Raw genomic sequence first — 111,598 nt, 5'->3', positions numbered from 1 at the left:
AGGGCCGGTTCCCACCTGTGCGCCCCCGGCATCCAGTCGGGCCAGGACCTGACCACCCACCTGGTGGCGACCGAGCGCGCCGAGTACGGGCACGGGGCGACCCCGCGGGGGCACACGTACCAGGACACGGTGGAGGTGTACGCGCGCGGCGGTTTCGATCTCATCGCCACCCCGTTCACCGCCCTGCCCCTGCTGGGCGCCGATCCGTCCCTGGCCGCCGACGCCCGTGTGACGGAGCTGATGCCGCCCTGGGACGTGGAGGCCGTCCGGGCCGCGGCCGCGCATCCGCCGAGCGCGGAGCAGAGCGCCGTGCTGGAGCGGGAGGTGGGCGTCTACCGGCGCGTCGTGGAGCAGGGCGGGCGCCTCGCGCTGGGCACCGACGCGCCGCTCACCCCGGTCGGGCTGCACCTCCACCTGTCGCTGCGCGCGCTGCACCGGTACGGCATGTCACCGGCGCAGGCGCTGACCACGGTGACCGTGGCGCCGGCCCGGGTCTTCGGCGTCGCGGACCGGCTCGGCACGGTCGAACCGGGCCGGATCGCCGATCTCACCCTGGTCGACGGCGATCCCTTCGCCGACTTCGCGGACCTGGTCCGGGTACGCGCGACCCTCCGGGGCGGTGTCCTGCACGAACGCCCTGCACTGGAGCGGGCGTTCACCCGCTCCGCCGCGCCGCCGGCCGCCTCCCCCGAGGCCTGGCGGGGAGTGCTGCACCAGATGCTCAGGGACGGCTGCTGCGGCGACCGGGAGGACGGTTTCTAGCGGACGGCTCCGGTCAGGGCCGGTCGTACCAGGAGAACGCCGCGATCCGCCAGCCCTGCGGGGTGCGGACGAACTGGATGGTCTTGGTGCCGCCGCCCTCGAACGGTTCGCCGTCCAGGACCCCCGACTTGCGGTACTCGCCGAAGCGCGACGCGATGTCGCCGGCGATCTCGGTCCGTTCGGACGTCTCCCACTCGGCGAACTCCACCAGCCGGCCGCCGGCCAGCAGCTCCTGGCGGGGCTCGATGAACTCGTCCACGGTGTAGGCCGTGAACCGCGGGCCGGTCATGACGATGACCGCGCCGGGGAGTGCGAGCCGGCGGATCCGGGCCACGTCGGCGGCCTTGCCGCCCCGGTTGTCGAAGGAGCCGAAGAACTCGGCGGTCACCATGTCGATCTCGGCTTTGGACATGGACGCGACACTAATTCGCCGGGCCCGCCCCCGCAATCGCCTGCGGCCTGTCGGTACGAAGACCCCGTGGGCGGGGCTTGCGCGGTTCCGGGAGCGGGCATGCGGGACCGCGCGCAACGTGGAGCGGACGGTCAGGCCGCGATCGCCGTGGTGACCACCAGGGGCGGCTTGGCCCGCTCCGCCGACCACGGGCGTGCGGCGACGAGGTCCGGGTCGGCGACGGTGAGCGCCTCCTCCACCGTCGGCCGGTGCTGGCCGGTGTCGCGGAAGCCGGCGCGCTCCAGCAGCTCCGGGTAGAGGCGCACGGGCCACGCGTGGTTGCGCATCTCCTGCCAGGTTCCGTCGGTGCGCCGCAGCCGTACCGTCACCGCGTCGCCCGGCGCGTACACCTCGCCCGGCTCGCCGATCCGCACCGAGGCGTACTCGGTGCCGCTGCAGGCGGGATCGGTGGCCAGCAGTACGAACGGGGCGGCCGGCCGCAGGAGCCGGCGGATCTCGCCGAACACGCCGAGCAGGGCCTCCTCGGTGGGCAGGGAGGCCAGTACGTGGTTGCACATCACCGCGTCCGCGCAGCCGTCCGGCAGGCCCGTCACGCGCCCGTTCTCGACCAGGTGGAAGCCCGCGACCGCGGTCGCCGAGGTGCGGGCCAGCTCCAGCATCTGCGGGGAGGTGTCGGCGCCCAGCACCCGGGCCCCCAGCACGCGGGCCGCGTGATCGGCCACCTTGCCCGGGCCGCACCCGTAGTCCACCAGGAGCCGGCCTGCGCCGATGCGGCCGGCCAGGGCCCGCAGGACGAACGGGTAGCCGAGGAGCCAGTCCGTGGCCCCCTCGACCGCCGCGAAGGCCTGCGCCCCTTCGTGTCCCGACCAGGCGGTGCCCTCCGGGGCGCCGCCGCCCGTTCCGGATCCCTGCGACCAGTCGCTCACAGCCCCACTATCGGCCCGCCGCCGCCGTACGGCACCCGCACGACACGCCTGCGGGTGATCGTCAGAGGGTGATCCAGTAGCGCCGCTTGGGTCCGATCAGGGTCTCGCGTACGTCCTCCAGTACGCCGCCGCAGCGCTCGATGGTGCGGACGGAGCCTTCGTTGCCGGGGTCGCAGGTGAGCAGGACCCGGTCCATGCCGAGGACGCGGGCCTCGTGCAGGACTGCGGACAGGGCCCAGCCGGCCAGGCCCCGCCTGCGGGCCGAGGGCCGGATGCCGTAGCCGATGTGGCCGCCGGCGTCGAGGAGGAAGCCGTTGAGGTAGTGGCGCAGGTCGATGGAGCCCAGGTAGGTGTCGCCCTCGGTGATCCACCAGTACGTCGCGTGGACGCGGCCGTGGTCGACCGGAAGCGAGCGGTCGGCGTACCGGCGCAGCTTGCGCGTCCAGGCGGCGAAGCCCTCCGGGCTGTCGACGTCGTCGTCCGAGTCGAGCCCCGCGCCGTCCATGTGGGCGTCGGGCCCCCATTCCTCCTGTGCGGCGGTCCAGGATCCGTGCAGGTGGGGGCTGGGGGCGATGAGCTCGGGCATGCCTGGGACCCTAACAGTCGGATCATCCGACCCGTTCCGGCCCGGTGGGGGCCCGGGTCCGTCAGCCGGACTTCGGCTCGGACGGCTTGTGGCCGGGGTAGACGTTGTCGGGGCTGACGATGCCGGTGATCGCCTCGCCGAAGAGCGTGCTGGGTTCCTGGCCGTCGTGCAGGATGTCGGTGTTGAGGATGACGACCATGGTCGCCTGCGCCTGCGGCAGGTAGACGCCGAGGCTCTCGTAGCCCGGGAGCGAGCCGTTGTGGCCGATCCAGCCCTGGACGTCGAAGAGTCCCAGGCCGTAGCCGGCGCCGGGGATGCCCACGGAGGTGGTCTTCAGGCGCTGGGCCTGCGTCTCGGGCGTCAGGAGGGTGCCGGTGGCGAGGATGCGGGCCCAGCTCCGCAGGTTCTGGAGGTCGGAGATCATCGCCCCGGCCGCCCAGGCCCAGGACGGGTCCCAGTCGGTCGACACCTCGACCTTCCCGGACGCGGTCTGGTCGGTGTAGCCCTGCGCGTGCGGTGCGGGGAACTCGGACCCGGTCGGGAAGAAGGTGCGGCGCAGTCCCGCCGCCGCCACGACGTCCTTGTCGATGACCTCGGCGAGCGGCCGGCCGGTGATCTTCTCGATCACCAGGCCGAGCAGGATCAGGTTGGTGTTGGAGTACTGGAACTTCGCGTCCGGGGCGAACTGCACCGGGTGCTTGAAGGAGTAGTCGAGCAACTCCTGCGGCGTGAAGGGACGGTCGGGGTTCGTGGTGAACGCCTTGTCGAAGGCCGGGTCCTCGCTGTAGTTGAACAGGCCGCTGCGCATGCCGGCCAGTTCGCGCAGGGTGATGAGGTCGCCGTTGGGCACCCCGGAGACGTAGTCGCCGATGGGGTCGTCGAGGCCGATCCTGCCCTGGTCGACGAGCTGGAGGAGGGCGGTGACCGTGAACGTCTTGGTCTGGCTGCCGATACGGGTGTTGAAGTCGGTCCGCATGGGCGCGCCGGTCGCCTTGTCGGCCACGCCGAAAGCCTTCACGTAGCTGCCCTTGCCGGGTGCCCACAGCCCCACGATCACACCGGGCACCTGGGCCTCGCGCATGACCTGCCGTACGGCCGCGTCGAGTTGGAGGGCGACGGCCGGGGTGAGCTGTTTGAACTCCCCGCCCGTGTCCGGGGAGGGCGTGGCGGTAGCGGATGGTCCGGGGGTGGGCGCCCCGTACGCGGGGGCCATGACGGCCCCGGTGAGGAGCAGGCCCGCCGCGGCGGTGGCCGCGCAGGCCCGGCGAAGCCGTAGGTGCGTCGTTTTCACCAATGCCTCCTGCGGTACGAGGACCCGGGCACGGCATACACGGTCAGGCTAGGCCCGTACCGCCGCTCCCGCGAGGCGAGCGGCCCTGGGTCGTCTCTTTCGGATCTTGTCGGTCGGGCCCGCGTCGTCCGGTGCCGTGGCCGGCAAGGCGGAGGGGCGCCCGTGTACTGGACGTACTCGGGCGGTCCGACAACGCGGCCGGGTGCGGTGCCGGGCGGCGCGGGCCCGGCAAGATCCGGAAGAGACGGCCTAGCCCAGTGCCCGGGCGCGGGCGATGACCAGGGCGACGTCGTCGTGGTCATCGTGGCGGCGCAGGGAGTCCAGGAGCCGGTCGCAGGTCTCCTCCAGGGGGCGTCCGGTGTCGGCGAGCAGGTCCAGGAGGAGGTCGAGCCGTTCGTCGATGGGCTGGTCGCGGGTCTCCACCAGGCCGTCGGTGTAGAGGACCAGTTGGTCGCCGGGCGCCATGGCGACGGTGGTGGCCTCGAAGGGGATGCCGCCCACGCCGAGCGGCGCTCCGGTGGGCAGGTCGAGCAGCCGGGGCGCCTGGCCCGCGCGGATGAGTACGGGAGGGAGGTGCCCGGCGACGGCGATGCGGCACTGCGCGCGGTGCGGGTCGTGGACGACGTAGACGCAGGTCGCGATGGTCTCCTCGAGGGCGGCCGTGGTGCGGTCGAGCTGCTGGAGCACCTGCGGCGGGTCGAGGGCGAGTTCGGCGAGGGTGCGGGTCGCGGTGCGCAACTGGCCCATGCTGGCGGCGGCGTTGATACCGCTGCCCATGACGTCTCCGATGACGAGGACGGTGGTGTCCTCCGGTCCCGCGATGGCGTCGAACCAGTCACCGCCGATCTCGCTGCTGGCCGCGGCGGGCCGGTAGCGCGAGGCGACCTCCAGGCCGGGCGTGGGCGGCGGGTGGTGGGGCAGGAGGTGGTGCTGGAGCGCGAGGGCGGTGTGGTGGGCGTTGCGGTACCAGCGGGCGTTGTCGATGCACACGGCGGCGCGCGCGGCCAGTTCACCGGCCAGCACGATGTCGTCGTCGTTGAACGGGAGCGGGTTGCGGGTGCGTTTGAGGTCGAGGGCGCCGAGGACCTCGCCCCGCGCGATCAGCGGCACGGCCAGGTAGGAGCGCAGTCCGGCCCGGGTCAGCAGGGAGGCGGCGTTGCTGTCGCGGGCGATCCGGGAGATGTCCCTGGCCTGGACGTGGGCGACGAGGACCGGGTGGCCGGTCGTCACGGACTGGGTGACCAGCCGGTCTGCGGCGTAGCGGGCGATGTCCCCCGGGGGGTCCGCGGCGCGGACGGCCTCGCTCGGGTAGGCGGCCGCGACGGCGAGGGCGCGGAACACCGCGGGCTCGTGGGCCGAGGACCTGAGCGTGGGCCGGCCTTCGAGGACCGAGTCGAGGATGTCGACGGCGGCGATGTCGGCGAGCTCGGGCACGACGACGTCCGCGAGCTCGCGCGCGGTCTGGTCGAGGTCCAGCGTGGTGCCGATGCGGACGGTGGCGTCCGCGATCAGGGCGAGGCGGCGGCGGCTGCGGGCGATTTCGAGGGCCGCCTGGTGACTCTGGGTGACGTCCACCACGGAGGTGGCCAGTCCCAGGACCCGCCCGGTGGCGTCCTCCAGCCGGTAGTAGGACACCGACCAGGCGTGTTCCGCGCGGTGCCCGCCGTGGGTGCGGCCGGCCGTGAACTGCTCCAGCAGCGGCGTGCCGGTGGCCAGGACCTGGCGCATCGCCGACTCCGCTGCCTCCGTGTCGTCGAGGAAGGACAGGGCCTCCCGTACGCCCCGGCCGATGTGCTCGGAGGCGGGCAGCCCGTTGATCCGCTCCAGCGTGGGGTTGACCAGGACGTAGCGCAGCTCGGTGTCCAGGACCGCGAGCCCGATCGGGGACTGGGCCACCAGGCGGGCGGACAGGGCGAGGTCCCGCTCCAGCTGCCGCAGTGTCGTGCGGTCGGTCGCGATGCCCAGGGCGTACAGGTCGCCGCGCTCGTCCTGCAGCCGCATGTTGCGGAACTCCACCAGGCGCGTGGTGCCGTCCTTGTGCCGTACCGGGAAGGCGCCCGCCCAGTCGCCGGCGCCGCCCATGACCCGCGCGAACAGCTCCGTCACCAGCCCCACGTGCTGCGTGTCGGCCAGCAGCCGCGCGGCGGGCTGGCCCAGCGCCTCGGCCGCCGACCAGCCGAACAGCTGCTCGGCCTGGGGGCTCCACAGGGCGACCCGGCCTTCGGCGTCGAGGACGACGGCCGCCACGTTCAGGACGTCGAGCAGCCCGCTCGGCGGGGCGAGCCCGGCCGCTGCCGGCCGTCTCCCGCCGGCTTCCGACCCGTCGATCGCACCCATCGGCGATGCTCCCTTCCGGCACCGTCGGCCCGGCGGCCACCCGCCGCGGCCCGCCCCGGCCCTGTTCGGGGCGGTCCGGGGCGCACGGTTACCTCTCATCGTCCCCCCGAAACCGCCGGGAAGCGTCCGGAGCGGCCCTCACCGGCCCCGGCCACCGGCCCCCGGGAGCTGTCGGAGGCGGCGGCCCCGACCGCGTAGGCTCGGCGGATGGCGAAATACTTCGACGTGCACCCCGAGAACCCCCAGCGGCGCACCATCGACAACGTGGTCGACATGATCCGCTCGGGCAAGCTCGTCGCGTACCCGACGGACTCCTGCTTCGCGCTGGGATGCCAGCTGGGCAACCGGGACGGCATCAACCGGATCCGCTCGATCCGCAACCTGGACGACCGTCACCACTTCACCCTGGTGTGCCAGAACTTCGCCCAGCTGGGGCAGTTCGTGCAGATCGACAACAACGTGTTCCGGGCCATCAAGGCGGCCACGCCCGGCAGTTACACCTTCATCCTCCCGGCGACCTCGGAGGTGCCGCGCCAGCTGCTGCACCCGAAGAAGAAGACCGTCGGGGTCCGGATCCCCGACCACGTGGTCACCCAGGCCCTGCTCGCCGAGCTCGGCGAGCCGCTGCTGTCCAGTACGCTGCTGCTGCCGGACGAGGCGGAGCCGCTGACGCAGGGCTGGGAGATCAAGGAGCGGCTCGACCACGAGGTGGACGCCGTACTGGATTCGGGTGACTGCGGCACCGAGCCGACGACGGTCATCGACTTCTCCTCCGGTGACGCCGAGATCGTCCGCCGGGGTGCCGGGGACACCTCACGCTTCGAGTAGCCCGCCCGGCCGGGCCGTCCGGCGGCCGCTCAGGGGTCGGTACGCACGTCCGTGTACCGGCCCAGGTACCGGAAACCGCCCGCTTCGGCCCGGTAGAGGTGGGCGAGGGAGTCGCCGGTCAGGGCGCGCGTCCCGGGGTCGAAGCCGACCGTCTTGGCGAGGCCCTCGTACGTCGTACGGAAGATCCGGCGGGACAGGCCCGCCCGGTCGCGTCCCTCCCCTTCCAGCCCGGTCAGGGCGGCGGCCACCAGCCCCACCGCGTCGTACGCCTCGGTGGCCCAGCGGGCGGGCGGTTCGCCGTGGGCGCTCCGGTGGGCCGCGACGAACTCGGCGGCGGCGGGCACGGCCAGGGGGTCGGTGTACAGGCTGCTGAACACCCAGCCCTCGCCGGCCGGGCCGGCCGCGGTGAGGAAGGCCGGCTCCATGGCGTGCTGGAGGCCCATGCGCGGGCCTCGGAAGCCGGCGTCGGTCAGGGCGCGGGCCAGTTCGGCCGCGCGCTCGGGCGAGGTGCCGGCGTAGACGACGCCCTCGGCGCCGTCCCCGGTCAGTGCGCGTACGGCGCCCGCGAAGTCGGAACCGCCCTCGGGGATGCGGTGGACGCTCACGGTGCCCTGCGCCGGTGGGCTCTGCTGGAGCACCCTGGTGACCTGCCAGGCGGGTGATCCGTTCGCCGCGTCCTCGACGACCGCCGTGCGACGTGAGATCCGCACCTTGGACAGGTAGTGCAGGATCGGGAGGCCGAGGCCCTCGTCGCTCGGGCGGGTGACGCACGCGGTGCGCCACAGCGTCGTGGTGTTCTCGGGGCTGTTCACGGACACCAGCACCAGGGCGAGGTCCGCCGCGAGGCAGGCGCCGGCCAGCTCCGGGAGGGCCGCGTCCCAGGTGGGGCCGGTCACGGCGAGTACGGCGGGGTCGGCGAGCAGTTCCTTGCCGGCCCGCGCGGCGCGCTGCGGGTCACCGCCGTCGTCGGCGACGCGCAGGGCGAGGCGGAAGGCGGCGTCCGCCCGGGCGTTGTGCCGGTCCACCGCCAGTCGCATGCCCCGTTCGTGGGCCTGGCCGGTCGTCCGGCCGGGTCCGGTCAGGTCGGCCTGCAGGCCGAGGGTCAGGAGCGGGAGGTTCCGGTCGGGGTCGGCGGGCGGGGTCCTGCGGCGGCCCGACCCCTGGGTGGTGAACCAGGCGATGGGTGCGGCGGCGGCGACCAGGGCTCCGCCGGCGGCGAGCAACCGTCTGCGGCTGAGCTGCCGGGCGGGGGCGGGGGCGTCGATACGGGTGGGTTCGGGGGCGGGCAGGTCCAGTGCCCGGGTGGAGCGTTCGGCGATGATCCGGGGCAGCGGGGCGGGCAGCCAGTCGGCGGCCGCCGCCGGGCCCGCGCTGCCCGGGTCGGCTCCGAGGAGGGTGGTGAGCTCCCCGAGCGTGGGCCGCTCCGCCGGTTCCTTCAGCAGGCATCGGCCGACCGCCTCCCGCAACTCCCCCGGCACCGAACCGAGTTCCGGCTCCTCGTGGACGGTGCGGAAGACCACGGCGGCGGCGTGCCCGCCGCCGAACGGGCCGGTCCCGGCCGCCGCGTACGCCAGGACGCAGCCGAGGGAGAACACGTCGCTCGCCGGTCCCGCGACGGGGCCTGCGGCACGGGCCAGCTCCGGAGCCAGATAGCCGGGGGTGCCGACGACCGCGTCCACGGCCGTGAGGGTGGTCGCCCCGGCCGCCCGCGCGATTCCGAAGTCGATCAGGCGGGGCCCGTCCGGGGCCAGCAGGACGTTGCCCGGCTTGACGTCGCGGTGAATCAGCCCGGCCGCGTGCACCTCGGCCAGGGCCTCGGCGAGGCGTGCGCCCAGGATCCGTACGGTCCTGGCGGGCAGCGGCCCGTACCCGCCGACCGCCTCGGCCAGCGAGGGGCCGGGGACGAACGGGGTGGCCAGCCAGGGTTCGCGGGCCTCGGGGTCGGCGGCGACCACCGGCACGACCCAGCGCCCGGTCAGCCCGCCGGCGGCCTGCGCCTCGCGGCGGAACCGTTCCCGGAAGGCGGGGTCCGCGGCGTGGTCGGCGCGGATCACCTTGACGGCGACCAGCACACCCTCGGGGGACCGGCCCAGGTAGACCGTGCCCATGCCGCCCGAGCCGAGGCGGCCCAGCAGCCGGTTCCCGCCGATCGCGGCCGGATCGGCGGGCAGCAGGGGGCGCATCGCGCGCTATCCGGCCGGGGCTTCGGGAACCGGGCCGACGTAGCGGATCCGGCCGCCTTCCACCTGGTGGAGGAAGTAGGTGTTGCCCTTCACCGTCCGGTCCTCGGTGAAGGAGTACTCCTTGGTCAGACCGCGGAAGGAGCCTTCCCCGAGGGACTTCAGCAGCGCGGCGCGGGTCGGGCGGCCCCCGCCGCGGGCCGCGGTGACGAGCCGGTCGATGACCAGGCGGGCCGCGTCGTAGGCCTCCGCCGTCCACACCTCGGGCGCGGCTCCGCCGTACGCGGCCCTGTGCGCGCGGGCCAGCTCGGCGGTCTCGGGGGCCTCGGGGCCCGTGTACGGGGCGACGAACTGCCAGCCCTCGGCGGCCGGGCCCGCGGCGGCGAGGAAGTCCGGGCCCATGAGGGTGTAGTCGGCCGCCCGGTGTCCTCGGTAGCCGGCGGCGGCCAGCAGCGTCGCGGTCCTGGCCGCTCGCTGGGGGGTACCGGAGTAGAAGAAGGCGTCGACGCCGTGCGCGACCATGTCGGTGACGACCGGGGACAGGTCCTGCGTGCCGCGCGGGACGACCCGCGGGTACACGGTGGCCCCCGGGACGTAGCCGGCGATGGTGCGGGTGGCGTGCAGGACCGCCTGCCAGCCCTCCACGTCACCGTCCCGGTCGCACAGGACGCCGAGCCTGCTCACCCCCTGCTGCCGGGCCAGCTGGCGGCCCAGGGCCGAGCCCTGGATGAAGGAGATGGGGCAGGCCTGGAAGAAACTGCGCCGGTCGGCGACGCTGAAGGCGCTCGCCAGGGCGGAGACGGTGAGCAGCGGAAGCGCCGCCTCGCCGTACAGCTCCAGGCACGGGGTGACCGAGGCGTTCGCGGTCGGGCCGATCACGGCGAGCACGTCCGGGTTGGAGATGAGGCTGCCCGCGGCGGCCGGGGAGCGGTCGGTCCCGCCCGCGTCGTCGGCGGTGGCGACAGTGAGCGTGAAGGGTTTGTCCTTGCCGGAGTTGAAGGAGTCGACGGCGAGCCGCACGCCGCGTTCCTGGGCGAGTCCGGCGGCCTTCTGCGGGCCGGAGAGGTCGGCCTGTACGCCGATCACCCAGGGGCGGGGGGCGGCCGCGGGCGTGCCCTTGGGCTTCTCGTCGCGCAGCGCCAGCCAGGCCGCCGTGCCTCCGCCGGCCGCGAGTACGGCTCCGGCGGCGAAGCCGAGGAAGCGCCTGCGGGACGGTGCCGGGCCGGGGGCGCCGGGGGCGGGGGCCGCCTCCGGGTCGGCGACGGTCTCCTCGATGCCGGGCAGGGCGAGCAGGGCGGCGGCCCGTTCGGCGATGGTGGCGACGACCGGGTCGGGCAGCCAGTCGGTGCCCTCGCCCGGGGCGTCCTCGGTGAGGGCTTCGTCGAGTCCGGCCGCGGTGGGCCGGATGTCGGGGTGTTTGGCGAGGCAGGTCCGCAGCAGGGCGGTCAGTTCGGGGTCGGCGAGCAGCTCGGGGCCCAGGTCGGGCTCGTCGTGGACGGTGCGGTAGAGCACGGCCTCCACGGTGCCGGCGCCGAAGGGCAGCCGCCCGGTGGCGGCGTACACGAGGAGGCAGCCGAGGGAGAAGACGTCGCCGGACGGTTCGGCGGGGCGGCCCTCGGCCTGCTCGGGCGGGATGAAGCCGGGGGTGCCGAGTACGGCGTCGGCCGAGGTCAGGGCGGTGTGCTCGCCACCGCGGGCGATGCCGAAGTCGATGAGCCGGGGCCGGTCCATGCCGAGCAGTACGTTGCCGGGTTTGACGTCGCGGTGCACCAGGCCCTGCGCGTGCATCACCTCAAGGGCCTTGGCCAGGGCCTTGCCGAGGATCCGTACGGCGCGCAGCGGGAGCGGGCCGTGGGCGGAGACGGCCTCGGCCAGGGAGGGGCCGGCGACGAAGGAGGTGGCCAGCCACGGTTCCCGGGCGTCGGGGTCGGCTCCGGTGATCCGGACGGCCCACGGGCTGTCGACCTCGGCGGCGATCTCGGCCTCGCGGCGGAACCGGGCCCGGAAGTCGGACTCTTCGGCGTACTCGGCGCGGATGACCTTGACGGCGGCGAGTGCACCGTCGTCGGTGCGGCCGAGGTAGACGACGCCCATGCCGCCGGCGCCGAGCCGTCCGAGGAGGCGGTGGCCGCCGATCCGGGAGGGGTCCGAGGGGTGGAGCTGCTCCATCAGCCGGCCGCCTTTCCGAGGGCCTGCTTGGCCTGCGCGAGCATGCGGCTGTTGCCCTGCACGACGAGCTGGGTGAGGGTCTCCGTCTTGAAGCCTTCGGCGCCCTTGCCGGTGATGGCGACGGTGACGGGGCCGTACTGCGCCTGGTACCAGAAGTAGGTGTGCGGTCCGCCGTCCGTGGCGCTGACGTACTTGCCCATCTCGCTGAAGGCGTCCTCGCTCCAGTTGTTCATCTGTTCGCCCTGGTACACCGCGTTGCCCAGCAGTCCTTGGAGGTCCTCGCCCTCCCGCAGCTTCTGGTCGGGGCAGCGCAGGACCTCTTCCATGGCCCGGGCGGTCTCCCAGCCCGATTCCCCGCGGTCGTGGTGGATGGTCACCGTGGCGTTGAGCCGGACGCGGCCGTGGCCGTTGGCGGCCGGGATCAGGAAGTAGCGGGTGTTCGTGGCGAGGACGTCCGGCGGCAGGTCGGCGGTCTGCCAGACGCACCGTTCGTCGAGGACGGGCCAGCGGCCGGAGCTGCTCTCGAACGGTGCGCCGCGCACGACGTCCGGGCCGAAGGCGTCCTCGGTGATGAGGATCCGGGCGAGGAGCTCCCGGGCCTCGGCGGCCGTCTTCGGCTGCTTGGACTCGTCCAGCTCCGGCACGAGGGAGACGGCCGACGGCGCGGCGGGGGACGCCGACGGCGCCGCGGCGGGCGTCGACGGCGCTGATGACGCGGCCGGGGCGCGGCTCGTCGCCCCGCCCTTCGCCGTCCCGTCGGCCGTGCAGCCGGCCATCCCTGCCACGAAGAACCAACCTGCCGCCGCGCAGCCGTACGCGCGCAGCGCGACATAGCGTCGTGTCACATGTACCCCCCAACGGCAGGGATGCTACCCCGTCGCGGGGGCGCGCAACTCACTTATGCGCAACCGTTGTTGGAGCGGTGGATCAGGCCTGCGCGGGGCCGTCCATCGTCCAGGCGGATTCGTGGCGGGTGAAGCCGATGTGCGGGTAGTAGTCGACCGCTGCCGGCGCGGAGAGCAGGATCAGCTTCGCGTCGGGCGCCGCGTCCCGGGTGACCCGGATCAGCTCGCGGCCCACGCCCCTGCCCTGGTGGGCGACGTCGACTGCCAGGTCGGAGAGGTAGGTCGAGTAGGCGCCGTCGGTGATGGAGCGGGCGATGCCGATGAGGCGGCCGTCCTCGTCGCGGGCGACGACGACCAGATTGGCTCCGGCCAGCATGCGGGCGAACCGCTCGACGTCGTGCACGGGGCGCCGCTCGGCGAGGGTGGAGGCGCGGTAGACCCCGAGCACCTCCTCGACGTCGAGGTCGGCGCCGATGACCCGCTCACACTTCCACATGGTGGTGCAACTCCCTGCTCGGCTCTTCGAGTCGGAACCCCGGATGCGCGCTGCGTCCGAGGACCCCACCCTCACAAGTAATAGTCGAATTCGCATCGGGATTATTACACGCAGGGGTGGGTGAAAGACAAACCGGTGGACCGGTATGTATTCACCGGGGGGTGGGCATGCTGCAAGGGCTCGCGTTCTCGGGAAGGAGCAATGTGCTCACTCAGGTTCTCGACCGACTCCGACGGCTCCTCGGACGCTCCAGCCCCACCACCCCCGAACGTGACGGCGCCAGCCCGGCGAACGCCCGGGCTCCGGTCTTCACGGCGGACTTCGGCTCGACCCGCCAGTGGGTGGTCGGCCGTTCCTGGGCCTATCCGAACGGCGGCCCCACCAACCCCGGCGACAACAAGCTCGACCACCTGGTCCCGGACCCCTCCTACAGCCGCACGGGAACCTTCCGTGCCGTCCGCCGCCCGGACGGCAAGTGGAACACGGGCCTGCTGACCACCGAGGGCAGCGAAGAAGGGTTCATGGTCCGGACCGGCGACGTGCTGGAGTCCCGCGTGCGGATGCCGGCCGAGCTCGGGGCCTGGCCCGCGATCTGGACCTGGCTGGACGGCGACAACGAGATCGACGTCTTCGAGTACCACCCGGACAACCCCGACCTCCTCGAACTGTCCAATCACGTCAAGGGCGGCTCCCGTTACCACCGGGACGCGGCGGTCGGCCACGGCCGCTGGGTCGACCTCAAGGTCGAGTTCGGATCCCGCTCGGTCGTGTGGTGGGTCAACGGCAAGCAGGTCTTCGCCGACCGGCGCGGGGTGGGGCGGCGCTGGCGCGCGTACCTCATCGTCAACCTCTCGGTGTGCGCGGGCCGCTACCACCCGGCGCCCGAGGCGGGCGTGTCCGAGATGGCGTTCGAGGTGGCCTACCTCCGAGTGATCCGCCCCTAGGCCGCCTCTTTCGGATCTTGCCGGTCGGGCCCGCGTCGTCCGGCGCCGTGCCCGGCAAGGCGGAGGAGCACCCGTGTACAGGAGCCACTCGGGCGCCCCGACAACCTGGGGGTCCCCCCGGACGGAGTCCGGGGGGACCGGGTGCGGTGCCGGGCTGCGCGGGCCCGACAAGATCCGGAAGGGACGGCCCAGGAGTTGTCGTCAAAGTGTCACGCCCACATCAGGAGTGATGCGAGGGTGACGGCTGCTGCGTAGGACTGGTCGGCCTTGACGCCCCTATGGATGTCAAGCCGCCAGGACGTGGGTGGTGGTGCGGGTGATGAGCCGGTGGATCTCCCGCGCGACATAGCGTTTGAGGCAGCGGAGTGCTTCGCGTCGGGGTTTTCCCTCGGAGACTCGCCTGTCCATGTATCCGCGGGTGCGGGTGTCACATCGGAGGCGGGCCAGCACGATGGCGTAGAGGGCGGAATGGGCTACTCCAGGCGTTTCTGCCGTGCCATCCATGCGGCGTTCAGCTGCGTACCTGGGCGAGCCGGCGGTTCATCTCGGCCATGAATCGCACCACGATGTGCAGTTCGTCGGCGCTGAAGCACGCACGGGCGGCGTCCGTGGAGCGGGCCAGCGGCTGGAAGTACTCGCGCGCGGCCTCCCGGCCCGCCTGGGTGTAGTGCAGGTGGACCACCCGCCGGTCGTCGACTGCGCGGACCCTGCGGATGTGACCCGCTCTCTCCAGCCGGTCCACGCACGCCGACACCGCGCCCGAGGTCAGGTTCATCCGGGTGCCCAGACGCCCGGGGGTCATCGGTCCCGCGTCTTCGTCACGGTCGGCATCCAGCACGGCGATCAGAGCCTGCACATCCGTCAGGTGCAGACCTTGAGCATGGGCGAACTCCTGCGCGATCCGGTTGAAGTCCGCGTTCATCGCGCGCAGCAGCACGGCGAAGGACTGCAACCCGATCGGATCTTCGGGCGGAACGTCGTGCGGGGGGCGGTCAGCGCTGAGCATGGCACCAGCATATGATCTCTCAATGATTGAGATACTTCACCATTGAGTAATCGGAGGGATCTTCCGTGACGCGCACACCGCGCTGGGCCCGCTGGCTGGTGCCCGTACTGCTGCTGGTCGTCTGGCTGGGCATCGGCGGAGGGCTGGGCCCCTACGCGGGAAAGCTCGGCGAGGTCGCCACCAACGACCAAGCGGCCTTCCTCCCCCAGAGCGCCGAGTCCACCCAGGTCCTCCAGGCCCGTAGAGCCTTCGACCGCTCCGAGTCGGTTCCCGCGATCATCGTCTGGCAGGCCCCCAAGGGCAGCGCCGTCAGTGACACCCGACAGCAGGAGGCGACCGCGGCCGTCGCGGCGCTGGCCGGGAAGACCGGTGTCGCCGGGCAGCCTTCACCTGCTCTGCGCTCCGAAGACGGCACGGCCCTCCAGGCCATCGTGCCGCTGGCCCCGAACCTCGGAGAGGAACTGCCAGCCGTTCTGGACGAGGTCCGCGCGGCAGCCGAGGCCGTACCAGGGCTGACGGCGCAGATCGCAGGTCCGGCAGCCACCCAGGCAGACCTCGCCGACGCCTTCGCCGGCATCGACGGCCTCCTGCTCGGCGTGGCGCTCGGCGCGGTCCTGCTGATCCTGCTCGTGGTCTACCGCAGCCTGCTTCTGCCTTTCGTGATCATCATCAGCTCCGTCTTCGCCCTCGGACTCGCCTGCGCCGTCGTCTACGCCCTGGCCGACCGAGGTGTCGTACGCGTCGACGGTCAGGTCCAGGGGATTCTTTCCATCCTGGTCATCGGAGCGGCGACCGACTACGCACTGCTGCTGGCCGCCCGGTTCCGGGAGGAACTTGCCGCCCGGGGTGACCGCATGGCCGCGGCCGCCGCCTCGGTGCGACGCTCCGCCGGCGCGATCACAGCCAGCGCCGCCACTGTGGCCCTCGGCCTCCTCGCGCTCCTCGCCAGCGACCTGACCAACAACAGGGCCCTCGGCCCCGTCGGCGCCATCGGTATTCTCTGCGCGCTCCTGGCGACCCTGACGTTCCTGCCCGCAGTCCTGGCCCTCCTCGGCCGCGCCGCGTTCTGGCCCGCCACACCCAAACCCGCCGACGCCACGGCGGAAGGCCACCGGATCTGGCGCCGCGTCGCCGGCCTCATCGACCGGGCACCGCGCCGCGTATGGGCATCCACGACCCTGCTCATGCTGGTCCTGGCCGCCTTCGCCCCGACCCTGTCCTCCCAGGGAGTTCCCCTCAACGAGATCTTCGTCAAGGACGCACCCTCCGTCGCCGCCCAGGAAACGCTCAGCAAGCACTTCCCCGGCGGCTCCGGACAGCCCGCGGTGATCATCACCGATGCGGCCAAGGCCCAGCAGGTGCGCGCGGCCGCCACGGCGACCGACGGCGTCGCCTCCGCCGCCCCCGTCACCGCCTCCGGGCGCCCCGGCGGCGAGCCCCTGGTCGTCGACGGCCGGATCCGCGTCGACGTCACCCTCACCGCGGCTGCCGACAGCAACAAGGCAAAGACGACAGTCCGGGACCTACGCGAGCACGTCCACGCCGTCCCCGGAGCCAACGCCCTGGTCGGTGGCTACACCGCCCAGCAGTACGACACCGAACAGACCGCAGCCCGAGACCGCACCCTCATCGTTCCCATCGTCCTCGTCATCATCCTGCTGATCCTCGTCCTGCTCCTGCGCTCCGTCCTGATCCCCGTCCTTCTGGTGGCCACCGTCGCCCTGAACTTCCTGGCCACGCTCGGCGTCTCCGCGCTCGTCTTCCAGCACCTGCTCGGCTTCAGCGGCACCGATGCCTCCGTCCCCCTGTACGGCTTCGTGTTCCTGGTCGCCCTCGGCGTGGACTACAACATCTTCCTCATGTCCCGGGTCCGCGAGGAAACCCTCACCCACGGTCTCCGGCAGGGCGTCCTGCGCGGCCTCACCACCACCGGCGGCGTCATCACCTCGGCCGGCGTCGTCCTTGCAGCCACCTTCGCCGCGCTCATGGTCATCCCGCTGGCGTTCCTCGTGCAGATCGCCTTCATCGTCGCCTTCGGAGTCCTCCTCGACACCCTCGTCGTACGCTCCCTCCTGGTCCCCGCCCTCGTACTCGACATCGGCCCCCGCAGCTGGTGGCCCAGCTCCCTCGCCCACCGGCACCCCACCGCCGGCAGCAAGGAACGTCTCTGACGGTGCGAGGTCCGGCCCTTCCGGGAACCCGTAAGACGTCGTAGCCAGCCGACGTCAGCGCAGGTGTGGGACCGTCCCCGGCAATACCGCAATGGCGCAATGGCGCAATGGCGCAATCCAGTGAGGACGAGCAGCGGACGTTGAACGCGTGCAAGGCAGCACTGTGAGGATCTGCGGTGGACGGGCTCTGTTCGCTACGGCGCGTGGGCCGGTCCCGGGGCAGGCAGGACCTTGCCCCGGGACCGGTTGTCGCTCGGTTCAGCACCGGTCACGTCTGCGCCCCACTCGCCGGGGCAGACCGGCTTGCCGCAGTCCGGGCCCGGCCAAACTGACCACGACCGGATCTGGTGACAACTTCACCGTCAACGGCAAAGCAGAGATCGTCTGCGGTGACGTCCAGACCTCGATCGGGACGGTCAACCTCATCGACACGGTCCTCACCCCGATGTAGCCCGCTGCCCGCTCCTCAGCGCCAACTGGTGCTGGGCGTGGGAACTCGTGGGCAACGCAGTCCGGCACGTGCTGCCCAGCGGAACTCATCCTTGAACTGGCAGCCAGGCCCGCCACGACCTGCGCGCAGCGGACCATCGCTTGGATCACCAAGCCCGAGACGACCCGCTGAACCCGCCCCGTCGTGCAGCAGCGACGTCGGCGCACAGGAGAACGGGCTCAGTCGCAGGACGTAGCGGCCAGCCGGACATCGTCGCGGACGTGGTGAGTGGTGACGACGTTGTTCCCAGGCCGCCGCCCGGTGCCGGGTGAGGGGCTGGTGTCTCTGCGGGGTTACCACCACACGACGATGTATCCGTCGCCGCCTGATTCACCTGGGCTGCCCGTCTCTGTTCCGCCGTTCCCGCCGTCGCCGCCGGTGGCACGGCCGGGCGGAAGAGCGATGATGCCTTGCGGGGCAGGTTCGGCGCCTTGTCCGCCGGTGCCTCCCTCGGTTGCTGTACCTGGTCGGCCGCTTTCGCCGATTGCGCCCGTACGGGTCACCCCGTCGCCAGAGCACGACGCGCCGCCGCCGTTCCCGCCGTCGCCGGCTCCGGGGGGAGTACCTCGGCCACTGAAGCGTCCGCCTCCGGCGTCCACCAGGAAGGTGGCATCAGGCGCTCTCAGCGTCGTGGATTCCCCCCAGTTGCCGTCACCGCCCGACCCTCCGACCGAGCCCCCTCCGCCACCATTGCCCCCCGCCCCGACGTCGACCGTGTAGAGACCGCCTGGGCTGACCGGCACCACGCACCAGGCCAGACCGCCGGCGCCGCCGCCGCCAGCTCCGCCCCCGGCCCCACCCCCGCCGGTGGTACGCGCACCGGCGCCTCCAGAGCCCCCGCCACCGCCTCCCCACGCCTGGACATGGATTGAAGTGACACCGGCGGGCGGGATGAATGTGTCGTCGGCGGTGAACTCGCGGAGCCCGTGCAGTCCAGCCGGTCCCGTCGGCCCTGTCGGTCCTGTCGGTCCTTGCGGACCGTCGGGCCCGGTCGGACCCGTAGCACCGACCGGGCCAGGGGGCCCTGCGGGGCCGGTCGGGCCCTTCTTGCACGACTGGTCGAGAGACGGCCCGGCAGGGGCATGAGCACGCTCTGCCCCTGGGCGCTTCTTGCCCTTCTCGCACTTGTCACCGACAGTCGGGCCCAACGCAGTCACACTCGCCGGGGCCGGCATGGCCTGTGCCACAGCAAGGGCTGGGTCAGCCAGCCACGACAGAGCCAGGACCGTCGACGCCACAGCGCCGCCAGCGACTCGCTTTCCGTTTCTCACCAGCGGGCCCTGTGTCGGCCTGCGCCCGGACCTGAAGCTCATCTGGGACTTCCTTCTCTCACCCGTTCCTGGGATGCAACCGTTGTGAGCTTCCCGCGGGCACGCGGGCGTGAAGCATCACCGCCTCTGGACGCGCGCGCATATCAACACATTGGCGTATCGGCCTGCCGCGCCCGGTCTATCCGTCGTGGCGCGTGGAGCCCAGCCAGGAAGCTTGGCAGCCTGGCCGCGCACCGTGACCGCGGGGCACTGCCACACCGGCTGACCCCGGCGGCACCAGTGGGTGCCGTAGATGCGGTAGGCAGACCGGGGACGGAGTACCCGCAGGATCCGCGTCTGGCTGAGGCGCCGGAGCATCGCGCACACCATCCCGGAGCGGTCGGACCAGGTCCGCAACCGAGCCCGGCGCGGCCGCTCGCCGGCCTTCGACGAGCAGGGCTACAAGCACCGCAACGTGGTGGAGCGGTGCTTCAACCGCCTCAAACAGTGGCGCGGGATCGCCACCAGGTACGACAAGAAGGCCCAGGCTTACGAAGCAGCCGTCACCCTCGCATCGCTCCTGATGTAGGCGTGACACTTTGACGACAACTCCTGGAGGGGTGTCGTGGTTCCGTCGGTGGGGCCGGTCGCCCGCGACGGACTCCCGTCCGCCGCCGCACGGGATCGGCTGCCGGAGCCCCGCCAGGGCCGAGACCGCGCGGCGTCGATCCGTACCCGCGTCCCGGGCGCACGGTTCCGGGCCCTGCGGCCGGACCTCGCCGACAGCGCCTCGCTGGGCGAGGACGGCTTCTACGCGGTGGTCTGCGGCGCCGGTGTCGCGCTCGGCGACCCGCCCCGCCGGGGGGGGGACACGAGGAGCGACCTGGCCTGTACGGACGCGGCTCAGGCCGTGGCGGTCGCGCAGCTCTCGTGGCCCCAGCGGCTGCCGTTCTTGGCGATCATGTCGCCGACGGCGTACGGCTTTCCGCAGGGACAGCTGCCCGGGAACTTCGCCTTGATGGCCCGGCTTCCCCGGCCCGCCGCGGACCCCGCGGCCGAACGCTTCTTCGCCCCGGCGGACTTGGGACGCGCGGGCGCGGCGGGGGCCGGTACGGGCATGTCCGCGTTCCCCAGTGCCGTACCCGCGGGCTCCTGCCTGAGCGCCGCATCGCTGGCGGCCTGGTCGGCGATCGCGTTCAGGTGGTCGCCGTCCTCGCGGTGCGCGGGAACGTACCGGAACGTCACGTCGCGGTCGGCCAGCAGCCGGTCGATCTCCTCGACGAGTTCACGGTTCGCGACGGGCTGGCCGGAGGAGGTCTTCCATCCGTTGCGCTTCCAGCCGGGCAGCCACTGCGTGACCGCCTTCATCGCGTACTGCGAATCCATCCGCACCTCGACGGACGTACCGGGCTCCAGCGCCTCCAGCAGCCGCTGGAGCGCGGTCAGCTCCCCGATGTTGTTGGTGGCCCGCCCCAGCGGACCGGCCTCCCAGCGCGCGGGGCGTCCTTCGGCGTCGGCGATGACCCATCCCCAGCCGGCGGGCCCGGGGTTGCCCTTCGCCGCTCCGTCACAGGCGGCAATGATGCGATCAGACATCCCCCGATCATGCCTCATGCCGGGGACCGCGCCGCCCCCGGTCCGTCCTCGGCGAGCAGCCCGCACCTCTCGAAGTTCATGCATCCGCAGGCGAGGCAGTCGGCGACGGCGTCCCGCAGCATCTGCGTCTGCCGTATGAACAGGTCCAGTTCGGGGAGCTTGCGCCGGGCGAGGTCGCGCCACTGCCGGGTGGCCCCGCGGTCCGCGTCGGTGTCCAGCAGGGCACGGATCTCCGCCAGGGTGAACCCGGCCCGCTGCGCCATCTTGATCAGTGCGATCCGCCGCACGGTGGCGACCGGGTAGACCCGCCTGCCCGCCGCCCGCTCGGCGGGCGGGAGCAGGCCGACGCTCTCGTAGTAGCGCAGAGCCGAGGGCCGCATCCCGACCCGCTTCGCGAGCTCCCCGATGCCGAGCTGTCGCACCGATCACTCCCCCTTGACTTCAAGCGTGCTTGAACCAGGAGTCTGACCCGGTGACTTCCGTACGGACAACTCGCCTCCTGCCGCAGGCCTACCGGCCGCTCTTCGCCCACGCCGGGTTCAAACGGCTGCTGCCCGCCCTCGCGGCCTCCGATCTCGGCGACGGGATGAGCGTGGTCGCGGTGGCGTGGCTGGCCATCGAGATCGCGCCGCCCGGCCGCTCGGGCCTGCTGCTGGGGGCCGCACTCGCCGCGTACGCCCTTCCCGGCGCCCTCGGCGCGCTGCTCTTCGGCCGGTGGCTGCGCCGGCTCCCCCCGGCACGGCTGCTGGCGGCCGACAGCGCGATCCGCGCGGTGCTCCTCGGCTGCGTGCCCGTGGCCTGGGCCGCGGGGGTGCTGCACCCGGTGCTGTACGTGGCCCTGCTGGCGGGTTCGTCGGTCCTGCACGCCTGGGGCAATGCGGGGCGGTATGCGCTGGTCGCGCAGATGCTCCCGGCGCAACAGCGGCTGGCGGCCAACGCCCTGCTCTCGTCGAGCGTCTCCGCCTCGATCGTCATCGGGCCGGCCCTGGCCGGGTTCCTGGCCATGGTGGTCGGCCCCGCCTGGCTGATCGGTCTCGACGCGCTGTCCTTCGCCGTGCTCGCCGTACTGGTGGGCAGGGTCCGGGCCGCGGACGGGAAGGCGGAGGCGAGGACGGAGGCGGAGGGAACCTCGCCGGCGGAGGCAGCGGGGGTGTCGCGGGCCGGCGCCGACCGGCCGTCCGCCGGCGTGCAGTTGTTGCGCAAGCAGCCCGAGCTCCTCGGTGTCCTCGCCCTGACCTGGTTCTTCAACTTCCTGTACGGACCGGCGGAGGTCGCGCTGCCCTTGCACGTCACCGACGACCTGCACGCCGGGCCAGGCCTTCTGGGGCTGTACTGGGCGCTGTTCGGCGCGGGTGCCGTGCTGGGCGGGCTGGCCGTCGGCGCCCTGCGGAGGTTCCCGCTCTGGCCGGTCACCCTCGGGATCGTCGCGGGGTGGGGGCTCACCCTCGTCCCCTTCGGGCTGGGCGCGCCCGCGCCCGTCACCCTGGCCTGCTTCACCCTGGGCGGCCTGATCTACGGCCCGTTCACCGCGCTGTCCTACACCCTGTTCCAGGAGCGCACCCCGGCCGCCTGGCTGACGACGGTCCTCGCGGCCCGCAGCGCGGCTCTCCTCACCGCGGGGCCGGTGGGCACCGCGCTCGGCGGGCCGCTGATCTCGCTGATGGGACCCCGCGGAGTGCTGGCGGCGTCGGGGATCGCGACGGTCGCACTCGCCGCGGTCGGGGCGGCGGTCCGGATCCGGAGCACGCGCCGGCCGGCCTCCCGGCCGGAGCCGGCGAACGCATCAGGGCCGTGCGGCGCTGCCGCACGGCCCTGATCGCCCCTCCCCCGGTCGGCCCCGGGGGAGGAAACGGTTCTCCGGAGCCCGGGCCGCAGCCCGGACGGCCGGGGATCAGGCGGGGGTGATGTTCTCCGCCTGCGGGCCCTTCTGGCCCTGCGTGATGTCGAAGGTCACGGCCTGACCCTCCTGGAGCTCGCGGTAGCCCGTGGCGTTGATCGCCGAGTAGTGGGCGAAGACGTCCGGGCCGCCACCGTCCTGGGCGATGAAGCCGAAGCCCTTTTCAGAGTTGAACCACTTCACGGTTCCCGTAGCCATGTTCATGCCTTCCCGTTGACGTACGTCCTCCACACGGCGTGGAGGACGGAGGTGATCGCCCTGGTCCTACGGCACAACACAGCAAAACTGCCCACACCTGAAGGCGCGGGCAAGGCACTCGGAACCACGACAGCTACCGGAGAAGGTACACGCCTGCACGCACTGTCACCAGGGGGAATGATCACGCCTGCGCGGCGGGAATTCGCCCTTGTACGGACTTGCCGGGCGGCCCCGTCGAAAATGCGTCGAGTGCGGTCCCCCGGATGCCGTAGGGTGAGGTCCACCGACGCGGGGTGGAGCAGCTCGGTAGCTCGCTGGGCTCATAACCCAGAGGTCGCAGGTTCAAATCCTGTCCCCGCTACTGCTCGGAAGGGCCCGGATCCACATGGATCCGGGCCCTTCCGTCGTTTCGGCCCCTTCTCCATGTGACCGCAGTCACAGAATTTCCTGTCGTCCCGTGTCGACCGGATGCGGTGCGCCGGGCGTATGCCCGGTGAGAGGGACACATGGATTCGGGAGCGATTTTTGACCGTCGAGGAGTTCGAAGCGTTCTACGCACAAGCGGCGGGAAGGCTCACAGGACAGCTGTACGTGATGCTCGGTGATCATCACGAGGCGCAGGACGTGGTGCAGGAGGCCTTCGTCCGGGGATGGGGGCGCCGGCGCCAGCTGGACCGCGACGGCCGGCCGGAGGCGTGGATCCGCACCGTCGCGTGGCGGCTCGCGGTCAGCCGCTGGCGCGTGCGACGCCGTTCCGCCGACGCATGGCGGCGCAGCCCTCCCCCGCCGCACGTCGAGGGTCCCGGGCCCGAGGCGGTGGCCCTCGTCGAGGCGCTTCGGCAGCTTCCGCCGAAGCAGCGCCGCACGATGGCGCTGCACTACCTGTGCGACCTGACGGTCGAGCAGATCGCCGTCGAGACCTCGCTGTCCGCGAGCACCGTCAAGACACACCTCTCCCGCGGCCGGGCCGCCCTCTCACGCCAGCTGCAGGATCCGCGCACCGAGGAGACCCCCGATGCCTGAGTCCCACGACCCGCTGCGGTCGGCCTTCCGCGCCGCGGCCTCCGCCGGGCAGTCCGCGACCACGCTCCCGCCCGTGTCCGTCATCGAGCAGCACGGCGAACGGGTCCGGCGACGCCGCATCGCGGGCATCGCCGCCGCCTGCTGCCTGCTGCTCGGCGGATCCGGAGCGGCGCTGGCCGCTTTCCTGCCACAGGATTCCGGCCGCCCGACGCTCCCCGCGACCACCCCCTCTCCCGTGCAGCCGTCCGACCTGCCGACGTCCCTGCCGACATCCGCGCCCCCCTCCGCGCAGAGCACGTCGTCGCTCACCCCGCCCACGGCGACCACGGGGGTGGGCGGCCCCGACCCCACCTCGACGATGACCGCCCGCGCGCCCCAGGGATCGACGTACCCCGGCACGCCCACCGCCACCTCACAGCCGCCCCGATAGCGGGGTGTCCCGCGGATCGGGCCTGATCCGCGGGACACCTTCCCGGCCCCGGCGCCCGGCACCCGCCGCGCTCGCGCCCCGCGTCCACCACAGCCCGAACCGCCGCCTGCGGACACCGGCCCGGAAACCCGGCCCGGCGGTTCCGCACACCCTCAGACGGCCAGGAGATCCCTTATGTCTGTTTCAGCCCCGCATCGACCGGCCGAGGCCCCCCGCTCGCGGCCCGGCCCTCCGGGCCGTCCCGCGACGCCCCGGCCCCGCCGGCCGCTCCGGGCCCCGCGGTGGCTCGGGCAGGCCGACCGGGAGGTGCTGTGGCTCTACCTGGTGACCCGCGTCGGCATCTGGGCCACCGCGGGCGCCGTCGGCTGGCTGTTCCCCTCCGACGGCGAGAGCCGCCGGCCCGCATCGCTGCTCGCGCCCTGGGAGCGCTGGGACTGGGCCTTCTACTTCCGCATAGCCAGGGACGGCTACTTCCCCGACGCGGCGGGACCCTGGACGGTCGGCTGGGACAACAGGGAGGCCTTCCTGCCCGGTTTCCCCCTCGCCCTGCGCGCCGTACACACCGTCGTCCCCTCCTGGGCCGCGTCCGGAGCACTGATCTCCTTCGTCGCGGGAGGCGTCGCCGTCCTCGCCCTGGCCCGCATCGCCCGCGACCGGCTGGGCGACGCCGACGCCGGCCGGCGCGCGGTGACCTTCCTGCTGGTCTCGCCCTGCGCCGTGTTCCTCGCCGCCGGCTACACGGAGTCGCTCTTCCTCGCGCTGGCCCTGCCCGCCTGGCTGGCGGCGCAGCGCCGGAACTGGGCCGCCGCCTCGGTCCTGGCCTGCCTGGCCTGCTCGGTGCGGGTCACCGGGCTCTTCCTCGCGGCCGCGCTGGCCCTGCACTTCCTCATGACCGCACGGACCCGCGCCGCCTGGCGGGCGGCCCCCTGGCTGTTCCTGCCGGCCCTCCCCCCGCTGCTCCACAGCTGGTACCTGCACGCGTGGACCGGGGACTGGATGGCCTGGAAGCACTCCCAGGAGCGTGGCTGGTACCGGGAGTTCCACCTGCCGTGGGAGGCCTGGTCCCACACCTGGACGGCGGCCTTCGGACACACGCAGCCCACGGGCTACGCGTTCATGTGGCAGGCCGAACTCCTGGCCATGGTGGTCGGCGTCGTCCTCCTGGCCGTGCTGGTACGGGGCCGGCGCTGGCCGGAGGCCCTCTACATCGCCCTCACCCTGTGGGCCCTGGGCACCTCCTACTGGTACACCTCCGTACCCCGGTCCACGCTGCTGTGGTGGCCGCTGTGGATCGCCCTGGCCGGCTGGAGCCTGCGCCGTCCGTGGGTGCACAGCGCCTACCTGTACGTCGCCGGCCCGCTGTGCACCACGGTGGCCATCACCTTCCTCACCGGACGCTGGGCCGGATAGGGCGTGTCCCTGCGGGCCGAACGGCCCCCCGGCCGGTCGCCGGGCGCGCATACTCGGAGGATGGCCGACACCACCACCGTCGAGGTCGACACCGACGTGCGCGACCGGCTCGCCGTCCTCGCCGCCGACCGCGGACTGAGCCTGCGCGCGTACCTCGCCGAACTCACCGCCGCCCAGGAGAACGCGACCGCGCTGGCGCGCGCGGCCCGGGCCTTCGAGGACGCGCTGGAGCGCCCCGGCTTCCGCGAGGGCTTCGCGCGGGACTTCGGCGGCGGCCCCGCGGTCCGCGACTGACGCGGCGGGTGCGGGCCCGACACCCGGGTGGCCGCTCCGGCGAGCCGGTCCGCCGGAACGTCCCTAGGCTCGGGGAAGGACCCGCTTCGAGCGCTGGAGGACGGCTGTCATGACCGATGCGAGCGAGGCGCGGCAGGCCGACCTCACCCTGAAGGCCAAGCACCGTGCGATGTGGGCGCTGGGCGACTACCCGTCCGTCGCGTCCCATGTCGTCTCCCCGCTGGGGCCGCTGCTGGTGAAGGAGTGCGGGATCCAGATCGGCGACCGGGTCCTCGACATCGCGGCGGGCTCCGGCAACGCCGCCATCCCGGCCGCGCTGGCCGGGGCGGACGTCGTGGCGTCCGACCTGACCCCCGAACTGCTGGAGGTCGGGCGGCACCTGGCCGCCGTGCAGGGCGCGCAGCTGGAGTGGCGGGAGGCGGATGCCGAGGACCTGCCCTTCGCGGACGGCGAGTTCGACGTCGTCATGTCCTGCATCGGCATCATGTTCGCCCCGCACCACCGCACCGCCGCCGACGAGATGCTCCGCGTGTGCCGGGCCGGCGGGACGGTCGGGGTGCTCAGCTGGACCCCCGAGGGGTTCGTCGGCCGGCTGTTCGCCGCGATGAAGCCGTACGCACCGCCGCCTCCGCCCGGTGTGCAGCCGCCGCCGCTGTGGGGCAGCGAGGAGTACGTCCACGAACTGCTCGGCGACGCGGTCACCGATGTCGTCTCGCGCCGCCGGAAGGTCGCCGTGACCCTGTTCAAGAACCCGCCGGACTTCCGGGAGTTCTTCAAGGCCTGCTACGGGCCGACCATCGCCGTGTACCGCGCGGTGGGCGACGATCCGGAGAAGGTCGCGGCCCTGGACGCGGCGCTCGACGCACTCGCCGCCGAGCACACCACGGACGGCGTCATGGAGTGGGAGTACCTGCTGCTGACCGCCCACCGCCGGGGCTGACGACACCGCCCCGGCCGGTCCGCGGACCGGTCAGTCGATGACCGGGTGCACCTCCGGGTGAGCGTCCCACCACTCGCGGTGGAAGCGGTTGTTGTCGACGTTGGCCAGGTAGGCGCGGGCCGCCGCCCGGTAGAGCTGCTGGGCCTGGCCGGCCGAGAGCGCCGAGCGGTTCCAGGCGAGCCGGATGCGTCCGGTGATCGGGCTCCCGAGCAGCGGGCGCAGCACCGTGCCCTCGGCCGTCGGCGCCGTCGGCTGGCTGAGCGAGACCGCGCGCCCGGCCGCGATCAGGTCGTAGTGCATCTTGCGGTCCGTGATCCGGTAGCGCAGTGACGGGCTGAACCCGGCCTCGGCGCAGGCGGCGACGAGGGCCTCCGGGCCGCCGTCGTCGTCCTCCACCGGGGTCATCCACGGCTCCCCGGCGAGGTCGGCCAGGTCGACGCGGTCCAGGCCGGCCAGCCGGTGCCTCGCGGACAGCCGGATCCCGAAGGGCTCCTTCGGGATCAGAGTCCTGGCCAAGGTTCCCTCCGGCAGCGGCACTTCGTGCTCGTTGACCTCGCCGTAGACGATGGCGTCGTAGCGTCCGGCGCCGAGCATCCGGGCCAGCGCGGTCACGGAGTCCTCCAGGTCCACGGCGATCTCCCGGCCGGACATCGACAGGTCGGTCTGAGCCAGGAGGCCGTCGAGCAGCACGAGCAGGATGCAGCCGAGGCGCAGCGGGCCGCCGGTCGAGATGGCGCGCGCCTCCGCTCCCAGCGCGTCCATCTCGCTCAGTACGCGGCGCGCCTTGGCCAGCACGAACTGGCCCAGCGCCGTGGGCTCCACGCCTCCCCGCCCCCGTACGAACAGGTCGCCGCCGGTGACCCGTTCGATGCGCCTCAGCTGGGCGGACAGTGCGGGCTGTGAGACTCCCAGCCGCCGTGCCGCGCCCCCCAGGCTGCCCGCCTCCGCTATCCGGAGGACGGCTTGCAGATGCCTCAACTCCAGCTGCATCCGGGCAGCGTACGCAGGGGGCTGCGACCGCACCATAACGCGGACCTTATGCCTTCCGGGATGTCCCATTCTCGTCATGTTCACGCTCATACTCGGCCGCGAACGAACACCCACTCATCCCCGAACCCCCCACGATCGGAGTGGACGTTGCAGCCCAGCAGATGGACGGCGGCCGTGGCAGCGATGGCGCTGACCGCGAGCCTCGCCGGCGCCCTGGCCGGGACGGCAGCGGCAGCGCAGCAGGCGCAGCCCGCACCGGCCCAGAAGGACACACCCGCCGCACGCGCGGTCGCGGCCGCCGACCAGGCGGTCGACAGCGGTCTCGATTCTCTGGTCAACTCCGCGCAGGAACAGTACGAGCGACGGCTCGTCACCCCCTGGGTGAAGGATCTGTATTCGGTGTCGTACGAGCGCAGCTACCGCGGCCTGCCGGTCGTCGGCGGCGACGCGGTCGTCCTCGCCGACGGCGCCGGCAAGGTCCGCGCCCTCCAGTCCGCCTCCTCCGTACGCATCGACATCGCCACCCGGGCCTCGGTGTCCGCGAAGGACGCCGAGACCACGTCGCGGACGAAGCTCGCCGCGGTCGACAAGGTCGAGAGCAGCCGGCTCGTCGTCCGGCTCAAGGACGACAAGCCCGTGCTGGCCTGGGAGACCGTCCTCAGCGGCCGTACCCGGACCGCGCCCAGCAAGCTCCACGTCTTCGTCGACGCGCGCACCGGCGCCTTCGTCGACAGCTACGACGACGTGGTGGCGGGCACCGGCAACAGCAAGTGGAACGGTCCCGGCCCGATCAGCATCGACACCACCAACTCGGGCTCCACCTACACCCTGCGCGACCCGAACCGGACCGGCCTGAGCTGCGCCGACTACAGCACGGGCACGGTCTTCACCAAGTCCTCCGACTCCTGGGGCACCGGCAACCCCACGAGCAAGGAGACCGGCTGCGTCGACCTGATGTTCGCCGCGCAGAAGCAGTGGGACATGCTCTCCCAGTGGCTGGGCCGCAACGGCGTCAGCGGCAACGGCCGCAGCTTCCCCGCCAAGGTCGGCCTGAACGACCTCAACGCCTACTGGGACGGCAGCTCGGTCACCATCGGGCGCAACAGCGCCAACGAGTGGATCGCCGGCGTCGACGTCGTGGCCCACGAGTACGGGCACGCCATCGACTCCAACACCCCCGGCGGCACCAGCGGCCAGGAATCCGGTCTCGGCGAGGCGACCGGCGACATCTTCGGCGCGCTGACCGAGGCGTACATCAACCAGCCGGCCCCGTACGACACCCCGGACTACACGGTCGGCGAGGTCATCAACCTCCAGGGCCGCGGCCCGATCCGCAACATGTACAACCCGCCGGCCGTCAACAACGACCCGGCCTGCTACAGCTCCGCGATACCGGGTACCGAGGTGCACGCGGCCGCCGGGCCCCTGAACCACTGGTTCTACCTGCTGGCCGAGGGCACCAGCCCGGGCGGCGGCAAGCCCAGCAGCAGCACCTGCAACGGGACGACCCTGACCGGGGTGGGCGTGCAGAACGCCGGCAAGATCTTCTACGGCGGCATGCTGCTGAAGACCAGCAGCATGTCCTACAAGAAGTACCGCACGGCGACGCTGAACTCGGCGAAGTCGCTGGACGCCACCTGCGACCTCTTCAACAAGGCCAAGGGCGCCTGGGACGCCATCAGCGTGCCCGCCCAGTCCGCCGACCCGACCTGCACCCCGAGCGGCCAGAACAATGACTTCTCGATGGCGCTGAACCCCTCCTCGGGCACCGTCCAGCAGGGCGGTACGACCACCACCACGGTCGGCACCACCGTCACCACCGGCACCGCCCAGTCGGTGACCCTGACCGCCTCGGGCCTGCCGGCCGGGGTGAGCGCCTCCTTCAACCCGGCGACCGTGCAGTCCGGCCAGTCCTCCGTGCTGACCCTGACCGCCACCTCCAACGCCGCGCCCGGCACGTCCACGGTCGTCGTCAAGGGCCAGGGCACGACCCTGTCCCACACGGTCGACTACACGCTGAACGTCGGCGGGACCCAGCCCGGCAACGACCCGCCGGACATCGATGTCGCCAAGGTGCAGGCGCACCTGACGCAGTTCAACACCATCGCCACCCAGAACGGCGGCCACCGCCGTGCGGGCAGCGCCGGCTACACCCAGTCGCTGGCCTACGTGAAGGGCAAGCTCCAGGCAGCCGGATACACGGTCACCGAGCAGTACTGCTCCTCCTGCACCTACCCCTCCAACAACCTGATCGCCGACTGGCCCGGCGGCCCCGCCGACCAGACCGTCATGTTCGGCGCCCACCTGGACGGCGTCTCGGCCGGCCCGGGCATCAACGACAACGGCTCGGGCTCGGCGACCCTGCTGGAGAACGCGCTCGTCCTCGCCCAGAAGAACCCGACGATGACCAAGCACGTGCGCTTCGCCTGGTGGACCGACGAGGAGCAGGGCCTCAACGGCTCCGAGTTCTACGTCAACCAGCTCAGCAGCGCCCAGCGCGCGGCCATCAAGGGCTACTACAACTTCGACATGGTCGGCTCCACCAACGGCGGCTACTTCATCAACAACCTCAACTCAGCCACCGCCGCGCCGCTCAAGGCGTACTGGACCTCGCTGAACCTCGCGCCCGAGGAGAACACCGAGGGCCAGGGCCGCAGCGACGACTACTCCTTCCAGCAGGGCGGCATCCCCACCTCCGGCTACGCGGCCGGAGCCAGCGCCCGCAAGACCTCGGCCCAGGCCTCGAAGTGGGGCGGCACGGCGAACGCCGCCTACGACCCCTGCTACCACAGCTCCTGCGACACCACGAACAACATCAACGCCACGGTGCTCAACCGCAGCGCCGACGGCGTCGCCTATGCCGTCTGGAAGCAGGCCGTGGGCGGTGAGACCCCGGCGCAGGACTTCTCCATCGGCGTCAGCCCGTCCGCGGGCAGCGCGGCTCCCGGCGGTTCGGCCTCGGCGACGGTGAACACCGCCACCGTGAGCGGCGCGGCCCAGACCGTCGCGCTCTCCGTCTCCGGCGCGCCGTCCGGCGTGACCGCCACGCTCAGCCCGTCCTCCGTGCAGTCCGGCAGCTCCTCGACGCTGTCCGTCCAGGTCGGCGCGGGCACGGCGCCGGGCACCTACACCCTGACGGTCACCGGCGCCGGCACCGTCAGCCACACCACCACCTACACACTGACCGTCACGGGCGGCGGCAGCTGCACGCCGCGCCAACTGGTGGTCAACGGCGGCTTCGAGAACGGCTCCAGCCCGTGGAGCGCGACCGCGGGCGTGATCACCAACCAGTCCGGCCAGGCCCCGCACGGCGGCAGCTACAAGGCCTGGCTCAACGGGTACGGCTCCACCCACACGGACAGCGCCTCCCAGTCGCTGGCCATCCCCTCGGGCTGCGCCTCGTACCGCCTCTCGTTCTTCCTCCACATCGACACGGATGAGAACGAGAACGTCGTCTACGACCGGTTCACGGTCTCGGTGGCCGGCCAGACGCTGGCGTCCTTCTCCAACCTGAACGCGAACTCCGGTTACGTCGAGAAGACCTACGACCTGTCGGCGTACGCCGGCCAGACCGTCACCCTGAAGTTCAACGGCGTGGAGGACCAGTCCCTCCAGACCTCCTTCGTCGTGGACGACGTCACCCTCCAGGTGAGCTGAGCCCGTGGCCTGATCCCACCCGGACGACCGGCACCCGGCCCGGCCCCGCACGACGGGGCCGGGCCGGGCGTCACTGCGGGCGGTCGTCGGCGGGCTCGGCCTCCGGGCGACGAGGTGCTCGCCGTGGCGGCGGCCGTACGTGGAGCAGCCCCTACGTGTGGCGGGCCCCCCGGCCCCCGTCCTGCGGCGCGATCATGGCGACCAGCCCGTAGTCCAGCTCCGCGCCGTCGATGAGCAGGGCCTCGATGGTGCGCGTGGCGGGATCGATGTCGGCCTCCACGCCCTCTCCGCGGTAGCGGGGGTACCCGGACGCCCCCTGCTCGCCGGTCGCCTCGACCACGGCCGACCTCAGGGCACGGTCCGCCGGGGAGGCGCCACGGAGGTTCTCGATGTGCTCGGGCACCACCAGGATCTCGAAGCTCTGCGGCTCAGTGGTCATGGAACCGAAGCTACCGGATGGGGCGCCGCGCAGCCGGTTTCACACGTCGCGCCGCCGCACCACGATCACGTCGAGGGCCACGGCGGTCAGCGGCCAGAGCGCCACCCGCGGCCGGGTCCGCCTCCCAGTACTGGACGAGCCGCTTCCAGGCCGCCGGGACCCCCGCATGGTTGACGTACGCCGACCAGCGGGCGCTCTCGGCGAACACCGTGGGGAGCATCAGCAGGGTGAAGACGGCGGCGGCCATGGTCGCGGCGGCGTGCCTGATCAGCACCCCCAGGCCCGGACCGGCCAGTGCGCAGACGGGGGCCGGCAGCGCGGACCCGACCAGCGCCCGGAGCACCCCGGGATGGTGACCGGGACGGCGGCCCCGCGGCCGTCCAGCACGGCCTGGAAGCCGCGATCCGGTCCGCCGGCAGCCCGGTCACGGCGAGCCGGCCGGCGCCGCCGGACCCTCGGACTCGACCGAGCCTCCGGCGGCGGTCAGTACGGCGGTCGGTTCGCCGGCCCGCGGTGTCGCCACGAGGACGCTGCGACGGCTGCCGCGGTCCGCGGCCGCTCAAGGGCAGAGCCTCCGGCCCGGGCGGGCGGGAGGCTCTGGGGTGCGATCTTCGGTGCGCAGCGTCGGATCGGCGGATCCGGAGGGAACAAGCCGGGGCCCCGTGGGCACTCGCGCGGGCGTCGGGGCCCCGGCTCGAACAAAGGGAGTGCTCAGCTGCCGGCCGAGACGTTGCCCGACAGGACCGGGATGTTGTCCAGGATGTGGGAGAGCGGCTCGTCGCCCTTGGCCTGGGTGGAGTTCTCGGTGCACTGCTGGTTCTGCGGGTTCGACAGGACGTTGATGTCCTGGACGCCGACGTTGGCGATGAGCGCCAGCACGGACTGGGCGTTGACCTTGACCGGCAGGCCGATGCAGGGCTTGTTCAGGGTGCCCTGGACCAGGCCGAGCTGCGGGCTCTGGTCGCCTTCGGTCTTCTGGTTGCCGTAGATCTGCTGGGCACCGTTGCCGTTGACGGTGTTGATCCCGTTGTCGTTGCCGATGGCCATGGCCGGGGCGGCAACGGCGGCGCCCGCGCCGACGATGGAGGCGGTGGCGGCGGCGGTGGCCATAATCTTCTTGAGCATCAGGGGTCCTTATGTCACACGCGTGCATGGGGGTGAGCGCCTTGATCAACGGGCGGGGCGGCGGCGGGTTCCGGCGCTTCACCCGATTGGCGGCACGCGTGTCACTCTTCCCGGACGGCCACGTTCAGCTCGACCACGTAGTGCTCCTCCACCCACCCGTCGGGGAAGTGGCCCATCAGGAGGGCCCGTTCCTCGGCCAGGAACGCGTCGGTGCCGGGTTCACCGACGAGGAAAAGGGAATGGGTGGACAGTTTGGCCAGGTGCGTGTCGACCGGGACCCGGCGCGACCACGACAGGTGACGGCCGGTGAACCGCAGCCCGTCCTGCGAGCGGGCGCGTTCGTTGATGTACCAGCCCGGCCCGAACCGGGCCTCGATGCGGGACTGCTGCTCCGCGATCCATCCGACCGTGACGTCCGGGTCGTTGTGCCAGATCGCCAGCGCCCCGCCGGGCCGCAGGACCCGCAGCGCCTCGGGTACGGCGCGGTCCGGATCGGTCCAGTGCCAGGACTGCGCGTACGTCAGCAGGTCCAGGCATCCGGAGGACAGCGGCAGCCTGTTGCCGTCCGCGCGCACCAGCGGGGTGCCGGGGTTGCGGCGCCGGAACTCGGCGGCCATGCCCTCGCCCGGCTCCACCCCGACCACGCGGGCGCCGCGCGCCTCCAGCAGGGACGTGGCGATTCCCGTACCCGCGCCCACGTCGGCGACGCGGGCGCCGGCCAGGGGGAAGCCGGCCAGGTCCGCCAGCGTGTCGAAGAGCTCGGGCGGATACGAGGGGCGGTTCGCGGCGTAGCGCGCCGCCGCGGAGCTGAATGAACGAGCACGGGATTCGGTCGTCATGACGCCCATGATGCCGCTGGGCCGGCCTTCCGTGGAGTGGGCCGCCGGTGTGGCGGGGGCTGGTGCGGCGGGAGCGGCCCTACGATCGCCCTCGGTACGGCGGGAGGCGGATCGCACATGGTGGCCGCGCGGTATGTCACGGAGCTGGTCGGGGCGTTCGAGCGGCACGCCGGGCGGCCCGCGCTGGGAGCCGGCCCGGTCGTGCTGGAGTTCCAGGAGGTGCTCGAAGCGGCCTGGCGGCTGGCCGGGGTGCTGGCCGAGTCGGGGATCGGGCGCGGCGCGGGGCTGGCCTGCGTGGCGGGCACGAACCGGCCCGAGGTGCTGCTGGTGCGGATCGCCGCGCATCTGCTGGGTGCGAGGCTGACGCAGGTCGTCGTCGGACCGGCTCTGTACGGGCTGGACTTCATCCTGCGGGACTGCCGGCCGGACCTGGTGGTGCACGACGTTCCGGTGCCCGGTACCGGGGTGCGCCGGCTGGGCCTGGACGAGGCGGTCCGGCGGTCCGGCCGGCGCGCACCCGTGCCGGTGTCCGTGCGGGCGCGGGACGACGACGTGGCACGGGTGACGTACACCGGCGGGACGACGGGGCGGCCCAAGGGGGTCGCCTCGACCTTCGGGGCGATGGCCGCGCGGAACTCCGTACGGCCGGCGGGCTGGGCGAAGACGGACTACCTGTCGGTCACCTCGCTCGCGCAGCGGTCGGGTGGGCGGTGCCTGGAGCAGTTCCGGGCCGGCGGGCGGGTGGAGATCCTGGAGCCCTTCGGGACCCGGGAGTTCGCGGCGGCCTGCCTGCGGCTGGGGCCGGTGTCCACGTACCTGACGACGTCGATGGTGTACCGGCTGCTGGACGATCCGGCGACCGCCCACGGGGTGCCGGGGCTGGAGGTGGTCTCGTACGGGGACTCCCCGGTCCACCCGGAGCGGCTGCGGGAGGCGGTGACGCGCTGGGGCGGGCAGTGGCGGCAGGGCTACGGCACGAACGAGGCGGGGGTGATCTGCCGGCTGACTCCGGCCGACCACGATGCGGGGGTGGGCGGGCGGCCGGAGCTGCTGGCGTCGGTGGGCAGGCCCGTCGACGGGGTGGAGGCGGAAGTCCGCGACGAGCAGGGGGCTGTGGTGTCGGCCGGGCGCACGGGCGAGGTGTGGACGCGGTCGGCGGCGGTCATGTCCGGCTACTGGGGCAGACCCGGGCGGACGGCCGAGGTGCTGCGGGACGGCTGGCTGCGGACCGGGGACCTGGGGCACTTCGACGGGGACGGCTACCTGTACCTCGACGACCGGTCTGCGGACGTGGTGATGGTCGACGGGGACAACGTGTACTGCGTGCCGGTGGAGGCGGCGCTCGCCCGGCACCCCGCCGTCGCGCAAGCCGTGGTGGTGGGCCGGCACAGCGACCGCACCGGGGAGGAGGTGTGCGCCTTCCTGGTGCCGGCGGCGGGCGGCGCGCCGGGTCCCGCGGTGGCCGGCGAGGCCTGCGACCTGGTGGAACGGGCGCTGGCCCGGGCGCATCGGCCCACCGCCGTGTTCTGGGTGCGGGAGATCCCCCTGACCGCCCGGGGCAAGCCGGACAAGCGGCGGCTGCGGGAACGCGCGGCGTCGGCCGCGGAGCCCGGCGGTGGACGGGCGTAGGGGTGGCGTGCCGGTCGGCCCGGCACGATGGGCGGGACACTCCGCCGTCTCTCTCCCCCCGGCCATCTCCTCCGGCCGGACCCCACGGCCGGCGTCGTCGTCTGGGACCGGACCTCCCACACGACCGCCTGGCAGGCCCTGCCCGGCGACCTGTACGGCACCCCGGAGGTGCCCGCCCTACGCGGCGCCCGCGCGGGCCACCGAGCTGTCCGGGCTGCCCCGGCCTACATCGACGTCGGGTCGGCCGAGACGTTCAGGGACGAGGACGTGGCCTACGCGAACGCGATCTGGCGGGCGGGCGGCCGGGCAGAACTGCACGTGTGGCCCGGGGCCTTCCACGGCTTCGACACCTTCGCACCGGGCGCGGCGCGCAGCAGGGAGGCCCGCGGTCAGCCCCAGCCGTCGTCGCCGGCCTGCCTGCGCCGGATCCACTCTGCGAATCCTGCGGGTTCGCCGTCGGGGGCGGGGCTGGCGCCGACGTCCGTGACCAGCCAGACCCGCCCGCGCTGCGGTCCCGTGGTGACGAGCAGCCAGAACGCCTGGGCGTCCTGCGCGCAGAGCACGATCGAGCCGTGGGAGAACACCGCGTCGATCCGGGCGTCTGCGCCGTCCACGCCCTCTTCGACGGACTCGTCCTCCTCCCAGATCCACTCGTCCTCGATCGGGAACATCGCGTCCGGCCTCCTCGGCTCCCCGCCGGACCAGCACGCGGGCAGTTGCCCGAGGGGTTGCAGTCCGGCGTCACGCGTCCCGGGGGCGGACCCGTTGCCGACTTCGGCGACGAACGACCGGTAGGGCTCCGGCAGTGTCACGCCGTTCTCCGCCTCCCACGCCTCGACGGCCGCGTACCCGAGGGCCGGCTCCCGCCGCGCGGCGGGGACCGCGGCGCGCAGTCCCTCGAGGGTGGCTTCGTCAGGGCGCGGATCAGGTGTTCTCGTCACCCCGCCATGATCGCAGGAGCCGGGCGGGACGTACCCTGGGGCCTCGCTCTGGAGGGAGGGGCCGACGTGCTGCCCGAGGTTGTGGGACGTGACGAGTTCGCCGCGTTGATCATCAGGACCGACTACGGCGACGAGCCGGCATGGCGGGCGGTGGCGGCGGCCCTGGGCGAGCGGTGGGGTGCCGACGGGGAGTTCGAGGCCTCCGTCCACGTCGTCGACGACCCCGTCTGGGCCGGCGCCACGTCCGAGGCGGTCATCGCCGCGGTCGCCCGGGACGAGGACCTGAGCGTCGTGTTCGTCGCCGACGGTGTCACCATGCGGTCCCCGCACCGTGCGCTGCTCGCCCTCGACCTCGGGGCCGAGGACGAAGACCTCGACCCCGAGTACTACCGGGAGCTCGTCGACTCCCCGCCGCCCCGCGAGTTCCGCACCGTCCCGGCCGGAGTCCACGATGTCCACGCGAACCTTTCGATCGCGAACCTGGACTTCGAGGAGTACGCACACGAGGCACTCGCCGATCCCGAGGGCGTCTTCCGGTCCTTCTGAACCGCGCCGGGCCATCGGACGTCGCGCGGCCCCTGTGGCGCCGGCACTGTCCGATCCGCGGTACGCCCGGCTGCGACCTGGGGAAACGGGTGTGACGGGGATCGGGCGGATGCCGTAGGTTCCTGCCTGGCCCGCCCTCTTCGGCGCGCCCTTTCCTGTTCCCGTCACCCGTGGGGGGTCCTTCAGCATGTCCGCAGTTCCGGCCGGTCCGCCGGTCCCGTCCCCGGATGCCGGGCCCGTCGTCACGGGCGTACGGCTGCGCGCGGCCGTGGCCCTGGCCGTCGCGCTGACCGTGCTGTGCGTGCTGTTCATCGGGTGCAGCGCGTACGCCGTGTACGCGGACTGGACCACGTGGGCGCTCATGGAGCGGCTCGTCTCGGACCCGGGTGCGGTCGGCGATGCCGAACTGGGCCGCGGCGAGAGCCTGTTCCTCCTGGCCTCATCGGTCCAGACCAGGGCCATGATCGTCGCGTGCGTCGTGTTCATCGTCTGGTTCCACGTGGTGCGCGCGAACGCCCGGGTGTTCGCACAGAACGCCGACACGGGCGCATCCGCTGTGGCGGTCCGTGCCCGGTTCGTACCGCTGTCCAACCTCTGGCTTCCGTACCGGATCGCGACCACCTGGGTGTCGAGCCGGCCTCGCGGGGCGGCCGACGGCTCCCGGCGGTTCCCTTCGACCCTGGTCGACGTCTGGTGGGGCGCCTTCGTAGCGGCCCGCGTCCTGGGGTGGTGCGGGGGCATGGCCTACGCCCTGGCCCAGAGCCCCGGCGCCGTCCGCCACGCGGCCACCGCCCTGCTGGTGGGAGACGTCCTCGACATCGTGGCCGCCGTTCTCGCGCCGCTCTTCGTCATCGGGCTGACGGCCATGCAGCGCTCAAGGCCCACCCGGAATCCCGCCGTCGCAACGGTGCGGCTGTAGCTGCAGCTGCAGCTACAGCTGTCCGCTCAGGCGGCCGGGACCACCGAGGCGCGCATGGCCGCGGCCCATTCCTGGAGCAGGCCGGCGTGACGGATGCGCTCCGCGTCGGAGAGGCGGCCTTCGGCGCGCGCGAAGAGACAGCGGATGTCGGCGTTGATCTCGGCGAGGGTGCGTTCGGGGGCCTGGCGGTCGTCGGGGGTCGGGCTCACGTGATCAAGAGTAGGGCCGGGGTCCGACAATCGTGGACCATGTCCGGCATGCGGACGGCGGGGTCCGCTGTGGCGGGGGCGCGGCGCGGGCTCATTCGGCGATCCGGGCCGCCCGGGACCGGAGGTAGCGGCGTTCGGGGGTGCTGAGGGTGAGGCCCGCGGCCTTCGCGTAGGCGGCGCGGGCCGCCGCCCGGTCGCCGGCCATCTCCAACAGGTGGGCCCGTACGGCTTCGAGGCGGTGGTGTCCGGCCAGGTGGTCGTCGTCGTCCAGCGCGGCGAGGAGGTCCAGGGCCCGGCGCGGTCCGTGCACCATGGCCACGGCGACCGCGTGGCCCAGGCGTTCGACGGGCCCGGGGACCAGCCGGACGAGCACCTCGTAGAGGGCGAGGATCTCCGCCCAGTCGGTGTCCTCGTCGCCCGCCGCCTCGTCATGGACGGCGGCGATCGCGGCGCGCAGCTGGTACGGACCGAGCGGCGTGCGGGTGAGGGCGTCGCTGACCAGCGTGACCCCTTCGGCGATGGCGTCCCGGTCCCAGCGGGTACGGTCCTGCTCCGCGAGCGGGACCAGGCTGCCGTCCGGCCCGGTACGGGCGGCGCGCCGGGCATCGGTGAGCAGCATCAGCGCCAGCAGCCCGGCCACCTCGCCGTCGTCCGGCAGCAGCGCGTGGACGGCGCGGGTGAGGCGGATCGCCTCGGTGGCGAGGTCGGCGCGTTGCAGTTCCCGGCCGGAGGTGGCCGTGTAGCCCTCGTTGAAGATGAGGTAGAGCACGTGGAGCACGTCGGCCAGCCGCGCCGCACGCTCCCGATCCTGTACCTGTTCCTGTCCCTGTTCCGGGTCGGGCGTGTCGGCGGGGGTGCCGAACGGCGACGGGGAGGTCTTGATACGCCGTTTCGCCCGGCTGATGCGCTGCGCCATGGTGGCTTCGGGGACGAGGAGCGCGCGGGCGATCTCGGCCGTGGTGAGGCCGCCCACGGCCCTCAGGGTGAGGGCGATCCGGCCCGCGGCGGGCAGCTCGGCACGGCAGCAGAGGAAGAGCAGGGTGAGGGTGTCGTCCTCGGCGGGGGCACGGCCCTCCCCCGGTGGCGGCGCCACGAACTCGTCGCGCGGGGTCAGCGCCGCGGCTGTCTCCTCGCGCCTCCTGCGTGCGTCCTCGCTGCGCAGCTGGTCGGTGAGCCGGCGGGAGGCGACACGGATGAGCCAGCCGCGCGGGTTGCGGGGGCGGCCCTCTGCGGGCCACTGCCGGGCGGCGGCGAGCAGCGCTTCCTGCACTGCGTCCTCCGCCGCGTCGAAGTGCCCGTAGCGGCGCAGGAGCGCGCCGAGGACCTGCGGCGCCAGTCGGCGCAGCAGGTCCTCGCTCGCGGGTTCGGGGGCGGGGTGCGTCATCACATCTCGGTGCCCGAGCCGGAGTCGACGGGCCGGACGACGACCGGGTAGTTGGGTGCCCCCTCGGGCACCGGGCAGGCGTGGGCGCGGGCAGCGATCTCGGCGGCCCTGGCGAAGTCGGGGACGTCGACGATCCAGTAGCCGGCGAGCACCTCCTTGGCCTCGCCGTACGGGCCGTCGGAGATCACGGGTGTTCCGTCGGCTCCCGCGGTCACGAGCTTGGCCAGGCGGGGTTCGGTCAGGCCCTGTCCGTCGACCCATTCGCCTGATTCGGCGAGGTCGTCGTTCAGGGCGCCCATGTACGCGAACATCGCCTTGAGATCCGCCTCCGACCATGCGGGGTTGCCGGTGCTCGCCCGGCCGCCCATGGCGTCGTAGTCCGCCTGACTCCCGAGAACCATCAGCATGTACTTCATGGGGTGCCACTCCTTCAGGTCGCGCTCCCGGATCGGGAGCCTCTCGCAGGGGACGTCGGAGCCGTCCCTCCCATTTCGACACGTCGGCCGCAGCCGCGCGAGATCGCCGCCCTTGCCGCCTCGCACGCGGTGGCGTGCCCGTTACGCTGCCGCAATGAAGATCATCGACCTGGAGCCCGGTGACGCCCGGCTCACCGCCGACCTGCTGCCCGTGCTGCTCGAACTGCGTCCCCACCTCACCGAGGAGCTCTTCCTCTCGGTCCTCGAGGAGGGGCGGGGCCAAGGGCTGCGCTTCACCGCGGTCTACGGCACGGACGGGGTGTGCGTGGGTGCGGCGGGCTGGCGGATCGTCGCCACCACGTCCATGATCCGCAACCTCTACGTCGACGATCTGGTCACTTCGGCCGCCGCCCGTTCCGCCGGCGTGGGCCACGCGCTACTCGCACATCTGGAGCAGCACGCCCGGGCCGCCCGGTGCACCGCGCTCACCCTGGACTCCGGGACCCAGCGGACCGACGCACACCGCTTCTACGCCCGCGAGCGGATGGCCGTGACCGCCTTCAGCTTCGAGAAGCCGCTCCTCTGAGGGCGGGTGGCGGGTGAGGAGGGGCGCCGGTCGTCTCCGTGACCGAACCGACGCCGCCCCGAGGCCCGATCGGGCTCGTCGGCGCGGCCACCGCTTGTTAGGTTCTGGCGTCGTCGACCCCGGGGGAACCGATCCCATGCCCGTAGCCCGAATGCGCCGAGGCGGCCTGTGCGTCGCGGCCGCGGCCGCCGTCCTGCTCGCCGGCTCCTCCGGATGCGCGAACGAGGGCCACGCGGACCCGAAAGCCCCGCCGTCGCCCTCGGCCTCGGTGTCCGTGCCCGTGTCGGCCACGAGTACGGCTACGGCTGCGCCGGCAGGAACCCCTGCCACGTCGCCGGCCGCGCCCACGACCCGGGCCGCGACACCGTCTCCGCCTCCTCCGCCGCCGCCTGCAGCGCCGACCCGGCTGACCGTCGCGGTGGACACCCGCCGCGGCCGGCTCGCCCTCGTACGGGGCGGCGCCGCGCAGGAGTTCACCGTCACCCTGCGGAACGGGAACTCCGCCGACTACCGGCACCTGCTCGTGGCCTTCCAGATGGAGGCCCTCGTCGGCGAACCGGGCGACCGGCCGGGCAGCGGGCCGGGTTTCCTGCTCGAGCGCTTCGACCGGGCCTCCGGCGCCTGGCGCCCGGCCGAACTGCGCATCGCGAACGATGCCGGGCCCCTGTCCCTGTTCACGGGCGGCGGGCCGCTCGCCCGTGAGGCCGTCCGCGTCGAGCGCTACCGGATGCGCGCGACCGCCGACGGACCGACGGGCAGCACCCCCGTGGTCGTGTCCTTCGTCGACACCGACACCGACCGGGAGGTCGCGGCCCATGTCCTCCTCGGGCACAGCACCGGCTGAGCCGTCACACGGCCGCGCAGGCCTCCCCGACGGCGGAGGCGGCGGTGCGCCAGGCCTCGGTGACGGCCTCACGGGCCCGGTCCGTCGCCTCCGGCACCCGGTCGGGGAGGTGCACCGGCGACCCGATGTGTACGTGGAGGCAGGGCCGGCGCAGCGGCGCCGTGAAGACCCCGGCGAGTTGCTTGGCACTGTTGCCGGAGCACAGGCGGCGGGAGCCGGCCTGGCCCACGGGGACGACGGGGGCTCCGGTCGCGGCGGCGAGCCGGGCCAGGCCGCTGCGGAAGGGGCCCGGTGCGGACTCCCCCGCGTCGCGGCGCGTCGGCAGCCCGCCCTCGCCGTAGAGCAGCACGCTGCGACCCGAGGCGAGGGCCACGGCGGCGGCGTCCAGGGAGTCCGCGGCCCGGGCGGTGCCGCGGTGGACGGCGATGTGGCCCTCGCGGCGCAGTGCCGGCCCGAGCAGCGGTACGCGCCACAGTCCGGCGGTGGCCAGGATGACCGGCTCGATCCCGTGGCGCCGCAGCGCCGCGACGACGACGGCGGGGTCGGCGAGCGAGGTGTGGTTGGCCACGAGGATGGAACCGGTGGCGGGCCGGGCGCCCGGGTCGGCGGTGACGGTCAGCCGCCCGAAAGCGGGGACCAGGGCGGCGGCGATTCGGCTGAGCATGGACGTCCCCGTTCGGTGGTGCGGTGGTGTTGCGGTCCATCGTCGACGGGGGCGCGAGCGCGGTCATGAGTAGCCGTACTCACCGAATATGACCGAACGGTCACAAGATCGGGCTCGGGGAACGCGTGGTGCGCGACCTGCATCTAGCAGTGTGGCGGGGCCCTCTTGGGGTGCCGCCGAACGGTATCTGCACAGTGTGAGCGGCAAGGCGGGGCTGGGATGAAGGCGGTAGCGGTGACGGACGGTTCCTCGGACGACCCGAAGGACGAGGGAACCACCGTCGCGGGGGCGGCACCCGACAAGGCGGCGTCGTCCGCGGCGGCGGACTCGAACGCGGAGGCGGAGGCGGAGGCCTCGCGGCCGGCCGCCCAGTCGGACGGCGAGCCGGAGACCACGGCGGAGGCGGACACCGGGACGAAGGCCGAGGAGACCTCGGACTCCGAGTCCGGCGCGGAGCAGGCCTCCGACGGCGACGTACCGGAGGACGGGCCCGAGCACGAGCCGAAGACCCCGGAGCAGGCCGAGGACGCCCCGGCGGACACCCCCGACACCAAGCCCGAGCCCGAAGCCGGCGACGCGCGCACCCAGATGCTGCGCGTACCCGCCGCCACCGCGCCGGAGGACGAGCCGGAGCCCGAGTCGCATACCGCCGACGAGGCCGCCGCACAGTCCGAGGACGCCCCGGCGGACACCCCCGACACCAAGCCCGAGGCCGCAGCCGGCGACCCGCGCGAGCAGATCCTGCGTGCCCCCCGCACCGCCGCACCCGACGACGGGTCCGGGACGAAGACCGCGGACGAGGCCGACGCCAAGGCCGAAGACACCCCCGCGGACACCCCCGAGCCCGAGGCGAAGCCCGAAGCCGACGACTCGCGCACGCAGATGCTGCGCGTACCCCGCACCACCGCACCCGACGACGGGTCCGGGACGAAGACCGCGGACGAGGCCGACGCCAAGGCCGAAGACACCCCCGCGGACACCCCCGAGCCCGAGGCGAAGCCCGAGGCCGACGACTCCCGCACGCAGATGCTGCGCGTACCCCGCACCACCGCACCCGACGACGAGTCCGGGACGAAGACCGCGGACGAGGCCGACGCCAAGGCCGAAGACACCCCCGCGGACACCCCCGAGCCCGAGGCGAAGCCCGAGGCCGACGACTCGCGCACGCAGATGCTGCGCGTACCCCGCACCACCGAGCCCAAGGCCGCCAAGACCCCGCCGGACACCCCGGACACACCCCGGCCCGAGGCGAAGCCCGAAGCCGACGACTCGCGCACGCAGATGCTGCGCGTACCCCGCACCACCGCACCCGACGACAAGCCCGAGGCCGGGCCCGAGGCCGGGCCCGAGGCCGACGGCTCGCGCACGCAGGTACTGCGTGCGCCCGGTGCCGCCGCCCCGGACCGCAAGGCCGGCGGCAAGCCCGAGGCACCCGGGAAGAAGGCCGCCGAGACCACTCCGAAGGTGCCTTCCTGGGCGGCGGCGCGGGAGGAGGACGCGGATCCGGATCCCGAGCGGACGAGCCGGTTCGTCGCGCTCAAGGACCTCGACGCCACGCCCCCCGTCACCGCGCGGCCCCAGAGCCACCCCCAGCCCCATCCCCGCCCGCAGACGGCCGTGCCGCAGCCCCTGCCGCCGCTCGACCTGCTGGCCGATCTCACCAACACCCCTCCCCCGCCGGAGACCCCCCGCCGGACCGTGCTGCGCCGCGTCAAGGTGTGGACGCCGATCCTCCTGCTGCTCGTCGGCGCCTGCATCGGCGGCCAGATGCTGCGTCCCCTGCCCGACCCCCGGCTCGTCGCCGCCGAGACCGACCACACCGTGGACGGGCAGCTCTCCATACCCTGGCCCGCCAGGGGCCAGGGCGCCGTCCGCGTCGTCGGCTCCGGCGACATCGGCACCTACGGCGATCAGAGGCCCGTTCCGACGGCCAGTGTCGCCAAGATCATGACGGCCTACGTGGTCCTCAAGGGCCACCCGCTGCGCAAGACCGAGCCCGGTCCGGACATCACGGTCGACGCCAAGACCGTGGCGGACGGCAACTCCGCGGACGAGTCCCGGATCACGGGCCTCAGCGTCGGCTCGAAGTTCAGTCAGCAGGACATGCTGAAGATGCTCATGATCCCCTCGGGCAACAACGTCGCCCGCCTGCTGGCACGCTGGGACACGGGCACCGATTCCGAGGCCGCGTTCGTGGAGAAGATGAACGCCGCCGCCCGGGAGCTCGGCATGACGGACACCGTGTACACCGATCCGAGCGGGTTGGACGCGGGCACCGTCAGCACCGCCACCGATCAGCTGAAGCTCGCCGAGGCGGTGATGAAGGACGAGACGTTCCGCGCGATCGTCGCTCTGCCCGAGGCCCCCATCAAGGGCCTGGGCGAGAAGCTCGTCAACAACAACGACCTCCTCACGGTGCAGGGCCTCAGCATCCGCGGCATCAAGACCGGCTCCAGCACGCCCGCCGGCGGCACCTTCGTGTGGGCGGCGTACAAGTCGGTCGGTGACGAGACCCCGCTGATCATCGGCTCGTTGATGGAGCAGCGCGCGCCCGCCCCCGACAAGGACGCCCTCAACAGCCTGGCCCTGGTGAAGGCGAACAGCAAGAAGATCATCGAGGCGGTACGGGCGGCCCTCGCCTCCACTCCGCTCGTCCGCAAGGGCGACGTCGTCGGGTACGTGGACGACGGGCTCGGCGGCCGTACCCCGCTCGTGGCCGTCAAGGACCTGAACGCGATCAGCGTGCCCGGTCAGAGCTTCAAGCTGTCCCTGAAGGCCGGCGCCTCACCGCTGCCGCACACCGCGAAGGACGGTACGGAGGTCGGTGTGCTGACGGCGGGTGAGGGCGAGGGCGCCAAGAGTGTCCCGGTGGCCGTCAAGGGAGCCCTGGCCGAGCCCTCGTTCGGCACCAGGCTCACGCGTCTCGGCTGAGAGCCCGGCCCGACGAGCCGCTGGTCCCCGCCCCCGTCCGCCGTCCGCCGGTCCGGTTCTCCCGGACCGGCGGAAGGGGCCGAGGACGGGCGGACGAGCGGACAGGGGCGGCCGCTGCCCGTCAGATACCGTCCGTGAACAGCAGCCGGTTGGGGGTACCGGCACCGGTACCGGTCAGGAGGTCCTTGGTCGACTTCTCCACGAGCCACCCGGCGACCTCCTCGGGAGTGGCCGCGGGGTGGGCCGCCTTGTAGAGGGCGGCCGCTCCGGTGACGTGCGGGGCGGCCATGGAAGTGCCGTCCAGGGCCACGGTCTCGCCGCCGAGCAGCGCGGACTCGATCTGCTCGCCGGGGGCATGGATCTCGACGCAGTCGCCCCGGTTGGAGAAGGCGGACTGCTCGTCGCGCCGGTTGCTCGCGGCCACCGTCACCACCCGGTCCGCCGAGGCCGGCGAGACCGTGCAGGCGTCGGCGGCGGAGTTGCCGGCCGCGACGACCGGCAGGGTGCCCGCCGCGGCCACGGCAGTCGCGGCCCGGTTCACGGCGTCGGAGCGGCCGCCGCCCAGGGAGACGTTCAGGACGGCCGGCTGCCTGGCGTTCGCCGCCACCCAGTCCAGTCCGGCGACGACCGCCGAGTAGTCGCCCCGCCCGTCGCAGCCCAGGACGCGGACGCTGACCAGCCGTACGGCGCGTGCGACGCCGTACGTCCGGCCGCCGACGGTGCCCGCGACGTGGGTGCCGTGGCCCTCGCAGTCCTGACCGCCACCGCCGTCCGCGACGGCATCGAAGCCGGGCTCGGCGCGCCCCTCGAACTCGGGGTGGGCGTAGTCGATCCCGGTGTCGAGGATGTAGGCGGTCACGCCGGCGCCGTCGCCGCCGGTGGTGAAGTCGCCGTCGAGCGGGAGGGTCCGCTGGTCGATGCGGTCCAGGCCCCAGGTCGGTGCGGGAGCCCGGGCGGCGGACGGTGCCGCCGGGCCGGCCGGCGTCGGCGGGGCGGAGACTTCGGCGTCCGCCTCCACCGAGCGCACTCCGGGGGTGGTGCGGACGGCGTCCAGCTGCCCCGGAGTCAGCGGCACCGCGAAGCCGTTCATCGCGGATCCGTAGACGAAGGTGGGCTCCAGCCCGAGCCGCTCCACGAGCCCGCCGGCGTCCACGCCCTCGTCGAGGCTGACGATGTACTTGCCGGGAACGGCGGCGGCGGAGGTGAAGAGCGGAGCCCGTACGGGTTCCGGGACGTCCGCGGCCGCGGCCCCGCCGAGTGCGGGTGCCGCCGCGATCAGGGCCGCGGCGGTCAGACGTACGAGCAGGCGCATAGAGGTACTCCCCGGGAGGTCGGCGGTCGTCAGGAGACGGCCGCGTCCTCGCCGGTGCTCGGTCGCGGCCTCCCTCTCCTTCGGACGGCGCCCGGGAGGGCTTGAGGGGCATGTCCTCGCATGGCCCAGCGCCCCGGACCGGGCCGCGGGCAGGGCGGTCGCAGCAGGTGCCGTGACCGCCCTCCACGACCGCGCGCCGTGACAGCCCGCCCGGGGTGGGAAACCGGCCCGGCCGGGAGGCCGGGCCGGGCCCCGCGCAACCCGGCCGGGCCCCCGGCAGCCGGGTCAGGCGCCGGGCGGCACCCGGGACGGGCGGCCCGTGCCGCGCGTCAGGGAGTACCCGAAGATGCCCGCGAGGGCACCGAGCACTCCGCCGACCGCCGTCCAGAGCCAGCGGTCCGACCACCAGCCGCCGGACCAGCCGTCCTCCGGCTCGCGCAGGGTGCCGGTCACCGTGCCGGCGACCAGCGGGGTGGCGAGGGCCCCGTCCACCGCGAAGGCGCCGCCCTCCTCCTGCACGTCGGCCTCGACGGCCGCGCGCACCGGCAGGCCCAGGTCCTCCTCCGGCAGGTCCACGACCGTCAGACGGACGTAGTAGCTGCCCGGCAGCGGGTCGTTGGCCCACGGCTCCGCGCCGGCGCGGACCGTGCGCAGGGTGCAGGACAGTTCGACCGAGGCGGCTTCCTTGGCCGCCGCCCTGCTCTGCATGCCGTACGTGCAGGCCTGCCGGCGGCGGAGTCCGTCGTACACGTCGAGCTGCCAGGTCGACGCGCCGTGCCGGGCGGCGGAGTCGGGCAGGGTGATGGCGGCCTTCACGGTGACGCGCTGCTGTGCGTCGACCGGAAGGACCCAGTACAGGTAGTCGCCGCTGGAGGCGCCGGCCGTGGCCTTCTGGCCGGGCCGGAAGGGCGTGGCGGTGCGGAAGCTCGTGCCCGCCTCGGTCGGGGCGGCTTCGGCGCCGGACCCGCCCTTGCCGGTGGTGGCGCTCGGCGAGGGGGTGTCCGCGGAGGCCGTACCCGCGGCCGTACCGGCCACCGCGAGGGCGGCGGCCGCCGCGAGCAGGCCCGCGGTCAGTCTGCGTACGGTACGCATCAGTTGGTCCTCCAGACGGAGATGCGCCAGCGCGAGATCCATCCCCACACGAGCCCGGCCAGGAGTCCGGCCAGCACCAGCACGGCCAGCGTCCACCAGCCGCGCCCGAGCCCGAAGGCCGCGGCGTCGGAGGCGTCGTCGGGGCCGTCCACCAGGTCGATGGTCAGCTCGACGGGCATGCCCGGGGTGGTCTTGACGGACGCGGGGGCCGAGAAGGAGTTGCTGACCTGGAGGCAGACGGTCTCCGCCGCGGGCTTGGCGTCCGAGTCGGAGTCCGCGTCGTCGATCTCGGCCTTGGGGTAGCGCAGGCCGGTGGAGAGGACGTCGGTACGGCCGTCGCCGGCCTCGGAGCCGCGTACGATCTCCCTCCCGTGGACGGTCGTGGCGCGCAGCATGACGCCGTAGTCGTTGTTGACGGCCCTGTCGGCGCCGATGCTCACCGAGGCGCGCAGCTCCTGGCCGGGCAGGACGTCCACCCGGTACCAGCGGTGCTCACCGAAGGTCTCGCGGTCGCTGTAGAGGCCGGCCTTCAGCTGCGGGGCGCCCGCGCACTGCTTGGCGCCCTCGGTCGCCACCGGGTTGACGACCGGATCGGCGGCCCGGTCGACGAGTTGGCGCACCCTGCCGGAGAGTTCGGCCTTGTGCTGGACGGAGGTGTACGTTCCGCCGGTGGCCTCGGCGATGCAGGTCAGCTGGGCCCGGGTCTTGGCGTCCGGGACCAGGCCGAGGGTGTCGATGACCAGGTGGATGCCCTTGGCCGCGATGTCGCGGGCCACTTCGCACGGGTCGAGCGGGGCACAGGTGTCCTCGCCGTCCGTGATGAGGACGATCCGCTTGGTGGCGTTGCCGCCCTCCAGGTCCTGGGCCGCGCCGAGCAGGGCCGGTCCGATGGGGGTCCAGCCGGTCGGCGCGAGGGTCGCGACGGCGGTCTTGGCCTCGGTCCGGTCGAGGGGACCCACCTTGTAGAGCTGCTTGGTGTCCTTGCAGCCGAGGGTGCGGTCGTCACCGGCGTAGTCGGCGCCCAGGGTGCGTATGCCGAGCTGGACTTCGGCGGGCACGGCGTCGATGACCTCGTTGAAAGCCTGCTTCGCGGCGGCCATGCGGGACCCGCCGTCGATGTCGTTGGCGCGCATGGAGCCGCTGACGTCCAGGACGAGGTCGACCTTGGGGGGTTCCTTCGCCGCCGGTCCGTCGGCGGCTGTGGCGCTCGCCGGGAAGAGCCCGACGGCGAGTGCGGCGAACAGGCCGCAGGCCCTGGCCGCGAGCCGTTTTCTTGTGATCATCGCCGGATCGTATTGAGGATCGTCCGGCAATCCAAAAACGGAGGCCCCGGCGGGCCGCTGGATATCCGGATGCGCGGGACGGAGCCCCCGGCCTAGGGTGCCCGGATGAGTACCCGTACCTTCCGTATCACCGTCCGCGGCGCGTTCGACGGCCTGACCGACGACCAGCGGGCCGAGCTGCTCGCGGCCGCGCCCGAGCACGACATGCTGCGTGCGGAGTTCACGGCCGAGGGGCACCTCACGTACGACCTGGCGGCCCGCCCCTTCTTCACCTTCCGCTTCCTGGACTCGGGCGAGGCGGAGGAGGACATCCTCGACGCGACGGCCCGTGCGGAGCTGGCGGCGGAGGGCTGGCTCGCGGAGCGCGGGTACGGCTTCAAGCAGCTGCGTTCGCAGGCGCAGGACCTGTCGCTGGCTCCGCTGGGCAAGCGGCAGCGCCGGGAGGCCGCGCGCGCCGGGGCACAGGACTGACGAGGACGTGCTCCTGACCGGGGGCGCGGTGGTGACCGGGGCCCGGTGGTGACCGGGACGATCCGACGGGTCAGGGCCGGGTGTCCGGGGCGAAGACGGTCGCGAGGTGTGCGGCCAGCCGCTCGTGGTCCGGCGGGGAGAGCCGGGCGCCGAGGTATCCGTCCGGCCGGACCAGGAACGCGGTCGGCTGCTCGGCGGCGTAGAGGCGGGCGAACTCGCCGCCGGTGTCGTGGTACATGGGCAGTACGGCCGGGCCCGCCGGGGTGTCGGGCGGGGTGTCGGCCGGCAGGACGACGCACGTCTCGACCCGGCCGCCGGAGGACTCCCGCGCCGTCCGGGCGAATTCGTCGAGGCCGGTCCCGTACAGCAGGAGGACGTGTTCGCGTTCGCGCAGCAGGTCGGCGAGGCGCAGCGGGACGGCGGCGATCGGCGAGGTGAGGCCTGCGCAGTCCGGGGCCCGGTCGCCCGGGCGGGGTCCGGGGCCTTCGCCGGGCGGGTCGACGACGGGGCTTGCGCGGTAGCCGACGAGCAGTTGGGCCTCGCGCAGGATCAGGGTGCCGGCGTCCTCGGGGTCGGACTGCACCCCTTGGGCGGAGGCGTGGCGCACCGTGCGGCCGACGACCTCCTCGCCGACGGGCCGGCGTTCGGCGTCGTAGCTGGGCAGGAGGCCCGGGTGGGCGGCGCCGTCGACGGCCAGGGCGAGCTTCCACGCCAGGTTCCAGGCGTCCTGGATACCGGTGTTCATGCCCTGGGCGCCGGTCGGCGGGTGGATGTGCGCGGCGTCGCCGGCGATGAGGACCCGGCCGTGCCCGTACCGGTCCACGATCCGGTGGCTGATGCGGAAGACCGACGACCAGCGCATGTTCGAGGCGGTGGTGGGGGTCGGCGCGAGCCGGTCGAGGACGGCCTGGATGTCGGCCAGTTGCGGGGCCCGGCCGCCCTGGAGGCCGTGGGCGACGCCGTCGGCGGCCGCCGCGGCCTGTTCCGCGGTGGGCAGTTCGGGCGGCACCTTCATGGACATCCGGTAGCGGCCGCGGCCCGGCAGCGGGATGCACACGAGTACGTCGTCCACGGCGCCGGCGGCGTCCAGGTGCATGGCGCGCAGGGAGTACCCGTGGGGCAGGTCCCAGTCGGCCTCGACGTCGGCGAGCATGTACTCCTCGGGGAAGGCGCCGCCCTCGAAGGAGAGCCCGAGTCCTTTGCGGACGATGCTGTGGGCACCGTCGCAGCCCACCAGGTAGCGGGTGCGCAGTTCCTCCTCGGCGCCGGAGGGGGTGCGGAGGCGGCTGGTGACGCCTCCGGCGTCCTGGCCGAACGCCACCAGTTCGGTGCCGCGTTCGACGGCGGTGCCCCAGCGGGCCAGGTGCTCGTCGAGGATGCGCTCGGTCTCGTACTGGGGAAGTGCCGCGAAGCGGTAGGGCACTTCGGGCGGCAGGACGAGGTCGATCCGGGGCCGCTCGGCGCCGTTGACGTACGTGAGCTGGCCGCGCATGGGGACGGCGGCGTCCAGGGCGGCGCGGACCATCCCCATGCGGTCCCAGATCTCGAGGGTGCGCGGCTGGATGCCCACGGCCTTCGCGTAGGGCAGGCGGGCGGGGAGCCGGTCGACGATCCGGCAGGAGACCCCGCGGCGGCGGAGCTCGGCGGCGGCGGTCAACCCGATGGGGCCGGCGCCGATGACCAGTACGTCCGTGCTGCTGTGCGCCACTGGCGTCTCCCGGCGTGCGGCCCCCGTCGGAGTCGTTCTGACTCCCATGGTGGCCGTCCGCCGGGCCTGCGGCATCTCCGCCGGTACTCCTGCGGCTCCCCGCCGCTCGGTGCTCGTTACTCGATGACGAGGTCGACCTCGATGTTGCCGCGGGTGGCGCGGGAGTACGGGCAGACCTCGTGGGCCTGCTTCACCAGCAGGGCGCCCGTCTCGCCGGCCAGGGATTCCGGCAGCTCGACGCGCAGGGTGGCGCGCAGACCGAAGCCGGCGCCCTCCTTGATGATGGAGACCTCCGCGGTGACCGAGGCGTCGCTGGTGTCCACCTTGGCCTGGCGGCCGACCAGGCCGAGCGCGCTGGCGAAGCAGGCGGCGTAGCCGGCGGCGAAGAGCTGCTCGGGGTTGGTGCCCTGTCCGTTGCCGCCCAGCGCCGGGGGCATGGCCAGGGCGAGGTCGAGCTGGCCGTCGGAGCTGACGGCGCGGCCCTCGCGGCCATTGGCGGTGGCGACAGCGGTGTAGAGCGCGTCCATGAGAGTTCCTCTCGCAGAAATGAACCGTGGCGGCGGCCGGTGGTCGACCGCGCTCCACCAGTAGAGCACGCAATTCAGTTGTGCACAATTCAATGCCTTCCAACCTCTGCCCGGGTACACTGGCCGACATGACCGAGCAGCCGACCGCAACCCACTCCGACCAGGACTTCCTGCGCCTCGACGGCCAGATCTGCTTCGCGCTGAATGCCGCGAGCCGCGCCTTCGGCGGCCTCTACCGCGTGGTCCTCAAGGACCTGGGGCTCACCTACCCGCAGTACCTGGTGATGCTGGTGCTGTGGGAGCACGGCGAGATGCCGGTCAAGGAGATCGGTCAGCACCTGCGGCTGGACTCGGGCACCCTCTCCCCGCTGCTCAAGCGGCTGGAGGCGGCCGGACTGGTCCGCCGCGAGCGCAGCATCGAGGACGAGCGCTCCGTACGCGCCCACCTGACCGAGGAGGGCGCGGCCCTGCGCGCCCGCGCGGTCGAGGTGCCGCGGCGGATCGCGGCGGCCACGGGCTTCGAGCTCGCCGAGGTCGTGGACCTCCAGGACCGCCTGAGCCGGCTGACGGCCGCGCTGGACGCCGCCGCGCCCCTGGAGGAGGCCCGGGAGACTCACGAGCCGCGGGAGGCGTAGCCGCCGTCCGCGACGGACACTGGGGCCACGCCGTGACGGCAGGAGGTGGCCGATGGACCCGGCTGCGGCGCTGGACCGGATCGCGTTCCTGCTGGAGCGCGCGCAGGCACCCACCTACCGGGTGCGGGCCTTCCGCACCGCCTCCGCGGTCGTCGTGCGGATGGGCGCCGAGGAGGTGGCGGCGCGGGCCGCAGCCGGTTCCCTGGAGGCAGTCAAGGGCCTCGGCCCCAAGACGGCCGCGGTCGTGCGGGAGGCACTCGCCGGCGGCGTGCCGACCTACCTGCAGGGCCTGGAGGACGAGGCCGCCGCACTCCCGGAGGGCCCTGCCGCCTCACCGGCCGCCGCCGCGCTGCGGGCGGCGCTGCGCGGGGACTGCCACGTGCACTCGGACTGGTCCGACGGCGGCAGCCCGATCGAGGCGATGGGCCGGGCGGCCGCCGGGCTGGGCCACGAGTGGGCCGTGCTGACGGACCACTCGCCGCGCCTGACCGTCGCGCGGGGCCTCTCCCCGGACCGGCTGCGCGAGCAGCTGGACGTGGTGGCCGAGCTCAACGCCGGCTGGGCGCCCTTCCGACTGCTCACCGGAATCGAGTGCGACATCCTGGACGACGGGGCGCTCGATCAGGAGCCCGAGCTGCTGGAACGGCTGGATCTCGTCGTCGCCTCGGTGCACTCCAAACTGCGGATGGACGCGCCCGCGATGACCCGGAGGATGCTGGCTGCCGTGCGCAACCCGCTGATGGACGTCCTCGGGCACTGCACGGGGCGGCTGGTCACCGGCCGGACCCGGCCCGAGTCGCAGTTCGACGCCGAGGCGGTGTTCGCGGCCTGCGCGGAGACGGGCACCGCCGTGGAGATCAACAGCCGGCCCGAACGGCTGGACCCGCCGCGGCGGCTGCTGCGGCTCGCCGTGGCGGCCGGGACCTTCTTCGCGATCGACACGGACGCGCATGCCCCGGGCCAGCTGGACTGGCAGGTCCTCGGCTGCGAGCGGGCGGTGGAATGCGGCGTTCAGACGGAGCGCGTCATCAACACCTGGCCGGCCGACCACCTCCTGACCTGGACCCGCACCCGGCACGCGCCCTGATCCCCGACGGTCCGCAGAGTGCACCGCTCACGGGCGGAGTTCGGCGACCAGAAGGATCACGTCGGCCCCGGCGACCGCCATCACCGTCAGGAACGGGAGCCGTCCCGCGGGCCGGCGGAACGCGACGAGCAGCGCCGTCGCCGTCGCGCCCAGCAGCACCCAGCCGTACGCCGTCACCGGCCCCGGCGGTCCCGCGAGAAGGGCCGCGGTCGAGCCGAGGACGAGCAGCCCGGCCAGCGCGGCCGAGCGCCGGGCGCCGAGCCGCTGCGGCAGCCCGACCACCCCGGTGGCCAGGTCGTCGTCGATGTCGGGCAGGACGTTGGCGAAGTGGGCGCCCGCGCCGAGCAGGGCCGCGGCGGCCATCAGCCACGGCGGCGGCCAGGGCGCGCCGGGCAGCCCGAGGGTGACGAAGGCCGGCAGCAGGCCGAAGGCCAGGGCGTACGGGGCCCAGGAGGCGACCGTGCCCTTCAGTCGGAGGTTGTACCCCCAGGCGGCCGCCACGCCGACCAGGTGCACGGCGCCCGCGAGCGGTCCGGCCGCCAGCGACAGCGGTACGCAGAGCAGGAGTGCCGTGCCCGCCGCCCGGGCCACGGCGTCGGCCGAGACCGTACCGGCGACGAGCGGCTTGTCCCGACGACCCGTGGCCAGGTCACGCCGCAGGTCGGCCCGGTCGTTGCACCAGCCGACGGACAGCTGGCCGGCGGCCACCGCCCCCGCGAGGAGGACGACTCCCGGCGGGCCGTGTCCTGCGGCGACCGCCAGGGCCGCGGTGAAGAGCGTCACGGCCGCCGCGGGCAGCGGGTGGCACGACGCCCCCAGGGCGCCCAGGGCACGTCCGACGCGGACGGCACGGGCAGCGCGGGCGGTGGCGCCGCTCCCGCCGTCATCGGCACTCTCGGCGATCTGCGTGGTTCGCACGGGCACGGCGACACGCTATGCGGCGCCGCGCCCGAATCAGGTGATTCATTACGAAGTGTCAGTTGTTTCCTATGGTGACTCAATGACACGTGTTCTGGCAGTGCGCACCGTGTTCCCGCCCCATCTCCATCCCCAGGCCGAGATCACGGAGGCGCTCGCCCGCTTCCTGCCGCCCGGCTCCGACACCGCCCTGCTGCGCCGGGTCCACGCCTCGGTGCGCGTGGAGAGCCGTCATCTCGCGCTCCCGCTGGAGCGCTACGGGCCCGCGAACGACTTCGGCACGACGAACGCCCTGTTCGTGGAGACGGCCCTGGAACTCGGATCCCGGGTGCTCGAACTCGCCCTCGACGAAGCCGGCCTGACGGCCCCCGAGGTCGATCTGGTCATGTCGACCACCGTGACCGGACTCGCGACGCCCTCGCTGGAGGCCCGCCTCGCCTCCCGCGCCGGCCTGCGTCCCGACGTCCGGCGGCTGCCGCTCTTCGGCCTCGGGTGCGCCGCGGGGGCCGCCGGGGTGGGCCATCTCCACGACCTGCTCGCGGGCCGGCCGGGCGACGCGGCCCTGCTGCTGTCCACCGAGCTGTGTTCGCTCACCCTCCAGGCCACCGACTCCTCGATGGCGAACCTGGTCGCCGGGGCCCTCTTCGGCGACGGTGCGGGCGCCCTGGTGGCGGTGGGCCGCGACCATCCGCTCCACGCGACGGGTGCCGGCCCCGAGATCGTCGCCACCCGCAGCCGCCTCTACCCGGGCACCGAGCACCTGCTCGGCTGGGACATCGGCCACTGGGGCATGCGCATGGTGCTCGGCCGTGAACTCCCCGACCTGGCCCGCTTGCACGTGGCCGAAGAGGTGGAGAGCTTCCTCGCCGCCCACGACCTGAAGCCCTCGGACGTCGACTCCTGGATCTGCCATCCCGGCGGCCCGAAGATCCTCGACGCGCTCTCGGACGCGCTGTCGCTGCCGGAATCGGCCTTCGCGGCGAGCCGGCGTTCGCTGGCCGCCGTGGGCAACCTCTCCTCCGCCTCGGTCCTGCACATCCTGGAAGGCGTCCGCCGCGCCGGACCGCGGCCCGGTTCCGTCGGGCTGATGCTCGGCTTCGGCCCCGGCTTCGCCTCCGAACTCGTCCTCCTGCGCTGGTGAACTCGGTGAACCCCATGAACTCCCTGACCTCCGCCACCTCCTTGAGCCTGTACCTGCTGCTCATCTGCCTCGTCGCCGCCGAACGGCTCGCCGAGCTGGTCACCGCCCGCCGCAACACCTCCTGGAGCCTGGCGCGCGGCGGCCGCGAGTACGGCCGCGGCCACTACCCGGCCATGGTCGCCCTGCACACCGCGCTGCTGATCGGCTGCGCGGTCGAACCCTGGGCGGCCGGACGGCCGTTCGTCCCCCTGCTCGGCTGGTCGGCCCTCGCCGTCGTTCTCGCCGCCCAGGGCCTGCGCTGGTGGTGCATCGCCTCCCTCGGCCCGCGCTGGAACACCCGGGTGCTCGTCGTTCCCGGCCTGCCACTGGTGGAGCGGGGCCCCTACCGGATGCTGCGGCACCCCAACTACGTGGCGGTGGTCGCGGAAGGGGCCGCGCTGCCGCTGATCCACTCCGCCTGGGTGACCGCCCTCGGCTTCACCGTGCTCAACCTGGTGCTGCTGCGGGTGCGGATCGGCTGCGAGGACGCCGCCCTGACGGACGGCGGACGGCTGCGGGCGCCCGCCTCCGTCCCGTCGGCGGGAGCACCGTCATGATCGACCTGCTGATCGCCGGCGGTGGTCCGGCCGGACTCGCGACCGCCATCCACGGCGCCCTCGCCGGCCTGGAGGTCGTGGTCGCGGAACCGCGGTCCACCCCCATCGACAAGGCCTGCGGGGAGGGCCTCATGCCCGGGGCGGTCCGCCGCCTCGACGAGCTCGGCGTGTCCGTGGCGGGGCAGCCGTTCCGCGGCATCCGCTACGTCGACGGCGTGAGCGGCCTGCGGGCCGAGGGGCTCTTCCGGTCCGGACCGGGCCGCGGCGCCCGCCGTACGGACCTCCAGGCCGCGCTCGCGGAACGGGCCGCGCAGCTCGGCGTACAGGTCCTGCCGCAACGCGTCGACCAGGTGCGCCAGGGCGTCGACCACGTCACCGCGGCCGGGCTCACCGCCCGCTACCTCGTCGCCGCGGACGGCCTGCACTCCCCCGTCCGGCGCGGGCTCGGCCTGTCGGCTCCGGCCACGCCCCGCCGCCCGGCCCGCTACGGGCTGCGCCGCCACTTCGCCGTCGAGCCGTGGAGCGACCTCGTCGAGGTGCACTGGTCGGCGCGATGCGAGGCCTACATCACCCCGCTGGCGCCCGACCGGATCGGCGTGGCGGTCCTCACCACCGACCAGGCGCCCTTCGACGAACAGCTCGCCCGCTTCCCGCACCTGGCGGACCGGCTGACCGGGTACGCCGACACGCCGGTGCGCGGCGCCGGTCCGCTGCGCCAGGGGGCACGCGTGCGCGTCGCGGGGCGGGTGCTGTTCGTGGGCGACGCGGCCGGCTACGTGGACGCCCTGACCGGCGAGGGGCTCACCCTGGCCGTGACGGCCGCGGGCGAACTGGTGCGCTGCGTGAAGGCGGGGCGGCCACAGGCCTACGAGCAGGCCTGGCGGGACCTGTCGCGCAGCTACCGCGCCCTCACCGAGTCGCTGCTGTGGGCCCGGCGGCGGCCTCGCCTCGCACCCCGGATCGTCCCGCTGGCCGCCCGGCTGCCCCGCGTGTTCACGGGGGCGGTCAACCTCCTCGCCTGACGAGCGCCCGCGAGCGGAGCGGCACCCCGCGCGCGGTGCGCGGGGTGCCGCTCCGGCGGTCGCGGCCGCGGGTCAGGCCGAGCTCTCCTGACGGTTCCTCAGTGCCAGGCCGGCGAGGACCGCGCCGGCCGCGGCGCACAGCATGACGGCGGCACCCGCCCAGGCCCGGGTGCCTCCCACGGTGCCGGCCAGCGGGTCGAAGGCCAGCGAGCCGCCGAGGACGTGCAGGGCGACCACGCCCACGGCGGTGGCCGCGCCGGCCCGCCACACGGCCGTGGTGTCGCGCAGTGCCACCAGCGCGCCGACGCCCAGGCACACCAGGGTGACCAGGAGGGGCAGCAGGCCGAGGGGGCTCGCGGACGCCAGGGCCGTGAGGTCCTGCGGCAGGTGGAGGGCGCCGCTGACCAGCAGGGTGATCGCCACGGGCCAGCGCAGCACGTGCCCCAGCGCCGCGGCGCGGGCCGGCTCCCCGACGGGCGCGGGCCGCCGGGACTTCGCCTGGTGGGGCGTGTCGGACAGCTCCTTGTACGGAGGCTCGTACGGCTTCTCGCGCGGCTGCTCGTACGCCTGCGGAGGCGGCCCTGCGGCCGGCGCGCCGGCCTCGGCGGGCCGGGTGCGGCGCTGCGGCTCCGGCTCGCCGGGCTCGTCCTTGCCGAGGATGGTCACCAGCAGGGCGACGTCCTCGATGGACCGTCCCACGGCGGCGGCGCGGAGCGTGATGTCCGCCTCGCCCACCTCGTGCGGGGCCTCGCCCAGCAGGGTGACCATCCGTTGTACGTCCTGCACGGGCCGGGTCACGGCGGCCGCGCGCAGTGCGTCCTGTCCGGCGTCGGGCAGCCTGCCGTCCTCCTTGAGGAGGCTCACCAGCGCGGTGACCTCCTCCACCGGACGGCAGGTGGCGGCTGTTTCCAGAAGGGTCCGCATGCGCAGGGTGTGCGGCGCGTCGGCATCGTCCTGGGAATCAGCGGGGTCCGGGGCGCCGGGTTCGTCCGGGGCCGCGGGGGCGTCGGGGGCGGTGTTGTCGGGGGTCCCGTGGCTGCCTTCGTGTTGCGTCGCCGCGAGAGTGATGGGGTCATTCATGGAAAGCTCCGTTCGCCGACGCGCGGGTCTACGCAATCGCGCGCCGGTCATCGTGCGTCATGGTGAGCGCACGCTTTGTTACATTGAGTGCCACTTCCGCCCACTGCGCCATTCGGGGCGCGCAAACGGGGGTCCCCGCCCGGGCCCCGAGGGGAAAGGCGAAGGCCGTGCCCGACAAGCGAGGGGTCCGACGCCGGTGCGCGCTGCTGCTGCCCGTCGTGCTGCTGCTGGTGGGGGCCTCGTCAGGGCCGGAGGGGCCCGTCGTGGACACCGACCGCGGTGCGGTGCGGGGCCGGACGCACGGGGCGTACACCACCTTCGAGGGCATCCCCTTCGCGGCTCCCCCGACCGGTCCTCGCCGCTGGCGGCTGCCCGAGCCTGCGCTGCCGTGGGAGGGCGTCCGGGACGCCGGGGCGCCCGGTTCCCGCTGTGTGCAGCTGCCCGTGCTCGGATCCGGCGGGCCGGTCGGCTCCGAGGACTGCCTGTACCTCAACGTGACCGCCCCGGCGGGCCCCGCGGCCGGGGCGCGGCCGCGGCCGGTGATGGTCTGGTTCCACGGCGGCGGCTTCTTCAGCGGCTCCGGCGACGCCTACCGGCCGGACCGCCTTGCCGTCCGGGGCGATGCGGTGGTGGTGACGGTCAACTACCGGCTGGGCGTCTTCGGGCTGTTCGGCCATCCGGAGCTCGGCGGTGCCCCCGGCTTCGCCCTGGCGGACCAGCGGGCGGCGCTGCGCTGGGTACGGGCCAACGCGGAACGGTTCGGCGGGGACCCGCGCAACGTCACCGTCTTCGGCGAGTCGGCGGGCGCCCTGAGCGTCTGTGCGCACCTCACCTCGCCCGCCTCGGCAGGCCTGTTCCACAAGGCGATCGTGCAGAGCGGCTCGTGCTCGACCACGACGCCGCCGTCGGCGCTGCTGCCGGGCCTCGGTACGTACGAGCCCTTCGTGCCCGCGCGGCGCACGGCCGAGGAAGGCGTCCTGGCGGCGGCCCGGCTCGGCTGCGACCGGCCCTCGGGCGTACTGGAGTGCCTGCGCGCGCTGGACGCCCGTACCCTCGCGACCCCCGACCTGATGCAGCGGTTCTCCCTGGTCCCGTACGGGGACAGCGGCCAGCCGACGGAACCGCGGCGGGCGCTGCAGGCCGGACGGTTCCACCGGGTCCCGGTGCTGCAGGGAACCACCCGGGACGAGATCCGGCTCTTCCTCGCACAGACCCTCGCGGCCCACCCGATCGGCGACGAGAACGCCTACCGGGCCCGGATGGAGCGGTCCTTCGGAGCCGCGACCGCCCGTGCCGTGGAGGCCGCGTACCCGGTGTCGGCGTACCCGACCCCGGCGATCGCCTGGGCGGCCCTGCTGACCGACGCGTCGTTCATCTGCCCGACGCTGCGGGACGGCGATGCGCTGGGGCGGCACGTGCCGACGTACGGCTACCGGTTCAGCGATCGCGACGCGCCCGACTTCACCGGGCTGCCGCCGGTGCCGGGGCTGCCGCTCGGGGCGGCCCACGGCTTCGAACTGCCGTACCTGTTCACGATCGCGCCGCTGACGCAGGCGCAGGAGCGGCTCGCGGACCGGATGGCCGGCTACTGGACCGCCTTCGCGCGGACCGGCGTGCCGGCGGCGCCCGGTGCCCCGCAGTGGCCGCGGACGGGCGCGTCGGCGCGGGTGCTGTCGCTGGCGCCGGGTGCGGACGGGATCCGGACGGTGGACGGGCGGGCCGAACACCACTGCGCGCTCTGGGACGAGCGGTGGCCCGGGGTCACCACGGCTCGGTGACGATCTCGCGCTCGGCCGTGCGGAGGGTCAGGGTGCCGTGGTCGCCGTAGACCTCACGGCGCCATTGGGTGAACACGGCGGCGATCGCCCGCGCGTCCTCCGCGGCGCCCTTGCCGACCTGCCGGGTGGAGAAGGTGATCCGTGCCTCGCCGACCGAGCGCACCTTGCGCACGCGGGTCTCCCTGACGGACACGTCCTGGTCCCGGGCGGCGCGGTGCCCCTGGTGATAGGCCCTGAAGTCGCGGGTCATGTCGAACCAGTCGGCCGGACCGCAGGGGCCGCCGCCGTTGGCCGTCTCCCCGTCGGTGGGCGGGCCCGCGTCGCTGCCCGTCTCCCGGTCGGTCGGCGGGCCGGCGGGGGCGCCCGTGTCCTCGTCGGTCGGCGGGCCGGCGTACGCGCCGGTCTCCTCGTCGGTGGGCGGACCCGCGTGGCCGCGCACCTCCTCGTCGGTCGGCGGGCCGGCGTACCCGCCCGGGTCCTCGTCCGTGGTCACGTCCAGGTCGCAGTCGGCCGGAGCCGCCGTGGGCACCCCGGCCGGCGGCGCGGCCTGCCCCGCCCGTGTGGTCCCGCACCCCGCCAGGACGGCGCACAGCAGCCCCGCCACCACCACGCGCCCGGTCACGGACACCGCACTCTTCGTCATGGCCGTCCCCCCCTTCGGCCATGAAGAGGCGCTCACGGGGACGGTGGTTCCGTCCCGGACCCTCAGCCGAGGACGAGAGGATCGCCCACGCGGACCGTTCCCGGCGTGAGGAGCGTGGCGAGCGCGTCGCCCTCGCGGGCCGGTTCGACGTCGTCGCGGCCCAGGTGGACGCGCAGGAAGGCCGCGGTGTCGGCCACCACGCGCCCGTCGGGGTCGATGAGTTCGGGCAGTTCCTCGGCCGGCTCCTGCACCTGCGCTCCCGGTTGCCCCGGGGCGCGGGAGAACCGGGCGTACAGCCGGTCGCCCACCGGACCCCGCAGGTCGGCCTCCGCACCGCGCGGCCGTTCACCACCGGTCGACTTGATCGGGTACCGCCGCATCCGTCGGGGAGGGCTACCGTGAAGGTCATGACCAGCTCAACGGCCCTACCACTCCTCTACCTCGACGTCGACGGGCCGCTCATCCCGTTCGGGGCGGGCCCGTATCCGCCCGGGGACGGCCCCCACCCGCTGCTCGCCCGCATCGACCCCGCGCTCGGACCGCTGCTCGCGGACCTGCCGTGCGAACTGTGGTGGGCCACGACGTGGATGGCGGAGGCCAACGAGTGCGTCGCGCCCCGGCTGGGGCTGCCGGAGCTGCCCGTGGTGGCCTGGCCGGAGCCCTCCGACGAGGACGGGCGGGGTGGCGTCCACTGGAAGACCCCCGCGCTGCTCGACCACGCGGCCGGACGGCCCTTCGTGTGGATCGACGACGAGATCACCGACGCCGACCGGGCCCGGGTGGCCGATCTCCATCCGGGCCCGGCCCTGTTGCACCGCGTCGATCCGGGCCGGGGCCTGGCCGCCGGGGACTTCACGGTGCTGCGGACGTGGCTCCGCTCGGTGTAGCCGTCCACGACGCGGCGACCAGGGAGCGTTCCGCCGCCGCCAGGTGGGTGGCCGCGGCCAGCCAGGCCCAGGCGTAACCGTCGGGCGAGGGGTCGGTGAGCCGGCCGAAGGCGTCGCGCGGGCGCCGGTCTGCCTCGGCCGCGAGGGCGGCGGCCAGGTCCGCCGCGCCGGTGAGCCCGGCCCGGCGCAGCGGACCGTACGCGGCCAGGGGGGCCGTACCGCGGGCCGCCTCGGCGACAGCGCGGCGGCCGCCGGCGACCCCGGTCTCGAGGAGGCGGCGCACCCGCCACAGCGGGGAGTCGGCCAGCGGGTCCGGGGCGTCGGCCGCCGGCACGGATCCGGACTCGGACTCCGCCGCGGCGGTGTCCGGCGGCGGGAAGTGCTCGCCCTGGAGGCGCTCGTAGCCGAGGTCGGCCCGGCCGAGCCATTCCGCGGGCAGCCGCAGCGTGTACGGCTCGCCGGGCACCGGGCCGACGGCCACCGGGCGGAGGGTGGCGGCGCGGTCGAGATCGGGGCGGCCCAGGACGCGCAGCCGGAGCCCGGGGTACGAGGCGATGCGGCGCAGGTTCTCGGTGTGCGGCAGCTCCGGGTGCGGGTGGGCGGGCAGCAGTCTCAGCAGCGGTCCGTGCGGCCGAGCCTCGCGGACGAGGAGGTGGTCGCCGGCCGGTCCGACGACCACGACGTCGCAGCCGATCAGGGTGGTTTCCGTATCGGCCGCGTCGGCGGGGTCCGCCAGCAGCGCGGCGACGGCCTCGGCCGCGGGCCGGGCGAACAGCGGGGCCGCGGGACCGTCGGTCCACGGGGCGCCGGGCAGCGGGGTCGCCTTGACCCCGCGTCCGGCGCCGAGCCGGCCCTCCGCGGAGACCGTCGCGCCGACGATGCGCAGGCCGCCCCGGGCGAGGCCGGCGTGGTCGAGGGTGGCGCCGCCGAGGGCGACGGAGGCCCGCCCGGCCCCGCGGGCGCGGGCCAGGCCTCCCGGTCGGACGTCCGAGATCGAGTAGCGGGCGCCGTCCGGCGCCAGCAGGTGGGTGACGACCCCGCCGTAGCCGGTCGCCGAGAGCACGGGCTCGCGGCACAGGCCGTGCACCTGGAGGCTGCCGCCCGCCGCGTAGGCGCGCCGGGAGGTTCCGGTCAACGCCGGGTCCGCCGTGCCGGAGGCCAGCACTCCGGCGGTGTGCAGGAGTTCGCGGAAGGATCCGGTGAGATCGCCCAGGCGGTGTGCGGTGCGGCGTTCGCGGGCCGCGCGCAGGCCCCGTACGACGCGTAGGGCGGCCGCTTCGGCGCGGGGCAGTCCGGCGAGGCGGGCGGTGTGCGCGGCGCGCAGCAGCTCGGCCTGGACGACGGCACCGCCGGCCGTGACGCCGGCCGCGAGGGCTTCGGCCGCGGCGTGCCAGAGCGCGGCCGCGGCGCCGAGCTGGGCCGCGGTGAGGGCCGGAACGGGCTCTGCGGGATCTGCAGCATCGGCGGACCCTGCGGATGCGGCCTGGGCGGATGAGGCCTGGGCGGATGAGGCTTCGGCTGATGCGGCTTGGGCCGGTCCTGCGGACCCGGCCGGTTCGGCTGCCGTCGTCCGCTCCGTTCCGCCGGTCACGGCCGGCTCGGGCTCCGGCGGGGCCGCGTCCGCGAGCGGGGCGGCGCCCAGCGCCGCGGCCCGGTGCAGGCACCGGGGCGCGAGCAGACAGGTACAGGTGGCCTGCCCGGCCTCGGCAACCGTCCCTGCCGGGCCGGGCCGCAGGGTGACGAGGGCGTCCTCGCCGAACCGGAAGGTGACGCTTCCGTCGGCCTCGCGGGCCGCTGCGGCCGCGCAGCCGGCGGTGGCGTCGTCCAGCTTCTTGCGCAGCCGTGCGGTGAGGTTCTCGACCGCCTCGGCGAGCACCTCGGGTGCGACGGGCGGCAGTTCGGTGCTCAACGGGACTCTCCACGGAGGCGGTCGCCCACCCAGCGGGCGAGGGCGAGAGGACTGAGGGCGGCCACGGGCATGCCGGCTGCGACGAGTTGCCGCGCGACCGGGACCGAGTACCGGGGGTTGCCCGTGTCGTCGAGCGCGGCGCAGCCCATCAGGTGGGCGCCGGAGGCGGCCAGCGCGCGGACCTCCCCGAGCAGTCCGCCGATCGGGCCGCCCTCCTCGAAGTCGCTGACCACGACGACGAGGGTGCGGCTGGGGACGGTGATCAGGGAACGGGCGTGGGCGAGACCGGCGGCGATGTGCGTGCCACCGCCCACGCGCACCTCCAGCAGCAGCGAGAGCGGGTCGTCGACCCGATCGGTGAGGTCCACGACCTGGGTGGAGAAGGCGAGGAAGTGGGTGGAGAGGGTGGGGACGCCGCCCAGTACGGCCGCGGTCAGGGCCGACCAGATGACGGAGGCCTCCATGGAGCCGGACACGTCGACGACCAGGACGAGGCGCCAGTCGGCCTCGCGGCTCGCCCGGGTGCTGAAGACGGGCCGTTCCGGTACGACGACCACCGTGCCGTCGGCCCGCCGGCGGGCGTGCGCGAGGTTGGCCCGCAGGGTGCGGGCGAGGTCGAGCGCACCGCCCGGGCGACGGGTGGGGCGCGGGGTGGTGAGGCCGGACAGGGAGGGGCGCAGCCTGGTGGCGAGCTCCTTGGAGAGTTCGTCGACCAGCCGCTTCACCAGGGGGCGCAGCCGGGCGAGTTGGGCCTCCGGCAGTCCGCCGGCGAGCGACAGGACGGAGCTCAGCAGTTCCACGGAGGGCCGCACGGCCGCCGGGTCGAGCTGGGCGAGTACGTCGGTGCGGCCGGCTTCTGCGGCACCGGCCAGCACCTCCTCCCGTACGTCGGCGCCGAACAGCGCTTCGAGCTCCTGCGACCATGCGCGGGCGGTCGGGAAGGAGGCTTCTTGGCCGCCGCTGCGGCCGGGTCCCTGACCGGTGCCGAGATCGCCGGCGCCTTCGCCGTGCCCGGAGCCGTACAGCTCGTCCAGCGCGTGGGCGTAGCGGCGGGCGCCGACGGGGAGCCGGTCGCGTTCGCGGCCGAGCAGCAGCCGCCAGCGGTCGGCCGGGGCGAGCCGGCGCGCGTCGGGCTCGTCCGCCCGCGCGGGCGGTGCGTCGGGGGCCGCCGGGGCCGTGTCCGCGGCCGGCTGCGCGGCCGGTTCCCGCTGCTGGGACGGCGGGAGGGCCTTGAGTGCGGCGAGCCCGGCCGCGTCGGCGGCGGCCCACAGGGCGAGCAGGGCGGGCGGCGCGTCGAGCGCGAGGTCGATGCGGTCGCCGAGGCGCTCGGTGACGGTGTCCAGGAGCCGGTCGCGGGCGGCCGGTGCGAGGGCGTCGAAACCGCCGCGCAGGGCGGGCAGACGGTCGAGGAAGTCCTGGTCGGCCAGGTGGTCGACACGGTCGAGGAGCGGGGTGAGGGCGGCCGGGGAGGACTGCAGCAGGGGACCGGCGGCGGTGAGGAGTCCGGCGAGCCGGCGGGACAGGGCGCGTCGGCTTTCGGGGGTGCCGGCGCTGTCGATCCATCCGGCGGCGCGGTCGCCGAGCGCCTCGGCCGGGTCGAGGTCGAGGAGGACCCGTACGGCCAGGGCCGCACCCTGCATCAGCGGTGACGCCGAGGCGGCCAGGGCGGCGAGCGCGTCGTCCGTGCGCAAGCCCAGGTGGTGGGCGGCGGCGCGGTCGGCGAGGGCCACGAGGGCGGCGGCGTCGGCCGGCTCCTCGCTGCCGGCGAGGCCGGGCAGGGAGCGTACGGCGGCTTCGAGAAGGTCGCCGGTGAGCGCGGCGCAGGCGGCACGGGACGCGGCGGAGGTGCCGGGGAGGTGGCCGCGGTGCAGGGCCTCCAGGAGGTCGAGGGCGTCGAGGAGTTCGGGCAGGGTCGCCGTCTGCGGCAGGGCGGTGGCCGCCTCGTGGAGGCGTACGTCGACCAGCTCGGGCAGGTCGCAGCGGGCGGCGGCGGCCAGCCCCGCGAGGATCTGTGCCGGGGTCGGGCCGCCGTCGGCGGCGGCCCGTCGGGCGGTTTCGCCGAGCGTCCCTGCCGCAGCCTGGGCGGCGGTGACGCCGCGCACGCCGGTGAGGTCCAGGCGGGCCGGGACGGCAGGCGTCCAGGACAGCCGCCACTTGGTGCCGAGGGCGGTGCCGTCGCCGGTGGCGGCGACGGTGAGGGGCTCCCCGTAGGAGGCCCCGCAGACGAGGAGCCGCTGGAGGAGGACTTCGCGGCGGCCGTCGAGGGCGGAGCGGAGCGGGTCGAGGCGGACCTCGCGGGGCGCGGGGTCCTCGGGGCACGGCAGGCGCAGCTCGGCGAGTTCGGCCTCGACGGAGGGGCCGAGGCCGGAGCGCGGGGCGTGCGGGGTGACCCGCCCTCGGGCGGTGCCGACGAGCACGGCTTCGAGGGCCTGGGCCAGTGCCCGGCCGCGGCCGAGGGGTTCGCCCTGGCCGAGGACGGTGGTGACGGCCTCGAGGAGCTCGCCGCGGCCGGGCGCGGGGAGTTCACGCAGGGCGGCGAGGTCGCAGGCGAGTCGCAGGGTCTCGGCGGCTTCGCCGGTGCCGGCGGTGTGGCCCGCCCGGCGGAGTTCGCGGCAGAGCCCGGTGAGGGCGACGGAGGCGGCCTCCCGGAGCCGCTCGGGGTCGCCGCCGGCCTCCAGGACGGCTTGCTGCCAGAGCGGGTCGCGGATGCCGGCGGGGTAACCGGAGCGGGAGTCGAGCAGATCGAAGGAGTACGGCACGAAGGAGGTGACGGCCACGCCCTCCGCCGCCGGGGCCGGCCCGGAGGCGGCGTCCTTGCCGGGGCGCCGGCCCGGCGCGGCCGTCCCCGCTGCCCCGGCACCGGCCTTCGCAACGGCCGGGGCCTGGGGACCGGGTGCGGCGCCGTCGGCGGCGCCTGCCGGCTGAGCCGGGGCCGCCGGGTCCGCACCGGGCAGGAGGCCCGCGCCCTGGGCGGGACCGGGGTTCCCGAGGAGGGCCTTGCCGTCGGCGCCGCCCTGCGCGGGCGCCCCGTCCGCCGGGGGCGTGACGAGGGCCGGGGCGTGGAAGGAGCCGATGACGGCGGCCACGCGGCGGCCGCCGTCGGCGGCGCCGGCGATCACGGCGCGCATGTGGGCCTCGCGGGCGAGGTCCCGGTCGGGGACGGGGCCGTCCTCACGCAGTGCCCAGCCGACGCCGAGCGCGGCCCGGCGTACGGCCTCCGGGGAGCAGCCCGGTGCGAGGACCTCGACGGCGCGGTCCCAGAGGTCGTCGCCGTCGCGGCCGGTGCCGGCGGCGGTGAGGGCGTCGGCGAAGGTGCCCGGGCTCCGCGGGGCGGTGGCGGTGCCCGGGTGGGTGCCCGTGGGGGCGTCCGCGAACGTACCGGGGGCGCTCGCCGCGGCGTACGGGCCCCCGGCCGGGTCCGGGTCCGCAGTGGAGCCCGGGGCCCTGCCGTGGGCGGTCTCCGCGGTCGCAGTCGAACCCGTGCCGGGGGCGAGGGCCTCGCGCGGGTCCGTACCGGCGTGCGGGGCGCCGGCCCGCACCGGGGCGGGGTCCGTGGCGGCATGCGGCACCCCGGCGGCGTCCCCCGCCGGGGTGCCCTCGGTGGGCCGGGCCGGGAGCGCCGCGGACGGGGCCGCGGACGGGCCCGAGGCAGCCGTCGGCCGGTCCGTGGACGGGGACGGGTGCGGGAGGGAGGGCCGGTGGGTCCAGCCGGGGTCGGACAGCGGCAGGTCGCAGCACAGGACGGCCGCGCCGGAACGGCGGGCCCAGCGGACGGCCGCCAGTTCCGGGGAGAAGTCCGCGAACGGGTAGAACGCCAGGCGGCCGTCCTCTCCGGTGCCCGCGAGGGCGACGGGGGCGACGGTCTCCGGGTCGGCCAGGTGCTCCAGCCACGGCTGGAAGTCCGCCGGGAGCTCGACGCAGACCACGTCCGCGCCGGAGGCGTCCAGCAGGGCCGGCACCGCGGCGGCCAGCGCGGGGCTGTGGTGCCGTACCCCGATCAGGTAGGGCTCGCGGGCCGCGGCGAGCGCGTCGACCGCGGCCCGCGGGTCGGTGTGCGTCAACGCAGGCTCCCGCGCAGGTCCCAGAGGCGGCGCCACATCGCCGAGCCGTCCTCGGCGCGGCGCCGGACCGGGCCGTCCCAGTACCCCAGCAGCCTTCCGTGGTCGGCGGGGTCGTCCTTGCGCACGACGCCCAGCAGGTGCCCCGGCAGCAGGTCAAGCACGTCCCCGTCCGGCAGGTACGCCGCGGCGACGCCCAGCGAGGCCGCCACCTGCACGGCCTCGGCGGTGGACATGACCGTGCCGGGGCGTTCCACGTCCCAGCCCTCGGCGGAACGTCCGGAGCGCAGGTCGCGGAAGACGGTGACGAGCGCGTCGAGCACGGCGTCGTCCACGGCGAAGGCGGCGCCGGCCCGCTGGACGGCGGCGACGGCCTGGCGGCGGATCAGCGTGGCCTCCGCGTCCGCGTCGGCGATCGGGCCGACGGTCTCGAAGTTGAAGCGGCGCTTGAGGGCGGCGGACATCTCGGAGACGCCGCGGTCGCGCAGGTTGGCGGTGGCGATGACGGTGAAGCCGGGGGCCGCGGAGACCACGGCGTCCTCGGTGGCGGTCAGTTCGGGCACGCTGACCCGCCGGTCCGACAGGATGGACACCAGCGCGTCCTGGACCTCGGGCAGGCAGCGGGTGATCTCCTCCACGCGGACCACGCGCCCGGTGCGCATGGCGGAGAGGACCGGGGAGTCGACCAGTGCGTCCGGCGTGGGGCCCTGCGCGAGCAGGAGGGCGTAGTTCCAGCCGTAGCGGAAGGCGTCCTCGGTCGTGCCCGCGGTGCCCTGGACGGTGAGGGCGCTGGTTCCGCAGACGGCCGCGGCGAGCAGCTCGGACAGCATCGACTTGGCGGTGCCGGGCTCGCCCGTGAGGAGGAGTCCGCGCTCCCCGGCGAGGGTGACGACGCAGCGCTCCACCAGGGCGCGCTCGCCGACGAACTTGGGGGCGATGGCGAGCTTGGCGGGGAGGCCGGCGCGGCGCTTGGGCAGGGCCAGTTCGGTGCCGTCGCTGCCGCAGACGAAGGTGACGACGGCCCGCGGGGTCAGCGCCCAGCCGGGCGGGCGGGGGCCGGTGTCGTGGGCGGCGAGGAAGGCGAGCTCGGCGGCGTGGCGTTCCTCGGCGGGCAGCACCTGCCGGGCGGCGGGGGCGGATGGTGCGGTGACGGTCATCGGGTTCCTCTGCACAGGTACGAAAGGGGTGGTGGGGGGCCGGCGCGGCCCACCGTGTCAGGTGGGCCGCCCCGGCCCCGCGTCGGGGTACCGGTCGGCCCGGTCAGCGGCGGCGGGCGCGGGTGCGCTTCACCTTGAGCTCCTGGAAGCGCGGGACGTCGCCCTCACGGACCCGCTGCCAGGCCCGGCGGTAGAGCTCCGCGGCCGGTTCGGCCGGTGCCAGTACGCCCAGGAGGGGCCGGCCGCCCGGGGTGAGGCCGTACAGGGGCAGCTTCCACTGCTCCACCGGCAGGGCCGGGGAGGGCATGTCGGCCCATCCGCCGGGCAGGAACAGCGAGCGCCCGGCGCGGCTGCGGTCGGCCGACACCACCAGGTCGGTGGCGGCCAGTTCGGCGCGGGCGGCCTTGAGCCGGGCCGGCTTCCAGCCCGTCCACCGGGCGGTGTTGCGGTCGGTGGGGTCGGGCATGGCGAGCAGTGCCAGGTAGAGGGCGGCCGCGTCGGCGCCCAGTCCGTGCTCGGCGCGGACCTCCTCCACCAGTTCGGGGACCGACCGGCTCGGGTCCTGCGGCCACCACGTGCCGGCCGCGTCGGTCTCGCCGGCCGCGGGCGCGCCCGGGTCGGCGAGCAGTGCGGCGAAGCGCGGGTCGTGGGCGGTCCGCAGGGCCGTCTCGGCCCCGGAGGGCTGCTGGTCGTCGCCGCGCAGCGCCGGCAGGTACGGGTCGGCGCCGGTGGAGTCCAGCAGCGCCGTGCGCACCGCGGGCCTGGGCTGGTCGTCGTGGGTGGCCATGACGACCGCGCCGTAGCGCTCGTAGCCCTCGCCGGTCTCGGTCGGGGTGCCGGCGACCTTCCGGAAGTTCGAAAGGCTGGTGTAGTGGGCGATCTCCAGGAGCAGTTCGGGCGCGGCGAGCCGCTGCCGTACGGCGGTCAGCGCGGGCGGCAGGAGTGCTCGTACGGGGTCCCCGGCCGGCAGCCGGTGGGCCAGCCATGCGCTCATGGCCAGGGTGGCGGTCAGGACCTGCGCGTTGAAGGGGTCGGTGACGGCCACGGCCGGCTCCACGTGGTCGCCCTTGACGATCCACGGCACGTCGACGGAGAGCTCGCGGGAGGCGGCCGGGTCGAGCAGTGCGGCCAGTACGCGGTGTGCGGGCCATCCGCCGCGGACGGCGCGCGCGGCCTCCGTGGCCAGCCAGTCGGGCACGGGGGTGCGCCGGCCCACGCGCCGGTTCCAGAGCTCCGCGGCGGCCGCCACGTCGGGGCCTTCGCTCCACAGGCGTGCCGGATCGGCGGGCAGCAGGGCCGCGACCAGGGCGCGGCGGAGCTCCGCGCCGAGGGCCTTGAGCTCGTCACGGGCGTAGGCGGCGTCGGTGGCCTTGACGCCGAGGGCGGTGCGCACCTCCGCGGGCAGGAAGTTGCGGTCGTAGGTGTCGATGTGCGGGAGTCCGGCGACCACCAGGCGGGCGAGTGCGCCGGAAACGCCGGTGAGCCGGGAGAACTCCTCCGCGGACTCCGCGCGGAAGGGCACCGGGCCGTGCTCGGCGGCCGCGCCGAGGAAGGCGGTCAGCCAGCCCGGGTCCCGGTCGGGGTCGCCGAGCGGGGTCGCGCGGCGGACGGTGTAGGGGCCGGGCACGGTGAAGATGCCGGTGGGGTCGTGGAGGAGGGCGCCGAACTCGTGCCCGTCGGGCACGGAGGTGCCGTACTCGGTCACGGCGAGGACGGCACCGCCGCCCAGCGGCAGCAGGCTGCGGTGGTAGAGGTTGCGGTCGAGTCCGTCGGGCCCGGTCAGGTGGGCCTGGCCGAGGTGGACCTCGACCTGGCGCCAGCTGTCGGCCGAGCCCTGTGCCGAGGCCATGCCGAGGGCGTCCACCTGGCCGAGCAGGGTGAGCAGTGCCTCCCGCTGCTCGTCGGTGGTCGTCGCGGCGACGGCCCGGTAGGCGGCGGCCGCGGGCCGGTCGAGCAGGGGCGTCCAGGTGAAGTTGTAGTAGGGCAGTGCAGGGGTGTCGAAGTGGAGCAGGCCGGGCGCGGCGGCGTCCGTCCCGGCGCGGGCGGCGCCGAGGAGGGTCAGGGTGCGGTGCGTGCCGTCGCTGTCGCCGTTGTAGCGGTAGTGGGCGTACTCCAGCAGGCCGTTCAGGGCTTCGCCGAGCAGCTGGTCGGCGGGGCCGAGCTCGCGGTCCTCCTCGGGATCGGTGTCCGCGTCGAGCCGGGCCGCGATGGCGTCCAGGGCCTTCTGCTGGACGAGGGCGAACCGCAGGACCTCGACGACGCCGCCGATCAGCTTCGGGTCGGTGACCCGCGGCAGGGCCGCGCTCACCAGGTCCGGCAGGTCGGTGGCCTTCGGCGCGGCCGCGGCGGCCTTCAGGAGCGCCCCGACCGTCTCGCGGTCGGCCGTGCGCAGCGCGGCGGAGCCCTCCGGGTCGCGCGGGCGCAGCGCGTACCAGTGGGAGAGCGGCGGGAGGTCGACGCTGCCGGTGCTGAAGGGGGTGTCGTGGCGGTCGTTGCGGGTCTGGGCGGTGACGACGCCTTCGGGGTCGCTGAGCGACAGCTCGCGCCAGCGGTGCGAGAGGGCGCGCGGGCGGTCGTCGCCGGGGAAGGTGAGGGCCGCGACCGGCATCTCCCTGCCCTCGGGGACGGTGACGGTGCGTCCGCCGGTGTCGGTGCCGACCCAGCCGTTGCCGGGGAGGCGGGCGGTGCGCCAGCCGAGGAGGCCGTCGACGGGCGCGCCGAGCGCGGAGCCGTCCACGGTGGGCGTGGGCAGCAGCCAGTTGGAGTACCCGGTGGAGGCCTTGCCGTTGTACCCCTTCAGGGCGTCGGCGAAGAACGCCGGGAGGGAGAAGCGCCCGTGGGCCGCGCCGACCGGGTCGTATTCGAGCCAGCCGCTGTCGTTGTCGTCGTCCCGCCGCTGCCACACCCAGTAGGAGGTGCCGTCGGACACGACCGGCCGCTCGTCCGGGAGCCGGGTGTCGCCGCGGTGCAGGACGCCCCCGCCGGTGGTGCGTCCGCCGCCGGGGAGCGGCACGGAGAGGTGGTCGCTTCGCAGGGACCAGTAGTTGCGGTTGGTGTCCAGGGTGAAGACGGTGCCGGGCGAGGAGTGCCAGTAGCCCTCGACGCGGTTGGCGCTCCAGTCGGACCAGAAGACGAGCAGTTCGCCGTCCACGTAGTGGAAGCCCATGCGGTGGCGGGCGCCGGCGGGCACGCGCAGGTCGTGCGTGAGGACGGTGGCGTCGGCGTCGATGGCGCGGACCTGGGCCGCGTTGGCGACGATCAGGTACGGCCAGGCCTCGACGACGGTGAGGCCGTGCCGGTCCTTGCCGGGGGTCAGTTCGGCGACGGCGCTCTCCCAGGCGGGCCAGGCCAGTTCCTCGAAGAGGCCGCCGCGCAGGGTGCGGGCGAGGGTTTCGCCGAGGTCGGTGGCGGCCGCGGCGGCGACGTCCTCGGGGGCGAGCGCCAGGGCCTCGGCGGGCAGCCAGGTCAGCCGCTCGATGGCGTCGGGGACTCCGGGCAGGCCGGCGGCGACGGAGGCGCGGGCGACTTCGACCATCCACTCGGTCAGGAGCGGGCGCGCGCCGGAGGAGGCGGCGACGTGGCGGACGATGTCGGCGCCGCCGCTGCCCAGGCTGTTCAGCGCCCGGCGGAAGGCGGGCCGGAAGCGGGTGTCCGCGGCGACCGCGGACAGGTCGCGGCGCTCGTCGCGGGCGGCCCAGTCCGACAGGTTGAGCGTGTCGTGGTGGTGCCGCGTCTCGTGCTCCTCGGGTGTGACGACCGGGACGTCGAGGGTGAGGAGCAGGTCGAGGAGGTCGGCGTCCTGGACTCCGATCCGCAGGCCGTCCTCCCGCCCGGGCAGGGCGAGTTCGGTGCGCAGCTGCGGGGCGCAGCGCTCCACGACATCGAGGAGGAGGGGGTTCGTGGGGCGGCGGCCCCAGCCGGCGCGGCGGGCGGTGGCGAAGCGCTCCAGCCAGCCGGCGGTGCCGTCGGCGCAGCGCTCCTCCGCGGGCAGGGCGGCGTCGGCCAGGGCTGCGGTGGAGCCGGACTCCTCCAGGAGGTCCAGCCACAGGTCGATCAGGTCGACGTCCCCTCCGGGCGGGGTCAGTCCGAGGAGCGTGCCGCGTACCGCGGGGACGCGGCGGGCGAGCGCGACGAGGGCGCTGCGGTGGGCCTTCCACCAGCCGAGCGCGGCGCGCAGGGTGGCGGGCAGGGGCAGCAGTTCGGCGAGGTAGTCCTGCTCGGGTTCGGTGCCGGTCAGGCCCGCGGTGCGGGCGAGGCGGCGCAGTTCGACGGCGGCCTGGGCGGAGGGCGGCAGTCCGCCCGCGGTGCGGCGTACGCACAGGCGGCGGAAGCGCTCGTAGGCCTCGGCGGGGCTGACGCGGAGGGCCAGAGCCTTGCCGTAGCCGGCGAGCACCTTCACCGGCAGGGCGCCGGCCAGGGCGAATTCGAGGAAGACGGAGTCGAGCCGGTCCTCGTCGACGGCCAGGCCGTGCTGGGCCTCGGCGGTGCGGGCGCGGCCGAACAGCTGGGCGGCGTAGGTGGTGTTCTCGACGGCGAGGAAGATGCGCGCGGCCTGCTCGTGGAAGAGGGGCAGGAAGTGCGGCACGGAGGCGGCGAGGCGGTCGGCCAGTTCGGTGCACGCGTCGAGCGCGGCCTTGGGCTTGGTCTTGGCCTGGCGGGCGATCCGGTCGAGCTCGGGGACGACGGCGAGGGCGTGGTGGCCGTCCTCGGGGTGGTGCACGAGGACCCATTCGGGGAAGCCGAGCGCCTGGCGGCGGCTCAGGCCGACGACGGGCGGCTCGCCCTCGTCGCGTACGAGGCCCAGGAAGCCGGCGGCGAGGTCCTCGGCCGCGCCGAGTTCGGCGGCGGCGAGCCGGACGACGACGCGGTCCTCGTCGAGGCCCGGGTGCCGGTAGGCGCGGGCGGTCAGGTCGACGGCGCCGGCTCCGGCGCCGGTGGTGCCGTTCGGGAGGACGGCGCCGGCCTGCAGCAGCAGTTCGGTCTCGGTCGCCGCGGTGTCTCTCAGGTTCTTGCTCATGCGTCCCCGCCCTCCTCGATCTTGCGCCCGGCGTACAGTGCCGCGGCCATTCGCATTCCTTCGGACCAGGCCACCGGTCCGACCTTCGTCAGCGGTACCGCCCGGCCGTCCTCGTCGTGCCAGCTCAGGGCGCCGGTGGTGGTCTCGTCGTCGTAGTAGGGCTCGCCGATCCACACCGACGCCTCCGTGCCGGAGCCGGCTCCCGTGTCGCGGACCTTGCAGGTGGCGTAGCCGCCGGAGACCCGGTAGCCGAGGGCGGTCGCGCGGGCGGCGAGGCCGAAGCGGGTCGGGAAGACCCCGCCCGCGTAGTCGCGGACCTCGGTGGCGGTGGCGGAGACCTCGTCGGGCTTGCGCCAGGTGGCGCGGTGGATCTGCTCGACCTGCTGCACGATGCCCAGCTCGGCCGCGAACTCCCGTACGTCGTCCAGGTCGGGCAGCAGCACGGGGTGGGGCAGGGTCACCGTGCGCGGGGAGAGGCGTACGGTCTCGCCGTCGAGGTTGACCACCTTCAGCTCGCCGGACGCGGTGGCGTCCCGCAGGAAGCCCACCTCGTCGGGGTCGTCGCCGACGACGGCCAGGTCGCGCAGGGCGTTCTGCCAGGCCTCGTCGGGCCAGACCCGGGCGAGCAGCTCGGTCGGCACCGGCAGGGAGGAGACCATCCAGCCGTCGACCTGGGCGACACAGGCCGCCGCGTGCCGGTCGAGCCATTCGGCGAGCCGGCGCAGCCGGTCCACCTCGGGATGGTCCTTCAGCGCCTTGGGCAGCGTCTTCAACTGCCGTCCCGCTGCCCGGCCGGTGACGGACCTCGCCGCCACCCGCCCTTCCACCAGGGCGATCTCGTACCCCTCGCCCGCCGCCAGCCATGCCATCAGACTGTGCCCCTCCGCCTGTCCCGTACGTGTTTTCACGCAGCCCTGACAGGGGGGAGCAAACCCCCCTGAGCTGCGGTATGTCGGGAGACTAGCGAGGGCCACTGACAACGCCCGCCGGAGGGGCCTCCGTAGGTTGATTGTCCGGTTCTGGGTAGTCTTTCCCGCACAGTGGCGGAGCGGTACCGGCTCGGGGTGGGGTTATGGGACGTCAGATACGCGTACCGGGTGTGCTGGTGGCGGCCGTGCTGCTGGCGGCCGCGGCCGGGTGCTCCGATCCGGAGGGGCCGGGCCCGGCGGGCGGCGGGGACGCCAGGCCCCGGCCGGCCGCTTCCCGGGCCGCGCCGCCGGCCGGGGCGCCGGCCGCCGGGGACGTGCTGCCCGGCCTGGTCACGACCGCCGAGGCCCGTACCCGGCTGGCCGCGCTGAAGGTGGCTCCGGTGGGCACGATGGCCGGCTACAGCCGTGCCAAGTTCACGCACTGGGCCGAGCAGGGCAACAAGTGCGACACCCGCGAGACCGTCCTCAGGCGGGACGGCGCAGAGGTGAGGCAGGACGGCGAGTGCCGGGCCGTGTCCGGCAGCTGGAAGAGCCTCTACGACGGAGTGGCCGTCACCGACGCCGCCAAGATGGACATCGACCACATCGTGCCGCTCGCCGAGGGCTGGCGCTCCGGCGCGTCCGGCTGGGACGCCGCCCGGCGCAAGGCCTTCGCCAACGACCTGACCCATCCCCAGCTGCTGGCGGTCACCGCGTCCTCCAACCGGTCGAAGGGCGATCAGAGCCCCGACCTGTGGCAGCCGCCGGACCGTTCGAGCTGGTGCCAGTACGGGCGGGCCTGGACCACCGTCAAATCCGTCTACGAGCTGACCGTCACGGAACCGGAGAAGAAGATGCTGACCACGATGCTGGACACCTGCACCTCATGACCGGGGCGGACCAGTGGCAGGACGAGGTGCTCGCCGGCCCGGGCGGCGCCATGACCGACGAGGTCGGCGTCATCACCGGCCCGCTCACCCTGCGTACCAGCGCGACGGCCGGTTCGCTGGTCCGGTTCGACGTCCAGTACAAGGACGCCGACGAGTGGTACACGCTCACGGGCAGCCCCCGGCCCCACCACGGGGCCCCGGCCGCCCTGCACGCCGCGGCCCTCGCCGCGATCCGCGCGGGCGGCGCCGCCGAGGCCCCCGGCGACCCTGCCTGAGCCCGCGCGCGGGGCGAGCGCGATGATGTCGGCCATGACTGCGATCACCGGCATGGACCTCACCGGCTTCACCGAACGGGAAGCCGGTGTGTGGACCGACGAGCGGGGCCTCGTCCTGTCGGTCCACTTCTTCGACCTCGTACCGGACCTGCCCGCCCCGCTCGACCGGCCCGAACTCCTTCGGCACGCGCTCGCCCGGTCCGTCGCCGCGGCGGGCGCGGGCCTGATCGAGGCCGCGTGCGGCGAGGTGGGCTCCCTGCCGGCCGTCCGGCAACTGGTGAAGGTCCGTCGGCCGGACGGGCACGGGCAGGTCTTCATCGGCTCCTGGACGGTACCGAGGGCCGTCTGCAGCGCGGTGGTGAAGGTCCAGGCGGGCGAGGGCCCGATGACCGGTCTGCGCGAGGCCCTCGTCCTCGACCAGGTCGGGCCGGAACGGTACTTCACCCCCCACCCCTACGGGCCGGACATCACAGGCGGACTCCCCCACCACGTCGCCGATGCAGAGGAGTGGGACGCGCGGTTCCCCGACCACCCGCTCACGCACGTGCGTACGACGCTCGCGCGGATCGCACCCACCGTGGTGCTGCACGACGGTTTCACGTCACTGCCGCCCTTCGCACCGGATACCGCCCCGGACTCCGCGCCGGGTACCGCGCCGGATGCCTCCGCGCCCGCCGGTCCGCCCGCGCGCCGGCGCTGGTTCCGGCGCGGCCGGTCCGACTGAGCCGGGTCAGAGCGCGGCGATGCCCAGGGGCCGGGTGCCCGCGGGAAGCCGGCGGGTGGTGCCCGTGTCCAGGTCGACGACCGTGATGCCGTTCCAGTGGCCGTCGCGGGTGAAGCCGCCCGTGACGTAGGCGGTCCGGCCGTCCCGGGAGACGGCGACGTCCTCGTGCGGGCCGTCCAGCGGGACGACCCGCTCGGTTCCGTCCGGGGACCGGACCGTCAGCGACGGGCCCTTGCCGTCTCCCGGCCGGACTGCCCCGGTACCGACCACCAGGAGCCGGCCGTCGGCCGTGAGGGCGACCCCGTGCTGGTGGGTGTCGGCGGTCATCGGCTCGACCGCGGTGCGGCCGGTGCGCGGGTCGACCACCGCGAGCCGTTCGCCCTCGAACGGCAGCAGCAGCTTCCCGTCGGACGGGCGTACGGCCGTGTAGTGCGGCTTGAGCCAGGAGCCGAGGCCGCCCTCCGTGCCGTAGGGGGCCACCTCGATGCGGCGGGTGCTGAGCGGTCCGGCCGCCACGACGGTGACGTCGAAGGAGTCGTGCCCGGTGACGTAGACCTCGGTGCCGTCCCGCGAGACGTCCACGTCGAAGGGGCGCCTGCCCACCGGTACGACGGCGGTGACCTCGCGGCTCGCCGTGTCGAGGACCTCCAGGACACCGGTGGTGCCGGGGACGTTGACCCCGACGTAGGCGCGTGCGCCGTCCGGCGAGAGCGCGATGCCCATGCCGCCGCCGCGGTACTCGCCATCGGTGACCGGGCCGGTGGCGGTGCGGTAGGGGATGCGGGCCACGCGCACGCGGGTGCGGGTGTCGACGACGGCGACGCCCTCGGCCGTGGCCACCCACGCGCGGCCGTCCGCGCCGACGGCCAGGGCGTACGGGGCGCGGCCCACGGCGACGGAGGCGACCGCGCCGCGCCCGGGGTCCACGAAGCTGACCGTGTCGCCGCCGAAGTCCGCGGTCAGGAGCAGGCCCTGCGGGGTCGGCGCGGTGGCCGGCAGCGGTGCGGCCGCGGACGGCGCCGGCGCCGCGTCCGGTGCGGACGGCGTCGCGTCCTGGGTGCAGGCCGCGAGCAGGGTCGCTGCGGCGAGCGCCACGAGGACGGTACGGGTGCCCCGCGCCCGGCGCTTCACCGGTCCGCCCCGGGCTGCGCCCCGGCCGCGCGCAGGATCCGCGCCATGCTCTCGAAGCCCCGGCGGGCGGCGTGCTCGTACGGGGTCACGCCGTCGTGGTCGGCCAGCAGCGGATCGGCGCCCGCGGCGAGCAGGATCCGGGCGACCTCCGCGTGGCGCGGGCCGCCGTCACCGAGGATCACGGCCTCCAGCAGGGCGGTCCAGCCCAGCCGGTTGACGTGGTCGACGTCGGTTCCGGTCTCCTCCAGGACGGCCCGCACGTACGCGGTGTGGCCGCGCTCGGCGGCCGGGATGAGGGAGATCCCGCCGAAGCGGTTGACCTGCTTCAGGTCGGGTCCGGCAGGCAGCAGCAGGCGCATCATCCGCACGCTGCCGGTGACGCCGGTGACCAGCCACGGGCTGTCCTCGCGCGAGTCCGGGGCGTTGGGGTCGGCTCCGGCGGCGACCAGCAGCCGCGCCGCGGCCAGGTGGTCGCCGAGCGCGGCGAGCAGCAGCGGTGTGCGCAGCCGGTCGTCGCGGGCCTCCACGGCGGCGCCCGCGGCGAGCGCCGCGCCCACCGCGGCCGCGTCGCCGCGGCGGGCCGCGTCGAGGAGGAGTCGGTCGTGCGCGTTCATGGTGTCCTCTCGGCTCCGGGGCGGGGAGGGCCGCGTGCGCCCTCCCGCTCCCCCGGTCCATGCTCGCCCGGCCGCCGCCCGGGTCCGGTCCGCCCGGCGGGCAGAGCCGTCGGGCGGACCGGGCGACCCCGGGGTCGTCCGATCGGCTAATGCGGGAGCTGTGGATCAGCCCTCGTATTCCGTGAGGTCGATGCCGTGGATCTCCACGGCGTGGCCGTGGCGGGGGTCGGTGGTCTCGCGTTCGCGCACCATGTCCAGCTTGCGGAGCACGTTCTCGGAGGCGGTGTCGCCGAGCCGGCTGACGGCGACGACGCGGTCGAGGCCGCGGTCCTGGAGGGCGAATTCCAAGGTGGCGTGGGCGGCTTCGGAGGCGTATCCCTGGCCCCAGTACTGGCGGCCGAGCAGCCAGCTGATCTGTACGTCGGCCCGGGCGTCCGGCAGGTCCTCCAGGACCGAGAGGCCGACGGCCCCGATGAGCTCTCCGGAGCCGAGGAGCTCGACGGCGAAGAGCCCGAAGCCCTCCTCGTCCCACTCCTCCTCCCAGCGCTCGATCGCCTCGGCGGTCTCGTCGAGACCGAGGGTGGAGCCGTCGCCGATCCAGCGCATCACCTCGGGGTCGGCGTGGATCTCCGAGAGGGGGACGAGGTCGTCGTCGGTCCAGAGGCGGAGGAGGAGGCGGGGGGTACGGATCTCGGTCATGTCCCACATCCTGCCGAAATTCGCCGGACCAGCGGTAATCGGCCGTTGCGGCTGTGTTGCGGGTTCGTGGCCGTCCGCCGGGGAAGCTTCCCGCGGTTCGCCCCGGACCCCTACGGTCCGTCGGGAACCACGACCGAGGAGTGACCCTGCCATGCCGCTCGACACATCGGACGAAAGCCACTACGACCGCACCCGCCTGCGGCAGTGGGCCCGCGGCCGGGCCCGCTCCGCCGGGGTGGACCGCCGCGACCTGCTGAAGCTGTTCGCGGTGGGGGCCGCGGCCGGATCCCTGGGGGCCGCCGGGGGCGGTACGGCTGCTGCCGCCCCGGCCGCCGGGGCGGCGGCGGACGCCGCGCCGGGCATCGTCAAGCCGCTGCCGCCCGAGCTGTTCACGATCCGCGGGACGAACGCGGAGACGAACTTCGCCTCGTTGCGGGGCACGGGCCATCTCACCCCGATCGACCGGTTCTTCGTCCGCAACCACACCTCCACCCCGCGCATCGACGCCGGCACGTGGCGGCTGAAGGTGTGGGGCGACGGGCTCGCGGGCGCCCCGGTGGAGTTCTCGTACGAGCGGCTGCGGGCCCTGCGGGCGGTCGAGCGGACGCTGTTCATCGAGTGCGCGGGCAACGGCCGGAGCTTCTACTCCACGCAGCAGGGCCAGCCGGTCACCGGCACGGACTGGACGCTGGGGGCGATCGGTGTCGCGCACTGGCGCGGGGCGCGGCTGTCGGACGTGCTGCGGCTGGCGGGCGTGACCCGGGGCGCGGTCGACGTACTGCCGCGCGGGCTGGACGACGAGGTGGTGGCGAACGGGGTGAACCTGGGGCGGGTGCGGCGTCCGCTGCCGGTATCGAAAGCCCTGGACGACGTGCTGCTCGCCTACGAGATGAACGGGCGCCCGCTGCCGCCCGACCACGGCGGCCCCGTCCGCCTGGTGGTGCCGGACTGGGTGGGGATCTCGTCGATCAAGTGGGTCGGTGACATCGAGGTGAGCGGCGAGGCGCTGTACTCGCCGTGGAACACCGACATGTACCGGCTGTTCGGGCCGGGGCACCCGGCGGAGGGCAGCGCCCCGCTCACCCGGCAGACCCTCAAGAGCGCCTTCGAGCTGGAGCTGGGCGCCGGCGTTCCCGTGCACCGGACGCAGCTGCTGACGGGCCGTTCGTGGTCCGCCGCCGCCCCCGTGACCCGTGTCGAGGTCAGTACGGACGGCGGCGGCCACTGGCGGCGTGCCCGGATGCACGACTCCCCGCGGCGGGGCGGCTGGGTGCGCTGGTCGGTGCCGTGGACACCGCGGACGACGGGTGCGGCCGCGCTGCTGGCCCGGGCGAGCGACGCCACGGGGCGCACCCAGCCGGAGACGGCGGTCCACAACGCGCAGGGCTATCTCTTCGACGCGGTGGTGCGCCACCCGGTCACGGTGGTCTGACCCTCCCGCGCGCCTACGGGGTGTGGAAGCGGACCTCCGGCGCGTCGGCGGAGGGGCCGTCCAGGACGGGCCGGGACTCGCCGCGCAGGTGCCGGTCGACGAAGGCGCCGACGTAGCGGCGGGTCAGCTCGACGGAGCGGTCGCCGGGCAGCGGGGCCTCGGGGTCGTCGAGGCCCAGCTGCTGGCCGATCGACGGGAAGTCGCTGAAGGTGAAGTGGCCCGACCCGTCGAAGGTGATCCAGCGCTTCCAGCCGTCGAGCTGCGGCCAGTCCCGGTCCCAGCTGGCGTTGCCGCCGGGGCCGCGGCCCTGGGCGCCGAGGAGCAGGAAGGGGCGGCCGCCGAGTCCGGCGGCGGGTACGGGCGTGGCGTTGCCGCCGTCCATGTTCACCCCGGCGCGGATCCTCGGGTCGGTCGCCATCGCGGCGATCGCCGAGGCGCCGCCGATGGAGTGGCCCGCCATGGCGATGCGGCCGCGGTCGACGATGGCGGCGTGGCGCCAGGCCGGGCGGGGTCCGGTGAGCCGGTCCAGCAGGAAGGACACGTCGCGGGCACGGTTGTCGCTGACCGCCTGCATGCCGGTCTCCTTGGCCTTGTCACAGGCCAGGCAGGTCAGGACGCGGCCGCCGGGGAAGGCGGTCCCGACGCTCTCGTACGCGTGGTCGACCGCGGCGACGACGTAGCCGCGGGAGGCCAGGTCCTCGGCGAGCGCGGTGAGGGTGGCACGGTGGACGGTGAAGCCCGGCGAGAGGACGACCAGCGGGTACCGGCCGGCGACGGGCCGGGCACCGGTCCTGGAGGCGCTCGCGGTACCGGTCAGGGTCTCGACGGGAATGGCCTGGTCCAGTCCCTTGTCGACGAGCAGCAGCCGGGCCTCCTCGCGGGTGAGGTAGCGCGCGGCGCTGCCGGTGTCGCGGCGCGCCGGGTAGCGCATGGTGACCATCAGCTCGCGCGGCCCGGATCCGGCCCACGGATCGGTCCGGCTGCGGTCCACCAGGTGCAGGTCCTCCCGGCCGACCGCGAAACGGCCGGTGGGCCGCGGGAGTTCGACCGCGGTGCGGCTGCGTTCGGACGCGGCCGGGGCGTCCGCCGCGACGGCCGTGCCGGCGGCGGCGAGCGGGATCGGCAGGAGCAGGGCGAGTAAGGCGGCGGCTGCGGCTGTTCGGCGTCGAGTCATGGGAGCGACGCTATGCACCGCGGCCCGGCGGGTCGTCATCTTGCCGGTGGATCCGGCCGTACGCCCGGGGGAGGGCCGCGTGCCCTGCATCACTCCGAAGTATTAATACCCGCGGGGACGGTGATGGCCTGGAGCTTGTCCCTCAGGTATGCGTGGGAGTCGACGGGGTCGTGCACCACCCGGCCGATGGGGGCGGGGAGGGATTCCACCCGGGTGTGCGCGTCGCATTCGTAGAAGTAGACGAGTGAGATCAGTTCCTCGGCGGGGGTGTCTGCGGGCGGGGGCAGTACGCGGTGGCGGCCGGCCCGCCAGCGGTCGCCGGTCCAGCGGGCCATCAGGTCGCCGATGTTGACGGTGAGCGCGGCCGGGTCGTAGGGCGCGTCCTGCCAGCCGTCGGCGTCGGTGTGGATCTGGAGACCGCCCGAGCCGAGCTGCCGGTCGAGGACGGTGACCGTGCCGAAGTCGGTGTGGGCGCCGATGCGGAACTGGCCCGGCAGGGGTGCGCCGACGGTCGCCGTGCCCGGGTACCAGTTGAGGTTGAACCCCCAGGTGGGGTGTCCGGTGTGGCGCGTGAAGTGGTCCTCGGCGAGTCCGAGGGCGGTGGCGAGGAGCTCCAGCAGCTCGTCGGAGAGGGCCCGCATCCGGGCCAGGTACTCCGTCACCGGCGGCCGGAGCTCCGGTACCTCCTGGGGCCAGGTGTTGGGCCGGTACCACTCGGCGTCCACGGCGGGGTCGCCGGTCGGTTCGTCGGCCGCGAAGGACCAGGACTCCTTGAGGTCGGGCGGTGAGGCGGTGCCTTCGGCGTAGCTGTTGGCCTCCGCCCCGGGGCCCAGCCAGCCCCGGCCGCCGACCGTGACGGCGTACGGCTCCTTCAGGGCGGCCGGGAGCCGGAAGAACGTGCGGGCCGTCTCCCGGATCCGGGCCGGGAGCGAGGGGTCCACGCCGTGGCCGGTCACGAGCAGGAATCCGGCCGCGCGCAGGGCCTCGTCGACGCGGGCGGCGGTACGGGCGCGCGCCTGCGGTCCGCCGGACCGCCACGGCCCGAGATCGATCACGGGAACCTGGGATCCGGCCATGGGAGACCTGCCTTCCGACGCTGCGCGGTGGTGTCCGGGACCGAGGCTATCGCCGCGGGCGGCGCGACGGGATCGACACGGAAAGTGATTCTCGGCCACTTTGTGTGCGCATCGGCGGCCGCCGACCGCGATGATCGTCACGAAAAGGACCAGAATGGAACGACGGGTGCCTCAGGGACGGAGCGTGCGGTGGAGATTTCTACGCGGGAGGTCTTCGGGGCGCCGTGCTGGGTGAGCCTGATGACGCGCGACCTCGGGACGGCGCAGCGCTTCTACCGTGCGGTGGCCGGGTGGCGGTTCCGGCCGGCCCGCCTCGGCGACGCGTTCTCGGTGGCCTTCCGCGACCGGGTCCCGGTGGCGGGCATCGGGGCGCTGGCCGCGGATCTGGGGGTGGCGGCGGCGTGGACCCCGTACTTCGCCGTGGACGACGCCGATGTGGCGGTGGACCGCATCCGGGAGCGGACGGGCACCATCGCGGTCGGTCCGGTGTCCTTCGAGTCCGAGGGCCGCGCGGCGCTCGTCGCCGACCCGGACGGCGCGGTCTTCGGGATCTGGGAGGGCAATGTGGCCGCGGACTGGCGGGCCGGGAAGGGTCCGCTGCCGGCCTGGCTGGAACTGCGTACCAGGAACGCCCTCGACGCGGCGATGTTCTACGGCGCGGTACTGGAGTGGGCCACCGACCGGCCGGGCTGCTGCGCGGTCTCCTACGAGGAGGACCAGGTCGTCCTGCGGCAGAACGGCGAGCCGGTGGCCCGCCTGAACAGCGGTCCCGTCGAGCTGGCCGCCTACTCGCCGCACACCCGGCCGCGCTGGCACGTGCACTTCCGCGTGCCCAGGCTCCGGCCGGCGATCGAGGCGGCCGTGATGCTCGGGGGCCGCATGGTCTCGGACATCACCTCGAACGCCGCGGAGCGGTGGGTGACGCTCCGCGACCCGGACGGGGCCCTTTTCACGCTGACCACCGACGTCGGGGCGGACTCGGACGAGGACCTCGCCCGGCCGGGCCTGTACTGACCGCCCGCCCGGCGGATCACCTTGGGTGACGGTTCGAGATGCGGGTGTGCCGCAGTGCTGGTTCGCTGAATCCGCCCGCTCTCCCCCACTGATCCGAGGAGCGATCATGAGCGTTTCAGGCGAGTCCCGCGGCCGGTCCCAGCAGATGCGCACGAAGGCCAAGGAGCTGAACGAGGCCGCCGAGCGGTCCACCGATCCGGAGGAGCGCCGCCGGCTGAAGGAGAAGGCCCGCCGCCTCCAGGAGCAGAGCGAGCAGGAGAGCCGGATGGACGACCGGGGCATGGACCCCATGTAGCCCGCGCCCTCTCCGTACGCACCGCGCACCGGCCGGTGTCCGCCGCGATCCCCCGTCGCCGCGGCCACCGGCCGCCGTGCGGCTGCTGCGGCTGCGGCGGTGTGGCGGGTGCGACTACCGGTACCAGTCGTCCCCGCCGTCGGCCAGTGACCGGCCGAGGTAGTCCCGCAGGTCCCGGGCGACCCAGCGCCGGCTGTCGTCCTCGTGCTCCCAGACGAAGATGTCGTCCCGCTCGGGGGTGCGGACGAAGGCGAACCGGTCGCCGTCGCCGTTGTCCCCGAAGAAGAGCAGGGCGTCGAACGGCATGTAGAGCCGGGCGAAGTCGGGGTCTGAGCGGACGAAGAGGTTCTGCTCGACGATCTGCTCCAGTGGCCAGACCGTGTCGGTCCCGTGGTGCCCGACGATGCCGTCGCTCTCCCCGAGCAGGTCCACCAGCGCGGCCGGCAGCGTCCCGCCGAGCCGCCGCTCGGCGTCGGCCACCGCGGCGGCCCCGACGGGCTCGCCGAACCCGGCATCTGCGTACGCCTCACCGGCGGCCTCTTTCCACATGCGCGCAGCCTGGGCGGATCCGCGGTGGCGCAGGGTGATCCCGGTCGGAGTGCCCTCCGGGGTGAACGCATGGTGGAAGGTGAAGGCGTACGGCGCGGAGCCGTGGCCGTGGAGGTGCTCCAGCCGGGAAACCCCCTCCTGCCAGGTGGGTATTACGCCGTCGGAGACCCACCAGCACACGTGGTTCGGCCGTCCCGTCCTCTCGAACCAGTCGTGACGCCGGTTCAGCGCCTCACGGTGCAGACCTGCGTAGACGGCGTCGAACGCGGGACGCACGTCGGTCCAGAGCGAGAGGGTCGCGGCCAGGGCGGTGGTTTCCACCGTACGGCCCTTGCCGTACCAGGCCGGTACGGCGAACTCTCCCCATGCACCCCAGTCCGCCCCGAAGAGCATGCCCCGGTCACCGGCGGCCGTTTCGGCACGCGCGAGGTATCCGGGGTGCCGGCTGATCTTCCGGTAGACGGCCTCACCCCAGTCGTAGAACTCGCGCGTGAGAGGTGCGGGATCGGCGAGCGGTGACTTCAGAACGCCGAATGTGTACAGAGCGAGTTGAGGCATGCGTCTCTTCCTGATGGGGGTGGCACTCGTCCCGTCGCGGGTGGCTCAGCCTGGACGGAACCCCTGCGCGACCGGTGGCGATCGCCGAGGGCCAGGTGAAGGTAGCTGCCTCTGCGACCGCTGTCGAAGTTGCGTTTTCCCTGCCCAAGTGGCCACTTGCAGAGGCCCCTTCGAAGCCTGCGGCAGCAGGGGGCGGCATACGGCCTCAGGACCGGACACCGGCCGAAAGGCAGTACGTACCGCCCGGAGCCGATCTATGGTGGCGGTTCCATGCAGGAGCCACGGGAGGGCGACGATGACCGTCGACGGTTTCAAACTGCTTGCTGACGCACACGACTACCTGCTCACCGCCGTCCGCGGCGTTCGCGCCGGAGCGTGGGGGGATCCGACGCCGTGCACCGAGTGGACGGTGCGTCAGGTTCTGAACCACGCGCGCCTGGACCAGCAGGCGCTGGTCATGCAGATCACGGGCGTCGCGCCCGCGAGCGACCCCTTCGAGCCGGAGGACGCTACGGCCGGCGACCCGGTCGCGGAACTGGCGGCGGTGCTGGAGGCGACCGCCGCGGCGTGGGAGTCGAGGAGGGACGACGACAGCGTGCCCACTCCGATGGGGCCGATGCCCGCCGATGTCGGCGCGGCCGCCGCGGCGCTCGACGCCGGCATCCACGCCTGGGACATCGCCCGGGCCACCGGTCAGGACCTGCCGCTGACCGAGGAGATGGCCGTGGCTCTGGAGGACATCGCGGCGAGGATCGTCGACTTCGTCCGCGACTCCTTCGGCAAGTACGCGCCGCCGCTGGTCGTCCCGGAGGGGTCGAGCCGCGCGGAGAAGCTCCTCGCGTTCACCGGGCGGGACCCCCGCTGGTCGCGCTGACCCCTGCCGTGCAGAACACGCACCCCTCCCAGAACGGGAGTGCGTCCAGCACCCGGTGAGCCGTGCACGAGGCCATCGCGGCCTCGTCCGGCCCGGGCAGTCGGCCTCCACCGGCCGCCGTCTCCGGGTCGAACGCCGCCACCATCGCCCGGTACGTGCGCACGTACCCCTCGGCGCGCGGCGGCTCGTACGTCAGCTCGTCCCACCGGTGGCGGGACAGCGCCAGGTCCAGGACGCGCAGCAGGAAGTCCTTGGCCGCGGCCCGCTCCTGCGGCGTGCCGCCCCAGTCGAGCTCCGCCAGGCCGAAGCCGACCACTCCGCGCCCCATGACGTTCTGGTCCTGGAGCGTCAGCAGGGCGGCGAAGCGGAAGTCCCAGGGCGCGCGGGCCAGCGTCGAAACGGCGAGCACCAGCACGTCCACGAACACCGCCGTGCCGCCGTTGGTCATCTCCAGGTGTTGGCCGTCACTGCCACGGAACGTGTTCATCGGCCCAGCCTAGAGCCGGACCTTCCATTCCACGGTGGAGCGGAGCGTGCGGGCGGTCTTCGGGTCGCGGACCGACGGTGTGCGGTCCTCGGCCGTCACCGACAGGCGGTGGGTCCGCAGGTCGAAGAGCCACAGCTCCGCCACCGACACCTCGGTGCGGCCCTCGAACCGCGTGAGTTCCCTGCCGTCCAGGTACCAGCGGACCACGAGCTGGCGGCCGTCCGCGCCGGACAGCCGCGGGACGGCCACCTTCGCCTTGTTGCGCAGCCGCAGGGTCCGGTCCGTCGGCGTGAGCGCCGTGGCGATCCGCGCGTGCTGGTAGAACCCGGCGATCATCGCCTCGACGCCGGGCAGGTTGAAGGGCTTGCCCAGGACCCGCATCAGGGAGTTGTCGGTGGGCCGGTACAGCCCCGTCACGTAGTAGTTGCCGCCCTCGTACGCCCCGACGGTGCCGCCGTCGGGCGACTCCTCGCCGAGCCACCGGTACCACTTGGCCCGCTGCGCGGCCATCCGGTCCGCGGTCAGGCCCGAGCTGTTGGATTCGCCGGGTTCGGGCCCCGTGTACTTCTCGTAGTCCGGCACTCCCGGGTAGAAGTACTCGTCGGCGAGCTTGCCCAGCGAGTGGCCGGTCTCGTGGATGGCGACCTGGCCGGACTTCGGGTGGCCGGCCGACGCGGTCGATATGCCCTCGTAGCCGAGGGTGGCGCTGGGCTCGTTGTAGCCCGCTCCCCCGTACTTGGCGCTGTTGGCCAGGACGATGACCAGGTCGGCCTCCGGCGCCTTCGCCACGTAGGCGTCGACCTTGGGCTGGTCGATGCAGAGCAGCCGCTCGATGTCCCCGCACCAGAAGTACGAGCCGAGGGCGGTGTCGCGGACGGTCGCCGGGTCGGGGTCGCCGGAGACGCCCGATTCGCGGGAGACCGCGTCGACCGTCCAGACGTTGAAGAGGCCGCGGTACGTGGTGTACGGCTCGACGGCGGCCACCTCGGCCCACTTCTGCTCGGCGTCCGCGTGGAAGCGCGGCAGTTCGGCCGCGGTGTAGCCGTCGCCGATGACGACGACGTCCAGGCGGTCCGCGGTGGAGCCGTTGTCGATCATCTTGGTGACTTCGCCGTCGGCCGAGCGCTCGGCCTCGGTGAGCCGGCCCGCGCTCTTGGCGGGGCTGCCGGCCGCCGGCACCAGGGCGTGCCCGGATCCGGCGTCGCCGCCCTGTTCGGGCCCGGGGATCTCGACCTCCACCCGGGTCCTGGCCGGGCCGTCCGCGGCGTCCGCCGGGGCTGCCGGGCCTGCCGCCACGAGCGCCGCGCTCGCACAGACCATCGCGAGCGCGGCCCTCAGCGTCGTGCGCGCGTCCGGACGCCGCGCCGGAGGCCGTGCCGCCCGTCCGATGGCCGCACCTGTGACCGGATCCATGAAGTCCACCCCCGGGGAAGGAAGTTAAGCGGATTGATAAGCGCAGTGAATCGGCTGCTTAAACTAGGCGGAGCGCGGGAGGTGCGCAATGGCGTACTCCGGCTGAATACTGGGGAGTTCGAGCAACCAGGGGGGATTCCATGGACGAACCGGGCGAGATCGGTCGCAGGGTTCAGCGCATGCGTGTCGAACGCGGCCTGACCCAGAAGCAGTTGGCGCACCCGTCCTACACCTCGGCCTACGTCTCCACCCTGGAGTCGGGCAAGGTGCGCCCCTCCGAGACCGCGCTGCGCTTCCTCGCCGGCCGCCTGGGCACGTCGTACGAGGAGCTGGCCACCGGCCGCCCGGCCCACCTGGCCACCGAGCTGCGGCTCGCCCTCACCGACGCGCAGCGCACGCTCGCCACGGGCGCGGCCGAAGAGGCCGCCGTACGCTACCGCGGCCTGCTCGCCGAGGCCGAGGAGCTCGGGCTCGTCCCCGAGCAGGCGCAGGCCCGGCTCGGGCTCGGCGAATGCGCCCTCGAGTCCGGTGAACTGCCCGCAGCGATACGACACTTCGAGGAGGCCGAACGCCTCCTGGCCGACGAACCGCTACCGCGCCGCGCCCGGCCCCTGCGCGGCCGGGCCGTGGCGCACCTCCTCGCCGGCGAGCTGCGCTACGCCTGCTATCTGCTGGAGTCCGCCATCGACGAGCTGGGCGCGAGCGGCCTGGCCGATCCCGACGCACTGGTCCTGCTGCACGCCGCGGTGATCGGGCCGTACATGGACATGGGCGCCCATGCGCGCGCCGCCCACTCGGCGGAGCTCGCGCTCGCCCTGGCGCCTCAGGTCAGTGATCCGGCGCTGGTGGCGGGCATGCACCGGCAGGTGGCCCGGACCTTCCTCGCCGAGGGGCGGATGGCCGACGCCGATGTCTCCCTGGCGAAGGCACAGGCGATCTACAGCCACCTGCAGCTCAGTACGGATCTGGCGCACTGCCACTGGATGCGGGGCTACGTACTGGCGCAGAACGGTGAACTCGGGTCGGCCGAGCGGGAGCTGCGCACGGCCCGGGACATGCTGTCGGCCCGGCGGGCCGGCCTCTACACGGCCCAGGTGGAGGTGGAGCTGGCGGACGTACTGCGCCGGCTGGGCCGGCACGAGGAGGCCGCGGGGCTGCTCGCGGCGCTGCTGGAGCTGGGCAACAGCCACGGCGCCGTGCACGCCGGCGGCGCGCACCGGCTCCTCGGCCTGATGGCCGAGGAGCGCGGTGAGACGGAGTCGGCCGAGGAGCACTACGTCCAGGCGCTGGCGCTGCTGGAACGCAGCGGGGCGACGGGCGATCTCGCCGACCTGTGCCGGCTCCTGGGCGACCTGCTGCGGCGTGCGGGCCGGGTCGAGGCGGCGATGGACGCGTACCGCACGGGTCTGGGGCACCGGGCGGCGCCGGGCACCACCACCCTGGGCCCGGCGCCCCCGGCCGGGTTCCGGCCCGCCCGGGTCAGTGGTTCTCGGTGGGACGCAGATCCCGCGGAATGAGCGTCCAGGTCGTGGCCGCCGCGGCGACGGCGAGGCCGCCCGCCATGAGGAATGCCGGGGTGATGGCGAGGGTGTAGGCGTGTGAGGCGGTGTCGAGCAGGGCCCGGCCCACGGTGCCGCCGAGCCGTTCGGCGATGTGCGCGGCCTCGCCGACGGAGTCCCGTGCGGCGGCCGCGGTGGGGCCGTCGAGTTCGAGGGCGGGCAGGTTGCCGCGGTAGAGCGCGGCCGCGGTGGAGCCGAGGACGGCGACGCCCATGGCGGAGCCGAGCTCGTAGCAGGTCTCCTCGATGGCCGCGGCGCTGGAGACCTCGGCGGCGGGCGCGGCGGAGACCAGCGTCACCGAGGCCACGGTGGTGGCGATGCCGGCGCCCAGGCCCATGACGGTCAGGGCGGCGGCGAAGGCCGGGTAGCCGAGGTCGGTGAACTGCTGGAGGGTCCACGGCAGGGCCATGCCCGCGGCCAGGACGACGAGTCCGGCGCCGAGCACGTGGCGGATCGCGTAGCGCTGCATCAGCGAGGGCGCGACCATCGAGGCGGCGATCAGGGCGAGCGGGGCCGGCAGCAGGCGCAGTCCGGCCTCCAGCGGGGTGTAGCCCTCGCCGTACTGGAACCACTGGGTGACCAGGAAGAGGATCGCGCCCATGCCCACCATGGGCAGGAAGATCGCGGTGGCGGCGACGCTGAAGGCGGGCTTGGCGAAGAGCCGCACCTGGAGCAGGGGGTTGTCGAGCCTGGTCTGGCGGCGGACGAAGACGGTCAGCGCGACGGCCGCGACGAGGAGCAGCGCCCAGGGCAGCGGGTCGGCCACGCCGCTCTTGCCGAGCTGCTTGATGCCGCCGGCGAGGGCGAGCATGCCGACGACGGACTGTCCGACGCCCCACCAGTCCCACGCTCCGGTGCTGCGCGGGGAGCGCGATTCGGGCAGGTAGCGCAGGCCGGCCGCGACGATGACGGCGGCGACGGGCAGGTTGAGGAGGAAGGCGGAGTGCCAGCCGTAGTCCTGGACGAGGAGGCCGCCGACGACGGGTCCGAAGGCCATGCCGCCGCCGAAGACGGCCGCCCAGACGGCGAGGGCGAAGGCGCGCTCCTTGGCGTCGGTGAAGACGGTGCGCAGGATCGAGACGGTGGCCGGCATGATGGCCGCGCCGCCGATGCCGAGCAGGGCGCGGGCCGCGATCAGGTGCCATGCCTCGGTGGCGAACACGGCCATGAGTGAAGCCGCCGAGAAGATGCCGAAGCCGGCCATCAGCAGCCGCTTGCGGCCCCAGCGGTCGCCGAGCGCACCCGCGGTGACCAGCAGGCCGGACAGGGCGAGCGCGTAGACGTCGATGATCCACAGCTGCTGTACGGCGCCCGGCTGCAGGTCGCCGACGAGGGAGGGGAAGGCCACGTTGAGGATCGTGGTGTCCATGGAGATGAGCAGGAGGCTGCCGGAGAGTATCGCCAGGACGATCCACCTGCGGGGGTCCGGCGCGGGGGTGTGCATGGGGTTCCGTTCGGGGTCTGTGCGTGGTGAGGAGCGGTTCAGGGTGCGGGGGCACCGGCGGGGGGCCGCGCGAGGGGCCGCGTCCCGCTGAGGAAGGAGGTCAGGACCAGGTGGCCGATCTGGCGGGGGGCGAGGTGCCCGTCCCGTACGCCTTCGGCGGCGGCGTCGAGGAGTCCCCAGAGGGAGTACCAGATCCAGTACGGCGGGAGGTCGGCGCGCAGCCGCCCCAGCCGCTGGCCGAGGGCGAGGAAGGCGAGGGCGCGCTGGTCCTGGCGGTCCACACCGGCCCGGAATGCGGGGTCCGCGAGCACGGTGGCATCGCGTGAGGTGAAGCCGTAGAGGTGGGCGGCGGGCATCAGCGCGACGACCAGTTCCTCCAGGGCGGTGTCGAAGGCGTCGGCGTCGGCGTTCTGTGCCAGGTCGAGCGGGGCCAGGCAGCCGTCGACCACCTCGATCGCCCGGACCGCGACGGCTTTCAGCAGGGCTTCGCGGGTCGCGTAGCGGCGGCTGAGCGTCGCGCGGCTGGTCCCGATGCCGGCGGCGATCTGCACCATCGAGGCGCTGTGATCGCCCGCGAGGACGCGGGCCGCGCCGTCGAGCAGTTCTTCTTCGTTCACCATGTCGAGCCTCCTTCGCCTCGAACGATACAAGATTGTCTCAAGCGAGGCAAAAACGCCCCACTTCCGGCGCGTTATTGAAAATGGGCATCATTTCCATATACTGGCCGCATGGCACGCAACGAAGTACGCCCGATCGTCAGGCTCCGCTCCACCGCCGGGACCGGATACACCTACGTGACCCGCAAGAACCGGCGCAACGACCCGGACCGCATGGTGCTGCGCAAGTTCGACCAGGTGGTCCGTCGGCACGTCGACTTCCGCGAAGAGCGCTGAACCGCAGCACCGCACCACCGCACCCGACCCCCGAAGGACCGCGTCATGAAGCCCGGAATCCACCCCGCGTACGGTCCCGTCGTCTTCCGCGACAAGGCCGCCGACTTCGCCTTCCTCACCCGCTCCACCGCCACCGGCGACAAGACCGTCGTGTGGCAGGACGGCCGCACCTACCCCGTCATCGACGTCGAGATCTCCTCGCAGAGCCACCCCTTCTACACCGGCACCGCCCGCGTCCTGGACACCGCCGGCCGCGTCGAGCGCTTCCAGCGCCGCTACGGGAGCAGGCCGTGACCCTGCCCGTCGTCATCGTCGGCGGGCTCCACGGCGACGCCCGCCGGCGCGTGGTGCGGGAGCTGCTCGACACCGTGCCCGGCAGCGTGGCCCTGCACCACGACCTGTCCACGGCGGCGGGCGGCACCGTACGGCGCCTGGTGCACGACGCCTCGGGCGAGCTGTCCCGGGGCGAGGCCCCGCTCGTGGGCGGCTGCGCCTGCTGCGCGCTGCGCCAGGACCTGGTCCCCGAGCTGTGGCGGATCGCGGCGGACGGGACGGCCCGGCTCGCCGTCGTGGAGCTGTGGGACTCGGTCGAACCGCGCGCGACGGCCGAGCTCGTCGCCGCGCACGGCGGTGAGGCGCTGGAGCTCACCAATGTGATCACCGCCGTCGACCCGGCCCTCGTCCTGCCCTGCCTCGCCAACGGGGACGACCTGGCGGAGGCGGGCCTGGCCACGGCCGCCACCGACCGGCGGACCGTCGGGGACACCTGGGCCCGGCAGCTCGAATACGCACCCGTCCTCGCGCTCGTCGACAGCGCGGCAGCGGGCGCGGAGGACCTCGCCCTGCTGGCCCAGCTCCACCCCACCGCCCGCAGGGCGGAGACCGGGTCCGGCGAGCTGGCCCGGCTCGCCTTCGCCGGGTTCGATCCGGAGGCGGCGGCCGCGGCCCAGCACCCGGCGTGCGCGCTCCTGCCCCAGGACGCGGACGAGGCCGGGGTCGCCACCCTGGTCTGGCGCCGCCTGCGGCCCTTCCACCCCGAGCGGCTGCACGAGGCGCTGGAGGACCTCTCCCGGGTGGCCGCCCGCAGCCGCGGGCGCTTCTGGCTCGCCGACCGCCCCGACACGCTGCTGGCCTGGGAGGCCGCCGGCGGCGCGCTCTGCGTGGAGAGCGGCGGCCCGTGGCTGGCCTCGCTCCCCGACGCCGCGTGGGAGATGGTGGCTCCCGTGCGCAGGGCGGCCGCAGCCCTGGCCTGGCACCCCGAGCACGGCGACCGCTGCCAGCACCTGGTCTTCACCTCGCCCGGCCTCGACCGCGAGGCGCTCACCAGGGTCCTGGAGCGGTGTCTGCTCACCGACGAGGAGTACGCCGCCGGCCCGGAGTCCTGGAAGCGCCTGCCGGCCCCGCTCGGCGCCTTCCTCGACCACCCCTGAGCAGTGGACTGCTATTCGGGCATGCTCAGCACATACCACATCCGCATGAAGCGGGGGTTGCGCAGGTAAAGGTGGGGGCCACGGCCTATGGGGCGGCTGTACCGGCGCACGGGATCGCCGTTGGGCCAGACGAGTTCACCCTGCCCGGTGATCACCACCCCGTCCTCGGTCAGCCGACAGTGGTGGAGCCGCCCCCGGCCCCCGGAGCCGCCGAGGAGCAGCAGGCGACGGTCCCGCACCGCGAGGCCGTGAATGCCGCGCATGGGCATGGACCGGATGCGCTGCGGCTCGCCGATCCGCTGCTCGACGAGGGCCTGGTCCAACTGGTCCGCGACCAGGACCTGCGAGTCCGTGACGTTGAGCGCGTCGACCTCGAGGAGGAAGCGGGCGCGGGCGGAGCGACGGAAACCGTGCAGGCGGTTGCCCGCGCCGTCCCACCGGGCGAGGGCGTCCGATCCCAGGGGGTCGCCCTCGTACATGCCTTCTTCTCCGTGGCAGGTCCACAGGGCCGCCCGGCGGTCCGCGACCAGCTGGATCAGATGGGATCCCATGGCGAACCTCCGCCGGGACCGGCCGTCCCGGTCGAAGAGCTGGCCGTTGCGGCGGTCGCTTCCGCGGAAACCGTGGACGACGAGACCACCCCTGGGCAGGGCTTCGATGTCCCTCGGGCGCACGGCCACGTCGTGCAGGGTCCGCTCTCGGACCGAGTCACCGTCACGGGTGACGAGCAGGGCGTCGAAGGGCAGGGTGAGCGGCTGCGCGGAACGCCCGCCCCAGGGTTCGGACGGGAAGCGCGCATCAGTACAGATCAGCCAGAGGGCCCTCCCCCACGCATCCACCGTGGAGGCCAGGACCTTCCGCTCGTCGTACTGCCGAGGCAACAGTGCGTAGGGCCGCAGTGCCACCTTCGTCAAAAAATCACCTCGCGGGCGAAGGAACGTAACGGCCCATGATCACATGGGCTGCTCCTTGTGCTCGCCGTCGGTGCGGGCGCGGGCGCCCGAGCGGGTGCGGGAGGCGGTCTGGGCCCGCTGCGGATGGCGGCGCACGTACTCGTGTTCCAGCTCGTTCATCCGCTTCGTATGGGTGACCAGGGCGTCGTCGGACCCGTGCAACAGGGTCTCGTGTCGCGTGCGGTGGATGGCCTCCAGCTCCTTCAGCAGCCGGCCCTCCTCCAGTTTCCGCGCCGACGGACCGCCGTCGTGCTCCGTCATGGACGTGCACCTCCTCCTCGGGCCCCCGCCCACACCATCATCCTCCGCACCGCGTCGCGCGTCCCGTCAGCGGCCGCAGCCCCGGCCGTGCCCCGGGCAAGTGAGTAGACACTGTCTACGCACGCTGGTAGACAGGGGTCCATGGACCAGGAGAGACCCCTGCGGGAACGGCTGATCGACGTCGGTGCGGAACTCGTCGCGAGCGAGGGCACCGCTGCCCTCGGGCTGCGAGAGATCGCCCGCCGGGCGGGCGTCTCGCACGGGGCGCCCCGCCGCTACTTCCCCACCCACCACGCCCTGCTGTCGGCGATCGCCCGGCGCGGCTTCGCCGATCTCGCCGGGCGGATCACCGCCCTGGAGGCCGCGGCCGCGCAGTCGCCGCCCCGGGAACGGATCCGGGCGATCGGGCGCGCCTACGTCGGCTACGCGCTGGAGAATCCCGGGATGTTCGCGCTGATGTTCCGGCACGACCTGCTGGACAGTGCCAGGGCCCCCTCGGACGAACCGCGCCTGCGCGAGTCGACGCTCCCGCTCTTCGCCCTCCTCGTCGCGCTCGTCGGCCGGTGCGGGGCGGCCGAGCCCTCCGTCACCGCCGCCGCGCTGTGGGCGAACCTGCACGGCGTGGCCCAGCTGTGGCGTTGGGGCAGCCTGCCGCTCGTCCTCGGAGAGGATCCGGCCGTGGGCGTCGAGCGGCTGGTCGACGCCGCGGTCGACGCACACATCGGGGGTGCCCCGGCGTGAGGCAGCGGACATCCCTGCTCGTCAGCGTGGCGGGCGCGATGCTGGTCGCCCTCGACGGCACCGTGCTGACGGTGGCGCAGCCGAGCCTGAGCCGCGACCTCGGGGCGAGCGTCGCGCAGGTCCAGTGGACGAGTACCGCCTACCTGCTGGCGGTGGCCGCGTTCCTGGTTCTCGCCGGGCGGCTCGGCGACCGGTACGGGCATGCCCGGCTGCTGTTCGTCGGGGTGCTGGGGTTCGCAGCGGCCTCGGCGGGCATCGTGTTCGCGCCCGGCGTGGGCTGGGTGATCGGACTGCGCGCCGTGCAGGGCGTGTTCGGTGCACTGCTGCAGCCGGCGACGCTGGCCCTGCTGCGGCTCGCGTACCCGCCCGACCGGCTGGCCACGCCCGTCGCCGTGCGGACCAGCGCGATCGGCGCGGCCGCCGCGGCCGGTCCGCTGCTGGGCGGTCTGCTGGTCGCCCAGTGGGACTGGCGGGCCGTGTTCGTGCTCAACGTGCCCGTCGCCGTGGTGATCGCCGCGCTGACGCTCGCCGTACGGGCCCCCGCGCCGCGTGCGCAGGCGGGGCGGCCGGCGCTCGGCGGCGCAGCCCTGCTCGCCATGGCCCTCGCGGTGTTCGTGCACGCGCTGGTCGGTGTACCGGAGTACGGGTGGACCGGAGCGCCGACGCTGCTCGGGTGTGCGGGCGCCGCCGGGCTCGCTGCCCTGTTCGTACGCCGTGAACGGCGTTCCGCGCTGCCGCTCGTACCGCCCGTCGTGGCCCGGGCCCGGGCGGTGACGGCTTCCATGGCCCTGCTGCTGGTGGTCTCCGCGGGCATGTTCGGCGCGTTGTTCACGGCGACGTTCCGGCTCCAGGACGTCCAGGGGCTGGACGCGCTGGAGACCGGACTGCGGGTGCTGCCGCTGACGGCGGTGATGGTCGCGGGGGCTCCGGTGGCGGGGATGGCGCTGCGCCGGTTCGGGGCGCGGCGGACCGCGCTGAGCGGTACGGCGCTGGTCGTCGCCGGGATCGCGGGGCTCGGCTCCGCGTCGGGGCCGGCCTTCGCGGTGCTCGGCGCCGGCTTCACGACCGTCATGGTCACCGCCACCGGGGCGGTGGTCGGCGAGGCCCCGGCGGGGTACGCCGGGGTCGTCGGCGGGCTCAAGCAGACGGCCATGAACGTGGGTCCGGCCCTGGGCATCGCGGTGGCCGCGGGCGCCGGGGTGCACGGGCCGTCGCTGGTGGCCCTGGCCGCGCTGGCCGCGGTCGGTCTGGCCGCGGCGTCACTGCTGCCCGGCGGCGCGCGCCCGGCAGCTGCGGGCGACCTCGTCGGCGAAGACGAGGGCGGGCGGGGCGAGGGCGGCCCAGCGGCGGACGGCCCAGCCGACGGCGAGCGGCGGCAGGGCGGGGATGGGCACCAGGCGCAGCGGCCCGTCGGAGCCGGGGACCTGCCAGCCGGGCAGCGCGGGCACGACGGCGTGGCCCAGGCCTAGTTCGGCGAGCAGCAGGGCGGTGTCCCAATCGGCGACGCTGGTGTCGGAGCGCACGTGGATGCCGGACTCGGCGAGGGCGGTGTCGAGGTGGGCCCGGGAGGCGGAGTTCTCCGGCAGCCTGATGTGGCGGATGCCGGCGAGGTCGGCGGGGGTGAGGCGGGCCCGGCCGGCGAGGGGGTCGTCGGCGCCGACCGCGAGCACCCAGGGCAATTCCATGACAGGGCGCTGCTCGATGCCCCGGACGGGGGCGCCGATGGTGATCCAGGCGAGGTCGAGGTCACCGGCGGCGAGGGCGTCGAAGCAGCTGCGGCTGGAGTTCTCGGTCTGGAACTCCAGGCTCACCCCGGGGTGGCCGCGGCGGAAGGAGACGACGGCCTCGGACATGAAGTGCCGCACGGTCGTCGCACCCGTGGTGACGCGTACGGTGCCGCCCCCGCCCCGTACGAGGTCCGCCACGCGGCGCAGGGCGCCGTCGAGGCCGGCGATGCCGTCGGCGGCGGCGGCCTGGACGATCCGGCCGGCCTCGGTGGGCACGACGCCTCGGGCGTGGCGCTCCAGGAGGCCGGTGCCCGTCTGCTTCTCCAGGCGGCGGACGTGCTGGCTGACGGCGGACTGGGTGCAGCCGAGGTCGCGAGCGACGGCGCTGAGGCTGCCGGCGCGGCAGACGGCCACGAACACGCGGAGGTCGTCGAGGGTCATGAGACCCAAGTTATTCCTTGGGTGTGGGGAGCAAACCGGAGGATTGACTTGGGTGTTGGGGTGGATCACGATCGATGCAGGGCCCGGGCGGCAACCCGTCCCCGCCTTCGCCGGGGGTCCGGACCCCCGGCGAAGGCCGTGGACGGGTGCCGACCCACCGCTCCCGCCCGCCCGATCCCGTCCCTGTTCCCGATCCCGGGGAGGTTCCGTGTCGGACCGCGCCGCCACCGCCCGGCTGCGGGAGCGCGGTGCGCAGGACGACGCCCGCGTTGCGCGGTCGGCTCAGTGAGTCGGCCCGGCGGGAGTGCCGGGCCGTGCTCGGCGACGGGTGGGGATCAGCGGTCGGGAGCGGTGTGGGCCGGTGCCGCGGCCGCCCGGCCGGTGAGGGTGATCTCCGCGACGCTGGTCCAGGGTCCGCGGCCGCCGGCCTCGGTCAGGGCCCTGAGGCGGAGGTAGCGGCCGGTCTTCGGGGACAGGGCCGCGGTCCTGGCGGCGGCGGTATCGGCGAAGGTACCGCTCCCCACCGGCGCGCCCCAGTCCGCGGTGGAGTCGGAGACGTGGACCTCGTAGCCGCCGATCCTGCCGTTGACGCCGCCGTCCTGGCGCGGGAGGTACCCGAGGGCGTCGACGGTGTAGCGGGCGCCCAGGTCGATCTGGATCTCGTGCGGGAGCGCCGCGGGCGTGCCGGAGGACCAGGCGGTGTGCCACATCGTGGCGGGGTTCCCGTCGAAGGCACGGGCGGCCGCGCCGTTCTCGGCGGCGGTCTCCTGGCTGTCGGCGCGGACCAGGGACCAGCCCGCCCGGTCGATAGGGGCGGAGGACGGGGGCAGGGGCTCGGCGGCAGGGACGGCGGTGCCCGTGGCCGATACGGTGAACGCGCCCGCCCTCGTACCGGTCTTGACCCAGAGGATCCCCGCGCGGTCCGCCGGGTCGAAGAACCAGCCGGACGCGGCGGAGTCGTAGGCGGTCTTGGAGGTCAGGCGCGGCACGGCGGCTCCGTCCACCGTGAGGGAGGCGGGCGCGGAGGCCACGTGGAGGGTGAACTCGTAGCCTCGGGAGGCCGGTTTGCCGGTGTAGTCGCCCGTGGGGGCGCCGACGGCGACGGTGACCGTGCCGGTGCCGGACTCCGGCGCGGTGACGTCGACCTGCTGGCGGGCGTAGGCGCCCGACTCGTGGGCGCGGGTGCGGCCGTCGTCCTCGTAGAGGCTGAAGGAGGAGGCGCCGCGCGGGTGGATGTCGTAGGTGAGGGTGGAGACGGGCTTCTCCCCCGTGTGGTTCATCTGCGGCCACATCGGCACGATGCCGCCGCCCTTGACGAACAGCGGGAGGGTGTCGAGGGGTGCCCGGTATCCGTCGAGCCGGCCGGGGCCCTGGTAGGTGCGGCCTGTCCAGTAGTCCGTCCAGGTGCCGGCGGGCAGGTGGATGCCGTCGCGGACCGCGGTGTCGGAGACGACGGGGGCGACGAGGAGGGAGTCGCCCGCCATGAACTGGCCGCTGGTGGCGTTGGAGCGGGCCACCGGGTCGTCGGGGTACTCCAGGACCATGGCGCGGGTGCTGGGGACGCCCGTCTCGTGGGCGACGCGGCTCATCGTGTAGAGGTAGGGCATCAGCCGCATCTTCAGCTGGAGGTACTTGCGGTTGATCGACAGGTACGGCTCGGCGAAGCGCCAGGGCTGTTTGTCGTGGTAGCCGGCGGAGGGGTTGGCGGCGCCCCAGCCCGACATGGTCATGAAGGCCGGGGTGAAGGCCTTCCACTGGAGGTCGCGGGTGTACGTCTTGGGGCTGCCGCCGAAGATCCCGTCGATGTCACCGGCGGCGTAGTTGAGGCCGGAGAGGCCCGCGCCGGTGATGGCGGGGACGTGCCAGCGCATGTCGTCCCAGGTGCCGTAGGTGTCGCCGGTCCAGACGACGGCGTTGCGCTGGGTGCCCGCCCAGCCGTCGACGGTCCACACGAAGCGGCGGGCGTCGGAGTTCTTCTCGATCCCTTCGACGGCCTGCCGCACCCCGTCGAAGGCGTATTTGTAGCCGCTGCCGATCCACGCCACGTCGGTCTTCACACCCCGGCTGCCGGCGGTGCCCACCTCGTCGGCGATGGAACCGAGGCCGGTCGAGGTCCACAGGCCGGTCTGGAAGCCCTTGGCCCGGAGGGCGTCGACGGTCGATTTCAGCGGTGCGGTGTAGCCGCAGCCGTAGCCGTCGTTGGGGAGGAACCAGCCCGAGGGCATGTCGGCGGCGCGGGCGTCGGCCGCGTAGCCGACGACGTCGGGCGTGGTCTGGTGGCGGGGACGGTTGTGGTCGCCCTGGTAGTCGGGGTTGGAGGCGTTGAAGCAGTCGGCGTTGCCGAGTTCGAAGCCCCATATCGGTGCCATGAACGGCTTTCCGCTGACGTCGGTGTAGGCGTCCAGCACGGATTTCAGCGAATCGCCGGTGAAGTACCAGGCGTCGAAGCGCTTCTCGTCGTGGGCGAGGGTGGTGGGGGCGTTGAATCCGTAGGAGCCCGGGGCCCAGGTGTTGCGCATCACGCCGTAGCCGTTGGTGGACATGTAGAAGGGTGCGGGGCTGGCGTTGTCGTTCTCGCGCCACTTGTTGTCGACGGCGATGGGTACGGTCTTGTCGCGCAGCGCCCACTCGCCGAGGCGCAGGCCGGTTCCGTAGAACTGCTCGTCCGTGCCGCGGGCGAGGTACTGCGTGGTGCGGCCGCCGGTCCAGCTCGTGGGCCGGGTCTCCTGCCAGACGGGGGTGGTGTTGTCGGCCCGGTAGACGGAGAACCGCAGCGGCGACTTGTGCACCCGGATGGAGAGGGATCCCGTGCTGATCCGGTAGTACGCGCCCGCGTCGGTGCTGGTCGCGGCCACGGAGCCGAAGTCGGTGGTGACGGCGAGGTCGGAGCCGGCCGGGTCGTCTGCGAAGCTCCCGTCGGGTGAGAGCCAGAGGCGGAAGATGTCGGCGCGGGCGACGACCACGCGGGCCTTGGCGCCGCTGGAGGCCGTGACGGTGAAGGTGTTCCCGGACCGGGTGAAGCCGGTGACGTCGCCCGCGGTGGCGGTGGCCCCGGAGGGGGCGGCGGTGGCGGGGGCGACGAGGGGGCCGGCGGCGGCCAGGCCCGCGATGGTGAGGGCGGCGGCGAGCAGGGCGGCGCCCGGGGCACGCAGGCGCAGGCGCCGTCGCCGTGGTGCGCGCGGCCGCCCGGATAAGGGGGCCCGTCGGCTCCTGCGGATGCTGGGCAGTCTCATGGGCAGCTCCTCGTGCGGTCCGGAGAACGGACACAGCTCTTTGGCATGCACCCGGCAAGATAGCGCCCCGGAGGCGTTCTTTGAAGGATGCTGCTCGAAGTTGCCCTCCATCAAGCATCTTTGAGCATTCGTCAGGTCCGCACCGGCGTACGGAAGCCACCGGTGACCAGGCGATCGCGGCCGCAGGGCGGCCGTGGGTGCGCGCAGACGGGGATTGCGGGAGGGGAGCGTCCAGAGCGGACGAGAAAGGCAAGGAGGTGAACCCACTCCTTGCCACTCTCAACTTATAGCGCACCGGGGGGCTTGCGGCAAGGCCCCGTCGCTGGGGCAAAATCGCGGACCGAAGCCAGAAGCTGCAGAAATGGGAGATTCACGAAGTGCATGCGTCTTTGCCGGTTCACTCCTCGCACGGTGACGTCGAGCAGGTCTCGGTCGCCCCGCGGGCCCGCAGCGCGTTCGACCTTCCCGACCACCTCTCCCCCAAGGCCGACCCGGCTCTGACCGACGCCGACGAACGGCACTTCGCGGCCGTCTCGGAGAGTCTCGCCCAGTCGATCGCCGAGCTCTCCGACCGCCTGGAGGCCGAGCGCAGGGCGCCCGGCGGCATCGGCCGGGAGGCGATGGACCGGGACGCCGAGATCCACCGCCTGACCGCCCGCCTGCGCACCCTGCGCCGCTTCGGCCTGGACCTGTGCCTGGGGCGCATCGTCCCCGCCGACGGCCACGGGCCCGTCTACGTGGGGCGCCTCGGCCTCACCGACAGCACGGGCCGCAGGCTCCTGCTCGACTGGCGCTCCCCGGCGGCCGAGCCGTTCTTCGCGGCGACCCACGCCAACCCGATGGGCCTGGCGAGCCGCCGCCGGTACCGCTGGACCGGCGGCCGGATCAGCGACTACTGGGACGAGGTCTTCAGCACCGACGCGCTCGACGGGCACGCGGCGCTCGACGACCAGTCCGCGTTCATCGCCAGCCTGGGCGGCAACCGGTCGGCCCGGATGCGCGACGTCCTCTCCACCATCCAGGCCGACCAGGACGCCGTGATCCGGGCAGGGTCCCGCGGCGCCCTCGTCGTCGACGGCGGCCCCGGTACGGGCAAGACCGTCGTCGCGCTGCACCGCGCGGCCCACCTCCTCTACTCCGACCCGCGCCTCGGCCACCGCCGCGGCGGCGTCCTGTTCGTCGGCCCGCACCAGCCCTACCTGGCCTACGTCGCCGACGTACTGCCCAGCCTCGGCGAGGAGGGCGTGCAGACCTGCACCCTGCGCGACCTCGTGGCGGAGGGTGCCGGGGCGGCGGAGGAGAGCGACCCGGCCGTGGCCCTGCTCAAGTCCTCCGCGGACCTGGTGAAGGCGGTCGACGCGGCTGTCCGCGTCTACGAGGAGCCGCCCACCCGCGGGATGACGGTCTCCAGCCACTGGTCCGACGTCTGGCTGAGCGCCGAGGACTGGGCGGCCGCTTTCGAGGCGGTGGAACCGGGGACCCCGCACAACGAGGCCCGCGACCAGATCCGAGAGGAGCTGCTCGCCATCCTCATGGACAAGCACGAGGACGGCGGCGAGGGCCACGACGTCCCGCCCGAGCTGCTCCGGCGGTCCCTGCTGCAGGACCGGGAACTGGTCCGGACCCTCAACCGGGCATGGCCGATGCTGGAGGCCACCGACCTCGTCGGGGACCTGTGGTCGGTGCCCGCCTACCTGCGCAAGTGCGCCCCCTGGCTGGGCCCCGACGACGTGAGCAGGCTGCAGCGGGCGGACGCCCGGGCCTGGACGGTGTCCGACCTGCCGCTCCTGGACGCCGCCCGGCAGCGGCTCGGCGACGCGGAGGCCTCCGTCCGCAGGCGCCGGCACGAGGCCGCCGTCTCCGCCGAGCGCGCCCGCAGGGCCGATGCCATCGACAGCCTGCTGCAGAACGTCGTGATCGACGAGAGCGAGGGCGCGATGGGGATGCTGCACGGCCGCGACCTGCAGGACACCCTGATCGACGAGAGCGGGCTGCCCGGTGCCGAACCGGACCTCCTGGCCGGCCCGTTCGCCCACGTCATCGTGGACGAGGCCCAGGAACTGACCGACGCCGAATGGCAGATGCTGCTGGCCCGCTGCCCGTCGCGGAGCTTCACGATCGTCGGCGACCGGGCCCAGGCACGGCACGGGTTCACGGAGTCCTGGACGCAGCGGCTCGAACGCGTCGGCCTCGACCGGATCACGGTTGCTTCGCTGAGCATCAACTACCGCACCCCGGAAGAGGTCATGGCGGTGGCCGAACCGGCCATCCGGGCCGCGCTGCCCGACGCCAACGTCCCTACGTCCATCCGCAGCAGCGGCATTCCGGTCGTCCACGGGGCCGCCACCGACCTGGAGGCGGTCCTGGACGGCTGGCTCGCCGCGCACTCCGACGGGATCGCCTGCGTCATCGGCGATCCCGCGTTCCGACCGACGTCCCGCGTCCGGTCGCTGACGCCGACGCTGGCGAAGGGGCTGGAGTTCGACCTGGTCGTCCTCGTCGACCCGGGCCGGTTCGGCGAGGGCGTGGAAGGAGCCGTCGACCGCTATGTCGCGATGACCCGCGCGACCCGGCAGCTCGTCGTCCTGACGAGCCCATGACCGCCTGCGGCGGTCGGGGGTGGACGGCGAGCGTCCGTGACTGCCGCTGGACGAGCACCTTCCGCACCCAGCGGCGGCTGGCGGGCCGTGCGCGGAGCCGGCGGGTGCTGCTGATCGGCGACGCCGCCCACGTGTGCAGCCCGATCGGCGGGCAGGGCCTCAACCTCGGGCCCCGGGACGCCGTGTCCCTGGCCTCGGCCCTGCCGGGGGCGGAGCCCGACGGACTCGCGGACTGGCGCCGCGGCCGCCGCGCCGACGCCCTGCGCGTCCTGGCCCGTACGGATCTCGCCACGCGCGCCTGGACCCTGCGCGCGGCGCCCGCCCGGGCGGTCCGCGACACGGCCCTGCGCGGTGCGCTCACCACGCCGGCGGGCCGCCGCCTCCTCGCCGAGGCCGCCGCCGGCCCCCGGCCCGGCTGACGATCTGCGCCCCGGTCGCGACGGCATGTCCGTCGCGCTTTCACCTGGGGTTTTACCGTCGGAAGATGCGGGTGGGTGGGGGGCGGCGGAGAATCGGCAGGGATCGGGGGGACCGGCGGCGGCGTTCGCCGCGTCAGCCGCTTCTCGTCGAGAAGGAAGGTAATCCCATGGCTTTCGGATCCGGCCGGGTACGGCGTGGGTGCACCGCCGTGTGTGCGTCCTCACTGCTGGTACTCGGGGGCGCCATAGGCGCCGGAGCGGCTGCCGCCGCTGAGCCCGCGTCTGTGACCGTGGCCGAGCGCGCGAGCGTTCCGCTGCAGGTCGACCCCAACGAGTTGCTCAAGCTCGAGAACGACGCCCGCGCCAAGGCAGGTTGCAACACGCCGCTGGCGATCGACCCCCAGGTGCAGGCCGCGGCCCAAAAGCTCGCCGACGACAACGTGGGCGTCAGCCACACGGGCTCGGACGGCTCCAGCCTCCAGGACCGGCTGAAGGCCGCCGGGGCGACGTACACCGCGTCCGCCGAGAACGTCTCCCAGGGAACGGATGCGGCGCAGGGTCACTTCGACCGGTGGATGAACTCCACCGGGGTCCACAAGGCCAACATCCTCAACTGCTCTTACAGCAAGACGGGCATCGCGGTCAACGGCGACAGGGTCGTGCAGGTGTTCACCAACTGATCGGCTCGGACGCGTCGGCACCGGATCAGCCGGCGTCGGCGTGTCCGCGTGTCCGGTGTGCCTGGTGTGTCCGTGGCGGGGTGACCGCGAGGACGGGCGGGGCGGGGGTGCTCCAGTGGTGGCCGCACGGTTCGAAGACCAGCAGGACCGGCCGTCCCGGGCGTTGGCGCCAGCAGATGCGTTCCGGCACGCCGTCGCACACCGGACAGCACGGCAACGGGCCGGGCTCCGGCGGGCACTCGGGGGCAGCCGCGAGCGGCGTGACGTGCGGATCGCGCATGGAGGCTCCCTGGTCGTGCGGTTGGGCTGATCGCACTGTGCCATGCCCGGGGCCCCCACCGCACGGGCGAATCATCCAGTGTTCTGGCTGGTCAGAGGTGCGGTCACCAGGAGGATTCCGGTCCTCTTGCGGGCACTCCGTGATCAACCGCTCCCGTGTCCGGCCTCGACCAGGCCCGATTCGTACGCCGCTATCACCGCCTGGGCGCGGTCGCGGACGCCCAGTTTGCCGAAGATGCCGGTGATGTGGTTCTTGACCGTGGAGACGCTGATGTCCAGTTCCGCGGCGATCTCCGCGTTGTCCAGGCCAGAGGCCAGGAGCTGCCAGATCTCCCGCTCGCGCGGGGTCATCTCGGGCGGGACCGCTGCCGCCGCCGGGCGGACGGGCGCGGGGGTCCGTACGTAGGCGGAGAGGAGCCGGGTGAGCAGCCGGGGTGCGACGACCGCCTCGCCGCCGTGCACGGTGCGGACCGCGGCGCCGAGTTCCTCCGGGGAGACGTCCTTGGGGAGGAAGCCGTACGCTCCGGCGCGCAGGGCGGCGACCACGTACTCGTCCATGTCGAAGGTGCTGAGCGCCAGGACGCGGACGCCGGGGAGGATCCGCGCCAGTTCCGCGGTGGCCTGGACGCCGTCGAGGACGGGCATCCGGATGTCCATGACGACGACGTCGGGCCGCAGCTCGCCGGCGAGGGCGACGGCGCGGGCGCCGTCCTCGGCCTCGCCGACCACCTCGAACTCGGGGTCGGGGCCGAGGATCAGGGCGAGACCCCGCCGCACCAGCGGCTGGTCGTCCGCTATGAGCACACGGATCATCGGTGTTGTTCCCCTCCCTCGGCGCCCCGCCCCGCCGGCACCGGGAGGCGGGCGGCCACCCGGAATCCCCCGCCGTCGCGTGCGGCCGCCTCCAGGGTCCCGCCCTGGAGGGCTACGCGTTCGTGCATTCCCATCAGACCGTACCCGGTGCCCGCGGCGGGCCTGGCGGCCGGCAGGGGTGCACCGGCTCCGTCGTCGCACACCTCCACGGCGACCGCGTCCGGGTGGTAGGTCAGCCGTACGCGGGCGCGCGCCTGCCCGGCGTGCTTGCGGATGTTGGTGAGCGCCTCCTGCACGATGCGGAAGAGGGTGAGGCCGACGCTGGGCGGCAGCGGGCGGACGGGGCCGTCGACGGTGAACTCCGTCTCGGTGCCGGCGAGCCGTGACTCGGTGACGATCCGCTCCAGGTCCCCGGCGCCCGGCTGAGGCGCCGGAGGGGTTTCGTCCGGTTCTTCTCCGGCCCGCAGGACGTCCAGGAGTTGACGCATCTCGCGCAGGGCGATGCGGCCGGAGTCCTCCAGGGTGACGAGGGCCTCGCGGGCCGCCTCGGTGTCGTGCGCCAGGTTGGCCCGGGCGCCGCCCGCCATCAGCTGCATGGCGGTGATGTGGTGGGCGACGATGTCGTGGAGTTCCCGGGCGATCCGGCGGCGTTCCTCGGCGACGGCGCGCTCGGCCTGGAGTGCGTGGTTGGCGGCGACCTCCCGCTGCCAGCGGTTGATGACCACGGCGGCGCCCGCGACCAGGGCCGCGGCCGCGGCATTGGCGACGAGGGACCAGCCGGAGGGGACCAGCGTGCCGCCCTGGCCCGCCGAGGCCAGCGGCACGGTCAGGGCGACGGCGCCCGCGGCGACGGCGGGCCGGCTGAACCGGACCACCGAGTAGAGGGCGACGGCGAGGCCGAGCGGAAAGTGCGGCGAGACGTCCGGGATGGCGACGTTGGGCACGATCCCGAGGAGCAGCACCGCCGCGAGCACGGCGACCGGCCGGGTACGGCGGGCGAGCAGGCACATGGCGGCCGCAACGAGGGCGCAGACGGCCGAGAGGGTCAGGGGCAGGCCTTCGGACCGGGTGCCGACAGAAAAGCCCAGCAGGTCCACGGCGGCGGCCCCGATGGCCACCAGTGCGTCGTTGCGCGTCCAGCGCAGCCTGTCGGCGCCCTCGTTCATCCTTGCCGGTCCTCCCCCGCCGGCCTGCTCCCCGCCGGTGCGGGGGCGGTTCGTGCCGGTTGTTCTCGTCCCATTCTGGCAGCCCGGCCGGCCGGTGCCGCCCTCCCGTGGTCCGGTGCCGGACCAGGACCGGAGTCCTGGTCGGGGCCGGGTTCCGGACCCTGCTCCCGGGTGCGGTTCCTCCCGTACGGCGACGTCTGCGCGGCCCGCGGCTGATGGTCTGGAGACCGGCCGGGAACCCCCGGTGCACACCGCAACCTGAGGAGTCACGTGATCCGCGCCCTGACCGGGTTCTCGACGAGGAATCCGTGGAAGGTGATCGCCGTCTGGGCCGTGCTCGGCATCGCCCTGACGATCGCCGGCCAGGCGCTCGTCTTCCGCGCCACCCAGAGCAGCACCGGCGATTTCCTGCCCCCGTCCTACGACTCGGCGGCCGCGCTGAAGATCGCCGAGGAGCGGTTCGGGGTGAGGCCTGACGCCAACACGCTGACCGTGCTGGTGGCCCGGCCGGACGGTGCGCAGCTGAGCGGTGCCGACGAACGGCGCATCGACGAGGAGGCCGCGCGGCTGGGCCGCCACCGGGTCGCCATGCCCAAGCCCGAGGAGGAGACGCCGTTCGCCCAGGACCACTCGCAGACGCCGAAGGTCGCCCCGGTCATGACGGCCCCCGACCGCGGCTTCCGGCTGCTGTCCGTGGAGCTGAAGGGCAACCCGCAGGACCCCGGCGTCCACGACACCTACCGGGCCTTCCGCGAGCAGTCCCGGGCCGGGTTCACCGAGGCCGGGTTCCGGACCGGCTACACCGGCGGGCTCGCCTCCACCGTCGACGGCGTCGACGCCGAGGAGACCAGGGCGCGGGTGATCGGCGCCGCGATGCTCGGTGTGATCGTGCTGTTGCACGTGCTGGTGTTCCGCAGCGTGTTCGCCGCGCTGCTGCCGCTCGTCGTCGTGTCCATCATCGGTGGGGCCGCGACCGGCACGGTGGTCGGCGTCGCGATGCTGACCGGCATCACCCTCGACCCGTCCACCCCGCAGCTCATCAGCGTCGTCCTGGTGGGCATCGGCATCGACTACTTCCTGTTCCTGCTGTTCCGCTTCCGCGAGCAGTTGCGCCGGCGGCCCGAGCAGCCGGGGCGGGCCGCGGCGGCCGAGGTGTCCGGGCGCGTGGGTACGGCCGTGACCTCGGCGGCGCTCACCATCGTCGCGGCGTTCGCCACGCTCGGGGTGGCCTCCTTCGGGCAGTTCCGGGTGCTCGGTCCGGCCATCGCCGTGTCCGTGCTGGTGATGCTGCTCGGCAGCCTCACCTTCATGCCGGCGCTGCTGGCGGTCACCGGTCGGAAGATGTTCTGGCCGTCGCGGGCCCACCGGCGCGAGCCCCGCGGCGGCTCGGCCGCCCGGCTCGGGACGTGGCTGGTCCGGCGTCCCCTCACGGCGGCCCTCGCCTCCGTGGCACTGCTGGGCGCACTCGCCGCGGGCATGGCCGGCATGCGGATGGACTACGGGTCGGGCGGCGCCGGCGGTGAGCGGACGGCCGCGGCGGCCACCGCGGCCGAGATCTCCCGGGCCATGCCCGCCGGTGTGTCGGACCCGATCAGCGTCTACGTCACCGCGTCGGACGGCGCGCCGCTCACCACCGGCCGGGTCGACGGTCTGTCCGGGACGCTCTCCCGGCTGGAGGGGGTGGGGCAGGTCGCCCCGACGGTGCTGAGCGAGGACCGCCTGGCGGCGCGCATCGACCTGTTCCCGAACGCCGATCCGCACGGGCAGGAGGCCCGGGACCTGGCGTCGGGCGCGGTCCGCGACGCGGTCTCCGCGCACCGGCCGGACGGTACCGAGGCCCATGTGGGCGGTACCGCGGCGGTGTTCGCGGACGTGGCGACGGCCGTGGACGAGGACCTGCGGCTGGTGTTCCCGGTCGCGGCGGCCCTGATCGCGCTCATTCTCTTCCTGCTCCTGCGCAGCCTGCTCGCCCCGCTGATCCTGATGCTCGCGGTGGGCCTGGGGTTCGCCGCCACGCTGGGTGCCGCGGCGCTCGTCTTCCAGCACGGGCTGGACCAGCCGGGCGTGGCCTTCACGCTGCCGCTGGTGCTGTTCCTGTTCGTGGTCGCGCTGGGCACCGACTACAACATCCTCGTGACCGACCGGATCCGGGAGGAGATGGAACGGCCCGGTCCGGCCCGGGAAGCCGTGGCGCGGGCGGTACGGCACACCGCGCCGGCCGTGGCGACGGCCGGGGTGGTGCTGGCCGCCTCCTTCGGCAGCCTCGCGGTCAACCCGGTCGCGGCCACGCAGCAGATCGGCTTCGCCACGGGGCTCGGGATCCTACTGTCCGCCTTCGTCCTGTCGATCGTCCTGGTACCGGCGTGCGCGGTGCTGCTGGGCCGGTCCCTGTGGTGGCCCGCGAAGCCGCGGCCGGCGGCGCCGCAGCCCGGTACCGGCACCGGGACGGAGGCACCGGAGCGCGTGCTGGTTCCCTGAGCAGGGCCCCGTACACGCGCAGGCGCCGGGCGCGCGGATTCCCGTACGGGATCCGCGGGCACGGCGCCTGCGGCGCTTCCTCCGGTGTGCCGCGTGTCAGGACAGCGCGGCGACCTCGGGGTGGTCCTTCAGCCAGACGCGGACCGCCTGCTGCTCCTTGCCCTTGCCGGTCTGCTGGATCTGCGCCTCCAGGCCGGTGAGCTGCTCCTCGGTGAGCTTGAAGGAGCGCAGCCAGGCGGCCACTTCGGGCTCGTCGGCGGCGAAGCCCTTGCGGGCCAGGGTGTGGATGCCGTCGCCCTTGCCCCAGACTGCCTTCGGGTCCTCCAGCTTGGTCAGCTCGTACGAGGAGTACGCCCAGTGCGGCGACCACAGGACGGTGACCACCGGCTCCTTCTTGTCGTAGGCGCGCTTGAGCTCGGCGAGCATGCCGGGGGTGGAGCCGTCGACGACCTGGTACTCGCCCTCCAGCCCGTACTCCTTCATGACCTTGTCCTTCAGCAGGGCCATGGCGCCGGCGCTCGGCTCGATGCCGATGATGCGGCCCTTGAACTGCCCGGACTTGCCCTTGAGGTCGGCGAGGGAGCGGACGTCCTTCATGTACGAGGGCACGGCGAGCTCGATGGAGGTCGGGCCGTACCAGGAGCCGAGGTCCTCCAGCTTGTTGCCGTACTTCTCCCAGTACTGGGCGTGGGTGACGGGCAGCCAGGCGTCGGTCTGGAAGTCGAGGCCGCCGCCGGCCAGGCCGGTGTAGAGCGCGCCGGCCTCCAGCTGCCGGGTGTCGACCTTGAAGCCGCGCCGTTCCAGGAGCTCCTTCCAGAGGAAGGTGGAGGCGATGCCCTCGTCCCACGGGATGTAGCCGATGGAGACGGTGCGGCCCTTGCCGATGTTCTCGGCGCCCTCCGGTCCCTCCTCGCGGCCGGAGCCGCCGAAGGTGCTCAGGCCGCCCGCGACCAGGGCCAGTACGACGGCTCCGGTGACGGCGTAGGCGGGCTGGGGGCGGTGGTTCCACACGCGGGCGGCGCCGGTGGCGGCCGACCGGGCCCTGGCGAGGGAGCGCCGGCCCAGCGGGGAGACCTGGCGGCCGAGGGCCCCGGTCATCCGGTCGAGGTACATGGCGAGGATGACGATGGAGAGGCCGGCCTCGAAGCCGAGGCCGATGTCGACGTTGCCGATGGCCCGGTAGACGGCGCCGCCGAGTCCGCCGCCGCCGACCATGCCGGCGATGACGACCATCGACAGGCCGAGCATGATGACCTGGTTGACGCCCGCCATGAGGGTGGGCAGGGCCAGCGGCAGCTGGACGCGGACGAGGGTGTCGCGCGGGGTGGTGCCGAACGCTTCGGCGGCCTCGACCAGTTCGGCGTCGACCTGGCGGATGCCGAGTTCGGTCATCCGTACGCCCGGCGGCAGCGAGAAGACGATGGTCGCGATGATGCCGGGCACGACGCCCACCCCGAAGAAGATGATGCCGGGGATGAGGTAGACCATGGCCGGCATGGTCTGCATGAAGTCGAGGACCGGCTTCATGACGGCGCTGACCCGGTCGGACCGGGCCGCCCAGATGCCGAGCGGGATCGCGAACACCAGGGTGACGAGGGTGGCGACCAGGACCAGCGACAGCGTGGACATGGCGTCGGACCAGAGTCCGACGGAGTCGACGAGTGCGAAACCGGCGAAGGCGAGCCCGCCCGCGAGCAGGCCGCGCAGCCACCAGGCGGCGATGGCGAGGATGCCCGCGAACAGCAGCGGGGCGGGCGCGGAGAGGACGGCGACGAGGCCGTCGTAGAGGCCCGTGACGAGTGCGCTGATGGCGTCGAACAGCCAGGACAGCCGGCTCTGGAGGAAGTCGACTCCGCTGTCGACCCAGGCGCCGAGGGGAATGCGGGGCATCAGGCGGCCACCTCCGAGCAGCGCACCGGGGCCCGCTGCTCGTCACCGATGAAGGCGACGAGGCGGTCCTGCGGTACGGAGCCGACGACGGCGCCGTCGGTGCCGGTGACCGCGACCGGGTGCGGGACGCGCGCGCTGACGGCGCACAGGTCGGCGAGCGGGGTGTCGGCGCTGACGGTGGGGCAGCCGCAGGTGCCGGCGTGGGGGCGGGCCGGTCCGGTCGTCGTCATCACCGCGTCGGCGGTCAGCACCCGGGAGCGGTCGACGTCCTGGACGAAGGAGGCGACGTAGTCGTCGGCGGGGCGGGTGAGGATGTCCTCGGCCGTGCCCTGCTGGACGACGCGGCCGTCGCGCATGACGGCGATGCCGTCGCCGAGGCGCATCGCCTCGTTGAGGTCGTGGGTGATGAAGACGATGGTCTTCTTCAGGGTGCGCTGGAGTTCGAGGAGCTGGTCCTGCATGTCGCGGCGGATCAGCGGGTCCAGGGCGCTGAAGGACTCGTCCATCAGCAGGAGGTCGGCGTCGGTGGCCAGGGCGCGGGCGAGACCGACTCTCTGCTGCATGCCGCCGGAGAGCTCGTCGGGCCAGGCCATCTCCCAGCCTTCGAGCCCGCACAGGGCGAGGGCCTCGGCGGCCCGGCGCTCGCGGTCGGCGCGGGGCACGCCCTGCACCTCCAGCCCGTAGCCGGCGTTCTCCAGAACGTTGCGGTGCGGGAAGAGGGCGAAGTGCTGGAAGACCATGGAGATCTTCGTGGACCGTACGCGGCGCAGCTCGCGCGCGCCGAGCGCGGTGAGGTCCTGGCCGTCGAAGAGGATGCGTCCCGCGGTGGGCTCGAGCAGGCCGTTCAGCATGCGCAGCAGGGTGGACTTGCCGGAACCCGACAGCCCCATGACGACGAAGATCTGGCCGGGCTCGACGTCGAAGGAGACGTCGATGACCGCGGCCGTCGCTCCGTCGGCACGCAGCTCGGCGCGGTCGCTGCCGCCTTCGAGTGCGCGCACGGCGTCGTCGGGCCGGTCTCCGAACACCTTGTAGACGTGCTCGGCCTGGAGCGTGGACACATACACCTCGCGGTTCGTACCGGGTACGGCGCGCGGGTCGGGCCGGCGCGGCCGTGGAGCGGGACGGGATCCGCCCGCATGCGCCCCGCCCTCCGGCACGAGGTGCCGGAGGACGGGGTTCCGCTCCAGCTGCGCCGATGCCCGGCATTCACTACGGCAAACGCGTACGTGATCCACCTCACGCGCGGCCTCACGGGCGGGTCGTGGCTACAGGACGCGGAAGCCGGCCACGGCGGGGTGACGGCGGTCACGATGGAACGTCAGGTGGTCCCAGGTGGGGAAGGCCAGGTCGGTCACGGCGACGAGCAGGCCGGAGGGGGCGTGCACGGTGCGGCGCACGGTCAGGCCGCAGGCGGGGGCGGACGCCGGGGCGGCGGCCGGCGGGTGGATGGTGCGGGTCATGGTGATGGTCTCGGCGACCCGGCCGCCCGCCGCGGCCCGCTCCAGCCAGCCCTGGAGGGAGGCCAGGTCCTGGTCGGTGGAGTGCCCCGCCCGG

General features: G+C 74.0%; 97 protein-coding genes, 1 tRNA gene and 4 pseudogenes (2 of these 102 running past the window's edge). 45 read left to right on the top strand and 57 right to left on the bottom strand.

Annotated elements, in window-relative coordinates:
* On the top strand, positions 1-762 hold the end of the coding sequence (locus tag E6U81_RS02365; protein ID WP_136228335.1) for an amidohydrolase family protein. The gene continues 2,478 nt to the left of window position 1, outside the view; only the last 762 of its 3,240 coding nucleotides appear in the window; the start codon falls outside the window, past its left edge; it ends in the stop codon at positions 760-762.
* Positions 763-775: 13 nt separating this feature from the next.
* Here the strand turns inward: E6U81_RS02365 and E6U81_RS02360 are convergent, their stop codons facing one another.
* The 5 genes from E6U81_RS02360 to E6U81_RS02340 form a co-directional block, all read right to left on the bottom strand.
* Positions 776-1,174: a DUF4440 domain-containing protein gene (locus E6U81_RS02360; RefSeq protein WP_136228334.1), complete on the bottom strand. Its 399-nt coding sequence runs from the start codon at positions 1,172-1,174 to the stop codon at positions 776-778.
* Positions 1,175-1,305: 131 nt separating this feature from the next.
* A complete protein-coding gene (locus E6U81_RS02355) occupies positions 1,306-2,100 on the bottom strand; it encodes a class I SAM-dependent methyltransferase (RefSeq protein WP_136228333.1) in 795 nt (264 codons plus the stop codon).
* Between the two features lie 61 nt (positions 2,101-2,161).
* Positions 2,162-2,686 (bottom strand): GNAT family N-acetyltransferase, encoded by a 525-nt coding sequence (locus E6U81_RS02350; protein WP_136228332.1) that lies wholly within the window; start codon positions 2,684-2,686, stop codon positions 2,162-2,164.
* Between the two features lie 61 nt (positions 2,687-2,747).
* Positions 2,748-3,977, bottom strand: coding sequence for a beta-lactamase family protein (locus E6U81_RS02345; protein ID WP_240803570.1), 1,230 nt, complete (start codon positions 3,975-3,977; stop codon positions 2,748-2,750).
* Positions 3,978-4,226: 249 nt separating this feature from the next.
* Entirely contained in the window at positions 4,227-6,314 is a 2,088-nt protein-coding gene (locus tag E6U81_RS02340) for a SpoIIE family protein phosphatase (RefSeq protein ID WP_136228331.1), read from the bottom strand.
* Positions 6,315-6,521: 207 nt separating this feature from the next.
* Between E6U81_RS02340 and E6U81_RS02335 the strand changes: the two genes are divergently transcribed.
* Complete coding sequence (locus E6U81_RS02335) at positions 6,522-7,142, top strand: L-threonylcarbamoyladenylate synthase (protein WP_136228330.1); 621 nt, start codon at positions 6,522-6,524, stop codon at positions 7,140-7,142.
* A 29-nt stretch (positions 7,143-7,171) separates the two neighbouring features.
* On the opposite strand, the gene E6U81_RS02330 is transcribed toward E6U81_RS02335, so the two are convergent.
* The 4 genes from E6U81_RS02330 to E6U81_RS02315 form a co-directional block, all read right to left on the bottom strand.
* Positions 7,172-9,325 (bottom strand): bifunctional serine/threonine-protein kinase/ABC transporter substrate-binding protein, encoded by a 2,154-nt coding sequence (locus E6U81_RS02330; protein ID WP_136228329.1) that lies wholly within the window; start codon positions 9,323-9,325, stop codon positions 7,172-7,174.
* A 6-nt stretch (positions 9,326-9,331) separates the two neighbouring features.
* Positions 9,332-11,491, bottom strand: a complete 2,160-nt coding sequence (locus tag E6U81_RS02325; RefSeq protein ID WP_136228328.1) for a bifunctional serine/threonine-protein kinase/ABC transporter substrate-binding protein — start codon at positions 11,489-11,491, stop codon at positions 9,332-9,334.
* Entirely contained in the window at positions 11,491-12,336 is an 846-nt protein-coding gene (locus tag E6U81_RS02320; protein ID WP_136228327.1) for a hypothetical protein, read from the bottom strand. The genes E6U81_RS02325 and E6U81_RS02320 overlap by 1 nt, the downstream gene beginning before the upstream one ends.
* A gap of 82 nt (positions 12,337-12,418) precedes the next feature.
* Positions 12,419-12,832 carry a GNAT family N-acetyltransferase gene (locus E6U81_RS02315; protein WP_136228326.1) on the bottom strand — a complete coding sequence of 138 codons (414 nt, stop codon included), beginning with the start codon at positions 12,830-12,832 and terminating at the stop codon, positions 12,419-12,421.
* Between the two features lie 341 nt (positions 12,833-13,173).
* On the opposite strand from E6U81_RS02315, the gene E6U81_RS02310 reads away from it, so the two are divergent.
* Positions 13,174-13,776, top strand: a complete 603-nt coding sequence (locus E6U81_RS02310) for a family 16 glycosylhydrolase (RefSeq protein WP_240803594.1) — start codon at positions 13,174-13,176, stop codon at positions 13,774-13,776.
* A 511-nt stretch (positions 13,777-14,287) separates the two neighbouring features.
* Here the strand turns inward: E6U81_RS02310 and E6U81_RS02300 are convergent.
* The gene (locus tag E6U81_RS02300; RefSeq protein ID WP_168714524.1) at positions 14,288-14,782 is read right to left on the bottom strand and encodes a MarR family transcriptional regulator; all 495 of its coding nucleotides are present in this window, start codon (positions 14,780-14,782) and stop codon (positions 14,288-14,290) included.
* Positions 14,783-14,847: 65 nt separating this feature from the next.
* Here E6U81_RS02300 and E6U81_RS02295 point away from each other — a divergent pair, with 65 nt between their 5' ends.
* Both E6U81_RS02295 and E6U81_RS02275 read left to right on the top strand, forming a co-directional pair.
* Positions 14,848-16,953, top strand: coding sequence for an MMPL family transporter (locus E6U81_RS02295; RefSeq protein WP_136228325.1), 2,106 nt, complete (start codon positions 14,848-14,850; stop codon positions 16,951-16,953).
* 2,101 nt (positions 16,954-19,054) lie between these two features.
* A pseudogene (locus E6U81_RS02275) lies at positions 19,055-19,282 on the top strand (transposase); the annotation flags it as partial.
* Between the two features lie 314 nt (positions 19,283-19,596).
* Here E6U81_RS02275 and E6U81_RS02270 read toward each other — a convergent pair.
* Together E6U81_RS02270 and E6U81_RS02265 are read right to left on the bottom strand one after the other, a co-directional pair.
* Positions 19,597-20,289: a ribonuclease H gene (locus E6U81_RS02270; RefSeq protein ID WP_136228324.1), complete on the bottom strand. Its 693-nt coding sequence runs from the start codon at positions 20,287-20,289 to the stop codon at positions 19,597-19,599.
* A gap of 14 nt (positions 20,290-20,303) precedes the next feature.
* The gene (locus tag E6U81_RS02265) at positions 20,304-20,711 is read right to left on the bottom strand and encodes a MerR family transcriptional regulator (protein WP_136228323.1); all 408 of its coding nucleotides are present in this window, start codon (positions 20,709-20,711) and stop codon (positions 20,304-20,306) included.
* Positions 20,712-20,761: 50 nt separating this feature from the next.
* Here E6U81_RS02265 and E6U81_RS02260 point away from each other — a divergent pair, with 50 nt between their 5' ends.
* Entirely contained in the window at positions 20,762-22,105 is a 1,344-nt protein-coding gene (locus E6U81_RS02260) for an MFS transporter (RefSeq protein WP_136228322.1), read from the top strand.
* A gap of 75 nt (positions 22,106-22,180) precedes the next feature.
* Here E6U81_RS02260 and E6U81_RS02255 read toward each other — a convergent pair whose 3' ends face one another.
* Positions 22,181-22,384: a cold-shock protein gene (locus E6U81_RS02255; protein ID WP_030036890.1), complete on the bottom strand. Its 204-nt coding sequence runs from the start codon at positions 22,382-22,384 to the stop codon at positions 22,181-22,183.
* 287 nt (positions 22,385-22,671) lie between these two features.
* On the opposite strand from E6U81_RS02255, the gene E6U81_RS02250 reads away from it, so the two are divergent.
* The 6 genes from E6U81_RS02250 to E6U81_RS02225 all read left to right on the top strand — a co-directional run bounded on the left by E6U81_RS02250 (position 22,672) and on the right by E6U81_RS02225 (position 26,481).
* Positions 22,672-22,745: transfer RNA gene (locus tag E6U81_RS02250), tRNA-Met, on the top strand.
* Between the two features lie 164 nt (positions 22,746-22,909).
* On the top strand, positions 22,910-23,407 hold the full coding sequence (locus E6U81_RS02245; protein ID WP_136228321.1) for a SigE family RNA polymerase sigma factor: 498 nt from the start codon (positions 22,910-22,912) through the stop codon (positions 23,405-23,407).
* Entirely contained in the window at positions 23,400-23,837 is a 438-nt protein-coding gene (locus E6U81_RS02240; protein ID WP_136228320.1) for a hypothetical protein, read from the top strand. The genes E6U81_RS02245 and E6U81_RS02240 overlap by 8 nt, the downstream gene beginning before the upstream one ends.
* Before the next feature lie 174 nt (positions 23,838-24,011).
* On the top strand, positions 24,012-25,247 hold the full coding sequence (locus E6U81_RS02235; protein ID WP_136228319.1) for a mannosyltransferase family protein: 1,236 nt from the start codon (positions 24,012-24,014) through the stop codon (positions 25,245-25,247).
* Positions 25,248-25,307: 60 nt separating this feature from the next.
* Complete coding sequence (locus tag E6U81_RS02230) at positions 25,308-25,541, top strand: antitoxin MazE7 (protein WP_136228318.1); 234 nt, start codon at positions 25,308-25,310, stop codon at positions 25,539-25,541.
* 109 nt (positions 25,542-25,650) lie between these two features.
* A complete protein-coding gene (locus E6U81_RS02225; RefSeq protein WP_136228317.1) occupies positions 25,651-26,481 on the top strand; it encodes a class I SAM-dependent methyltransferase in 831 nt (276 codons plus the stop codon).
* A 30-nt stretch (positions 26,482-26,511) separates the two neighbouring features.
* Here the strand turns inward: E6U81_RS02225 and E6U81_RS02220 are convergent, their stop codons facing one another.
* Positions 26,512-27,471: a LysR family transcriptional regulator gene (locus E6U81_RS02220; protein WP_136228316.1), complete on the bottom strand. Its 960-nt coding sequence runs from the start codon at positions 27,469-27,471 to the stop codon at positions 26,512-26,514.
* Between the two features lie 183 nt (positions 27,472-27,654).
* Between E6U81_RS02220 and E6U81_RS02215 the strand changes: the two genes are divergently transcribed.
* Positions 27,655-31,128 carry a M28 family peptidase gene (locus E6U81_RS02215; protein ID WP_136228510.1) on the top strand — a complete coding sequence of 1,158 codons (3,474 nt, stop codon included), beginning with the start codon at positions 27,655-27,657 and terminating at the stop codon, positions 31,126-31,128.
* 151 nt (positions 31,129-31,279) lie between these two features.
* Here E6U81_RS02215 and E6U81_RS02210 read toward each other — a convergent pair whose 3' ends face one another.
* The 4 genes from E6U81_RS02210 to E6U81_RS02195 all read right to left on the bottom strand — a co-directional run bounded on the left by E6U81_RS02210 (position 31,280) and on the right by E6U81_RS02195 (position 33,531).
* Positions 31,280-31,567, bottom strand: a complete 288-nt coding sequence (locus tag E6U81_RS02210) for a hypothetical protein (RefSeq protein ID WP_136228315.1) — start codon at positions 31,565-31,567, stop codon at positions 31,280-31,282.
* A gap of 10 nt (positions 31,568-31,577) precedes the next feature.
* On the bottom strand, positions 31,578-31,910 hold the full coding sequence (locus E6U81_RS02205) for a hypothetical protein (protein WP_136228314.1): 333 nt from the start codon (positions 31,908-31,910) through the stop codon (positions 31,578-31,580).
* Between the two features lie 368 nt (positions 31,911-32,278).
* Entirely contained in the window at positions 32,279-32,692 is a 414-nt protein-coding gene (locus E6U81_RS02200; RefSeq protein WP_136228313.1) for a rodlin, read from the bottom strand.
* A gap of 101 nt (positions 32,693-32,793) precedes the next feature.
* Positions 32,794-33,531 carry a class I SAM-dependent methyltransferase gene (locus tag E6U81_RS02195; RefSeq protein ID WP_136228312.1) on the bottom strand — a complete coding sequence of 246 codons (738 nt, stop codon included), beginning with the start codon at positions 33,529-33,531 and terminating at the stop codon, positions 32,794-32,796.
* Positions 33,532-33,648: 117 nt separating this feature from the next.
* Here E6U81_RS02195 and E6U81_RS02190 point away from each other — a divergent pair, with 117 nt between their 5' ends.
* Entirely contained in the window at positions 33,649-35,160 is a 1,512-nt protein-coding gene (locus E6U81_RS02190; protein WP_136228311.1) for an AMP-binding protein, read from the top strand.
* 27 nt (positions 35,161-35,187) lie between these two features.
* A pseudogene (locus E6U81_RS40390) lies at positions 35,188-35,493 on the top strand (alpha/beta hydrolase); the annotation flags it as partial.
* A 56-nt stretch (positions 35,494-35,549) separates the two neighbouring features.
* Here the strand turns inward: E6U81_RS40390 and E6U81_RS40385 are convergent.
* Positions 35,550-36,101, bottom strand: a complete 552-nt coding sequence (locus E6U81_RS40385; RefSeq protein WP_206309823.1) for an SMI1/KNR4 family protein — start codon at positions 36,099-36,101, stop codon at positions 35,550-35,552.
* Between the two features lie 66 nt (positions 36,102-36,167).
* Between E6U81_RS40385 and E6U81_RS02180 the strand changes: the two genes are divergently transcribed.
* Together E6U81_RS02180 and E6U81_RS02175 are read left to right on the top strand one after the other, a co-directional pair.
* Positions 36,168-36,647, top strand: a complete 480-nt coding sequence (locus E6U81_RS02180; protein ID WP_346766116.1) for a hypothetical protein — start codon at positions 36,168-36,170, stop codon at positions 36,645-36,647.
* 187 nt (positions 36,648-36,834) lie between these two features.
* Entirely contained in the window at positions 36,835-37,566 is a 732-nt protein-coding gene (locus E6U81_RS02175; protein WP_136228309.1) for a DUF4328 domain-containing protein, read from the top strand.
* A gap of 26 nt (positions 37,567-37,592) precedes the next feature.
* On the opposite strand, the gene E6U81_RS02170 is transcribed toward E6U81_RS02175, so the two are convergent.
* The 3 genes from E6U81_RS02170 to E6U81_RS02160 all read right to left on the bottom strand — a co-directional run bounded on the left by E6U81_RS02170 (position 37,593) and on the right by E6U81_RS02160 (position 39,575).
* Complete coding sequence (locus tag E6U81_RS02170) at positions 37,593-37,775, bottom strand: hypothetical protein (RefSeq protein WP_136228308.1); 183 nt, start codon at positions 37,773-37,775, stop codon at positions 37,593-37,595.
* A gap of 91 nt (positions 37,776-37,866) precedes the next feature.
* On the bottom strand, positions 37,867-39,159 hold the full coding sequence (locus E6U81_RS02165; protein WP_136228307.1) for a sigma-70 family RNA polymerase sigma factor: 1,293 nt from the start codon (positions 39,157-39,159) through the stop codon (positions 37,867-37,869).
* On the bottom strand, positions 39,159-39,575 hold the full coding sequence (locus E6U81_RS02160) for a YciI family protein (protein ID WP_136228306.1): 417 nt from the start codon (positions 39,573-39,575) through the stop codon (positions 39,159-39,161). Before E6U81_RS02160 ends, E6U81_RS02165 begins: the two co-directional genes overlap by 1 nt.
* A gap of 154 nt (positions 39,576-39,729) precedes the next feature.
* Between E6U81_RS02160 and E6U81_RS02155 the strand changes: the two genes are divergently transcribed.
* Together E6U81_RS02155 and E6U81_RS02150 are read left to right on the top strand one after the other, a co-directional pair.
* Entirely contained in the window at positions 39,730-40,161 is a 432-nt protein-coding gene (locus tag E6U81_RS02155) for a GNAT family N-acetyltransferase (RefSeq protein WP_136228305.1), read from the top strand.
* A gap of 418 nt (positions 40,162-40,579) precedes the next feature.
* Positions 40,580-41,005, top strand: a complete 426-nt coding sequence (locus E6U81_RS02150; protein ID WP_136228304.1) for a hypothetical protein — start codon at positions 40,580-40,582, stop codon at positions 41,003-41,005.
* 4 nt (positions 41,006-41,009) lie between these two features.
* Here E6U81_RS02150 and E6U81_RS02145 read toward each other — a convergent pair whose 3' ends face one another.
* On the bottom strand, positions 41,010-41,669 hold the full coding sequence (locus tag E6U81_RS02145; protein ID WP_136228303.1) for a lysophospholipid acyltransferase family protein: 660 nt from the start codon (positions 41,667-41,669) through the stop codon (positions 41,010-41,012).
* 219 nt (positions 41,670-41,888) lie between these two features.
* Here E6U81_RS02145 and E6U81_RS40740 point away from each other — a divergent pair, with 219 nt between their 5' ends.
* Positions 41,889-44,600: a serine hydrolase gene (locus E6U81_RS40740; protein ID WP_240803569.1), complete on the top strand. Its 2,712-nt coding sequence runs from the start codon at positions 41,889-41,891 to the stop codon at positions 44,598-44,600.
* A 121-nt stretch (positions 44,601-44,721) separates the two neighbouring features.
* Here E6U81_RS40740 and E6U81_RS02135 read toward each other — a convergent pair whose 3' ends face one another.
* From E6U81_RS02135 to E6U81_RS02125, 3 genes are all read right to left on the bottom strand, one after another.
* Positions 44,722-45,912 carry a S8 family peptidase gene (locus tag E6U81_RS02135; protein ID WP_136228302.1) on the bottom strand — a complete coding sequence of 397 codons (1,191 nt, stop codon included), beginning with the start codon at positions 45,910-45,912 and terminating at the stop codon, positions 44,722-44,724.
* A 285-nt stretch (positions 45,913-46,197) separates the two neighbouring features.
* Positions 46,198-47,004 (bottom strand): hypothetical protein, encoded by an 807-nt coding sequence (locus E6U81_RS02130; RefSeq protein WP_136228301.1) that lies wholly within the window; start codon positions 47,002-47,004, stop codon positions 46,198-46,200.
* A complete protein-coding gene (locus tag E6U81_RS02125) occupies positions 47,004-48,287 on the bottom strand; it encodes a VWA domain-containing protein (RefSeq protein WP_136228300.1) in 1,284 nt (427 codons plus the stop codon). The genes E6U81_RS02130 and E6U81_RS02125 overlap by 1 nt, the downstream gene beginning before the upstream one ends.
* A gap of 105 nt (positions 48,288-48,392) precedes the next feature.
* Here E6U81_RS02125 and E6U81_RS02120 point away from each other — a divergent pair, with 105 nt between their 5' ends.
* Positions 48,393-48,758 (top strand): DUF6204 family protein, encoded by a 366-nt coding sequence (locus E6U81_RS02120; RefSeq protein ID WP_136228299.1) that lies wholly within the window; start codon positions 48,393-48,395, stop codon positions 48,756-48,758.
* 70 nt (positions 48,759-48,828) lie between these two features.
* Here E6U81_RS02120 and E6U81_RS02115 read toward each other — a convergent pair whose 3' ends face one another.
* Together E6U81_RS02115 and E6U81_RS02110 are read right to left on the bottom strand one after the other, a co-directional pair.
* On the bottom strand, positions 48,829-50,466 hold the full coding sequence (locus E6U81_RS02115) for an FAD-dependent monooxygenase (protein ID WP_136228298.1): 1,638 nt from the start codon (positions 50,464-50,466) through the stop codon (positions 48,829-48,831).
* 116 nt (positions 50,467-50,582) lie between these two features.
* Entirely contained in the window at positions 50,583-50,993 is a 411-nt protein-coding gene (locus tag E6U81_RS02110) for an organic hydroperoxide resistance protein (RefSeq protein ID WP_136228297.1), read from the bottom strand.
* A gap of 128 nt (positions 50,994-51,121) precedes the next feature.
* Here E6U81_RS02110 and E6U81_RS02105 point away from each other — a divergent pair, with 128 nt between their 5' ends.
* Complete coding sequence (locus E6U81_RS02105; protein WP_136228296.1) at positions 51,122-51,628, top strand: MarR family transcriptional regulator; 507 nt, start codon at positions 51,122-51,124, stop codon at positions 51,626-51,628.
* A 52-nt stretch (positions 51,629-51,680) separates the two neighbouring features.
* Positions 51,681-52,715, top strand: coding sequence for a PHP domain-containing protein (locus E6U81_RS02100; RefSeq protein ID WP_136228295.1), 1,035 nt, complete (start codon positions 51,681-51,683; stop codon positions 52,713-52,715).
* A gap of 27 nt (positions 52,716-52,742) precedes the next feature.
* Here E6U81_RS02100 and E6U81_RS02095 read toward each other — a convergent pair whose 3' ends face one another.
* A complete protein-coding gene (locus tag E6U81_RS02095) occupies positions 52,743-53,639 on the bottom strand; it encodes a UbiA family prenyltransferase (protein ID WP_240803568.1) in 897 nt (298 codons plus the stop codon).
* Positions 53,640-53,715: 76 nt separating this feature from the next.
* Between E6U81_RS02095 and E6U81_RS02090 the strand changes: the two genes are divergently transcribed.
* Genes E6U81_RS02090 through E6U81_RS02080 form a run of 3 tightly spaced genes read left to right on the top strand, consistent with a single transcriptional unit; the run spans position 53,716 to position 56,392 of the window.
* Positions 53,716-54,774, top strand: coding sequence for a 3-oxoacyl-[acyl-carrier-protein] synthase III C-terminal domain-containing protein (locus E6U81_RS02090; protein ID WP_136228294.1), 1,059 nt, complete (start codon positions 53,716-53,718; stop codon positions 54,772-54,774).
* Positions 54,775-54,788: 14 nt separating this feature from the next.
* Positions 54,789-55,370, top strand: a complete 582-nt coding sequence (locus tag E6U81_RS02085) for an isoprenylcysteine carboxyl methyltransferase family protein (RefSeq protein ID WP_136228293.1) — start codon at positions 54,789-54,791, stop codon at positions 55,368-55,370.
* Positions 55,367-56,392 carry an NAD(P)/FAD-dependent oxidoreductase gene (locus tag E6U81_RS02080; protein ID WP_136228292.1) on the top strand — a complete coding sequence of 342 codons (1,026 nt, stop codon included), beginning with the start codon at positions 55,367-55,369 and terminating at the stop codon, positions 56,390-56,392. The genes E6U81_RS02085 and E6U81_RS02080 overlap by 4 nt, the downstream gene beginning before the upstream one ends.
* A 72-nt stretch (positions 56,393-56,464) precedes the next feature.
* On the opposite strand, the gene E6U81_RS02075 is transcribed toward E6U81_RS02080, so the two are convergent.
* Positions 56,465-57,472, bottom strand: a complete 1,008-nt coding sequence (locus tag E6U81_RS02075; RefSeq protein WP_136228291.1) for a hypothetical protein — start codon at positions 57,470-57,472, stop codon at positions 56,465-56,467.
* Positions 57,473-57,639: 167 nt separating this feature from the next.
* Between E6U81_RS02075 and E6U81_RS02070 the strand changes: the two genes are divergently transcribed.
* Positions 57,640-59,250 (top strand): carboxylesterase family protein, encoded by a 1,611-nt coding sequence (locus E6U81_RS02070; RefSeq protein ID WP_240803567.1) that lies wholly within the window; start codon positions 57,640-57,642, stop codon positions 59,248-59,250.
* Here E6U81_RS02070 and E6U81_RS02065 read toward each other — a convergent pair.
* Both E6U81_RS02065 and E6U81_RS02060 read right to left on the bottom strand, forming a co-directional pair.
* A complete protein-coding gene (locus tag E6U81_RS02065) occupies positions 59,234-59,893 on the bottom strand; it encodes a hypothetical protein (protein ID WP_136228289.1) in 660 nt (219 codons plus the stop codon). The genes E6U81_RS02070 and E6U81_RS02065 overlap by 17 nt on opposite strands.
* A gap of 62 nt (positions 59,894-59,955) precedes the next feature.
* Entirely contained in the window at positions 59,956-60,273 is a 318-nt protein-coding gene (locus E6U81_RS02060; protein ID WP_136228288.1) for a hypothetical protein, read from the bottom strand.
* Between the two features lie 27 nt (positions 60,274-60,300).
* On the opposite strand from E6U81_RS02060, the gene E6U81_RS02055 reads away from it, so the two are divergent.
* Positions 60,301-60,780 (top strand): HAD domain-containing protein, encoded by a 480-nt coding sequence (locus tag E6U81_RS02055; RefSeq protein ID WP_136228287.1) that lies wholly within the window; start codon positions 60,301-60,303, stop codon positions 60,778-60,780.
* Here the strand turns inward: E6U81_RS02055 and E6U81_RS02050 are convergent.
* The 5 genes from E6U81_RS02050 to E6U81_RS02030 form a co-directional block, all read right to left on the bottom strand.
* Positions 60,746-62,689, bottom strand: a complete 1,944-nt coding sequence (locus E6U81_RS02050) for an SWIM zinc finger family protein (protein WP_136228286.1) — start codon at positions 62,687-62,689, stop codon at positions 60,746-60,748. The two genes, E6U81_RS02055 and E6U81_RS02050, sit on opposite strands and share 35 nt — an antisense overlap.
* Positions 62,686-66,750, bottom strand: a complete 4,065-nt coding sequence (locus E6U81_RS02045; protein WP_136228285.1) for a DUF5682 family protein — start codon at positions 66,748-66,750, stop codon at positions 62,686-62,688. Before E6U81_RS02045 ends, E6U81_RS02050 begins: the two co-directional genes overlap by 4 nt.
* Complete coding sequence (locus E6U81_RS02040) at positions 66,747-67,904, bottom strand: AAA family ATPase (RefSeq protein WP_136228284.1); 1,158 nt, start codon at positions 67,902-67,904, stop codon at positions 66,747-66,749. Before E6U81_RS02040 ends, E6U81_RS02045 begins: the two co-directional genes overlap by 4 nt.
* Before the next feature lie 103 nt (positions 67,905-68,007).
* On the bottom strand, positions 68,008-72,921 hold the full coding sequence (locus E6U81_RS02035) for a DNA-binding protein (protein WP_136228283.1): 4,914 nt from the start codon (positions 72,919-72,921) through the stop codon (positions 68,008-68,010).
* Entirely contained in the window at positions 72,918-73,790 is an 873-nt protein-coding gene (locus tag E6U81_RS02030; protein WP_136228282.1) for a DUF4132 domain-containing protein, read from the bottom strand. The genes E6U81_RS02035 and E6U81_RS02030 overlap by 4 nt, the downstream gene beginning before the upstream one ends.
* A 203-nt stretch (positions 73,791-73,993) precedes the next feature.
* Here E6U81_RS02030 and E6U81_RS02025 point away from each other — a divergent pair, with 203 nt between their 5' ends.
* Genes E6U81_RS02025 through E6U81_RS02015 form a run of 3 tightly spaced genes read left to right on the top strand, consistent with a single transcriptional unit; the run spans position 73,994 to position 75,718 of the window.
* A complete protein-coding gene (locus E6U81_RS02025) occupies positions 73,994-74,719 on the top strand; it encodes an HNH endonuclease family protein (protein WP_240803566.1) in 726 nt (241 codons plus the stop codon).
* Positions 74,716-74,994: a hypothetical protein gene (locus E6U81_RS02020; protein ID WP_136228281.1), complete on the top strand. Its 279-nt coding sequence runs from the start codon at positions 74,716-74,718 to the stop codon at positions 74,992-74,994. The genes E6U81_RS02025 and E6U81_RS02020 overlap by 4 nt, the downstream gene beginning before the upstream one ends.
* 34 nt (positions 74,995-75,028) lie before the next feature.
* Positions 75,029-75,718 (top strand): hypothetical protein, encoded by a 690-nt coding sequence (locus E6U81_RS02015; protein ID WP_240803565.1) that lies wholly within the window; start codon positions 75,029-75,031, stop codon positions 75,716-75,718.
* A gap of 6 nt (positions 75,719-75,724) precedes the next feature.
* Here E6U81_RS02015 and E6U81_RS02010 read toward each other — a convergent pair whose 3' ends face one another.
* From E6U81_RS02010 to E6U81_RS02000, 3 genes are all read right to left on the bottom strand, one after another.
* Positions 75,725-76,849, bottom strand: a complete 1,125-nt coding sequence (locus E6U81_RS02010; protein WP_136228280.1) for a YncE family protein — start codon at positions 76,847-76,849, stop codon at positions 75,725-75,727.
* A complete protein-coding gene (locus E6U81_RS02005) occupies positions 76,846-77,463 on the bottom strand; it encodes an ankyrin repeat domain-containing protein (protein ID WP_136228279.1) in 618 nt (205 codons plus the stop codon). The genes E6U81_RS02010 and E6U81_RS02005 overlap by 4 nt, the downstream gene beginning before the upstream one ends.
* A gap of 165 nt (positions 77,464-77,628) precedes the next feature.
* Positions 77,629-78,162 (bottom strand): GNAT family N-acetyltransferase, encoded by a 534-nt coding sequence (locus tag E6U81_RS02000; RefSeq protein ID WP_136228278.1) that lies wholly within the window; start codon positions 78,160-78,162, stop codon positions 77,629-77,631.
* Positions 78,163-78,313: 151 nt separating this feature from the next.
* On the opposite strand from E6U81_RS02000, the gene E6U81_RS01995 reads away from it, so the two are divergent.
* Positions 78,314-79,594: a molybdopterin-dependent oxidoreductase gene (locus E6U81_RS01995; protein WP_136228277.1), complete on the top strand. Its 1,281-nt coding sequence runs from the start codon at positions 78,314-78,316 to the stop codon at positions 79,592-79,594.
* A gap of 13 nt (positions 79,595-79,607) precedes the next feature.
* Here E6U81_RS01995 and E6U81_RS01990 read toward each other — a convergent pair whose 3' ends face one another.
* Together E6U81_RS01990 and E6U81_RS01985 are read right to left on the bottom strand one after the other, a co-directional pair.
* The gene (locus E6U81_RS01990) at positions 79,608-80,768 is read right to left on the bottom strand and encodes an alpha/beta hydrolase (protein WP_136228276.1); all 1,161 of its coding nucleotides are present in this window, start codon (positions 80,766-80,768) and stop codon (positions 79,608-79,610) included.
* A gap of 89 nt (positions 80,769-80,857) precedes the next feature.
* Positions 80,858-81,844, bottom strand: coding sequence for a 2-oxoglutarate and iron-dependent oxygenase domain-containing protein (locus tag E6U81_RS01985; RefSeq protein WP_136228275.1), 987 nt, complete (start codon positions 81,842-81,844; stop codon positions 80,858-80,860).
* A 240-nt stretch (positions 81,845-82,084) separates the two neighbouring features.
* On the opposite strand from E6U81_RS01985, the gene E6U81_RS01980 reads away from it, so the two are divergent.
* Positions 82,085-82,858 (top strand): VOC family protein, encoded by a 774-nt coding sequence (locus E6U81_RS01980; RefSeq protein WP_136228505.1) that lies wholly within the window; start codon positions 82,085-82,087, stop codon positions 82,856-82,858.
* A gap of 106 nt (positions 82,859-82,964) precedes the next feature.
* Positions 82,965-83,153, top strand: a complete 189-nt coding sequence (locus tag E6U81_RS01975; protein WP_030657858.1) for a DUF6381 family protein — start codon at positions 82,965-82,967, stop codon at positions 83,151-83,153.
* A gap of 114 nt (positions 83,154-83,267) precedes the next feature.
* Here E6U81_RS01975 and E6U81_RS01970 read toward each other — a convergent pair whose 3' ends face one another.
* Both E6U81_RS01970 and E6U81_RS01965 read right to left on the bottom strand, forming a co-directional pair.
* A complete protein-coding gene (locus E6U81_RS01970) occupies positions 83,268-83,702 on the bottom strand; it encodes an SMI1/KNR4 family protein (protein ID WP_136228504.1) in 435 nt (144 codons plus the stop codon).
* A gap of 42 nt (positions 83,703-83,744) precedes the next feature.
* Positions 83,745-84,260, bottom strand: a pseudogene (locus E6U81_RS01965) (DUF3291 domain-containing protein); the annotation flags it as partial.
* A gap of 295 nt (positions 84,261-84,555) precedes the next feature.
* Here E6U81_RS01965 and E6U81_RS01960 point away from each other — a divergent pair.
* A complete protein-coding gene (locus E6U81_RS01960; RefSeq protein WP_136228274.1) occupies positions 84,556-85,134 on the top strand; it encodes a TIGR03086 family metal-binding protein in 579 nt (192 codons plus the stop codon).
* On the opposite strand, the gene E6U81_RS01955 is transcribed toward E6U81_RS01960, so the two are convergent.
* Entirely contained in the window at positions 85,103-85,621 is a 519-nt protein-coding gene (locus tag E6U81_RS01955) for a hypothetical protein (protein WP_136228273.1), read from the bottom strand. The two genes, E6U81_RS01960 and E6U81_RS01955, sit on opposite strands and share 32 nt — an antisense overlap.
* 9 nt (positions 85,622-85,630) lie before the next feature.
* Positions 85,631-87,034, bottom strand: coding sequence for a M64 family metallopeptidase (locus E6U81_RS01950; protein ID WP_240803564.1), 1,404 nt, complete (start codon positions 87,032-87,034; stop codon positions 85,631-85,633).
* A 140-nt stretch (positions 87,035-87,174) separates the two neighbouring features.
* Here E6U81_RS01950 and E6U81_RS01945 point away from each other — a divergent pair, with 140 nt between their 5' ends.
* The gene (locus E6U81_RS01945; RefSeq protein WP_136228272.1) at positions 87,175-88,551 is read left to right on the top strand and encodes a helix-turn-helix domain-containing protein; all 1,377 of its coding nucleotides are present in this window, start codon (positions 87,175-87,177) and stop codon (positions 88,549-88,551) included.
* On the opposite strand, the gene E6U81_RS01940 is transcribed toward E6U81_RS01945, so the two are convergent.
* Both E6U81_RS01940 and E6U81_RS01935 read right to left on the bottom strand, forming a co-directional pair.
* Entirely contained in the window at positions 88,514-90,037 is a 1,524-nt protein-coding gene (locus tag E6U81_RS01940) for an MFS transporter (protein WP_136228271.1), read from the bottom strand. The two genes, E6U81_RS01945 and E6U81_RS01940, sit on opposite strands and share 38 nt — an antisense overlap.
* A 38-nt stretch (positions 90,038-90,075) precedes the next feature.
* Positions 90,076-90,657 (bottom strand): TetR/AcrR family transcriptional regulator, encoded by a 582-nt coding sequence (locus E6U81_RS01935; protein ID WP_136228270.1) that lies wholly within the window; start codon positions 90,655-90,657, stop codon positions 90,076-90,078.
* A gap of 108 nt (positions 90,658-90,765) precedes the next feature.
* On the opposite strand from E6U81_RS01935, the gene rpmG reads away from it, so the two are divergent.
* From rpmG to E6U81_RS01920, 3 genes are read left to right on the top strand one after another with little or no spacing between them, the layout of a single operon-like run.
* Positions 90,766-90,930, top strand: coding sequence for a 50S ribosomal protein L33 (rpmG, locus tag E6U81_RS01930; protein WP_136228269.1), 165 nt, complete (start codon positions 90,766-90,768; stop codon positions 90,928-90,930).
* Between the two features lie 45 nt (positions 90,931-90,975).
* Positions 90,976-91,224, top strand: a complete 249-nt coding sequence (locus E6U81_RS01925; RefSeq protein ID WP_136228268.1) for a type B 50S ribosomal protein L31 — start codon at positions 90,976-90,978, stop codon at positions 91,222-91,224.
* The gene (locus E6U81_RS01920) at positions 91,221-92,360 is read left to right on the top strand and encodes a GTP-binding protein (protein ID WP_136228267.1); all 1,140 of its coding nucleotides are present in this window, start codon (positions 91,221-91,223) and stop codon (positions 92,358-92,360) included. Before E6U81_RS01925 ends, E6U81_RS01920 begins: the two co-directional genes overlap by 4 nt.
* A gap of 11 nt (positions 92,361-92,371) precedes the next feature.
* Here E6U81_RS01920 and E6U81_RS01915 read toward each other — a convergent pair whose 3' ends face one another.
* Positions 92,372-93,274, bottom strand: a complete 903-nt coding sequence (locus E6U81_RS01915) for a hypothetical protein (RefSeq protein ID WP_136228266.1) — start codon at positions 93,272-93,274, stop codon at positions 92,372-92,374.
* 39 nt (positions 93,275-93,313) lie between these two features.
* On the bottom strand, positions 93,314-93,574 hold the full coding sequence (locus E6U81_RS01910) for a DUF6158 family protein (protein WP_136228265.1): 261 nt from the start codon (positions 93,572-93,574) through the stop codon (positions 93,314-93,316).
* A 141-nt stretch (positions 93,575-93,715) separates the two neighbouring features.
* Here E6U81_RS01910 and E6U81_RS01905 point away from each other — a divergent pair, with 141 nt between their 5' ends.
* Together E6U81_RS01905 and E6U81_RS01900 are read left to right on the top strand one after the other, a co-directional pair.
* Complete coding sequence (locus E6U81_RS01905; RefSeq protein WP_136228264.1) at positions 93,716-94,315, top strand: TetR/AcrR family transcriptional regulator; 600 nt, start codon at positions 93,716-93,718, stop codon at positions 94,313-94,315.
* Positions 94,316-94,353: 38 nt separating this feature from the next.
* Positions 94,354-95,589: pseudogene (locus E6U81_RS01900) on the top strand (MFS transporter); the annotation flags it as partial.
* On the opposite strand, the gene E6U81_RS01895 reads toward E6U81_RS01900, so the two are convergent.
* Both E6U81_RS01895 and E6U81_RS01890 read right to left on the bottom strand, forming a co-directional pair.
* Positions 95,575-96,483: a LysR family transcriptional regulator gene (locus E6U81_RS01895; RefSeq protein ID WP_136228263.1), complete on the bottom strand. Its 909-nt coding sequence runs from the start codon at positions 96,481-96,483 to the stop codon at positions 95,575-95,577. The pseudogene E6U81_RS01900 and the gene E6U81_RS01895 overlap by 15 nt on opposite strands.
* 335 nt (positions 96,484-96,818) lie before the next feature.
* Positions 96,819-99,716 (bottom strand): TIM-barrel domain-containing protein, encoded by a 2,898-nt coding sequence (locus E6U81_RS01890; RefSeq protein ID WP_136228262.1) that lies wholly within the window; start codon positions 99,714-99,716, stop codon positions 96,819-96,821.
* A gap of 389 nt (positions 99,717-100,105) precedes the next feature.
* On the opposite strand from E6U81_RS01890, the gene helR reads away from it, so the two are divergent.
* The 3 genes from helR to E6U81_RS39615 all read left to right on the top strand — a co-directional run bounded on the left by helR (position 100,106) and on the right by E6U81_RS39615 (position 103,415).
* The gene (gene helR / locus E6U81_RS01885; RefSeq protein ID WP_136228502.1) at positions 100,106-102,316 is read left to right on the top strand and encodes an RNA polymerase recycling motor ATPase HelR; all 2,211 of its coding nucleotides are present in this window, start codon (positions 100,106-100,108) and stop codon (positions 102,314-102,316) included.
* Entirely contained in the window at positions 102,313-102,735 is a 423-nt protein-coding gene (locus tag E6U81_RS41615; protein WP_206309809.1) for an FAD-dependent monooxygenase, read from the top strand. The genes helR and E6U81_RS41615 overlap by 4 nt, the downstream gene beginning before the upstream one ends.
* A gap of 284 nt (positions 102,736-103,019) precedes the next feature.
* Positions 103,020-103,415, top strand: coding sequence for a CAP domain-containing protein (locus E6U81_RS39615; protein ID WP_168714523.1), 396 nt, complete (start codon positions 103,020-103,022; stop codon positions 103,413-103,415).
* A gap of 423 nt (positions 103,416-103,838) precedes the next feature.
* Here the strand turns inward: E6U81_RS39615 and E6U81_RS01870 are convergent, their stop codons facing one another.
* Both E6U81_RS01870 and E6U81_RS01865 read right to left on the bottom strand, forming a co-directional pair.
* Entirely contained in the window at positions 103,839-104,507 is a 669-nt protein-coding gene (locus E6U81_RS01870) for a response regulator transcription factor (RefSeq protein WP_136228260.1), read from the bottom strand.
* Positions 104,504-105,673 (bottom strand): sensor histidine kinase, encoded by a 1,170-nt coding sequence (locus E6U81_RS01865; protein ID WP_136228259.1) that lies wholly within the window; start codon positions 105,671-105,673, stop codon positions 104,504-104,506. The genes E6U81_RS01870 and E6U81_RS01865 overlap by 4 nt, the downstream gene beginning before the upstream one ends.
* A 270-nt stretch (positions 105,674-105,943) precedes the next feature.
* Here E6U81_RS01865 and E6U81_RS01860 point away from each other — a divergent pair, with 270 nt between their 5' ends.
* Entirely contained in the window at positions 105,944-108,151 is a 2,208-nt protein-coding gene (locus E6U81_RS01860; protein WP_136228258.1) for an MMPL family transporter, read from the top strand.
* Positions 108,152-108,247: 96 nt separating this feature from the next.
* Here E6U81_RS01860 and E6U81_RS01855 read toward each other — a convergent pair whose 3' ends face one another.
* The 3 genes from E6U81_RS01855 to E6U81_RS01845 all read right to left on the bottom strand — a co-directional run.
* The gene (locus E6U81_RS01855; protein ID WP_136228257.1) at positions 108,248-110,041 is read right to left on the bottom strand and encodes an ABC transporter permease/substrate binding protein; all 1,794 of its coding nucleotides are present in this window, start codon (positions 110,039-110,041) and stop codon (positions 108,248-108,250) included.
* Positions 110,041-111,102 carry a betaine/proline/choline family ABC transporter ATP-binding protein gene (locus tag E6U81_RS01850; RefSeq protein ID WP_136228501.1) on the bottom strand — a complete coding sequence of 354 codons (1,062 nt, stop codon included), beginning with the start codon at positions 111,100-111,102 and terminating at the stop codon, positions 110,041-110,043. The genes E6U81_RS01855 and E6U81_RS01850 overlap by 1 nt, the downstream gene beginning before the upstream one ends.
* Before the next feature lie 207 nt (positions 111,103-111,309).
* Positions 111,310-111,598, bottom strand: the final stretch of a protein-coding gene (locus tag E6U81_RS01845) for a GntR family transcriptional regulator (RefSeq protein ID WP_136228256.1). Its footprint extends 497 nt past the window's final position; the window shows 289 of its 786 coding nt (coding positions 498-786); its start codon lies beyond the right edge, outside the window; its stop codon occupies positions 111,310-111,312.

The sequence above is a fragment of the Streptomyces sp. A0592 genome, assembly GCF_004795115.1.
In the GTDB taxonomy this organism is placed as follows: Bacteria; Actinomycetota; Actinomycetes; order Streptomycetales; family Streptomycetaceae; genus Streptomyces; species Streptomyces erythrochromogenes.
Note: the sequence above shows the minus strand (reverse complement) of the source record. Positions and strands in the feature narration are given on the sequence as shown.

What these genes read in the sequence shown, in the direction of transcription:
- E6U81_RS02130 (WP_136228301.1), bottom strand. Translation starts at nt 47,004, where the DNA reads ATGCGTACCGTACGCAGACTGACCGCGGGCCTGCTCGCGGCGGCCGCC.
- E6U81_RS02120 (WP_136228299.1), top strand. Translation starts at nt 48,393, where the DNA reads ATGAGTACCCGTACCTTCCGTATCACCGTCCGCGGCGCGTTCGACGGC.
- E6U81_RS02190 (WP_136228311.1), top strand. Translation starts at nt 33,649, where the DNA reads ATGGTGGCCGCGCGGTATGTCACGGAGCTGGTCGGGGCGTTCGAGCGG.
- E6U81_RS01975 (WP_030657858.1), top strand. Translation starts at nt 82,965, where the DNA reads ATGAGCGTTTCAGGCGAGTCCCGCGGCCGGTCCCAGCAGATGCGCACG.
- rpmG (WP_136228269.1), top strand. Translation starts at nt 90,766, where the DNA reads ATGGCACGCAACGAAGTACGCCCGATCGTCAGGCTCCGCTCCACCGCC.
- E6U81_RS02315 (WP_136228326.1), bottom strand. Translation starts at nt 12,832, where the DNA reads ATGTGGAAGTGTGAGCGGGTCATCGGCGCCGACCTCGACGTCGAGGAG.
- E6U81_RS02300 (WP_168714524.1), bottom strand. Translation starts at nt 14,782, where the DNA reads ATGCTCAGCGCTGACCGCCCCCCGCACGACGTTCCGCCCGAAGATCCG.
- E6U81_RS02255 (WP_030036890.1), bottom strand. Translation starts at nt 22,384, where the DNA reads ATGGCTACGGGAACCGTGAAGTGGTTCAACTCTGAAAAGGGCTTCGGC.
- E6U81_RS02155 (WP_136228305.1), top strand. Translation starts at nt 39,730, where the DNA reads ATGAAGATCATCGACCTGGAGCCCGGTGACGCCCGGCTCACCGCCGAC.
- E6U81_RS01925 (WP_136228268.1), top strand. Translation starts at nt 90,976, where the DNA reads ATGAAGCCCGGAATCCACCCCGCGTACGGTCCCGTCGTCTTCCGCGAC.
- E6U81_RS02000 (WP_136228278.1), bottom strand. Translation starts at nt 78,162, where the DNA reads ATGACCGAGATCCGTACCCCCCGCCTCCTCCTCCGCCTCTGGACCGAC.
- E6U81_RS02200 (WP_136228313.1), bottom strand. Translation starts at nt 32,692, where the DNA reads ATGCTCAAGAAGATTATGGCCACCGCCGCCGCCACCGCCTCCATCGTC.
- E6U81_RS02055 (WP_136228287.1), top strand. Translation starts at nt 60,301, where the DNA reads ATGACCAGCTCAACGGCCCTACCACTCCTCTACCTCGACGTCGACGGG.
- E6U81_RS02270 (WP_136228324.1), bottom strand. Translation starts at nt 20,289, where the DNA reads ATGTCTGATCGCATCATTGCCGCCTGTGACGGAGCGGCGAAGGGCAAC.
- E6U81_RS01870 (WP_136228260.1), bottom strand. Translation starts at nt 104,507, where the DNA reads ATGATCCGTGTGCTCATAGCGGACGACCAGCCGCTGGTGCGGCGGGGT.
- E6U81_RS02100 (WP_136228295.1), top strand. Translation starts at nt 51,681, where the DNA reads ATGGACCCGGCTGCGGCGCTGGACCGGATCGCGTTCCTGCTGGAGCGC.
- E6U81_RS01905 (WP_136228264.1), top strand. Translation starts at nt 93,716, where the DNA reads ATGGACCAGGAGAGACCCCTGCGGGAACGGCTGATCGACGTCGGTGCG.
- E6U81_RS02215 (WP_136228510.1), top strand. Translation starts at nt 27,655, where the DNA reads ATGGCGCTGACCGCGAGCCTCGCCGGCGCCCTGGCCGGGACGGCAGCG.
- E6U81_RS02145 (WP_136228303.1), bottom strand. Translation starts at nt 41,669, where the DNA reads ATGCTCAGCCGAATCGCCGCCGCCCTGGTCCCCGCTTTCGGGCGGCTG.
- E6U81_RS02085 (WP_136228293.1), top strand. Translation starts at nt 54,789, where the DNA reads ATGAACTCCCTGACCTCCGCCACCTCCTTGAGCCTGTACCTGCTGCTC.
- E6U81_RS02080 (WP_136228292.1), top strand. Translation starts at nt 55,367, where the DNA reads ATGATCGACCTGCTGATCGCCGGCGGTGGTCCGGCCGGACTCGCGACC.
- E6U81_RS02005 (WP_136228279.1), bottom strand. Translation starts at nt 77,463, where the DNA reads ATGAACGCGCACGACCGACTCCTCCTCGACGCGGCCCGCCGCGGCGAC.
- E6U81_RS02030 (WP_136228282.1), bottom strand. Translation starts at nt 73,790, where the DNA reads ATGGCATGGCTGGCGGCGGGCGAGGGGTACGAGATCGCCCTGGTGGAA.
- E6U81_RS01995 (WP_136228277.1), top strand. Translation starts at nt 78,314, where the DNA reads ATGCCGCTCGACACATCGGACGAAAGCCACTACGACCGCACCCGCCTG.
- E6U81_RS01890 (WP_136228262.1), bottom strand. Translation starts at nt 99,716, where the DNA reads ATGAGACTGCCCAGCATCCGCAGGAGCCGACGGGCCCCCTTATCCGGG.
- E6U81_RS01955 (WP_136228273.1), bottom strand. Translation starts at nt 85,621, where the DNA reads ATGAACACGTTCCGTGGCAGTGACGGCCAACACCTGGAGATGACCAAC.
- E6U81_RS02040 (WP_136228284.1), bottom strand. Translation starts at nt 67,904, where the DNA reads ATGACCGTCACCGCACCATCCGCCCCCGCCGCCCGGCAGGTGCTGCCC.
- E6U81_RS02165 (WP_136228307.1), bottom strand. Translation starts at nt 39,159, where the DNA reads ATGACGCACCCCGCCCCCGAACCCGCGAGCGAGGACCTGCTGCGCCGA.
- E6U81_RS01980 (WP_136228505.1), top strand. Translation starts at nt 82,085, where the DNA reads ATGACGCGCGACCTCGGGACGGCGCAGCGCTTCTACCGTGCGGTGGCC.
- E6U81_RS02240 (WP_136228320.1), top strand. Translation starts at nt 23,400, where the DNA reads ATGCCTGAGTCCCACGACCCGCTGCGGTCGGCCTTCCGCGCCGCGGCC.
- E6U81_RS02325 (WP_136228328.1), bottom strand. Translation starts at nt 11,491, where the DNA reads ATGGAGCAGCTCCACCCCTCGGACCCCTCCCGGATCGGCGGCCACCGC.
- E6U81_RS01895 (WP_136228263.1), bottom strand. Translation starts at nt 96,483, where the DNA reads ATGACCCTCGACGACCTCCGCGTGTTCGTGGCCGTCTGCCGCGCCGGC.
- E6U81_RS02135 (WP_136228302.1), bottom strand. Translation starts at nt 45,912, where the DNA reads ATGCGCCTGCTCGTACGTCTGACCGCCGCGGCCCTGATCGCGGCGGCA.
- E6U81_RS02160 (WP_136228306.1), bottom strand. Translation starts at nt 39,575, where the DNA reads ATGAAGTACATGCTGATGGTTCTCGGGAGTCAGGCGGACTACGACGCC.
- E6U81_RS02075 (WP_136228291.1), bottom strand. Translation starts at nt 57,472, where the DNA reads ATGAATGACCCCATCACTCTCGCGGCGACGCAACACGAAGGCAGCCAC.
- E6U81_RS02235 (WP_136228319.1), top strand. Translation starts at nt 24,012, where the DNA reads ATGTCTGTTTCAGCCCCGCATCGACCGGCCGAGGCCCCCCGCTCGCGG.
- E6U81_RS02220 (WP_136228316.1), bottom strand. Translation starts at nt 27,471, where the DNA reads ATGCAGCTGGAGTTGAGGCATCTGCAAGCCGTCCTCCGGATAGCGGAG.
- E6U81_RS02195 (WP_136228312.1), bottom strand. Translation starts at nt 33,531, where the DNA reads ATGACGACCGAATCCCGTGCTCGTTCATTCAGCTCCGCGGCGGCGCGC.
- E6U81_RS02105 (WP_136228296.1), top strand. Translation starts at nt 51,122, where the DNA reads ATGACCGAGCAGCCGACCGCAACCCACTCCGACCAGGACTTCCTGCGC.
- E6U81_RS02020 (WP_136228281.1), top strand. Translation starts at nt 74,716, where the DNA reads ATGACCGGGGCGGACCAGTGGCAGGACGAGGTGCTCGCCGGCCCGGGC.
- E6U81_RS02175 (WP_136228309.1), top strand. Translation starts at nt 36,835, where the DNA reads ATGTCCGCAGTTCCGGCCGGTCCGCCGGTCCCGTCCCCGGATGCCGGG.
- E6U81_RS02230 (WP_136228318.1), top strand. Translation starts at nt 25,308, where the DNA reads ATGGCCGACACCACCACCGTCGAGGTCGACACCGACGTGCGCGACCGG.
- E6U81_RS01935 (WP_136228270.1), bottom strand. Translation starts at nt 90,657, where the DNA reads ATGGTGAACGAAGAAGAACTGCTCGACGGCGCGGCCCGCGTCCTCGCG.
- E6U81_RS01945 (WP_136228272.1), top strand. Translation starts at nt 87,175, where the DNA reads ATGGACGAACCGGGCGAGATCGGTCGCAGGGTTCAGCGCATGCGTGTC.
- E6U81_RS02090 (WP_136228294.1), top strand. Translation starts at nt 53,716, where the DNA reads ATGACACGTGTTCTGGCAGTGCGCACCGTGTTCCCGCCCCATCTCCAT.
- E6U81_RS01960 (WP_136228274.1), top strand. Translation starts at nt 84,556, where the DNA reads ATGACCGTCGACGGTTTCAAACTGCTTGCTGACGCACACGACTACCTG.
- E6U81_RS01950 (WP_240803564.1), bottom strand. Translation starts at nt 87,034, where the DNA reads ATGGATCCGGTCACAGGTGCGGCCATCGGACGGGCGGCACGGCCTCCG.
- E6U81_RS01910 (WP_136228265.1), bottom strand. Translation starts at nt 93,574, where the DNA reads ATGACGGAGCACGACGGCGGTCCGTCGGCGCGGAAACTGGAGGAGGGC.
- E6U81_RS02060 (WP_136228288.1), bottom strand. Translation starts at nt 60,273, where the DNA reads ATGCGGCGGTACCCGATCAAGTCGACCGGTGGTGAACGGCCGCGCGGT.
- E6U81_RS02330 (WP_136228329.1), bottom strand. Translation starts at nt 9,325, where the DNA reads ATGCGCCCCCTGCTGCCCGCCGATCCGGCCGCGATCGGCGGGAACCGG.
- E6U81_RS02340 (WP_136228331.1), bottom strand. Translation starts at nt 6,314, where the DNA reads ATGGGTGCGATCGACGGGTCGGAAGCCGGCGGGAGACGGCCGGCAGCG.
- E6U81_RS02015 (WP_240803565.1), top strand. Translation starts at nt 75,029, where the DNA reads ATGACTGCGATCACCGGCATGGACCTCACCGGCTTCACCGAACGGGAA.
- E6U81_RS02035 (WP_136228283.1), bottom strand. Translation starts at nt 72,921, where the DNA reads ATGAGCAAGAACCTGAGAGACACCGCGGCGACCGAGACCGAACTGCTG.
- E6U81_RS02025 (WP_240803566.1), top strand. Translation starts at nt 73,994, where the DNA reads ATGGGACGTCAGATACGCGTACCGGGTGTGCTGGTGGCGGCCGTGCTG.
- E6U81_RS02360 (WP_136228334.1), bottom strand. Translation starts at nt 1,174, where the DNA reads ATGTCCAAAGCCGAGATCGACATGGTGACCGCCGAGTTCTTCGGCTCC.
- E6U81_RS41615 (WP_206309809.1), top strand. Translation starts at nt 102,313, where the DNA reads ATGACCGCCTGCGGCGGTCGGGGGTGGACGGCGAGCGTCCGTGACTGC.
- E6U81_RS40740 (WP_240803569.1), top strand. Translation starts at nt 41,889, where the DNA reads ATGAAGGCGGTAGCGGTGACGGACGGTTCCTCGGACGACCCGAAGGAC.
- E6U81_RS02110 (WP_136228297.1), bottom strand. Translation starts at nt 50,993, where the DNA reads ATGGACGCGCTCTACACCGCTGTCGCCACCGCCAATGGCCGCGAGGGC.
- E6U81_RS02125 (WP_136228300.1), bottom strand. Translation starts at nt 48,287, where the DNA reads ATGATCACAAGAAAACGGCTCGCGGCCAGGGCCTGCGGCCTGTTCGCC.
- E6U81_RS02065 (WP_136228289.1), bottom strand. Translation starts at nt 59,893, where the DNA reads ATGACGAAGAGTGCGGTGTCCGTGACCGGGCGCGTGGTGGTGGCGGGG.
- E6U81_RS02210 (WP_136228315.1), bottom strand. Translation starts at nt 31,567, where the DNA reads ATGACCACTGAGCCGCAGAGCTTCGAGATCCTGGTGGTGCCCGAGCAC.
- E6U81_RS01865 (WP_136228259.1), bottom strand. Translation starts at nt 105,673, where the DNA reads ATGAACGAGGGCGCCGACAGGCTGCGCTGGACGCGCAACGACGCACTG.
- E6U81_RS02335 (WP_136228330.1), top strand. Translation starts at nt 6,522, where the DNA reads ATGGCGAAATACTTCGACGTGCACCCCGAGAACCCCCAGCGGCGCACC.
- E6U81_RS02350 (WP_136228332.1), bottom strand. Translation starts at nt 2,686, where the DNA reads ATGCCCGAGCTCATCGCCCCCAGCCCCCACCTGCACGGATCCTGGACC.
- E6U81_RS02225 (WP_136228317.1), top strand. Translation starts at nt 25,651, where the DNA reads ATGACCGATGCGAGCGAGGCGCGGCAGGCCGACCTCACCCTGAAGGCC.
- E6U81_RS01985 (WP_136228275.1), bottom strand. Translation starts at nt 81,844, where the DNA reads ATGGCCGGATCCCAGGTTCCCGTGATCGATCTCGGGCCGTGGCGGTCC.
- E6U81_RS01990 (WP_136228276.1), bottom strand. Translation starts at nt 80,768, where the DNA reads ATGACTCGACGCCGAACAGCCGCAGCCGCCGCCTTACTCGCCCTGCTC.
- E6U81_RS01970 (WP_136228504.1), bottom strand. Translation starts at nt 83,702, where the DNA reads ATGTGGAAAGAGGCCGCCGGTGAGGCGTACGCAGATGCCGGGTTCGGC.
- E6U81_RS01940 (WP_136228271.1), bottom strand. Translation starts at nt 90,037, where the DNA reads ATGCACACCCCCGCGCCGGACCCCCGCAGGTGGATCGTCCTGGCGATA.
- E6U81_RS01855 (WP_136228257.1), bottom strand. Translation starts at nt 110,041, where the DNA reads ATGCCCCGCATTCCCCTCGGCGCCTGGGTCGACAGCGGAGTCGACTTC.